This window comes from Actinomadura barringtoniae (genome assembly GCF_017573505.1).
In the GTDB taxonomy this organism is placed as follows: Bacteria; Actinomycetota; Actinomycetes; order Streptosporangiales; family Streptosporangiaceae; genus Spirillospora; species Spirillospora barringtoniae.
The window spans coordinates 115344-230114 of sequence record NZ_JAGEOJ010000003.1; the positions used below are offsets into that span (position 1 = coordinate 115344).

Sequence of the window (114771 nt, forward strand, 5' to 3'; positions counted from 1 at the left end):
GCTGGGCATCTTCCTGTTCGGCCTGTTCCTGGCGCACGGCAAGTTCGGCAAGTTCTGGCTGTCGGCGTCGATGACGCTGTTCGTCGTCGCGCTCGTGCTGCTCCTGCTCATCGACCGGGACCAGCGCAAGGCGGTGAACCTCCTCGATGTCGCCGCGGCCGAGGCGGCCCCGGTCGCGCCCGTCGCCGTCGTTCCGGCGAAGGAGGCCGAGGAGGAGCAGGCCGAGGGCAAGGACCGGGACAAGGAGAAGGACGAGGCGCCGCAGGCGGCAGCGGAGCAGCCGGCGCTGGACACCGGCGTCGCGCAGGTCGAGCGCGGCCGGATCGCGTCGATGTCCGGCGTGGTCGCGCTGATCTGGCTGGTGATCCTCGTCCTGATGGTCTGGAACCGCTGACCGGCGGCGGCTACCGCTGAACGGCGGTTACCTGGTCCGGTCCTTGATCCAGGCCAGGATCTCGGGGTAGACCGACTCGTCGTTCAGCAGCCGCACGCTGTGCTCGGTGCCGGGGACCGTCTTCACCGTCACCGGCACGCCCACGGCGCGCAGGGCGCTCGCGAGGCCGGTGCTCTCGGTGACCGGGACGAAGTCGCCCTCGCTGTGCATGAGCAGCATCGGGGCGTCGCCCGGCGAGGCGTGCGAGGCCGAGTTGGCGTCGTCCACGCGCTTCCAGCAGAGCGGGGCGGTGACCGACGGCGTGCAGCCGAGCAGCCGGATCACCGCGCCGCGCAGCTTGCGCCGCGAGGCCGAGGCGGTGTCCACGCCGCCGTCCTGGAACGCCAGGTACGGGGTGTTGGGCGGCGACAGCGCCACGACGCCGCGGACCGTCCTGCCGCCCTCGCCGACCGTGCCGAGCTGGGTCGCGAGCTGGCCGCCGGACGAGGAGCCGAACACCACGATGCGGGCCGGGTCCAGGTTCCAGACCTTGGCGTGCTTCCTGATGAACGCGAGGGCCGTCTCGGCGTCGGTGCGCTGCGCGGGCCACTGCGCGGTGGTCGCGAGCCGGTAGTTGGCGGCGAAGACCGTGAAGCCCTGTGCGGTCAGCCGCCGCGCGAAGTACTTCCAGCCCGCCTTGTCGCCCTGCATCCAGTAGCCGCCGTGCAGGAGCAGCACGCCGGGCCGCGGCTTCGCGGCCGCCGCACCCGGGGTGGTCGGCTTGGTGGCGGACGGCTTCTTGGCGGTCGGCCCGGTGGACGGCTTCTGTCCGGTGGGCTTCTTGGCGGCCGGCTTCTGCGCGCCGGACGTGCTTCTGCTGAACGCGCGCCAGTAGGCGTCGATCCGCTGGCGCGGGTCGCGCCCGTAGGCGTAGGTGGCCTGCCGGGGCAGCTTGGGCGTCACCATGACCGCGCGGCCCGACACGACCCCGTCGGAGTCCGTGGACCGCGACGGGGACTTCGGCGTCGTCGGGGGCGCCAGCGGCGACGGGGTCGCCGGCGAGGACGTGCCGGGCGTCACCGGCGACGTCGTGCCGGGGGTCGCCGGGTCGCTCGGGAGCGGGGGCGTCGGCGCGGTAGCGCGCGCCCCCGCCGGAACGGCCACGACGGAAAGGCAGGTCGCGGCGAACGCCGCCCCGCACACCAGTACTTTGCGCACTCCCGGCCCTTCCTCGGCGAACCTGGCGCGCACATCATACGGCCTTGATCATCGCTTGACGGCGATCGCCGCGAAAGTCCCTCCCAGGGGCTACCCGAGCGCGCGGGTGAGGTCGCGCAGCAGGTCGTCGACGTCCTCGATGCCGACCGACAGCCGGACCAGGTCGGCGGGGACCTCCAGCGGCGAGCCGGCGGCCGAGGCGTGCGTCATCCGGCCGGGGTGCTCGATGAGCGACTCCACGCCGCCGAGCGACTCCCCGAGCGTGAAGAGCTCGGTGCGCTCGCAGACCCGCACCGCCTCCTCCTCCGAGGCCATCCGGAACGACACCATGCCGCCGAACGCCTTCATCTGCTTGGCGGCGACCTCGTGGCCCGGGTGGTCGGGCAGGCCCGGGTAGAGGATCTGGCGAACGGCCGGGTGGCGGGTGAGCATCTCGACGACGGCCTCGGCGTTCGTGCAGTGCCGGTCCATCCGCACCGCGAGCGTCTTGATGCCGCGCAGCGTGAGCCAGGCGTCGAACGGCCCGGCGACCGCTCCCATGGCGTTCTGGTGGAACGTGAGGCGCTCGCCCAGCTCGGCGTCCTTCACGACCAGGGCGCCGCCGACCACGTCGGAGTGGCCGCCGATGTACTTGGTGGTGGAGTGCACGACGATGTCGGCGCCGAGCGCGAGCGGCTGCTGCAGGTAGGGCGAGGCGAAGGTGTTGTCGACGACCAGCAGGGCGCCCGCGTCGTGCGCGATGGCGGCCAGCGTGGCGATGTCGGCGATGCCGAGCAGCGGGTTGGTCGGCGTCTCCACCCAGATCAGCCTGGTCTCGGGGCGCACGGCGGCCCGTACGGCGGCGACGTCGCCGAGCGGCACCGGGTCGAAGGCCACGCCCCACGGCTCGGCCACCTTGGCGAACAGCCGGTACGTGCCGCCGTAGGCGTCGTTCGGGATGACGACGTGATCGCCGGGCTTGCACAGGGTGCGCAGCAGCGCGTCCTCGGCCGCGAGGCCGGACGCGAACGCCAGCCCGCGCGTACCGCCCTCGATCTCGGCCAGGCACGTCTCGAGCGCCGTGCGCGTCGGGTTGGCCGACCGTGAGTACTCATAGCCACCGCGCAGGCCGCCGATGCCGTCCTGCTTGTACGTGGAGACCTGGTAGATCGGCGGAACGACCGCGCCGGTGGTCGGGTCGGGTTCCTGACCTGCGTGAATGGCCAGCGTCTCGAAGCCCTGCTGAACGTCCTTGTCCATGAGGACGAGGCTACCCACCCGCCCGCAGTCCCGAGGTACTAGGGACCCACCCCGCAGGTATCAGCCCGCGTTTGGCCACGCAGGTTGACCACAACGAGGAAAACGATCTTTAGCGTCGTCCTTAGGAAATCGAATCCCCCCGAACTACTAAGGACGGACGCATGTTCGCATGGCTCGCGCGCGTCGTCGTCAGGCACCCGTGGTGGACGATCGTGGCGTGGGTGGTCGCCGCCGCGGCCATCATCATGACCGCCCCGGGAATCTCCTCCCAGGACGACCAAGGCGACTTTCTTCCGAGCAAGTACGAGTCGATTCAGGCAACGAAGATCGCCGACAAGGCGTTCCCGCAACAGGAGGACGACTCGGCGCTCATCGTCGTCAAGCGGTCCGACGGCAAGCCGCTGAGCGCGGTCGACTCCGCCAAGGTCACGCAGGTTTCGAAGCATCTGGCCTCACAGAAGTTCCCTGCCGTCCAGGGCTTCACCAGCGGGCCCGACACCTTGGCGCCGAATCACGCGGTCCAGGTCATCGGCGTCCCTGTCAAAGGCGATGACGACCAGGCCAAGACCGCCATCAAGAACATTCGCTCGGAACTGCCGCAACAATTGCGCGGCACCGGCATGGAAGCCAAGATCGGCGGAAACGTCGCGGCCTTCGTCGACAACGACGACTCGTTCAACAAGTCGTTCGAGATCGTCGGGATCGCCACGTTCATCCTCATCATCGGGCTGATCCTGCTGATCTTCCGGGCGCCGCTCGCCGCGCTGCTGCCGCTGCTGGTCATCACCGCGACGCTCCAGGTGGCGAACGGTCTGGTGGCGTACGCGGCCAACGCGTTCAACTGGGAGGTCGACGACAGCCTGAGCATCATCACACTCATCGTGATGTTCGGCATCGGCACCGACTACATCCTGTTCCTGCTGTTCCGGTACCGAGAGCGCCTCCGCGCGGGCGACGACAAGAAGACCGCGATGATCGTCTCGATGCACCGGGTCGGCGAGGTCATCGCCTCCGCCGCCGCGGCCGTCGCCGTCGCGTTCCTGGTCATGCTGCTGGCCGCGTTCGGCGGGTTCGGCCCGCTCGGCCCGGCGCTGGCGATCTCGGTGACCGTCATGGCGATCACCTCGCTCACACTGGTCCCGGCCATCGTCTCGCTGCTCGGCACCGCGATCTTCTGGCCGTCCAAGGCGTGGAAGCGCCAGCCCAAGGGCTCGGCCGCCGCCGCGCTCGGCCGCACCGTCGGCAAGCGTCCGGCGATCGTCGCGCTGGTCTCCGGCGCGCTGCTGATCGGCCTGGCCGTCGGCACGTTCTCGTTCAAGAGCAACAACGACTTCCTGTCGGGCTTCCCGCAGGACACCGAGTCCGCGCAGGCCAACAAGGACATGCAGAAGGGCTTCCCGCCGGGCCTCACCACCCCGGTGACCGTCTTCGTCAAGAGCACCGACGGCAAGCCGCTCACCCGGCAGCAGCTGGCCGCGTTCAGCCAGGGGGCCAGGAAGGCGCCCGGAGTCGGCCGCGTGCAGTCGCCCGAGCCGAGCAAGGCCGACCGGTCGGTCGCCCGCGTCGACCTGCTGCTGACCAAGAACCCGATGGCGCCCGAGTCGATCAAGCTCGTCCGGGGCGACCTGCGGGACGCGGTCCACAAGGTCGCGCCGCCCGGCACCCGCGCGTACGTCGGCGGAGCGTCCGCCACGGCCGCCGACATCAACAACGTCATGGACCGCGACCTGTCGGTCATCCTCCCGGTCGCCGCGGCACTGATCGCGCTCATCCTCGCGCTGCTGCTGCGGAGCCTGGTCGCGCCGATCTACCTGGTGGCGGTCACCTTGCTCGGGTACGCGGCGACGGTCGGCGCCGGCGTACTGATGTTCCAGGGAGCGCTGAACGAGCAGGGCCTGAGCTTCCAGTTGCCGATCGTGCTCTACCTGTTCGTGCTGGCCATCGGCACCGACTACAACATCCTGATCACCGCACGGCTGCGCGAGGAGGCCAAGGAGGGCAACGACCCGCGCCGCGCCGCCGCCATGGCGGTGGAGCACGGCGGGCCGACGGTCATCGCCGCGGGGCTCATCCTGGCCGGCACGTTCTCGGTGATGACGCTCGCCAAGGTCTCGATGCTGCAGCAGATCGGCTTCTCGGTGGCGGCCGGAATCGCGCTCTCGGCGTTCGTGATCTCCATCTTCCTAGTGCCGAGCATCACCGCGCTGCTCGGCCACAAGGCCTGGTGGCCGGGCCACGCGGACAAGCCCCGGGTACGGCGCGGCCCGGACGAGCTGGAGGGGCAGTTCGCCCGCACTTCTCACCGTGCGTAAGGAGCGCATGACCTGGGCGTGAGCGCTACAACGAGCGTGGTACGCCAGGGGCGCGACTTCAGGTCCATGAGCAGGAGGGTGGAGCTCGCTCCGCCCTCCTGGAGGAGGAGAACCTCCCCCCTAGGTATCACCCACGAGTTCAGCGCCACGGCCGATCACAGGAGGGGGATCGTTCCATAGATTAGCCCGGTATCCATAAATGACTTCTATTGAAGGAAGACGCATGTTCGCTGGCCTCGCGCGCTTCGTCGTGAGACACCCGTGGTGGACGATCCTGGCCTGGGTGGTCACGGCCGCCGCCATCGTGGTGCTCTCCCCCAGCCTGCAGACCAAGTCCGATCAGGGCGACTTCCTGCCCTCCAAATACGAGTCCATCCAGGCCGCCAAGCTCGCCGAGAAGGCGTTCCCGCAGCGGGCCGACTCCACCGCCTTCGTCGTGGTGAAGCGGGCCGACGGCGGCAAGATCACTCCGGCCGACACCACCAAGCTCACGCAGGTGGCGAACGACCTGAAGGGCAAGAACTACCCGAGCGTCGTCCAGGTGGCGACCGGGCCGCAGACGGTCGCGCCGAACAAGGCCGTTCAGATCATCAGTGTCGGTCTGAAGGGCCAGAGCCAGGACGACCAGAAGAAGCAGGGCGATGCCATCAAGCAGATGCGCAAAGACCTGCCGGCCGAGCTCGGAAGCGGTCTGAACGCGAAGGTCGGCGGTGACGCGGCCGGGTTCGTCGACAACGAGAAGTCCTTCTCCGAGTCGCTCGCGCTGGTCAGCGGCGGCACGTTCGTCATCATCATCGGGTTGATCCTGCTGATCTTCCGGGCGCCGATCGCGGCGATCCTGCCGATCTTCGTGATCCTGCTGACCGAGATGGTGTCGATGAAGCTCATCGGCGCCGCCTCGAAGGTGTTCGGGTTCTCCGGTGACGACAGCCTTCAGATCATCTTGACGATCGTCTTGTTCGGCATCGGCGCGGACTACTACCTCTTCCTGCTGTTCAGATTCAGGGAACGGCTGCGCGCGGGCGACGACAAGAAGACCGCCATGATCACCACGGTGGAGCGCGTCGGCGAGGTCATCACCTCCGCCGCGGCCGCCATCGCGGTCACCTTCCTGGTGCTGCTGCTCGCCGCGTTCGGCATCTTCTCCGCCTGGGGCCCGTCGCTGGCCATCGCCGTGCTCACCATGGGCGTGACCTCGCTGACGCTGTTCCCGGCGCTGCTGTCGCTGCTCGGCACCGCGGTGTTCTGGCCGTCCAAGTCCTGGAAGAAGCACCCGAAGGCCAAGGTCTCGGCGGGCATGGGCCGCATGGTCGGCAAGCGTCCGGCGCTCATCGCGCTCGGCAGCGGCGCCATCCTGATCGTCCTCGCCTTCGGCGCGTTCAGCTTCAAGGCCGACTACGACTTCCAGTCCAGCTTCCCGCAGAACACCGAGTCGGCCCAGGCCGCCAAGGACATGCAGAAGGGCTTCCCGCCCGGTCTCACCACCCCGGTGCAGGTCTACCTGCAGTCCAAGGACGGCAAGCCGGTGCCGAAGGCGACGGTCGACAAGTTCTCCCAGCAGGCCAAGGGCCTGGACGGGGTCGGCGGCGTGCAGCCGGCCGTCCCGGGGGCGAACGGCGTGACCCGCGTCGACCTGCTGCTGAAGAAGAACCCGGTCTCCACCGAGTCGATCACGTTCCTCAAGGACGACCTGCGACCGGCCGTCCACCAGATCACACCGCCCGACACCAAGCTGCTCGTCGGCGGCGAGACCGCGATCTACGGCGACATCAACAAGGTCGTGAACCGCGACCTGTCGGTGATCCTCCCGGTCGCGGGCGTGCTCATCGCGCTGATCCTGCTGGTGCTGCTGAGGTCGGTGGTCGCGCCGCTCTACCTGGTCCCGATCGTGCTGCTCGGCTTCGCCTCGACGCTGGGCGCATCGGTCATGGTCTTCCAAGGGATCAAGGGCGAACCCGGGGAGATCTTCCATCTACCGATCATGTTGTACCTGTTCGTGCTGGCGATCGGCACCGACTACAACATCCTGATGACCGCGCGACTGCGCGAGGAGGCCAAGGAGGGCCACGAGCCGCGCAAGGCGGCGGCCCTGGCGGTCCAGCACGGCGGCCCGACGGTCGCCGCGGCCGGTCTGATCCTGGCGGCCACCTTCTCGGTGATGCTGCTGGCCAAGGTCTCCATGCTCCAGCAGATGGGCTTCTCCATCGCGATCGGCATCGCGCTGGCCGCGTTCGTGATGTCCATCTTCCTGGTGCCCGGCATCACGGCCCTGCTCGGCCACCGCGCCTGGTGGCCCGGTCACGCCGACCGGCCGAAGCAGCGCCGGGGCCCGGACCCGATGGAGGACCAGTTCGCCACCCGCCCGGACATGAGGGTCTGAGCGGAGCCACCCACAAGCGTTGGGCCGCGGAGTGAAGGTCTGAAATAGCCGCCCACGACCGACACACCGCGGTTCAACTTCACATAGGAAGAACGGAGCGCCGGAGACCCGAAAGGGTCCCGGCGCTCCGCCGTTCAGAGGGGCTGTCAGCTCCTGGACAGGAAGGACAGCAGGTCCTGGCGGGTGATGATCCCGGTCGGCTTGCCCCCTTCCAGAACGACCACGGCGTCCCGCTTCTCCAGCACGGACATCATCCGCGACACCGGCTCACCGGAGCCGACCACCGGAAGCGGCGGGCTCATGTGCTTCTCCAGCGGCTCGTCCGGCCCGGCCTGGTCGGCGTACAGCGCACGCAGCAGGTCTCGTTCCTCGACCGCTCCGATGACCTCTCCGGCCATGACGTCAGGGTGCCCCGCCCCCGGCGAGACCACCGGCATCTGCGACACTCCGAACTCCCTGAGCACCTTCACGGCCTCCTCCACGCTCTCGGAGGGATGCATGTGAACGAAGCTCGGGATGCCGTCCGGCTCTGCCGCCGCCTTCTGGGCCAGGACCTGTCCGACCGTCGCCTCGGTGGTGGACCGGTCGTCGCTGAACCCGTGCTGGCTCATCCACTCGTCGTTGAAGATCTTGGACAGGTAGCCGCGGCCGCCGTCGGGCAGCAGCACGACGATCACCGCGTCCGGGCCGGCCGTCTCGGCCACCCGCAGCGCCGCGACGACCGCCATCCCGCAGGAGCCGCCGACCAGCAGCCCCTCCTCGCGGGCCAGGCGCCGGGTCATGACGAACGAGTCGCGGTCGGAGACGGCGATGACCTCGTCGCAGATCGTCCGGTCGTAGGTCTCGGGCCAGATGTCCTCGCCCACACCCTCGGTGAGGTAGGGGCGGCCCGTTCCGCCGGAGTAGACCGAGCCCTCGGGGTCGGCGCCGATGATCTGCACGCGGCCCTCGGAGATCTCCTTGAGGTACTTGCCGGTGCCGCTGATCGTGCCGCCGGTGCCGATGCCCGCGACGAAGTGTGTGATCTTGCCCTCGGTCTGCTCCCAGAGCTCGGGCCCGGTCGTCTCGTAGTGCGAGCGCGGGTTGTTCTGGTTGGTGTACTGGTTCGGCTTCCAGGCGTCGGGGATCTCGGCGGCCAGCCGGTCCGACACCGAGTAATAGGAGTCGGGGTGCTCCGGCGACACCGCGGTCGGGCAGACCACGACCTCCGCGCCGTACGCGCGCAGCACGTCCACCTTGTCCTTGGCGACCTTGTCCGGGCAGACGAAGACGCAGCGGTAGCCGCGCTCCTGCGCGACGATGGCGAGGCCGACGCCGGTGTTGCCCGAGGTCGGCTCGACGATCGTGCCGCCGGGCTTCAACTGGCCCGAGGCCTCGGCCGCGTCGATCATCCGGACCGCGATGCGGTCCTTCACCGAGCCGCCGGGGTTGAAATACTCGACCTTGGCCAGCACCTGCGGGGCGGGTCCGCTGGTCACCTTGCGCAACCGAACGAGCGGGGTGTTCCCCATCAGCTCGACGAGCGAATCGTGTACGTGCACGCGACGTCCTTGTCGGTTCAGCATGTTGCATCCGCGTATGAACCGTGTGTACTCCGTGTGTACTGCGGCCAGGCAGGATGCGGATTCGGATAGATTCCAGTTTCCGACGGTAGCCCAGATCGACGCCTGCGGGCATCTAAGCCATGACGGGGCTTCTCCCAGATTACGGAGGGTGAAGGCGGATGCTGAGAGCGTTGACCGCGCGGCGCATCGCGACCGCGGCGGCGTACGGGGGTGGAGGCATCACCGCGCTGGGCGGGCTCACCTTCGGGCTGATCGTCATGGAGGCCAAGATGGCCCGGCGGATGATCATGGGGACGCCCAGCGGCGACCCGCCCGTGGCCGACGATCTTTATGGCGGGCGGCTGGCCGGGGTGCCCATCTCGTTCGTGGTGCTGGGCGACTCCACGGCCGCCGGGCTCGGCGTCGCCACGCCCGACGAGACGCCCGGCGCGCTGCTGGCCGCGGGCCTGTCCGCGATCGCCGCCCGGCCGGTCTGGCTGACCAACGTCGCGATCTCCGGCTCCCGTTCGGAGGCCCTGGAGGACCAGGTGGGGCGCGCACTGGAGGCCGGCCCCGAGCTCGCCGTCATCATGATCGGCGCCAACGACGTCACCAACCGCGTGCCCGCCGCCGAGTCGGTGCGCCATCTCGGCGCCGCCGTGGAACGTTTGAAAGCCGCGGGATGCGAGGTGGTCGTGGGCACCTGCCCGGATCTCGGCTCGGTGAAGCCGCTCTGGCAGCCGCTCAAGTGGATCGCCCGCCGGGCCAGCCGCCAGCTCGCCGCCGCGCAGACCATCGCGGCGGTGGAACGCGGCGCCCGTTCGGTGTCGCTGGGCGACCTGCTGGGCCGTGAGTTCGCCGCCGACCCGCGCTCGATGTTCAGCGACGACCGCTATCACCCGTCCGCGCGCGGCTACGCCTCGGCCGCCATGGCGATCCTGCCGTCGATGGCCGCCGCGCTCGATCTCGAATCCGATCCCGAGGCGCTGCCCGACCCGCGCCGCGGCGAGGGCGTCCTGCCGGTCTACCTGGCCGCCGCCGAGGCCGCCGAGGAGCCCGGCACCGAGGTCGCCGGAACGCAGGTCGCAGGCCGCGAACGAGGCCCCCGAGGCCGCTGGGCGACCCTCCTGCGCCGGAGGAACGCTCCAATCGACGAGTCCACTCAACAGGTCGCCCCGGGCGCCGCCTGAGAGCCGATCTGACCCCCGGGCCACAGCGGGATATGCAATCCCCTTCGGGATTGTAGTTTCTCTGTTACGTTCTGTGGCGCCGCCTTCACCTCCCTTCTCAACCCACCGCGCACCACGCTGAGGAGCCTGCGATGGCCTCGCATACCCGAGTACGACTACAGAACGCGATCATTCCGGCACAGATCGCAGTGATCACCGCCGTGCTGGCCGGGTGTTCCACCGGCGCCAGCACCAAGGGAGCGGAGGCCGCGCAGGGCTGGTCGGGCACGGGCGTGAACGCGGTGAGCCGCCCGGTCGCGGGCGCCGGCGTCACGGCCGTCACCGGGCTGCGGCCCGACGGCACGCTGGAGACCTCGGTGTTCGACCTGGCCAAGGGCCACCGTCTGTGGGCCAAGCCCGCGACCATGGTGGGCCGGCTGTCCGGCATGGGCGTACAGCCGCCGGCGGTCGTCGGCTCGGCGGGCTCGGCCCTGGTCGTCTCGCTTGAGCCGGAGAAGACCGGCAAGTGGAAGGCCACGCTGGTCGCCCGCGACGCCCATACCGGCGTGCAGAAGTGGACGCGGCCGGTCGACTCGACCTTCGGCCCAGTGCGCTGCGGCACGCTGGTCTGCATGTCGGAGTTCACCGCCCGCAAGAACGCGCGCTTCGTCGCGCTGGGCGCCGACGGCAAGATGCGCTGGAACATGCCCGGCATCGGCGAGGTCGAGTACGCCGACGCCACCAAGGTCGTCGCGTTCCGCATGGCCAAGCACCCGACGCTGGAGGCACGCGACCTGAAGTCGGGCAAGGTCCTGTGGACGTTCCCGGTGGAGAAGGCGGTCGGCCCCGGCGTCAACCTGTCGGGCGGCTGGGCGTTCGGCTCCCTGGGCAACGTGCTCGTCGGCTACCTGGCGCCCTACCAGCCGCTCAAGGGCAAGGCCCTCACCGCGTTCGGCTTCTTCGGCCTCGACATGGCCACCGGCAAGCCGGCCTGGATCCGCAAGCACCTGCTGCGCGTCTACCCGAGCGCCAACCCGTCGGTCGCGCTCATCACCCGCGAGGTCACCCCGCAGGGCGGGTACGGCGGGTTCGAGCAGCTCGACCCGGCCACCGGCCGCACCACGGCGACCATCCCCGCGACGAAGGCGCCCAAGTCGGCCTGGTGGCTGGCCTTCCCCGCCGACCTGTCGACGCTCGGCTTCCTCTCGCAGAACAAGCCCGGCTCGGCCTTCGACCTGCACAGCGCCGCCCAGGCCAAGGCCAAGCAGCGCGCCTGGTCGTTCTGCACGGTCGACCCGGCCGAGCTGAAGATCACCGGCCAGCGGGGCTTCTTCCCGATCGCGCCGCTGTGCGCCTACGACCTGTCCACGGGCAAGAAGATCGAGTCTCCCGGGGCGCCTCCCGGCTGGTACACCGGCGCGGTCGACGGCTGGCGCGTGTGGCGCGACGAGCGCGGCGTCCTGCACGCGCTCAAGGACGCGAACGGCACCACGCCCGGCATGTACGGCTTCTAAGGGCCACTGGCCACCTTCGAAGAACGACGAAACGTCCGTACGGGCTCGGGGTCCTCGTACGGGCCCGAGGGACGGCCCTCGTCCGCGCGGGACGAGGGCCGTCCCTCGGCCTTTCAGCGGAGACTCGGCCTTTCAGCGGAGACTCGGCCTTTCAGTGGGGACTCGGCCTTTCAGCGGGGACTCGGCCTTTCAGCGGGGATCTTGCTCCTGAGGTGAGCAAGCGAGCCCTTATTGGACTCACCGTCTATCAAGTGCGGGACCCGGCGTGTACGCCTTCTCCTCCAACGGCTAGATTGCAAGGTGACCGGTGAGTAACACCGTCGCCGGGCGAGCACGAGCACCGGCCGTTCATCACGAGGAGAACCGCACATGCCCGAGGCAGTCATCGTCGCCACCGCGCGCTCACCGATCGGCCGCGCGTTCAAGGGTTCGCTCAAGGACATCCGCCCGGACGACCTCACCGTCCAGATGGTCCAGGCCGCGATGGCCAAGGTGCCGCAGCTGGACCCCGCGCAGATCGACGACCTCCTGCTCGGCTGCGGGCTGCCCGGCGGCGAGCAGGGCTACAACATGGCCCGCGTGGTCACCACGCTGCTCGGCTGGGAGGTCCCCGGCGCGACCATCACCCGCTACTGTTCCTCCTCGCTCCAGACCTCGCGGATGGCGTTCCACGCGATCAAGGCGGGCGAGGCCGACGTCATCATCTCGGCCGGCGTGGAGATGGTGAGCCGGTTCGCCAAGGGCAGCAGCGACGGCCTGCCCGACACCAAGAACCCGCTGTTCGCCGACGCCGAGGCCCGCAACGCCAAGGCCGCCGAGGGCGGCGCGCCGGTGTGGCACGACCCGCGCGAGGACGGCGAGCTCCCCGACATCTACGTCGCGATGGGCCAGACCGCCGAGAACGTCGCCGGGCTGCGCGGCGTGACCCGGCAGGCGCAGGACGAGTGGGGCGTGCTGTCGCAGAACCGTGCCGAGAAGGCCATCGCCGACGGCTTCTGGGCCAAGGACATCACCCCGGCCACGATGCCCGACGGCACCGTGGTGTCCCAGGACGACGGCCCGCGCGCCGGCACCACCTACGAGAAGGTCTCGCAGCTGAAGCCGGTGTTCCGTCCCGACGGCACCGTCACCGCCGGCAACGCCTGCCCGCTGAACGACGGCGCCGCCGCGGTCGTCATCATGAGCGACACCAAGGCCGCCGAGCTCGGCCTCACCCCGCTGGCCCGGATCGTCTCGACCGGCGTCACGGGCCTGTCCCCCGAGATCATGGGCCTCGGCCCGGTCGGGGCCTCGCGCAAGGCGCTGGCCCTCGCCGGCCTGACCATCGACGACATCGACCTCGTCGAGATCAACGAGGCGTTCGCGGCTCAGGTGCTGCCGTCCGCCGAGGACCTGGGCATCGACCACGACAAGCTGAACGTCAACGGCGGCGCCATCGCGGTCGGCCACCCGTTCGGCATGACCGGCGCCCGGATCACCTCCACGCTGATCAACAGCCTGAAGCACCACGACAAGCAGTTCGGTCTGGAGACCATGTGCGTCGGGGGCGGCCAGGGCATGGCCATGGTGATCGAGCGCCTCAGCTGACGCACGAGGTGACAGCGGGATAAGGAACGGGTCGACGGCCCGCACGATCTTCCGTGCGGGCCGTCGTGCTGACCTGGGCGATCTCCTTCAGATGGTGACGTTACGAATGATCTACGTTACGTAATGGATAGGTCCTCGTTAGGGGGTTGTCACATGCTGGCCGCTGTTGCAGAGTCGGCAGGAAGAGCCCCGCTATCTGGAGGTGCCAATTGTCTTTGAACCACTCGCCGGAGACGCACACCAAGCTCATCGAACGCATCCCGCAGGTCACAGGACGTGACATTCCCGAGTGGTTCACCACCATCGACGACGGTCCGTCGTTCGTCCGCTGCGAGGAGCGCTGCAACTGGCTCGCAGACGAGCACGGCATCTCGCACGGCTACGCCGCGGCCCTGGTGCGCGAGCACGAACGCGCCCGCCGCGCCAGGCATTACTGAGCGCCACCACAGGCGCCGCACAACACCACCACACCGAGCGCCGCTGAGCGCGACCCACAGCGCAGCGCGCGCCACCGGCGCGGTGAGCGCCACCGAACGCCACTGATCGCCGCAGCTGACACAACTCCACAGACTTGGCGGGATCCCGCCGACGGATGAACCCCCGCCGTCGTGTCGCTACGCCACACGACCCCGGCGCAGAGATCCCGCACTGATTCGGCCCCCGCAGGCGCTGCCTGCGGGGGCCGGGTCAATTCCGGCGAACGTGCCGCCGGCCGTGCTCGTGCCCCCGGTCGGACTCGAACCGACACCATAAGCTCTTTTAGGGAGCTCGCCTCTGCCGTTGGGCTACAGGGGCGGCGCAATCATACCCGCGTGTCGGCAAAGGCCCACGAACCACTATTAGCCTGGGGCCGCATTTGCACGCAATCGTGCCGACCTGGGACCGTGATCACCTCCGGGACCTGGACGAACGCCGGAATTGGGCATGGCTCATCGGCTCATTACGGCGCGCCCCTCAACGAGGGTGGCGCCGGCCCTCCCATCGCGATCCCGGCGAATTGCGCAGATCTCGTGGACCCCGATGCGGCCGCTTTCACAGGCGAGGGCGGAGGCCGCGAGATAGAGCAGCCAGACCCGGGCCCGGCCAGGACCCGCAAGTTCCGCGCATTCGGTCCAGTGCCGCTGGAGGTTGGCCGCCCACGCACGGAGCGTCCGGGCGTGGTGTTCGCGCAGCGCGCGGGCGCCGCGGACCTCGAGACCGGCGCCCTCGATGTCGGTGATGATCTCGCCGAGCGGCCGCAGCTCCCCGTCCTCGGGGAACATGTAGCTGGTGGTGAACGTCCGGCGGATCTGGTGCGGGCCGGGCCGTCGTACCGGCTCCTGGATGAGCAGCCGCCCGCCGGGTGCGAGCAGCTCGTGCAGCCGCTCCATGTCGCGGCCCAGCGGCTCCAGGCCGGTCAGCCCGAGGATCGCGTCGTAGGGCCCGTCCCCGGCCGCGGCGAGGTCGCGTTCGCGCGCCTCCACCCGGCCGCCGGTGCCGTCGACGGCACCGCCCGTGTCGTCGGGCGTCCCGGACAGCCTGGCGATGTGCTCGGCCTGCTGAGTGGTGTGGGCGAGCGCGACCACGCGGGCACCGTGACGCCGGGAGGCGTACGAGGCGAACGCGCCCCAGCTGGGGTTCAGGTCCAGGACGCGGGCGCCGGGGAAGAGGCCGAGCCCCTGCGCCACCGCCTCCAGGGCGGAACGCTGGGCCTCCTGGAGATCGACCGCCTCGTCCCACAGGCCGGTGCCGTGCGCCATCGTCTCGCCGAGCATGTGGCCGAAGAACGCGGCGGACTCCTCCAGCGGGCCGCGGCCCGAGGCCCGCCGCCCCTGCGGGAACTCCTCCGGCGGCGGCTTGGGCTCCGGGCCGACCGCGCCGAGCGTCACCGCCGTTCGGACGATCTCACGCTTGTCGTCGCTGCTCAGCCGGATCGGCTCGTCGCCGCTGCGCATCACCCGCTGGACCGCGCCGAGCGCGGCGAAGACGTCGCCCTCGATGTCCAGCTCACCCGCGACGTACGCGCGGACCAGGCCCATCTCGCCCGGCTTCCACAGCAGCCTGCGGAGCGCGCGGCGGTGCCTGATGACGAACGCCGGGGCCCCGGCGGGGCCGACCGAGCTGCCGTCCCAGGCGCGCACCTGGATCGGGAGATCGGCGGGGTCGCCGTCATCGAGAAGGATCTTGCCGAGCAGCGGGGCGAGCCGGGAGGCGACACCGTCCTGCACGCATGCCTCCCCTCGGCTCGTTTACACCTCCGGGCGCCGTCCCGTCGCGAGCTCGAACTCCTGGCGGGGCCGCTGGAGCGCGCCGAGCGAGACGATCTCGCGCCGGAAGAACAGCGCGAGGGTCCAGTCCGCCGTCACGCGCGCCTTGCGGTTGACCGTCGGCACCCGAGACAGATGGTATGTGCGGTGCATGAACCAGGCGAGCACGCCCCGCACCTTGATCCCGTAGACGTTCGCCACACCCTTGTGCAGGCCGAGCCCGGCGACCGACCCGACGTACTTGTGCACGTACGGCTTGCGGGGCTTTCCGCGCAGGTCAGCGACGATGTTGGCGGACAGGCGCTTGGCCTGGCGGACGGCGTGCTGGGCGTTCGGCGCGGTGTACTGGCCCTCGTCGGTGAGATCGGGCACAGCGGCGTTGTCGCCCGCCGTGTAGACGTGCTCCAGGCCCTCGACGGTGAGCTCGGCGGTCGCCTTGATCCGGCCCTTGTCGTCGATCGGCAGGTCGCCCTCCTTGACGACGGGGTGAGGCTTCACGCCCGCGGTCCACACCAGCGTCTGGGCGTCGAACTCCTCGCCGTCGCTCAGCACGATGTGCTTGTCCTCGGCGGACTTGAGCAGGGTCTCGAGCTTGATCTCGATGCCGCGCTTGCGCAGTGCATCGACGGTCCACTCGCCCATCTCGGGGCCGACCTCGGGCAGGATCCGGTTGGCCGCCTCGATCAGCATCCACCGCATCTCGCTCTGCTTCAGGTTCGGATACCACTTCAGGGCGTCGCGGGCCATGTCCTCGAGCTCGGCCAGCGCCTCGACGCCCGCGAAGCCGCCCCCGACGAACACGAAGGTCAGCGCCTTGCGCCGGGCCTTCTCCTCGTCGATGGAGGAGGCCTCGTCGAGCTGGCGCAGCACGTGGTTGCGCAGGTAGATGGCCTCCTCGACGGTCTTGAAGCCGATGCCGCACTCGGCCAGCCCCGGGATCGGCAGCGTCCGCGACACCGAGCCCGCCGCGACGACCAGGTAGTCGTAGGCGACCTCGTCGAGCTCGTCCCCGACCAGGTCGGCGCCGGCCGGGCGGACCGTGAGCCGCTTCTCCGCGGTGTCGATCTTGGTGACGGCGGCGTTCAGCACCCGGCAGCGCTTCAGCACCCTGCGCAGCGGCGTCACCACGTGCCGCGGCTCCACGTTGCCGGCCGCCGCCTCTGGGAGGAACGGCTGGTAGGTCATGTACGACTTGGGGTCGACCAGGGTGATCGAGACCTCGCCGCGGCGCAGTTCGCTCCGCAGCTTCTTCTGCAGGCCCAGCGCCGTGTACATGCCGACGTAGCCGCCGCCGATGATCACGACGTGCGTGCCGGACCCCGAATCAGGTGATGGAGACATACCGAGATCGATACCCCGGGAACGCCTCGTACTCACCCCGGCGCCGACTCGCCGAAGAATCACCGGAGAAACCCTGAAACCCGGCGAACCTCCACCCCGGATCCGGCATCTCATCTGGATGTAACACAAGAACGGCGGCGGGACAGGGCCCGACGGGGGCGTCAAGCGGCCGGAGCGGAACACGGGGGTGTAGACACCGCTCCGCCCGCTTGGCCAGGCCCTGCCCCGCCGTTCGCGTTCTCTGAACGTATGTGGATGGTTACATACCCATTTGCCCTACAGGTATGTGGCGGCCCGGCCCAGCACGTCGTCGAGCATCGCCTCGGTCAGGCGCCCGGTGAAGGTGTTCTGCTGGCTGGGGTGGTAGGTGCCCAGCATCACCACCGGATCGCCGCCCGGCGAGGTCATCCGGACCTCCGCGCCGTGGCCGAACGCCGGTCGCGGCCGGGGCAGCTCGTACCCCACCGTCTTCAGCACGGGCCACACGCTCTGCCAGGCATAGCCGCCCAGCGCCACGATGCACCGGACGCTGGGGGCGATCATGGCCATCTCGCGGTTCAGCCAGGGCAGGCAGGTGGCCCGTTCCGTGGTCGTCGGCTTGTTGTCGGGCGGGGCGCAGCGCACCGTGGCGACCAGCCGGGTCCCGATCAGGTGCTGCCCGTCGCCCGCACGGACGCTGGTGGCCTGGGACGCGAGCCCCACCCGGTGCAGCGAGGCGAACAGCCAGTCCCCGGAACGGTCTCCCGTGAAGACCCGGCCCGTCCGGTTGCCGCCGTGGGCCGCCGGGGCCAGCCCGACCAGCAGGATCCGCGGCTCCGGATCGCCCCAGCCGGCGATCGGGCGGCCCCAGTACTCCTCGTCGGCGAACGCCCGGCGCCGTTCCAGCGCCACCTTCTCCCGCCACTCGACCAGCCGGTCACAGGCACGGCACACCGACTGCCGGGCGCACAGCTCGGCCAGGTCGGGGGCGCTCTCGGCCAGCTCCATGACGTCCTGCGGCTTGTGCGCCACCGGTGTCTCCGGGGTGGCCGGGTCCTCCGGCCACCCCGTTCCGGGCGAAACGAAAGGCATTCGGGGAGCGGACGTGGTCATGCGTCCGATCCTCGCACGCAGCGCCTCAGGGGGTGCGCGAAGGGCTCGGGGACGGAGTCTCACTCGGGGAGGCGCTCGGGGAGCTGTTCGGGGTCGCGGAGCCGCTCGGGGCCGCGGAGCCGCTCGGGGCCGGGGACGCGCTCGGGGCCGGGGAGCAGGAGGGCGACGGGGAGGGCGAGGGGCTCGCGAACGGGTCACCCTCGTCCTGGGGCTGCGACTGGAGCGGGAGCGGATAGGAGTTGGAGATCGGCGGCGTCGTACCGCAGCGCTGCAGCTCGAAGCCCTGGGACTGGTAGTCGGTCTGGACGGGGCGGCCGTCCTGGTCGTACAGCAGGACGTCCTTCAGCGGCTTGCCGTCCTTGGAGAACGGCTGGATGTTCACGATCCCGGTCATGCCCGTGGAGCCGTCGCCGTTGGTGGGCGGGGCGTACGCGGTCGGCTCGCCGTCGACCGAGGCGTTGCTCGGCAACGGCAGCAGATCGTCGCCCGTGAGCTGCGGGATCGCGATGATGAACGCGATGACCAGCAGGTTCCCGATGAGGGCCGTCCTGCGCGCCCCCGAGGCACGGGTCCGGCACCACATCCCGAGGCCGACCGAGCCCACGACGAGGACCACGAGCACGACCCAGCCGAGGAAGTTCTGCGGGTAGCGGTACCAGTCGCCGTCCACGGCCCGCCAGACCAGCACCGCCGTGAAGTAGGCGCGCAGCAGCCACCAGACGGGACGCAGCTCCTGGAGGAAGGCCCAGGCGGCGCGTACGGACCGTTCCTCCCCCGCCCTGCGCCGGAGCCAGGCCTCGGTACGGTCGATGGCCTCGACGGCGATGGCCTGCGGCGAACGGCGCGCCTGGCGCCCCGCGTCGGCCCCGTAGGCGGCGCGCAGCTCGGCGGCGTACTGCTCGGGCGTGCCGAGCCGGGCCGTGAGGGACTCGCCGGACTCCGCGGTGACCTCGGCCAGATGGTCCTCCAGGTCCTCCAGCAGCTCGGCGCGGTCGGCCTCGGGCACGCCGGCGAGCGCGTCGCGCACCGCCTGTGCGTAGTCCTCGATCTCTTCGACGGGCGGTCTCATCGCTTCCCGATCCCCTTGTCGACGTCGTCCAGCAGGTGGGTCATGGTCGTGGCGAACGCGGTCCAGGTCTTGGCCGAGCCCGCGAGCTGCGCTCGGCCGGTGTCGTTCAGCCCGTAGTACTTGCGGTGCGGGCCCTCCTCGGAGGGCACGACGTAGGAGTTGAGCGCGCCCGCCTTGAAGAGCCGGCGCAGGGTGCCGTAGACCGACGCGTCCCCGACGTCGTCCAGTCCCGCCTCGCGCAGCCGCCGTACGACGTCGTAGCCGTAGCTGTCGCTGCGGTCGAGGACGGCCAGCACCGCGAGGTCGAGGACCCCCTTGAGGAGCTGTGTGGTGTCCATAGTGCGTCACAGAGTACTACGCATTGCACAGTACTCCGCAAGACCAAGTCGTACCGCCGGGAGATGTCCGCTCGATACGATGCCGACCAGTTGGATCGGGGTGCGGAGGATCGGGGCGCGGACGGAGGCTGCCTTGTCGCAACCGGGCTGGTATCCCGACCCGTACGGCAGCGGGCGCCTGCGCTGGTGGAACGGGCAGAACTGGACCGAGAACCTGAACCCCCAGCCCGCCAACCCGCCCCGGCTGCCCGTACAACCGGCCCAGCCACATGCCGCCCCGTACGCGGAGACGTCCCAGCCCATGGCCGCGCCGCAGGCGTACGGGCTCGACTGGGGACATCCGCAGTCCTCACCGCTCGACCTCAACGTCCGGGGCTTTCACCTGCACGCCGACGAGCACCTGGTGGGCTACGGCAACACCTCGCTCCCATGGGCCCACGTCGAGTGGATCGCCTACTGGGCCGCCGTTCCCGCGTCCGGGCAGGGCCTGCCGCACGAGATCCAGTGGATCTTCCAGGTCGGCCGCCACCCGTTCAACGGCGGGCCCCGCGTCGAGGTGGTCGTCGACGAGGAAGACCCCTGGTCACGGCTGGTGGAGCTGTGCCGGCGCCTCGCCGAGCCGCGGCTGGTCGCCGAGATGACCTCGCGGGTCAGGGCGGGCGAGTCGATCGACGTCGCGCAGGGCCTCACCGTGCATCCCGGCGGCGTGCGCGGCAACCGGGTGTCGCTGTCGTGGTCGGCGATCTCCGGCGCGAACATCGAGAACGGCCGGGTCTGGATCCAGCAGTCGACCGGGTCGGCCGCCGTGCTCTACGTACCCCAGCAGAACCCGAACGCGGTGATCATCCCCGCGCTGCTGGCGTCGCTCAAGCGCTGACCGCCTTCGGCCACGCCGGGGCCTCCGCTCAGCGCCGCGTGGCGCCGCCGATCCGGTCAGACGAGCGACCAGGCGATGCCGTCCAGGATGTCGTGCTCGCTGACCACGACGGCGCCGAAGCCGTACTCGCGCATGATGCGGTCGAGGATGAGCGCTCCGGCTCCGATGACGTCGACCCGGCCGGGGTGCATGACACCGATCTGGGAACGTTCCGCGCGGCTCGCGTGCAGCAGGTTGCGGGTCACCTCGTGCACCTGGGACGCGGTGATCCGGGACAGGTGGATCTGCTCCGGGTCGTATTCGGGCAGGTCCTGGGCGATTCCCGAGACCGTGGTGACCGATCCGGCGAGGCCGACCAGGGTGCGCGCCTCGTCGACCGGCACGGCGCGGCGGACCTCCGCGAGCGCGGCGTCGATGTCGGCCGCGGCGGCGGTGATCTCGTCCGGCGAGGGCGGGTCGCCGTCCTTCAGGTGCCGTTCGGTCATCCGGACGCAGCCGATGTCCACCGAGATCGACGCCATGACGGACGAGCTGCCGAGCACGAACTCGGTCGAGCCGCCGCCGATGTCGACCACCAGGTAGGGCCGGGCGGGCCGCAGCGCGGCCAGCTCGCCGCGGGTGGCGCCCGCGAAGGACAGCCCCGCCTCCTCGTCCCCGGTGATCACCTCGGGGACGACGCCGAAGATGTCGACGACGCCGGAGACGAAGTCGGCGCGGTTCTCGGCGTCCCGGGTCGCGCTGGTCGCCACGACCCGCACCTTCTCGGCGCCGTGGCCCTCGATCAGGGCGGCGTAGCCGCGCATCGCGGTGAAGGTGCGTTCCAGCGCCTCGGGCGCCAGGCGGCCGGTCTGGTCGACGCCCTGTCCGAGCCGGACGATCTCCATCCGGCGCTCGACGTCGGTGAGCGTGCCGCCGCCCGACTCGTCGGCCGCCACGTCGGCGATCAGCAGGCGCACCGAGTTGGTGCCGCAGTCGATCGCGGCGACCCTGGTGGTCTCCCCCGCCCGGCTCATGAGTCCCCCTCGCCCTCGGGGTGCGCGCACGGGCCGTTGCGCCACCACTCGGGCAGCGCGTCCAGCGCCTCGCGGCCGAACGGGTTGATGCCCGGAACGGCGAGCTCGTGGGCGATGAGCGCGTGCAGGCACTTGACCCGCTCGGGCATACCGCCGGCGCTCTGCATGCCGTCCGGAAGCGGTTCGACGCCGTCCTCGCGAGCGGCCTCGTCGCGGCGGCGCAGGTAGTCCTCGTGCGCCGCGGTGTACTTGGCCTTCAGGGACGGGTCGGAGGCCAGGCGCTCCTGCATCTCGCGCATCATCCCGCCGCCCTCCAGCGTGCCGATCGCCGAGGCCGCCTTGGGGCAGGTCAGGTAGAACAGCGTGGGGAACGGGGTGCCGTCGGGCAGCCGCGGCGAGGTCTCGATCACCGCGGGCAGGCCGCACGGGCACCGGTACGCGACCCGCCGGATACCGCGCGGCTCACGGCCGAGCTGGGCCGCGACGGCCCTCTCATCGTCCATCATCCGATTTCTTCGTCCCCACCCGAGCGTTCCCCCCACCCCGGGGCGTCAGCGCGGATCGTCGGCGGCCTCCACTGACCGCCAGAGCGTCTCGTACCAGGGCGGCCTGGTCGGCCGGCCGCCCTTCTGGGCCTGCTGGCCAGCACCGCCACCGCTGTCAAGAACGATGAAGCACTTCTCCCCCGGATAGCAGTAGTGGAGTCTTCGCTTGGCCTCACGCTCAATGTACGACTTATCTCCCAGTTGTTGCTTGCGTTGGGAGAGTTCCTCCACCTGCTTTTGCGCCAGTTGTTCCTTGTGCTGGAGCTCGGCGATCTCCTGCCGCTGCGCGATGTACTCCCGTACGGGATAGGCGAGGCTCAGCGCGATCGCGCACATCACGATCGCCAGGATCGCGGCCCGGCTGGTCAGCGCCGGGTTCTTGCGCGGCGCGCCGCCTCCCGGGGAGTCGTCTGAGCCCCCCGCCCCGGGGGGCGTGGGGGGTCGTCCCCCCTCGGGGGACGCGGACGTCCCCCGGGAGGCCTTGCGGTCGTCGTCGTTCGCCAAGGCCGGCCCCCAGCCGAGTCGGTTCAGCCCTTCCAGGTGAAGCGCGGGAAGGCGGCGGCGCCGGCGTAGCGCGCGGCGTCGTCCAGCAGCTCCTCGATGCGCAGCAGCTGGTTGTACTTGGCGACGCGGTCGCTGCGGGCCGGGGCGCCGGTCTTGATCTGGCCGCAGTTGGTGGCGACGGCCAGGTCGGCGATCGTGGTGTCCTCGGTCTCGCCGGAACGGTGGCTCATCATGCAGCGGTAGCCGTTGCTCTGGGCGAGCGAGACCGCGTCGAGGGTCTCGGTGAGCGAGCCGATCTGGTTGACCTTGACCAGCAGCGCGTTGGCGGTCGCGGTGTCGATGCCGCGCTGGAGCCGCTCGGGGTTGGTGACGAACAGGTCGTCGCCGACCAGCTGGATCCGCGTGCCGATCGAGTCGGTGAGGGCCTTCCAGCCGTCCCAGTCCTCCTCGTCGAGGGGGTCCTCGATGGAGACCAGCGGGTAGGCGTCGACGAGCTCGCCGTAGTAGGCGGCCATGTCGGCGGCGGTGCGCTTGGTGCCCTCGAACTCGTAGGCGCCGTCGTTGCAGAACTCGCTGGCGGCGACGTCCATGGCGAGCGCGATGTCGCGGCCCGGAGCGAAGCCGGCCTTGCCGATGGCCTCGAGGATCAGGTCGAGCGCGTCGCGGTTGCTCGGCAGGTCGGGGGCGAAGCCGCCCTCGTCGCCGAGGCCGGTGTTCAGGCCGCGGCTCTTCAGCACCGACTTCAGCGCGTGGTAGGTCTCCGCGCCCCAGCGCACCGCCTCGGAGAACGTGCTGGCGCCGATCGGAGCGATCATGAACTCCTGGACGTCCACGTTGGAGTCGGCGTGCGCGCCGCCGTTCAGGATGTTCATCATCGGCACCGGCAGCAGGTGCGCGTTCGGGCCGCCCACGTAGCGGAACAGCGGCAGGCCCGCGGACTCGGCGGCGGCCTTGGCGACCGCGAGGCTGACGCCCAGGATCGCGTTCGCGCCGAGCTTGGACTTGGCGGGGGTGCCGTCCAGGTCGATCAGCAACTGGTCGATCAGCCGCTGCTCGCTGGCCGGATAGCCGACGATCTTCTCGTCGACGGTGTCGTTCACGGCCTTGACGGCGTTCAGCACGCCCTTGCCGCCGTAGCGCTCGCCACCGTCGCGCAGCTCGACGGCCTCGAACTGACCGGTGGAGGCCCCGCTCGGGACGGCGGCGCGCGCCTCGGTCCCGTCGGCGAGCAGCACCTCGACCTCGACGGTCGGGTTGCCGCGTGAGTCCAGGATCTCCCGGGCGATGACGGCCTCGATCGACGACACGAGCGGCTCCCTGTGATCAGCGTGGGGACGATTTGCGCCCCGAGCCTATCCAGCTCGCGGGGGCGACGCCCAACCGGCTCTCCGAGCACCTCGAAGGGGTTACGGACGAGCGTTACAGATCCGTGCTGAGCTGGTGACTTGACGAAGCCATTACCTACCTTGTCTACTATGAACATCAAACACACTTGATAAGTAGGGATTACCGACAATGCATCGCAGGTTCCGCGGCCGGATCGCCGCCACAGCTCTGATCGTCCTGGTGGGAGCGGGGACGCTCAGCGCGTGTGGGGACGACTCCGACGGCGGCAAGTCGGGCTCCTCCGCCCCGCTGAAGCTCGGTTACTTCCCCAACATCACCCACGCCACCGCGCTCGTCGGCGTCCAGAAGGGCATCTTCGCCAAGCACCTGGGCGTCGCGCCCAAGACGGCCACCTTCAACGCGGGCCCGGCCGCGGTCGAGGCGGTCTTCTCCGGCGCCGTGGACGCCACGTTCGTCGGCCCGAACCCGGCCATCAACGCCTGGGCCAAGTCGCACGGCAAGGCCATCAAGATCATCTCGGGCGCGGCCTCCGGCGGCGTAGCGCTGGTCGTGAAGCCCGGCATCAAGTCGGCCGCCGACCTCAAGGGCAAGAAGATCGCCACCCCGCAGCTCGGCAACACCCAGGACGTGGCGGTCCGCTACTGGCTGAAGAAGAACGGCCTCACCGCCAACAAGGACGGCAGCGGCGACGTCAAGGTCGTTCCGCAGGACAACGCGCAGACGCTCCAGACCTTCGCGCAGGGCAGCATCGACGGCGCCTGGGTCCCCGAGCCCTACGCCTCCCGGCTGATCCTGGAGAGCAAGGGGGTGAAGCTTCTCGACGAGAGCTCGCTGTGGCCCGGCGGCAAGTTCGTCATCACCAACCTGATCGTGCGGCAGGACTTCGCGAAGAAGCACCCCGACCAGGTGAAGAAGCTACTGGAGGGCGTCGTCGAGAGCACCGACTTCATCAACGCCCACCAGGCCGAGGCCAAGCAGGCCGCCAACGACGCGCTCACCAAGCTGAGCGGCAAGCCGCTGAAGCCCGCGATCCTCGACGCGGCCTTCAAGGAGATCACCTTCACCACCGACCCGGTGTCCTCGTCCCTGGTCCAGGGCGCGCAGCACGCGGAGGAGATCGGGCTGCTGGAGAAGACGGACCTGAACGGCATCTACGACCTCGGTCCGCTGAACGAGGTCCTCAAGGCGAACGGGAAGGCACAGGTCAGCGACAAATGACACAGGCCGCCACGGCCGCCCCGAGCCGGACCGCAGCCGCGGTCCGGCTCGACGGCGTCTCCAAGATGTTCGGATCAGGGGGCACCGCGCTGCTCGCCCTCGACCAGGTCTCACTGAACGTCGCGCCCGGCGAGTTCGTCTGCCTGCTGGGCGCGTCCGGCTGCGGCAAGAGCACCCTGCTCAACCTCGTCGCCGACCTCGACAAGCCCAGCGCCGGCACGATCGACACCGAGGGCGCGCGCGTCGCGCTGATGTTCCAGGAGCCCGCGCTGTTCCCGTGGCTGAACGTCACGGCCAACATCGAGCTCGCGCTCAAGATGCGCGGCGTGCCGCGTGCCGACCGGCGCGAACGGGCCGCCGAGATGCTCGCCTCGGTGCACCTGGACGGCTTCGCCAAGAAGCGCCCGCACCAGCTGTCGGGCGGCATGCGCCAGCGCGTCGCCCTCGCCCGCGCCCTGGCCCTCACCGTCGACGAGACCGACTCGGGCCAGGGCACCGTCCTGCTGATGGACGAGCCGTTCGGCGCGCTCGACGCGATGACCCGCGACCTGCTGCACGACGAGATCGAACGGATCTGGCGCGAGCGCAACCTGACCGTGCTCTTCGTGACCCACAACGTGCGCGAGGCCGTCCGCCTGGGCGACCGCGTCGTCCTGCTGTCCAGCCGCCCCGGCCGCGTCGTGCAGGAGTTCCCCGTGCCCATGGAACGGCCCCGCCGGATCGACTCCACCGAGGTCGCCGAGCTGGCCGCCGCCATCACCGACCGGTTGCGTGAGGAGGTCGGCCGCCATGGTGCTTGAGTCCGACCGCAAGAGGGCCCTCGACCTGGAGGCCAAGGACGTCGGCAGCCGGCTTCACCAGCAGCTCGCCGGGCTGGACGCCCTGGAGCTGTCCGAGGGCACCCGCCGCAACCCCGCGCTGCGCGTCTGGTCGGCGGTGTGGCCGATGCTGACCGCCGTCGCGATCGCGCTGCTGGCCTGGCAGGCGGTCGTGTGGAGCGGCTGGAAGGACCCGTGGGTCCTGCCCGGCCCGAAGGACACCCTGCCCGTGCTGTGGGACCAGGTGACCAGCGGCTCGTTCTGGTCCGCGGTCCGCCTCACCATGCAGCGCGCCATCATCGGCTTCACGGTCTCGATCGCGGTCGGTGTGCTGATCGGCGCGCTGGTGTCGCAGTCGCGGATCCTGCGCCGCGCGTTCGGCTCGCTGATCACGGGCCTGCAGACGATGCCGTCGATCGCGTGGTTCCCGCTGGCGATCCTGCTGTTCCAGCTGAGCGAGAGCGCGATCCTGTTCGTCGTCGTCCTCGGCGCCGCGCCGTCCATCGCGAACGGCCTGATCGCCGGCGTCGACTACACGCCGCCGATCCTGCTGCGCGCCGGGAAGGTCATGGGGCTGCGCCGCCTCAACCTCTACCGGCACCTGATCCTGCCCGCGTCCCTGCCGGCGTTCGTCGCGGGGCTGAAGCAGGGCTGGGCGTTCGCGTGGCGCAGCCTGATGGCCGGCGAGCTGCTGGTCATCATCGGCAACACCACCTCGCTCGGCGTGCTGCTGTCCCAGGCCAGGGAGCTGAACAACACCGCCGACATGATCTCCTACATGATCATCATTCTGATCATCGGCATCGTGATCGACCAGCTCTTCGGCGTCGTCGACCGCGCCATCCGCACCCGCTGGGGCCTCGACCGGACCTGACCCCCGGACACGACGAGAACGGCCGCCGGGCGATCGCCCGGCGGCCGTTCTCACGTGTGAACCAGCAGGTGGATCAGCGGGTGGATCAGCAGGTGCCGGTCCAGGAGCACTCGAGGCCGTCCCGCCCGGTCTGGACGGTCCGGATCGTCATCTTCTGCGCGGCGTCCCCGCCGGCCAGCCGGACGGCGATCTTGTCCTGGAGGCCGCGGACCTGCGTCGAGGTCGCCTTGTAGTCGTTGAAGACGATCGAGAACGTCAGCCGCGTGCCGGCCGGGTCGTTCACCCAGCCCGACAGCGCCGACGCACCGGTGAGCGTGCCGGTCTTGGCGTGCACGTTGCCCGCCGCCTTCGTGCCCACCATGCGGGTGGCCAGCGTGCCGCCCACCCAGGGCTGCGGCTGACCGGCGACGGGCAGCGCGTTGAAGACGGTCGGGAACCACGGCTTGCGCTGGATCGCGCGCAGCAGCGCGACGACCTGCCCGGCCGTCGCCTTGTTGCTGTGCGAGAGCCCGGAGCCGTCGGTCAGCGTGAAGTGGTTCGCGTTCAGCCCGAGGCGGGTCAGGTTGCGCTTCACCTCGGGCAGCCCGGCCGCCCACGTGCCCTTGCCCCGGGTCTTGTGGCCGATGGCCTTCACCAGGATCTCGGCGATGGTGTTGTTGCTGAGCTTGAGGTACGGCGTGGCCAGCTTGGACAGCGGCATCGAGGTGCGCGCCGTCAGCGTGCGCGATCCCTTGGGAGCGGCGCCTCGCACCGTCTTGCCCGTCACCGCGATGCCGTGCGCCTTGAGCGACTTGCGGAACGCCGCGGCCGCGTAGAGCTCGGGCTCGTTCACGGTGTAGAGGCCCGTGTACTTGGAACCGCCGACCGGGTACGACCCCGTCACGGTCAGCACGTTCGTCCCGGGCTTGCGCGTCACCGACAGGGACGAGGGCGACCCGGCCTTTCCCGTGACGGCCTTGTTGTCGATCTTCATGTAGCCGACGTTCGGTGTCGTCCCGACGACGACGGGCTTGCCCTCCGCGCCCGGCGACACGTCGACGCTCACCGAACCCGCGTTGAAGTCCTTGTCCGGGGACATCGTCAGCGCGGAGATCTGAGCGGCGTAGGAGTAGGGGAGGTCGGTCGGGTCCCAGCCCTTGGCCACCCGCTGGGAGTCGAACCACGTGTCGTCGGCGACCAACCGGCCGGAGACCCTGCGGATCCCCTTCTTGGCCAGGCCCGCGGCAAGACGGTCATAGTCGGCGGCCTGCATCGTCGGGTCGCCGGTCCCCTTGAGCACAACGTCGCCGCGCAGCGTCTGGCCCTTCCTGGCCGCGCGCGACATGACGCTCGTACGGAAGGTGTACTTCGGCCCGAGGATCGCGAACGCCGCCGCGGTCGTGGCCAGCTTCTGGTTGGACGCGGGCGTCACCGGGGTCTCGGCGCTCCGCGTGTAGAGCACCTTCCCGCTCTTGGCCTCCCGTACGACCACGCCGGCCTTCGCCCCGGCCAGCGCCTTGTCGGCCAGGATCGCGTCGAGGTCGGCCTTCAGATTCCCCGAGGACTTCAGATCCACGACCTGAGCGACCGCCCCGGCCTGGTGATGCTCCCCCGACGATCCGGAGGCGCTGACGGCCACCCCGGCCGCCACCACCGCCGACAATCCGCCGACCGCCACCACACCCGTCACAGACTTACTCAGCTTCGGCATCCGCCGATCGTAGGGCCTAGATCAACACCAACGCCCCCGAAAGCCTCAAACGCACCGACCGTCAGGCGACCGGCGAACGGCCGGACGGCGACACCCAGGCGAACACTCTCTCGACCCTCTATTGCCCCGCCACCTGCATGGTTCAAGATCCTTTTCGAGTGGACCAAGATCCACTTCCCCCCGGAAGGAGAACCATGAAGAACCTCCTCAAGACGGCCGCCGTAGGCGCCGGCGTCGCGACGGCCTGCATCGCCCTCGCCTCCCCGGCCCTCGCCAACTCGGTCTCGAAGGCCTATGGCGACGGCACCATCAGCTACACCGACAGCTCGGACTCGTTCTGCGCGTACGCCTACAACAGCGACGGCCTGCGTTCGGTCACGGTGAAGCTGACCCCCCTCAGCCGCTCCGGCCCCGCCCCGCACTGGACCGACAAGAACACCTACTACTCCGACGGCAACTCCGGCTCGACCTGCAAGAGCCTCGCCACCGCCTACGAGGACACCCAGTACCGCGCCGAGGTCTGGACCTACTGGGGCGAGCGCGGCACGACCATCAAGGTCGACAACTTCACGTTCTACAGCTAAACCGCGCGTCCCCCGCTGACTCGGCTCCCCGTACGCCCCGGCGCGCGGGGAGCTTCCCGTTTCACTGACAGGCCGCCGAGGCTCTACTTGCGGGCGACGCCGCCCAGCCACCAGGCACCGGCGGCGGTCATCTCCGCGGACTCGGTCTCTTCGTCGCGCCACGAGGTGACGGGCGTCAGGCCCGGCTCGACGAGGGTGAAGCCGTCGAAGTAACGCAGGATCTCGGCGCGGCTCCGGTAGGAGAAGGGCGTCGGCGACTTGGCGAAGACCTCTTCCTTCTGCTTCACCAGTTCGGGCGGGTGCCCCTCGCTCGTGAGGTGGGACAGGATCAGGTGGCTGCCGGGCGCCAGCTGGTCGGCGAACGCCTGGACGATGCCCGCCGGGTCGTCCGCGTCGGAGATGCCGTGCAGGACCGAGACGAACAGGACGCAGGTCGGTTCGGAGAGGTCGATCAGCTCGCGGAGCTTCCCGTCGGCGAGGATCTTCTCCGGTTCGCGGATGTCGGCCTGGATGACCGCGGTCGAGGGGTCGGTCGCCAGCAGCGCGGTCGCGTGAGTGAGGACCACGGGGTCGGCATCGACGTACACGACGTGGGCGTCGGGGAGGCTCTGCTGGGCCACCTCATGGACGTTGCCCTGGCTGGGAAGGCCCGCGCCCAGGTCGATGAACTGGCGTACGCCCTGGGAGGCGACGTGGCGGACCGCGCGGCCCAGGAAGCGACGGTTGGCCTTCGGCACGTACCTGTTCTCCGGCGAGAACGCGAAGAGCTTGTTCACGGCGTCGCGGTCGGCGGCGAAGTTGTCCTTGCCGCCCAGCGCGTAGTCGTACATGCGCGCCATGTTGGGCTTGTCGGTGTCGACTTCCATCCCGCGATTTTCGCAGGTGGGAGCGGGGTCGGCGGCGTCCGGCTTCGGCCAACCGCGAGGCCCGCCGGGGCCTGCCAGGGGCGCTAGGGCTTGCGCGCGACTCCGCAGAAGTGCGGCACGTCGATCGGGTCGTCGCCGGGCTCGGGGTTCCAGTGAACGCAGGAGACCACGCCGGGGTCGATCAGTTCGAGGCCCGTGAAGAAGCTCTCGAGCTCCTCGCGGGTGCGCAGGCGCATGGGCGCGGCGCCTTGATCGTTCCAATACCGCACCGCGCGGGTCATGGGCTCGGGGCCGACCTCGCCGGTCGGGTGCGAGATCGCCAGGTAGCTGCCGGAGGGCACGGCGTCCACGAGGTGGCCGACGATGGCGCGGGCGTCGTCGTCATCCATGACGAAGTTGAGGATGCCGAGCATCATGACCGCGACCGGGCGGCTGAAGTCGAGGCTGGCCGAGGCCTTCTCGATGATGCGCGCGGGGTCGTTGACGTCGGACTCGATGTAGGCCGTGCTCCCCTCGGCCGAGCTGGTGAGGAGCGCCTGGGCGTGCACGAGGACCAGCGGGTCGTTGTCCACGTACACGATGCGCGAGTCGGGGGCGATGCGCTGGGCGACCTCGTGGGTGTTGTCCACGGTCGGGAGGCCGGTGCCGATGTCCAGGTACTGGCGTACGCCCGCCTTCGCCAGATGGGTGACCGCGCGGGCGAGGAAGCGGCGGTCGGCCTTCGCGGAGATCACCAGTTCCGGGACCCAGCCGAGAATGTGGTTTCCGGCCTTACGGTCGACCGGATAGTTGTCCCGGCCGCCCAGCCAGAAGTTCCAGATGCGGGCCGAATGGGGTACGCCCATGTCGGCCTGGCCTTCTCGGCCGGCCGGTCCACTGATGGTCACGAGGTACCCCCTGCCGCGTGGGCGTCCCCCCACGGTAGGCAATCCGGGCAGGTCGCGACACCTTTTCGCACATGCTGGTACGAGTATGTCAGGAATGTCGGGTGCTTCCGCCCCCTCCTCGGCTCGACTCTCGGTTGGACAGAGTCGACTCCGGGGTGTCGAGGCCGAGGGAGACGCGTTCGGTGAACGAGAGGCGGTCGCCGTCGGCCGTGGCCGTTGTGAAACCGTTGTCCCCAAGGCGTTCTCGGAGCCGGTCCCCGGCCAGATCCCAGAGCGCGTCCAGGTGCCCGCCGATGGACGTCAGGCCCTGTGCGCGGCGGAGCCCGTCGGCCGCGCCGTAAAGGCGCCCGGCGCGTTCATAATCACCCAGTTCGTACGCGCAGGCGGCGGCGAGCTCCAGCCCGGCGGTCACGGTGATCCGGGCGTCCAGGCGGGCGGCGATGCGCAGGAGGTCCAGGACGTCGGCCTGGGCCTCGGTCGTCTCGCCGTTCATCAGGCGGCATCCGGCGCGGGCCCACAGGGCGTGGCACATGCACCACTCCTCCCCCACGTCCTCGCAGGTGGAGATGGTGGCCTCGGCGATCTCCCGCGCGCCCGGGACGTCGCCGACCGAGATGCGCGCCGCCGTCGCGTACAGGCCGGTGATCAGGGCCAGAACGTCGTCGTTGGCCGCGTCGCGGTGCTGTTCGAGCGCCTCGTCCAGGAGCCGGTGGCCCTGGACGAAGTCGTCCTCCAGCAGGCTGTGGATGCCCGACAGCTGGGTGAGGTAGGCCTGCTCGGCGGGGGTGGTCGAGTGCTGCCGGAGCCGTTCCAGCAGCGGGCGCGCGGCACGCAGGTCGCCCTGGACGAGCGCGCAGAAGAGCGTCATGCGGACGACGCGGGCCGTCTCCTCGGCGGGGCTGCGCCGCAGCGCCAGCACGCGGTCGGCCCACATGCGGATCTCGCGGAGCTGGCCGCGGCCCATCCAGATCGGCGAGAAGCCCGCGAAGAGCTGCCGCGCGGCCCTGGCGTCACCGGCGCGGATCGCGCGGTCGAGAAGGTCGCGCAGGTTGCCGTGCTCGCGCGCCTCCCAGGCGAACCAGCCCGCCTGCGCGGAGGTGGCGAGCTCGTGTTCGGCGCGTTCGGCCAGTCCCAGGTAGTGGTCCAGGTAGCGGCGCTGGACCCGGTCGGTCTCGCCGCTGTCGGCCAGCCGTTCGGCGCCGTACTCGCGCAGGGTGTCGAGCATCCGGTAGCGGCCGTCGGGCTCGCGGGTCAGCACCGACTTGTCCACCAGGCCCGCGACCAGGTCGAGCACCTCATCGGCCGGTACGGACTCGGCGGCCGCGGCCTCATCGGCGGGCCCGGCCTCGTCCGCGCAGACCACCTCCGCCTCGGGGAGGCCGAACCCGTCGGCGAAGATCGACAGGCGGGCCCAGGCGAGGCGTTCGGCGGGCGTGCACAGCTCGTCGCTCCACCGGATCGCGGCCCGGAGCGTCTGGTGGCGCGCCTGGCCGGTGCGGCGCTGGCCGGTGAGCGCGAAGCGGTCGCCGAGCCGGGCGACGAGCTGGTCCAGCGGCAGCGCGCGAAGCCGCACCGCCGCCAGCTCGATCGCGAGCGGGATGCCCTCCAGCTGATGGCAGAGCCGGACGATGTCGGTGCGGTTGTCGTCGGTCACCGCGAAGCCGGGCACCACGGCGGCCGCGCGTTCGGCGAACAGCGTGACCGCCTCGTCCTCGCCCTGCTCGGGCCGGTCCAGCGGCGAGACGACCATCGTGTGCTCGCCGGGGATCGTGAGCGGCTGGCGGCTGGTCGCCAGCACCCGTACGCCGGAGCCGGCGCGCAGCACCGTCTCGGCCAGCATCGCGCACGCGTCGGCCAGGTGCTCGCAGGTGTCCAGCACCAGCAGCACCGACCGGCCCGCCAGGTGGTCGGTGAGCGCGTCGAGGGGGTCGCGGGTGGTCTGGTCGTGCAGGTCGAGCGCGTCGGCGACCGCCTGCGGCAGCAGCTCGGCGTGCTGGACGGCGGCCAGGTCCACGAAGCGGACGCCGTCGGCGAACGCGTGACGCACGTCGGCGGCGGTACGGAGCGCGAGCCGGGTCTTCCCGACCCCGCCCATGCCGAGCAGCGTGACGAGCCTCGCGGACTCCACCAGCCGCCTGACCTCGGCGCATTCGCGCCGGCGGCCGACGAAACTGGTCACCTCGGCGGGCAGCCGTCCCGCCGTGCGCAGTACCGCACCGTCGGCCACGGCCATGCCGGCTCCGTTCCTGACCAGGGTTCCTCTCGGGGAGTTCCTTTCGCATCGTAACCGGTCCATCACGCCCTGCCAGGCCCGATGTGCGAGGCACATCGGGCCGGATCCAGGTGGCGGCACCTTGACCAGGTGATCGGGTCGGGTTTGCCCGGGTGAGGGCAGGTTCCACAGCGTGTGGCGCGAGCCGACGATCCGCTTCCGCGTGACCGCCTCGGCCGTGGTGGTGACCGCGGTGCTGACCACCGTGCTGTACGCGGCGCTGCTGATCATGGTCTACCGGCAGGAGTCGCACCACCGGACCCAGCACCTGGCCAGGGAGGCGCGCCGCGTCGTCGAGCTGATCCACCGGGGCCCGGTCACGGGCGACGACCTGGTGACCGCGGACCGGACTTTGATCCAGGTCGTCGATCCGCAGCGCCGGATCGTGGCGGCCAGTCCCGGCATGCGAGGACGTCCGCCGGTGAACTTCGATCCGCCCGTACAGGGCGACGATCGCAGGGACGGCCGGACCTGCTCGCTCGACGTACCGGGCGGCCGCTGCTTCCAGGTCGTGGCGTTCCGTTCCGGGAGTGGGGACAGTGCGCGGTACGTCTACTCGATCGGCCCGGCGCCCGGGATGGTGCCGCGTCCCGGCACGGCGGCGCTGCTGGCGCTGACCATTCCGCTGATCTCGGGGTTGGTGGGGTTCGCGACCTGGGTGGCGGCGGGCCGGACGCTGCGCCCGGTGACCAAGATCCGCCAGGAGCTGGACGAGATCACCGCGACCGATCTCGAACGCCGCGTCCCGGTCCCCGGTCGTACCGACGAGATCGGAAGGCTCGCGACCAGTGTCAACGCCACCCTCGACCGGCTTGAGGGCGCGGTCGCCAAGCAGCGCGGGTTCGTCTCCGACGTCTCGCACGAGCTGCGCAGCCCGCTCACCGGACTGCGGATGGAGCTGGAACTGGCGCTCGACGATCCCGGCGCCACCGACCTGCGCGACACGCTCGCCGCCACGCTCAAGAACGCCGAACGGCTCCAGGCCGTTCTGGAGGATCTCCTCGCCCTCGCCCGGCTGGACGCGCGCGAGACGTCGCCCGCCGAGCCGGTCGACCTGCACGAGCTCACCGACCAGGAGGTGCTGCGCCGCCCGCGCCGCGCCCGCGTGACCGTGGTGGCCGACGGGCCGGTGATCGTACGGGGCGGACGGCTGGAGCTGGGGCGGCTGCTCACCAACCTCATCGACAACGCCGACCGGCACGCCGACTCGACCGTCAGCGTCGTCCTGCGTTACGTCCCGGACGACCGCGCCTCGGTCGAGGTGGTCGACGACGGGACGGGCATCGCGCCCGAGGATCGTGAACGGGTCTTCGAGCGCTTCACCCGGCTGGCCGAGGGCCGCCACCGCGACGCGGGCGGGACCGGGCTGGGCCTGGCCATCGCCCGCGACATCGCGCACGCCCAGCACGGCAGCCTCACGATCACCGATCGGGACGACGGCGAACGGGGCGCGCGCTTCGTGCTCATCCTGCCGTGTGAGCCCCCGGCGACCGACTGATCACCGGGGTGCTCGATTGCGGCAGGGGCTGCAGGAGCTACTCGCAGACGGTGCCCTGGGCGGGCAGGCGGCCGTAGAGCAGGTATCCGTTCACCTTGGTGCGGACGCAGAGGTTCTCGGTCTCGTACGCGCCGTGCCCCTCGCCCTTGAGCGTGAGCAGGACGCCGGAGCCGAGCTCCTTGGTGAGGGCCGGGGCCCAGTCGTAGGGAGTGGCCGGGTCGCCGAGGTTGCCGACGACCACGATCGGAGCGGCCTTGGGCGCGCTCACCTCACGTCCCGCCTCGTCCCCCTTGGCGGGCCAGCCGGTGCAGCTGATGAGGCTCCAGGCCATGGACTGGCCGAAGAGCGGTGAGGCCTGGGTGAACTCGCCCATGCTGGCCTTCACGTCGTCGACGGTGTAGCGCTTGGTGGTGTCGTCGCAGCGGACCGCCGTTCCGGCCGCGTCGGAGTTGTCGTAGTGGCCGTTCTTGTCGCGGCCCGAGTACAGGTCGTTGAGCTTCATCAGCAGGGTGCCGTCGCCTTGGAAGGCGCTGACCAGGCCGGCCGTGAGGGTGGGCCACAGGTCGCGGGAGTAGAGCGCGGCCATGACGCCGCCCTGCGCGAGGTCCTGGGTGAGCGCGCGGTTCTTGTCCTGCGTCTGAACGGGCTTGTAGTCGGTCTCCTTCAGGAACTTGGAGATGTGGTCGATGATCGCTTCTTTGGTGGCACCCTGCTCGCGCGGCTGCTGGGCCTCCCAGGCCGCGTAGTTGCCGAGTGCCTTCTGGAAGGACGCGGCCTGCTGCAGCGCGAGCTGCTTGGTGTCGAGCTTGGTGTTGACCGCGGCGTCCAGCACCAGCCGCCCGGTGGAGCCGGGAAACTGATGGGCGTAGTTGGCGCCGAGCCACGTGCCGTACGAGGTGCCGAAGTAGTAGAGCTTGCGGTCGCCGAGGGCCTTGCGCAACACCTCCATGTCGCGCGCCGCGTTCACCGTGCCGACGTACGGCAGGATCTTTCCGGAGCGCGCCGTGCACTCCTTGACGTCCTTCTTCTGCTCGGTGAGGTAGGCCTTCTCCTCTTCAGGCGTGTCGGGGCTCCCGTCCACCGCCGACGACGCGTCCATCTCCTTGTCGGTCGCGCACTGGATCGGCGCGCTGCGCTGTACGCCGCGCGGGTCGAAGCTGACCAGGTCGTAGCGCGTACGGAGCCTGCGGTATTCGGTGGTGCTCTCGGAGAGCGTGTCCACGCCGGACCCGCCGGGGCCGCCCGGGTTGAACACGAGCGAGCCGATGCGGTTCTCGGGCGCTCCCGTCGTCTTGAGGCGGATCACCGCCAGGTCGATGGTCTGGCCCTGTGGTTTGGCGTAGTTCAGTGGAACGGTGAGCTTGGCGCATTCCAGCGCCGGGTTGGGCTCGGTCTGGATCCCCTGCGCGGGCCCGGGGAGACCGGTGCACGCCGTCCAGGTGAGCTTGGGCGGCGTGTAGTTCGCCGCTCCCTGGGCCGCCGCGGCGGCCGACACGTTCTGCGTTTCCCCCACCTTGCAGCCCGCGGCGCCGGTCGCGATCACACCTAGCGCCAGAAGAGCCGCCCCCGATTTGTTGAGTCTTGCCATCTCTGACCCCCTTTGCGGGGTTGGACGGCATTGTCGCGAAACCGGTTCGGCTCCGGCATCAAAGGATCACGGAACGGAGCGGATCCGGTAGACAAGCAGGGTTCCGGCCAGGCCGATAACGGCGGCGACCGCGTACAGCGTCCCGTAGCCGCCGAGCAGCGTCACGATGGGCGCCGCGATCGCGGGCGCGAGCACCTGCGGCAGGGCGGCGGCGACGTTGATGACCCCGAGGTCCTTGCCGCGGTCGGCGGCCTTCGGCAGCACATCGGTCATCAGTGCGAAGTCGACCGAGGTGAACACCCCGAACCCGACGCCGAGGACCAGGGCCGCGACGATCGCGCCCGGCCAGGTCTGCCACAGCGACAGCATCAGCGTCGCGACCGACATGATGATCCCGGACCAGAAGACGAAGATCCGGCGCTTGCCGATCCGATCCGACCAGATCCCGCCGACGACCACCGTGCCGAGCAGCGTGACCGCGTCCAGTGCGGTGAGGATCAGCACGCCGTCCTCGGCCTTGCCGTCGTAGTGCACCGCGTCGGTCAGGTAGTAGAGCAGGTACATCGTGACGATGGAGTTGCTCAGGTTGATCAGGAAGCGGGTCAGCCAGGCCCAGCCGAAGTCGGGGTGCTCGCGCGGGTCGATCCAGAAGCCCGCGAGGAACTCCTTCCACCGGAACGGCGGCCGCGCGCCCGCGTCCAGCAGCACGTCCCGCCGCATCAGCACGTACGGCACGACCGACAGCAGCGTGAACACCGCGCACGCCAGGTAGCCCGCGGTGATGCCGCCCGCCAGCGTCGCGAGGGCCGTGCCGAGCAGCGTGCCGGCGATCTGCGCGACGCCGAGCCAGCCGCCGACCACCCCGCGCCGCTCCTGCGGCACCTGGTCGGGAACGGCGGCCGTGAGCGCGGCGTACGAGGCGTTCAGCGAGATCTGCACGATGATCCAGCCCGCCAGCATGACCGCGATGTTCGGCGCCACCGACAGCACGACCAGGCCTGCCGCGCCGCAGATCACCCCGCCGACCGTCCACGGGATGCGCTGCCCGAACCGCGAGGTCGTACGGTCCGACAGCGCGCCCCAGACCGGGTTGGCGACCAGCGAGACCACCGCGCCGACCCCGGTCACCCAGGCCAGCGTGGCCGCCTTGTGGCCGGGCGCGAACTCCTTGGCCTGCAACGCCAGCAGCACCTGGATCGGCCCGAACCAGCCCACCCAGACGCCGAGATTGGCGAGCGTGAGCGCGCTCGCCCACCGCCCGCCGACCGGTCGCGGCGCTCCGGTGCCCGGCTGGTCGATGAGCGGGGCCGCCGGGTCGGCGGTCACCGGTTCGCCTTGATCACGTCCCGGTACCAGCCGAACGAGTCCTTGGGCGTTCGGGCGAGGGTGTCGTAGTCGACGTGCACGAGCCCGAAGCGCTGCCGGTAGCCCTCGGCCCACTCGAAGTTGTCCATCAGCGACCAGACGAAGTAGCCGCGCACGTCCACGCCGGCGTCGATCGCGGCGCGCAGCGAGCGCAGGTGGCCGTCCAGGTACTCGATCCGGCGGGTGTCGTGCACAGGCTCGCCGTAGGAGCAGCCGTTCTCGGTGACATAGACCGGCAGCATGCCAGGGAAGCGGTCCCGCAGCGTCACCAGGATCTCGCGCAGCCCGTCCGGCACGACCGGCCAGTCGAAGTCGGTGCGCGGGTGGCCGTCGATCTCGCGGATGCCGAACGGCAGGTCGGCGGGCAGGTCGATGCCGCCGAACGTCTCCACGCCGTCCGGCTGCGGCGCGCCGACCAGGGTCGGGTTGTAGTAGTTGATCCCGTACCAGTCCAGCGGCGCGGAGATGACCTTGAGGTCCTCCTCGACCGGGCCCGGCATGGCCTCGGCGAGACCCTCCGGGTAGCGCCCGGCGAGCAGCGGGTCGGCGAACATCCAGTTCATGAGCGTGTCGTAGAGGTCGGCCCCCGCCTTGTCGCCCTCTTCGTCGCTCGCCGCCCAGACCGGGCTGTGGGACGCCGCGATGCCCACGTCGCGCGCGCCGGCCGCGCGCAGCGCCCCGACCGCCTTGCCGTGCGCCAGCAGGAGGTGGTGCGCGACCGGCAGGGCGTCGAACATCAGCTCCTTGCCGGGCGCGTGCTCGCCGAGCGCGTACCCGAGCAGGGTCACCTCGGCGGGCTCGTTGATGGTGATCCACATGTCCACCCGATCGGCGAGCCGCTCGGCCACCGCGGCCGCGTACTCGGCGAACCGGTCGGCGGTGTCGCGGTTCAGCCAGCCGCCGGCGTCCTGCAGCGCCTGCGGGGTGTCCCAGTGGTAGAGGGTCGGCGCGGGCCTGATCCCCTTCGCGCACAGCTCGTCGACGAGCCGGTCGTAGAAGTCCAGGCCCTTGCCGTTCACCGGTCCGATGCCGTCCGGGACGACCCGCGACCACGCCACCGAGAACCGGTAGGCGCCCACCCCGAGGTCGGACATCAGCGCGACGTCCTCGCGGTACCGGTGGTAGTGGTCGGTCGTGACGGCCGCGTCCGTGCCGTCCTTGATCTTGCCGGGGACGGCCGTGAAGGAGTCCCAGACCGACGGGCCCTTGCCGTCCTCGCGGGGCGCGCCCTCGATCTGGAACGCGGACGTGGACACGCCCCACAGGAAGCCGGGCGGGAAGGCGGGCAGCGTCACGGAGGTCCCCCTAGAGCGGAAACGTGAATCTATTTCACAATGTTAGCCCCGCCACACCCCCCGCGCCACACCCCCCGCGCCACACCCCCCAACCACACCACCCCGCGCCACACCAAAACGCCGATCTTGCTCTCAGCGCCCTTTCCGAGCGGTTTCGGGGCGCTGAGAGCAAGATCGGCGCGGTTGGAGAGGTGTCAGGCCAGGTTGCCCGCGGTCACCGAGACCTCGATCTCCTCGGACACCTCCGCACCCATGGCCCGCGCGATCCGGCGGAAGCGCCGGGCGTCCTCGGGCCGGTTGCGCCGCTCCAGGGTCCGGGCCAGCGCCTCGTACGCCCAGCCGTTGCAGGGGTCGAGGTCGACCAGCGTGCGGAACGTCTCCTCGGCGCGCCCGAGCTGGGCGCTGTGGAAGTAGGCGCGGCCCAGCAGCTCGACGGCCGAACGGTTGTCCGGCGCGTCCGCGACGATCGGCGCGAGGATCCGGGCGGCCGTCACGTAGTCCCGGGCCTCGAAGAACATCTGGGCCCGCTGGAACTGCTCGTACATGGAAATGCCCCCTCCCCGTATGGGTGTGCCAACGCACCCCATAACCGGGAGGGGTCCCAGGTCATTCCCGGGTCATTCCCCGGACTCGCCGACCTCCTCCCGCAGGCGCTCCAGCTCGTCCTCGAGATTCTCGATCTGGCCGAGCAGCTCCTCCCGGGCCTGGAGGTTCTGTGCCGCGTCCACGGCGTCGCCCGCATCGGCCTCGGGCTCGGGGACCTGCGCCCGCAGGACCTTCACCGACTCCTCGATCTCGCGCACCCGCTCACGCTTCTCGTCGTCGTTCATTCCTCGTTCCTTCCGTGCTGATCCGGCACTGGTCGCCCGTGCCCATCTCGTCGCCGGGGGCCGGTGCCCCGGTGAGAGCGGCGTCGATCGCCGTCTGGAACGAGGCTAGATCGTGGTCGCCCTGATAGATCTCACCGTTGATGAAGAAGGTCGGGGTGCCCCCGACACCGCTGCGCTCGCCCTCTTCCCGGTCGGAGTTGATCCGGGCCCGGTGGCGTTCCACGTCGGCCCACGGATCGAAGGCGAGCTCCTCGCCATAGCGGCTGAGATCGGCGTCGGTCAGGGCGAGCTGGTTGCGGAAGAGCACGTCGTGCGCCTCCCAGAACAGGCCGTGGTCGGCCGCGGCCTCGGACACCAGCGCGGCGGCGACGGCGTGCGGGTGGATCTCGCGCAGCGGGAAGTGCCGGAAGACCAGGCGCAGCCGGTCCCCGTACTGACTGCGCAGCTCGGCGAGGACCTTCTCGGTCTTGCCGCAGTACGGGCATTCGAAGTCGCCGTACTCGACCAGCGTGACCGCCGCTGTCGCCGGGCCGAGCACGTGGTCGCGGCCGGTGACCGGGGGCAGCGGCTCGGGCTCGACGTCGCGCTCGTCCGGCAGGCCGGGCGGCGCGCAGACGGCGCCGCGGTCCCAGGCGAGCCGGAAGACGACCCAGCCGAGCAGCGCCGCCAGCAGCGAGCCCGTCATGATGCCGATCTTGGCGTCGCTCTGCAGGTCCGGGTCGCCGGCGAACGCGAGGTCGGTGATGAACAGCGAGACCGTGAAGCCGATCCCCGAGACGGCCGCGCCGCCGAGCAGCTGACCCCAGACCAGGCCGCCCGGCAGGTCGCCCCAGTTGAACCGCAGCGGGATCCAGGTGCCGAGCGAGACGCCGATGAACTTGCCCGCGACCAGGGCGACGACGATGCCGATCGTCACCGGCGAGGTCGCCGCGCGGCTCAGCGTCTCGCCGTCCAGCCGTACGCCCGCGTTCGCCAGCGCGAAGATCGGCACGATCACGTAGCCGGTCCAGGGGTGCAGGAGCAGCTGCAGCCGTTCGTTGATCGACACCGTCGCCTGGACGGACCGCGTCGCCTCGCGGGCCAGCTCCGGGCTCGGGTCGCGCGACAGCGCCTGGACGGCCTCGCCCGCGCGCAGCAGCTTGTGGTCGCTCGGCGCGTACACCGTGACCAGCGCGCCGAGCAGGATGCCCGCGAGCGTCGGGTGGATGCCGCTCTCCAGCATCGCCGCCCACACGCCGATGCCGAGCACCACGTACGCGGGCGCCCGCCACAGCCGCAGCCAGCGCGCCGCGACGATGAGGCCGGTGAGCGCGATCGCGATCAGCAGCGCGGTCACCGAGAGGTCGTCGGTGTAGAAGACCGCGACGACCAGGATGGCGCCGACGTCGTCCACCACGGCGAGCGTCAGCAGGAACGCGCGCAGCGGCTCGGGGCAGCGGGTGCCGATGATCGCCAGCAGGCCCAGCACGAACGCGGTGTCGCTGGCCATCGGGATGCCCCAGCCGCCCGCGCCCGACCCGCCCATGTTGATCGCGAAGAAGATCAGCGCGGGCACGATCATCCCGCCGAGCGCGGCGCAGGACGGCACCGCGATCAGCCGCCGGTCGCGCAGCTGGCCGACCTTGACCTCGCGGCTGATCTCCAGGCCGACGACGAAGAAGAACAGCGCCATCAGGCCGTCGTTGACCCATTCCTTGAGGTCCAGCGAGAAGCCGTGGTCGCCGAGCCGGACCGCGAAGTCGGTGTGCCAGAACGCCTCGTAGGAGTCGCCCCACGGCGAGTTCGCCCACAGCAGCCCGGCCAGCGTGGCGGCGAGCAGCACGCTGGTGCTGCCCGTCTCGGTCGCCAGGAAGGCGCGCAGGCCCTCGGGCACCGCGCGGGCCACGGATCTCTCGGTCACGGAACGTTCCACACGACGATGATCCCAGCGCTCCTCAGATCCCCCGGCGCCGGTCAGACCCGGATGACGGTCTTCCCGCGGGCTCCCCCGGCCCGCATCCGCATGATCTCGGCGGGCACGTCCTCCAGCGCCACCTCGTGGTGCACGTGGACCTTCAGCTTGCCCGCGTCGATCAGGCCCGCGATGGTCTCCAGCAGCTCGGCGCTCGCCTCGCTGTCCATGTTGACGCCGCGCAGTTCCTGGGCCGCCATGGCGTCCGGGTTCACCGACCAGATCGTGCTCAGGTAGACGCCGCCGGGCCGCAGCAGGGCCGCGAGCCGCTCGACGCCGGTCTTGTCGCTGACCACGTCCAGGATCGCGTCGATCCCGTCCGCGTGCGCCCGCAGCACCTGCTCGTTCAGGTCGCCCGCCGCGTAGTCGACGACCTCGGCGGCGCCCAGCTCGCGCATCTCCTCGGCCATGTCGGCCCGCGCGGTGGCGATCACCTTGGCGCCCGTGGCGCCGGCCAGCTGGACGACCGACTGGCCGACGCCGCCGGTCGCGCCGACGACGAGCACGGTCTGGCCCTCGTCCACGTTCGCGAGCCGCACGGCGTTGTAGGCGGTCATCGTCGCGGTCGGCACCGCGGCGGCCTGGGTGTAGATCATGCCCTGGGGCATCCGGGCGACCGGCCCGTCGGCCTTGGCGATCGCGTACTCGGCGTAGCTGCCCAGGCCGCGCGGGACCCCGAAGAACTGGCCGTACACCTGTTCCCCGGCGCGCAGGTCGGTGACGCCCTCCCCGGCCGCCTCCACGACGCCCGCGCCGTCCACGCCCATGATCAGCGGGAACGAGTAGGGCACGGAGTCCTTGAGCGCCCCGTCAACGATCTTCCAGTCGAACGGGTTGATGCCCGCCGCGACCACCTTGACCAGGATCTCTCCCGGTCCGGGCGCGGGCGTGGGCAGGTTCATGAGCGTCGGTGTGGCACCGACCTCGGACACGGCGATGGCGCGCATGCTGATTCCCCCCGATTCGAGCGCGATCTCCCCGCGGGGTGATCTACCCGGAAATTCGGTCGGCAGTCCTCAGCCGCCGTTGCGACCAGGCTTGTTCTGCCCTGGGGGGTTCTGGCCGGGGTTCTGGCCGGGAGGGATTCCGGGCGGGAAGCCGGGCGGGGTCGGCTGGCCGCCCGGCTTGTCCTTCTTCTTTCCCTTGCTGACCCTGATCACGACGGTGGCGCCGGGCTCGGCGGACGATCCCGGGCCTGGCGACTGGTCGGCGACCGTGCCCCGCTCGTACTGGTCGGAGTCGACCGAGCCGCCCATGTCGACCGAGAACCCGGCGGCGCGGAGCCGCGCGATGGCCTCGCTGGGCTTCATCCCGCGCACGTCGGGCACCTTGGTCCGGTCCTCGCCGGTGCCCTTGCTGAAGTAGTGGTCCGGCGGCTCGTGGAAGTCGGCCGCGGGCCGGCCCTCCAGCGCGCCCGACATGGAGTCCTGCCAGATCGGCGCCGGGATCGTCGCGCCGAAGACGGCGCCGTAGCACTCGCCGTCCATGCACAGGTTTTCCATGGGATGCGCGTAACCGCCGCGCGGGTCGCCCACCCAGACGGCCGAGGCGAGGTCGGGCGTGTACCCCGCGAACCAGGCCGCGGAGAAGTTGTCGACCGTGCCGGTCTTGCCGGCGGCGGGCCGGCCGATCCCCATGCCGCGCGCGGTGCCCTTGGTGAGCACGCCCTTCAGCACGTAGTTGACGGCGTCGGCGACGCCCTTGTCCATGACCTGCTTGCACCCCGCGCCCGGCACCTTCAGCTTCTTGCCTGCCGCGTCGGTGATGGAACGGATCGCGACCGGCTGGCAGTAGCGGCCGCGCGCGCCGAACGCCGCGTACGCCGCCGCGAGCCGGACCGGCGACACCGGGTTGAACCCGAGCGTGAACGAGGGGAACTGCTCCAGCGCCTTGCCGTTACCCTGCCGCATTCCGAGCCGTTCGGCCATCTTCACCGTGTCACAGAGCCCGACCTCGCGCTCCAGCGCGAGGAAGAAGGTGTTGACCGAGTGGTGCGTGCCGGTCGTCAGGCTGAACTCGCGCCCGCCCTCGCCGTCGGCGGAGTTGCGCAGCGAGTGCGACGGGTCGCTGACGTTCCTGCCCTTGCAGTCGCGGTAGCCGGTCGGGGTGAACGCGCGCGGCGCCTCCAGCCGGGTGCCGAACGGCAGGTCGTTCTCCAGCGCGGCGGCCAGCGTGAACGCCTTGAACGTGGAGCCGGCCTGCATGCCGATGCTGGACCCGTGGTCGGCGTCGGCGGCGAAGTTGATCCAGGTCTTGCCGCGTTCGCGGTCGGACCCGAGCTTGCGGTCCACGACCATGCCCTTGATCTCGCCGGTGCCCGGCTCGACCATCGCCTCGGCGGCGGCCTTGTGCGCGGAGTTCTTGCGCGGGACGTGGCTGTCGACGGCGCTCTGCGCGGCCTTCTGCGACTGCCAGTCCAGCGTGGTGTGGATGGTGAGCCCGCCGCGTTTCAGCAGCCGCTCGCGGGCCTTCGGGGTCTCGCCGAACACCGGGTTGGTGAGGATCTCGCGCTGCACGTAGTCGCAGAAGAACGGCGCCTTGCTGACCACGCAGCCGCTCGGCGTCTCGTGCAGGTGCAGGGTGAGCGGCTCGGCGGCGGCCGCGCGCTGCTGCGGGCCGCTGATCCAGCCGAGCTGCGCCATCCGGGCGAGGACGACGTCGCGCCGTTCCTTGGCGCGCTCCTTGTACCGGGTCGGGTCATAGGCGTACGGGTAGCGGATCACCCCGGCCAGCGTCGCCGCCTCGGGGAGGGTGAGCTGCGCGGCGGGGTGGTTGAAGTAGTGCTTGGAGGCGGCCTCGATGCCGTACGCGCCGTCGCCGTAGTAGGCGATGTTGAGGTAGCGGCGCAGGATCTCGTCCTTGGAGTACTTCTTCTCCAGCGCCACCGCGAACCGCAGCTCGCGGATCTTGCGCGCGGCGCTGATCTCCTTGGCGGCCTGCGCCTCGTCCTTGTTGTCGGCCTGGGTGAGCAGCAGGTTCTTCACGTACTGCTGGGTGATGCCCGAGCCGCCCTGGGTCACCTTGCCCGAGCCGAGGTTGCTGGCCAGGGCGCGCAACGTGCCCTGCGAGTCCAGCGCGCCGTGCTCGTAGAACCGGCTGTCCTCGATCGCCAGCACGGCCTTGCGCGCGACCGGCGCGATCTTGTCGAACGGCACGTCCACGCGGTTCTGGTAGAAGAACGTCGCGAGCGTGGAGCCGTCGGCCGCCAGGATCCGCGACAGCTGCGGAACGCCCGAGGTGTTGAGGTCGGCGGGGTCGCTCTGGAACCAGTGCGCGCCGTCGCGGGCGCCCAGCCCGGCCGCGCACGCGGTCGGCAGGATGAGCAGCGCGACCAGCCCGCCCGCGACCATGCCGAAGCCGAGCAGGCCGCGCACCGCGCGAGCCTTGCTCTGAAAATCGCTCCGTGCGCCCTTACGGGCATCGCCACCACGGGCCCCAGCAGGCACGGGCTTACTGTAAACGGACGTAACCCAGCCGACCAGCCCTTCGTCGATCTTGCCGGTCAGATCACCCGATTCGGGCACCCATCGTCCGAACTCACGCGGAGGCCGCCAGGGTTCAGGAGGGGGCCGCCAAAACTCAGACGTCCTTCTGTGACCGTTCCCACTCCCCGACACGTTCGCGGAATACCCGCGCCAGCGCGCGCAACTCCGCTTCGGGGTCACGGCCTTCCCGGCGAGCCTCGCTTACCAGGGCGAACAGGCGCGCCCCAAGCTCGTCCCCAGGCTCGGCAAAGAGATCATCTGGCGCTCCGGCGCGCTGCGCGCGGCGCTGAAGCTGGGCGGCGAGCGACAGCGCGGGCTGCCCCATCGGGACGCCGTCGAAGATCGAGGCGTCGTCGCCGCTCTTCTCCGCGCGCTCGGCCGCCTTGATCTGCTCCCAGTTGGCGTTCACCTCGTCCGCGCCGGACACGGTCACGTCCGCGAAGACGTGCGGGTGGCGGCGGACCAGCTTGTCGACGATCCCGGCGGCCACGTCGTCGATGGTGAACGCGGTCTCGTCGGTCCGTTCGGCGGCGACCACAGAGTGGAAGGCGACCTGCATCAGCACGTCGCCGAGCTCCTCGCGCAGCGCGCCGAGATCGCCGGACTCGACGGTGTCGGCGACCTCGTAGGCCTCCTCCAGCAGGTACGGAACGAGGGTGGCGTGCGTCTGCTTGCGGTCCCACGGGCACTCGCTGCGCAGGGTCTCCATCACCGACACCAGGTCGAGCAGCCGGGCGCCGGGCAGGTCGTACGAGCCGTGCAGCACCTCGATCGAGTCGAGGGGCTCGCCGCCGACGGTCAGGGCGCCGATGTCGCGCATCAGGCGCTCGTCGCCGTCCGGGTCGGCGATCCACATGACCGTGTGGCGCCGCGCCGCGTCCACCAGCGCCGCCGGGTCCGGATCGGTGACCGTTTCCGGCCGGACGCCCGCCTCGGTGACGTACGGGAGCAGCGGGTGGTCGATCCGCGTCAGCACGCGGTCGGCCGAGCGCAGCGCCTCCCACGCCTTCCAGGTCAGCAGGCCGGGCGCCACCCGGTGCGTGGTCGCCAGCAGGGTAAGGCTCATACTCAGCGGATACCCGATTCGGTGGCCGACAGCCTGTACTTGACCGGATCGATGGCGACCTTGGCCTTGTCGAAGGACCCGTACCGCGGGTTGACCTTGATCTTCATCGAGTCGGCGGTCTGGACGAAGTCGGCGTCGGCCTTCTGCCGCGCGAGCATCGTCTGGGGGTTCTGCGGGTTGCCGTCCGAGCCGTACTTCTGCACGAGCAGCGCCTTGATCGCCAGGAAGCGGGCGAAGTCGCGGGTGTAGCCGGCGGGGAGCCCGCTCGCCAGCGTCGCGGACTTGGCGCCGCCCTGCTGGTCCAGCGCGGCGATCACCTGGTCGACCTGGGTGCCGGTCACGTCGATGTGGTCGCGGCGCGCCACCTCGTCGCCGACCCGCATGTTGACCAGTACGGTGAGCGCGTCGCGCATGTCGGAGTCCGACAGCCGGTCGCTGGTCGCCTGCTGGGTCGGGTTGCTCGGGTCCGAGCGCATCTGGTTGGCGATGTCGTCCTTCACGAACTGCTTCTGCCAGTCCCGCACGGTCTGGTCGAGCGTGCTGGTGCTGATGCGGTCGTCGCCGACGATCGCCGCCGCGCCCACCTTGAGCGGGCCGCCGCCGCAGCCGGCCAGCGTCCCGGCGGCGAGCGCCGCCGCCACCGCGACCTTCACAGATGTTCCCAGCACGGTCATCCCATCTCGTCCGTGATCACTTACGAGTCCGCAGCCTATGACCGCACGGGCTCCAGGAACAACGCATCGACCAGGTCTGTGGCCCACTTGAGCAGCTCTTGGTCCCGCAGCGGGCGCCCGCCCAGCTGAGCGGTCTTGGGCGTCGGTACGAGCAGCGTACTGGTGGCCGGCTTCAGGATGCTCTTGGGGTAGAGCCGCTGGAGCCGCACCTGCTTGGAGTCGGGCAGGTCCACCGGAGCGAACTTGACGAAGTTGCCCTGGAGGCCGACCTCGGTGAGCCCGGCCTTGCGCGCCTTGGCCCGGAACCGCGCGACCTCCAGGAGGTTCAGCACGGGCACGGGCAGCGGCCCGAAGCGGTCCTTGAGCTCCTCGTGCACGGCCGCGATCTCGTCGGCTGCGCTCCGCTGGGGGGACGACCCCCCAGACCCCCCGGCAACAGTTGCGCCGTCATTCCTCGCTTCGCTGCGGATGCCGTCGGTGATCGCCGCGATCCGCCGGTAGGCGTCCAGCCGCAGCCGCTCGCCCGGCACGTACTCGTGCGGCAGGTGCGCGTCGACGGGCAGCTCGACCTTGGTCTCGGGCGTCTCCTGGACGCCGCCGCCCTCCTTCAGGTCCCGTACGGCCTCGCCGACCATCCGCACGTAGAGGTCGAAGCCGACCCCTGCCACGTGCCCGGACTGCTCGGCGCCGAGGATGTTGCCCGCGCCGCGGATCTCCAGGTCCTTCATCGCCACGTACATGCCCGCGCCGACCTCGGTGTGCTGGGCCAGCGTGGACAGCCGCTCGTGCGCGGTCTCGGTCAGCGGCGACTCGGGCGGGTAGAGGAAGTAGGCGTAGGCGCGCTCGCGGCCACGGCCGACCCGGCCGCGCAGCTGGTGGAGCTGCGAGAGCCCGTACATGTCGGCGCGGTCGACGATCAGGGTGTTGGCGTTCGGCACGTCCAGGCCCGACTCGACGATCGTGGTCGCGACCAGGACGTCGTGGTTCTTCTCCCAGAAGTCGACCATGACCTTTTCGAGCTCGTGCTCGTTCATCTGGCCGTGCGCGACCGCGATGTTGGCCTCGGGCACCAGCCGCGCCAGGTTGGCCGCGACCTTGTTGATCGAACGGACCCGGTTGTGCACGAAGAAGACCTGGCCCTCGCGCAGCAGCTCGCGCCGGATGGCCGCGGCGATCTGCTTCTCCTCGTACGGCCCGACGAAGGTGAGGATCGGGTGCCGTTCCTCCGGCGGGGTGAGGATCGTGGACATCTCGCGGATGCCGGTGAGGCCCATCTCCAGCGTCCGCGGGATCGGGGTCGCCGACATCGCCAGCACGTCCACCTGGGTGCGCAGGCGCTTCAGCTCCTCCTTGTGCTCGACGCCGAACCGCTGCTCCTCGTCGATGATGACCAGGCCCAGGTTCTTGAACTTGGTCTGCGACGACAGGATGCGGTGCGTGCCGACCACGACGTCGACGGTGCCGTCGGTGACGCCGCGCAGCGTCTCGGTGATCTCGCCGTCGGTCTGGAACCGGCTGATCGGCTTGACCGAGACCGGGAACGCGCCGAACCGCTCGGTGAAGGTGGACAGGTGCTGCTGGACCAGCAGCGTGGTCGGCACCAGCACGGCGACCTGCCGCCCGTCCTGGACGGCCTTGAACGCGGCGCGGACCGCGATCTCGGTCTTGCCGTAGCCGACGTCGCCGCAGATCAGCCGGTCCATCGGGACCGGCTTCTCCATGTCCTCCTTGACCTCGTCGATGGCGGCGAGCTGGTCGGGCGTCTCCACGTACGGGAAGGCGTCCTCCAGCTCGCGCTGCCACGGGGTGTCCGCGCCGAACGCGTGCCCCGGCGAGGCCATGCGGGCCGAGTAGAGCCGGATCAGCTCGCCGGCGATCTGCTTGACCGCCTTGCGTGCCTTGGACTTGGCCTTGGCCCAGTCGGAGCCGCCGAGGCGGTGCAGGCTCGGGGCCTCGCCGCCCACGTAGCGGGTGAGCTCCTCGAGCTGGTCGGTCGGGACGAACAGCCGGTCGCTCTTGGCGTACTCCAGGATCAGGTATTCGCGGGTGGCGCCCTGGACGGTGCGGCTGACCATCTCCACGTAGCGGCCGACGCCGTGCTGCTCGTGCACCACGTAGTCGCCGGGCTTCAGCTGCAGCGGGTCGATGCCGCCGCGCCGCCGGGACGGCATCCGGCGCATGTCCTTGGTGGAGGACTTCTGCCCGGACAGGTCGGCCTCGGTGAGGACGGCGAGCTTGATCGAGTCCCAGGTGAAGCCGTTCTCCAGCAGGCCGGTCGTCACGTTGACCACCGACGCGTCGGGCGGCTCGGGAACGTCGGTGAGGCGCGCGCCGAGGCCCTCCTCGCCGACCATCTGGACGAGGCGTTCGGCGGGGCCGTGGCCCGGGGTGACCAGCACGACCCGCCAGCCGCCCGAGATCCAGCCCTTGAGGTCGCCCATGACGCGGGCGGTGTCGCCGCGGTAGGCCTCGGCCGCGTGGACGCCGAGGTTGACCGCCGCCTCCTCGTCGGGATTGAGCGCGGTCACCTGCCAGCGCGGCAGGCCGAGCTCGTTGCTGTGCTGGCGCACCTCTTCCAGGGAACGGAACGCGGCGGCGCCCAGGTCGATCGGCGCCTCTCCCCCGGCGGCGGCGTTGACCCAGCTGGCCTCCAGGAACTCCTGGCTCGTGCGGACCAGCTCGACCGAACGGGTGCGGATCCGTTCCGGCTCGCAGACCAGCAGGCAGGACGCCTCCGGCAGCAGGTCGGTCAGCAGCTCCATGCTCTCGGCGAGGACGGGCGAGAACGCCTCCATGCCCTCGACGGTGTCGCCGTCGGCGATCCGGCCGAGGACCTCCTCCAGCGCCGGGTGCTGCTCGGCGAGCAGCTTGGCGCGCTCGCGGACCTCCGGGGTCAGCGGCAGCTCGCGGCACGGCGGCGCCCACAGACCGTCCTGCGCGACCTCCAGCGAACGCTGGTCGGCGGCCTTGAAGTAGCGGATCTCCTCGACCGTGTCGCCCCAGAACTCCACCCGCAGCGGGTGCTCCTCGGTGGGCGGGAAGACGTCCAGGATGCCGCCGCGCACGGCGATCTCGCCGCGCTTCTCGACCAGGTCGACGCGGTGGTAGCCGGCGCCCACCAGGCTGCGGACGACGTCGTCCATCTCCTCGTCGTCGCCGGACTTCAGCTGCACCGGCTCCAGGTCGGCGAGCCCGGACACGATCGGCTGCAGCACGGCCCTGATCGGGGTGACGACGACCGACAGCCGCCCGCCCGCGCCGTCCCCGGCGCCCGGGTGGACGAGCCGCCGCAGCACCGCGAGGCGCTGGCCGACGGTGTCGGAACGGGGCGAGAGCTTCTCGTGGGGCAGCGTCTCCCAGGCCGGGAAGTGCGCGACGCGTTCGGGATCGAGCAGGCTCGTCAGCGCGGCGGCCAGGTCCTCGGCCTCGCGTCCGGTCGCGGTGACCGCCAGCACGACCCCTTCTGTGGCACGGCTCAGCGCCGCGCCCAGGATCGGCCAGGTGGAGGGCGGCGCGACCACGTCGTGGTCGACCTTGGCCTCCGCCAGGGCACGCTCCAACTTCGGGTCGGTACGTGCCAGATCAACAAGTCCGTTAAGCGTCATGTTCGCCCGCAACCTCGGTAAGCACCCCTGCCGGGCCCGGAAAAGGGCACAGCGAAGCCGCCCGCAGCCAACGGCAGGCAGCCCTAACCACCGGGAATCCGTCAATGTCCCGGTGTCAAGCCCCAGCCTACGCGCCCGGTCCGACATCCGTACGGCCAGCCGACCTCTGGAACGAATGTGTATAGTATGAGACGAAAATGTCTCATCCGGAACAGAGCTGTCGAGGCCATGTCGAACGAAGAGAAGATCGTCGCCGCCGCGATCAAGCACCTCAACGAGGAGCCGACCGCCTCCATGGCGCGCCTCGCCGAGGCCATCGGCACCAGCCGCGCCACCCTCCACCGCCACTTCGCCAGCCGCGAGGCGCTGATCCACACCCTGGGCGTCTGTTCCCTCGACAGGTGGGAGGCGTCCCAGAACGAGGCGGGCATGGCCGAGGCCGCCGCCTCCGGTGACCCCGAACGGATCGCCGCGACACTGCGCGCGATGATGCGCCTGTTCACCGCCGACGCCGACGAGTACGGCTTCGCGCTCACCGACCACTTCCTGGCGGCCATGCCGGACCTGGTCGCGCGTGCCGAGGAGCTCGAAGAGCGCGAGGTCGCCTTCTACGAGGCCGCGCAGCGCGCCGGGGTGCTCCGCGCCGACCTGCCCGTGCGCTGGATCAGCAACGCCGTCCTCGGCATCCTCATCGCCGCCCGCGACAGCCTCCGCCGCGGCGACATCGCCCGCCGAGACGTCCCCGACCTCGTCCTCACCACCCTCCTGCACGGCACGGATGGCGACTCGCAGGGAGAACGTCCATGACCGTTCTCGAGCACACGACCTCCTCCACCGTCCCCGCGCCGCACCCGCGGCGCTGGGCTGGCCTCGCCGTCCTGTCCGCCAGCCTGCTGCTGGTGGTCATGGACATGACCGTGCTGAACGTGGCACTGCCGGAGATCTCGGCGGACCTGCGCCCCGACTCGGTGAGCCTGCTGTGGATGGTCGACATCTACTCGCTGGTCGTCTCGGGCCTGCTGGTCACCGTGGCCAACCTGGGCGACCGGTGGGGCCGCAAGCGCATGCTCGTCACCGGGTTCAGCATCTTCGGGCTGGCCTCGCTGGCCGTCCTGGTCGCCGACAGCCCCGGGCAGGTGATCGCGATCCGCGCGGTCCTCGGCATCGGCGGCGCGATGATCATGCCGTCCACGCTGTCGATGATCCGCCAGCTGTTCACCGATCCGCGCGAGCGCGCCACCGCGCTCGGCATCTGGGCGACGATGGCCGCGCTCGGCGGCGCGCTCGGGCCGATTCTGGGCGGCGCGCTGCTGCAGGCCTTCTCCTGGCACTCGGCGTTCCTGGTGAACGTGCCGGTCATGGCCGTCGCCATCGTGGCCGCGCTGATCCTGCTGCCCGAGTCGCGCAGCCCGAGCCCGGGCCGCTGGGACGCGATCGGCACCGTGCTGTCGATGGTCGGGATGGTGGCCCTGGTCTACTCGATCAAACACTTCGGCAAGGACGGTCTCACCGCCACCGGCGCCCTGGTCTCGGGGGCCGTCGCGATCGTCGCGCTGGGCGCGTTCGTCCGCCGGTGCCTGCGCCGCCCCGACCCGATCCTGGAGATCCGGCTGTTCCGGCGGCCCGCGTTCAGCGCCGGGGTCATCTCCGCGCTGGCCGCCAGCATCGCCATGGTCGGAACGATGCTGCTGCTCAGCCAGTGGATGCAGCTCGTCCAGGGCTACTCGCCGCTCGGCACGGGCCTGCGCCTGCTGCCCGAGGCCGTGGGCGCCGTGATCGCCTCACCGCTGGCGCCCGCGCTGGCGAGCCGGATCGGCGCCCGTGCGGTGCTGGCCGGGGGCACGCTGGTGAGCGGGCTCGGCTTCCTTGTCCTCTTCCTATGGCCGACGCTGAACTACCCGGTCGTCGCCGGCGCGACCCTGCTGGTCGGGATCGGGCTGGGCTCGCTCGCCATCGCCTCGGCGGTGATCATGGCCGGGGCGCCGCCGGAGAAGTCCGGCAGCGCGGCGGCCATCGAGGAGACCTCGTACGAGCTGGGCGGCGCGCTGGGCGTGGCCGTCCTGGGCAGCGTCGCGGGCATGGTCTACCGGGGCGGGCTCACGACCGACGATCTGGCCGGGCAAGGGATCACCGGCTCATCCGCCGACGTCGCCCGCGAGTCGCTGGGCGGCGCGCTCGACATCGCGCGCGAGGCCGGAGCGTCCGGCGCCCGCGTCGCCGCCGAGGCGCAGGCCGCGTTCACCGACTCGCTGGTCTGGGCGAGCCTCGCCGGCGGCGCGCTGATGATCGTGACGGCCGTGGCGGTGTGGCTGATGACCCCGCGCGACCTGGACGTCTCGTCCGGCCACGACTGATCGGGCCGGTTGCTAGGAGGTGATGAGCCTTCGCAGGGCCGTGCTGGAGGTGTGGACGGTGTACGGGAAGTAGACGACCCGCGCGCCGACCGAGGCCATGGACGCCTCCAGCCGGTCGCCTTTCGGGGTGCCCTTCCAGTCGTCGCCCTTGAAGATCACGTCGAAGCCGAGCTTCTGCCACATCACCAGCTTGTCGCTGGACAGGTCGGTGACGACCTCGTCCACGCAGGCCATGCTGCCGACGACCGCCAGCCGTTCCTCCAGCGGCACGATCGGGGCGCGGCCCTTGGCCTGCTCCAGCACCTCGTCGGTGACCACCCCGGCGATCAGGTGGTCGCACTCGCGGCGGGCGCGCTTGAGGATGTTGAGGTGGCCGATGTGGAACATGTCGTACGCACCGGGCACGTAACCGACGATCCGCTGCGTCATGCGTTCACCCGCTGAGACCCTGACTGAGCCGGGGTCGCGTCCAGAGCGCCGACCTCGCGGAACCACTTCACGGAGGCGGCCAGCAGGAAGAGCAGGTTGCCCGCGAAGAAGAGCGCGTACAGCGGCAGGAACACGTCCTTGAAGCCGAACAGCAGGAACGCCACGCACAGGAACCCGTAGTCGGTCGGGATCACCAGCAGCGCGCGCAGCGTCGAGGGCGCCTCGGGCGGCGGGGCCGGGACCCCGGCGGCGGCCCGGTGGGCCCGCGCGAGCAGGTCCTTGAGGATCATCCCGAAGAACAGCACCGCCGCCACGACCGTGAACGCGACCGGCAGCAGCAGGTAGGCCGCGTGGTCGAGGTCGAAGAACCGGTAGAACGAGATCGCGACCGCCGAGTGCAGCGCGGAGACCTTGAGCGCGTCGACCATGTGGTCCAGGTACTCGCCGGACTTGGAGCCGCCGCCGCGCAGCCGGGCCAGCTGGCCGTCGGCGGCGTCGAAGGCGTACCCGATCACCAGGGCCAGGCAGACCACCAGGCCCAGCCAGGGCGCGGGGCTGACCAGGGCGATCAGCGCGATGCCCGCGAACGTGAAGCAGGCGCTGATGCCGGTGACCTGGTTGGGGGTGAGGCCGACCACGTACGACGCGGCGGCCAGCACGCGCCCCAGCTTGCGGTTGACGAACCGCGAGTAGGCGGGCGCGCCCTTGGCGCTCTTCTGTGCCGAACCGAGCCTGGTCAGCGCATCGCTGAACGTGCTCACGCGACCGAACTCCTCCGCGACGTGCCGGCGAGGGCGGAACGCAGCACCGGGCTGCGGGTCTCGATGAGGCCCTCGAACGCGACGACGCGCACGCCCGTGCCCTCAAGATCGCGGGCGGCCTCGTCGCCGGTGGTGAGGAGGGTGGGGAAGACGACGTCGAAGCCGAGCACGGCCCAGTCGGCGCGCAGGTCCACCGCGGTCACCTCGACCACGTCGGCCACCTGCCGGACGCTGCCGACGATCTCCATGCGCTCGATCAGCGGTACGATCGGCCGCGCGCCGTTCAGTTCCTCGGCCAGCTCGTCGGTCAGCACGCCGACGACCAGCCGGTCGCAGGCCCGCGCCGCGCGCGTGAGCGCGTCGAGATGCCCGACATGGAACAGGTCGAACACCCCGGGCGAATAGCCGACCACTCCGTGCACGCGCCCCCCTAGACCGTGATGCACTGAATGCCGGAAACCGGCGAATCAGGCGTACGTTACCAGCTCTTAACTGGCCACAAGTAACAAAAGTGAACAGTTGGGAGACGCCCGAACACGCCGCGGGGTTCACCTCCGCGAGCGAATCGGTGAGCGGATCGGCAAGCGAATTCGCACTGACACGCGCCATACCAAGAATGGGCAAATAGCGGACAGAGCGCAGTCGGTTGATTACTCTGCGAGATTGTGACCGATCTGCGTACGCCGCCGGTCAACGACGGCGATCTGTTCTCAGAACGCGCCCGGCAGTACTCCCATGACCGGCCGCTCCGCCCGATCCAGATCCTGGAGGCGGGCTGCGGCTGGGGCTGGGGCCTGGACCTCCGCGACCGCGAGCGTGAGGTCACCGGGGTCGACACCGACACCCCTGCCCTGCGCGCCCACACCCGCGAACGCGAAGACCTGGACTCCTGGCACCTGGGCGACCTGCGGACCGTTCCGATGCCGCCGCGCGCCTACGACGTCGTGCACGCGCCCTACCTGATCGAGCGCGTGCAGAACGCCGAGCTGGTCCTGGACCGGTTCGTGGCCGCGCTCAAGCCGGGCGGGCTGCTGCTGGTACGGCTGCGGGACCGCAACACCGCGTTCGGCTTCCTGGACCGGACGCTGCCCGCCTGGCTGCGCGGGCCCGTCTGGAACCGGCTGGCCGCCCGCGAGCAGGCCGGGGCCGGCCCGATCGCGCCCGGCTCGCCCGCGGCCTCCGCGGGGCCTGACGCTCCCGCCCCCGAGGTGCCCGCCTACGTCGCCGAGGCAACGGCCCGCTTCGCTGAGGCCACCGCCCGCATCGCCGAGGCCTCGGCGCCGCCCCCCGCCATCTACGAGAAGGTGGCGTCCCGGGCGGGCATGCAGTGGTACTGCGTGATGCGCGGCCTGGTGATAGCCGAGGAGTACGCCTCACGTGACTGTCTGAAGGCGTTCGCGACCGGTTCCGGTCTCGCGGGGGCCCTCTGCAGGCTGGTCGCCACGGTCAGCCGGGGCCGTCTCACGGCCGACCACAGCGAGGTGACGCTGGTCATCCGCAAGCCGGAGAACCGTTTCGCCCGGGTGATCTGAGCGGAGCGCGGCCCGGGGCGCGAGGTGCGAGTACTCACTCGGCGCAGTATTTTTCCTCCGAATCCCCCTACGGGGGTCCGGGGGTCGCCCCCCGGGGAGACACAGCACCATGGAATCAGCCCGGTTCACGACCGGACTGGATCGGAGACCGCGGTGACCGCCGAAGCCGGCCTTCCCGACACGCTGCGCGACCTGCCCACCTGGACCCCGGGCCCGGTCGAGCTCGCCGACCTCGAATTGCTGCTGGCGGGCGTCTATCGCCCGCTCACCGGGTTCCTCGGCTCGTTCGACACGGCCATGGTCATCGCGGGCGGCCGGCTGGCGGACGGCACGCCGTGGCCCGTCCCGGTCACGCTGGCCGTGCCGAAGGAGCTCACGGTCCACGAGCGGATCGTGCTCCAGGACCCCGAGGGAGTGCCGCTCGCGGTCATGCGGGTCACCGAGGCCTGGCAGGACCCGACCGCGCAGGACTGGCGCCTGGCCGGACCGCTGGAGGCCCTGCGCGCGCCCGCGCACGGACCGTTCCACAGCCTGCGCCGCCGTCCCGACGAGGTCGAGACGGGCGAGGGCCCGGTGCTGGCGGTCGCGACGCGCGAGCCGCTGCACCGCAAGCAGCTCGGCCAGCTGCGGCAGGTCGCCGAGCGCCTGGACGCGCGGGTGCTCGCGCTCCCGATGCTGAGCGGAGTGCACGACGAGTCGCTGGTACGGGCGCTGCTCGCGGTGCGCAAGGAGCTGCCCGAGGGCACGCAGATCATCCCGGTGCCGCTGCCGCCGCACGACACCGAGACCGACGCCGATCGCGAGCTGAAGCTGCGCGCGCACGTGGCCGCCGCGTACGGCGCCACCCACCTGCTGGCGGACGCCGAGGCGGAGGGCACCGCGATCCCGGTGGTCGCGCCGGAGCCGTGGGGGTACGACGCCGACGTCGAGGTCTGGCGGCCGGTCGCGCGGATCGAGCCCGACCACGTCCAGGCCGAGCTCACCCAGGACCAGCTGAACGACCTGCTCGACCGCGGCGAGCCCGTGCCGGACTGGTTCACCCCGCCGGCGGTGGCCGCCGAGCTCGCGATCGCCCGGCCGCCCAAGCACGAGCGCGGCCTCACGGTCTTCTTCACCGGCCTGTCGGGCTCGGGCAAGTCGACGGTGGCGCGCGGGCTCGCCGACGCGCTGGTCGAACGCGGCGGGCGGCACGTCAGCCTCCTGGACGGCGACGTGGTGCGGCGGCTGCTGTCGGCCGGGCTGACCTTCTCCAAGTCCGACCGCGACCTCAACATCCGCCGGATCGGCTTCGTCGCCGCCGAGGTGACGCGGCACGGCGGGCTGGCGATCTGCGCTCCGATCGCGCCGTACGCCGGCACCCGGGCCGAGGTGCGCGCGATGGTCGCGGCCGTCGGCGACTTCGTCCTGGTGCACGTCGCGACGCCGCTGGAGGAGTGCGAGCGCCGCGACCGCAAGGGCCTGTACGCGAAGGCACGCGCAGGGCTGATCCCCGAGTTCACCGGGATCTCCGACCCCTACGAGGAGCCGGTGGACGCCGACCTGCGGCTGGACACCTCCCAGACGACGCCCGAGGAGGCCGTCACCCAGGTCATCGACCTGCTGGTCGAGGGCGGCTGGGTCCGCCGGGACTGATCGACCTGCCCGACCGGGCGCACCGACCGGGGTTTCGGACATCAGGGGCCACACCGTACTGTGGTACTCGATTTTTCCTATATACCAGGTAGGTCATGGCGATGGACTTCGATTGGACGATGGCGGGCGGGTCGTTCCTGGTGGCCATCATCGTCGGTCTGACGGGCATGGGCGGCGGCGCGCTCATGACGCCGATGCTGGTGACGTTCTTCGGCGTGAGCCCGCTGGCGGCGGTGTCCAGCGACCTGGTCGCGGCGGCGGTCATGAAGCCGGTCGGCAGCGCCGTCCACTACCGCCAGGGCACGATCAACATGCGGCTGGTCGGCTGGCTCTGCCTCGGCTCGGTGCCCGCCGCGTTCTCCGGCGTGCTGGTCGCCCGCGCGCTCGGCACCGGCGAGGACGTCCAGGACATCATCCAGAAGGCCATGGGCGTCGCGCTGCTGATCGCGGCCGGCGGCCTGGTCATCCGCGGCTACCTGGCCCTGGTCGACCGCGCCGCCCGCCGTACCGGCGACGCGCGGCGCACCGCCGTCCCCGGTTCGCCCGCCGCCACCGGGACGCCCGAGATCACCATCCGCCCGGTCCGCACGGTCGTCATCGGCGCGGTCGGCGGGCTGGTCGTCGGCATCACCTCGGTCGGCTCCGGCTCGCTCATCATCGTGGCGCTGCTGGCGCTCTACCCGACGCTGAAGGCCAACCAGCTCGTCGGCACCGACCTGCTCCAGGCCGTGCCGCTGGTCTTCGCAGCCGCGCTCGGCCACATCCTGTTCGGCGACTTCCAGATGGAGGTCACCGCGGCGCTGCTGGTCGGCTCGGTCCCGGGCGTCTACATCGGCTCCAAGATCTCCTCGCGGGCCCCCGGCGGCCTGATCCGGCGCGTGCTCGGCTTCGTCCTGGTCGCGTCCGCCCTCAAGATGTTCGGCGTCCCGGCCGTGCCGCTCGCCTGGACCCTCGTGGGCCTGGTCGTGGGCGCCGCGCTGGCCTGGATGCTGGTCCGCAAGGTGCACGGCCTGCCCGCCCTCCCGTTCAACGGAGACCCCGACCCCGACCCCGCCGCCCGCGAACGCGAACCCGAGCACGCCTGACACTCGCCGATCTTGCTCTCAGCGCCCTTTCGGAGGGTACGGAAGGGCGCTGAGAGCAAGATCGGCGCGGTTATACAGTGGCGGGCTGGGGCTCAGTGGTGGGCGGGCGTACGAAGCCGGGAGGCGGGTCCTCGCGGCGCAGCATGCGCCACAGCATCGCCGCCGACACCAGGCCGCCGATGCCCAGGCAGTACGGAGCGAGGGACGCGTGGTCGGGGTCCACCAGCAGCAGGATCGCCAGGACCGACAGGCCGACCAGGCTCTCGACGCTGCGGATCGTGAAGACCGCGCGGGAGCGCTTGCGGGCGGTGGCGAGGCTCACCAGGGGCAGCGTGCAGGCGAAGCAGACCGCGTAGATCCCCCAGCCGAACAGCGCGAGCCGGTCCACCTCGAACTTGCCGCCGGTGACGATCGGCTCCAGAACGCCGACCAGCACGATGCCGCCGAGGCTGAGGACCAGCGCGACCGCCGACATCAGGGCGCACGCCCACACGGCCTGCCGGGCCCGCATGGGCCGCCCGTCGCGTTCGGCCTTGGCGAAGTTGCCCAGCAGAAACCAGCCCGTCCCGTTGACGAACGTGAGGGCGGGCGCGAGCAGGAGCCGGGCGGCCTCGACGCCGACCAGCGCGCCGGTGGACGCGAGCGTGGCGATCAGGATCCGGGTGACCAGCAGCGCGCCGGGCCGGATGCCCGCCTGAACGGACCGCCACCACGAGAACTCCGCGATCTCCCGGATCGCGGTGCCGCGCAGCGGTGCCCGCCGGTACTCCTTGCCGGGCAACTGCAGCCGGGCCAGGACCATCGAGGCGAGGCATCCGAGGCCCATGCAGGCCAGGACCAGCTCGACCGACGAGCCGATGCCGATCGCGACCGCGATGCCCATGGTCAGCAGCGTGGTGACCAGGTAGCAGCAGTCGTTGATGGCCAGGCGCCAGAACTGCATCCGCGCCGTGAAGATCCGGCGGCCGGTCTCGTTCAGCAGCCACAGCGCGACCAGGAGGGCGTAGAGGAGCGTCCCGAGCGGGCCGGTGAGGCCCATCGACACCGAGACGATGACGCCCGCCACCGCGCCCGCCAGGGCCGTGCCCGCGATCGTGAGGATCAGGGCGCCGCGGATGCGCGGCGCGAACCGGTCATAGACCGTGAGGGGGTCGCCGACCCAGCCGGACTGGACCGCGGTGATCATGACGATCGCCGCGAAGAAGAGCGCGTACGCGCCGTAGCCGTTGGTCCCGAGGGACCGCGCGGCGAGGGTCTGGATCAGCAGGCTGCCACCGGAGGTGACCAGCTGGACCGTCATCGCACCGCCGACGGAGGCCAGCGCCTTCGCCAGCTTGCTCCGCACCCCGCCTGATGCGCCGGGGTTCACCTGTCCAGGTCGTAGTGCATCAGGCTGGAGTCGCCTTTTCCCTCGTCCCCGCCCTCGTCCTTCCGGTCCACGTCCTTGGCCTTGCTGGACGAGCCGCTGCCGCCGGCGCCACCAGAGCCACCGCTGCCAGAGCCGCCGCTGCCGTTACCGGTGGAGGTGGCGCCGCCGGTGCCGTTCCTGCGGGACGACCTGTCCTCCTGGGTGCTGGTCGGGTCGCCCCCGCCCTTCTCGGGCGCCCACAGCTCGACGGGGATCTCGGTCGGCCGGGTCGGGTCGTCCTGACCGTCCACGTTGAGGAGCGAGGAGGTGCCGTTGCTCTTCCCGTTGTTCTTGTTGCCGCTCCGCTTGCCGCGGCCGGAGTCGCGGCCGGACTCCTTCTCCAGGGCCGGGGACGCGAGCGGACCGTGGACCTCTTCGGGGGTCCAGACGCGTCCTGCGCGTTCCACCGCCCGCTCCACGGCCGGGTCGACGGCGGAGGCGCCGTCGCGGCCACGGCGGCCGGTGCGGTGGGAGCGTTCGGCCGCCCAGTCAGCGGCGCGGTCGGCGACCCAGTCGGCGACGGGTTCGCTGACCGGAGCGGCGCGTTCGGCCGACGGCCCCGCGATCGCCGGGGTGCCGGCCGCCGGATCAGGGCCCGGGCCGGGCGGCGGGCCCGCCGGGATCTCCGGGACGGCGACCACCGGACGGGGACGGTTGCGACCGGAGGCGCGCAGGAACGAGACGATGCAGGCGATGATCACGCCGAGCGCCAGCCCGATGACCGCGTTCTGCGGCAGCTTGCTGCCCGCCGAGGACGCCGCGTCGGCGGTGTCGACGAACTGGACGCCGTCGTTGGCGTTGGCCTTGGCCGACAGCACCCCGCTCTCCTGCGACTGGAGCTTGGCGAGGTTGCTGGACATCAGGCGATAGCTGGAGGTGCCGCGGGTGGTGACCTCGAGATCGTCGGTGATCTTCTTCTGCGCGTCCTGCAGGCTCTTCAGCTGCTTGTCGAGCTTGTCGACCGCGGTGGAGACCGTGACGTCCTGGTAGGCCTGCACGACCGCGTTGGCGATGCCCGCCGCCTCGCCCATGCTGCCCGCGCTCGCGGTCACGATGACCACGCCTCCGTCGGGCTTGCTGGAGGTCTGCACGCGGGCGCGCAGCTGGGCCGCCGTCAGGCTAGGCCCGTGCTTGCTCTTGACGATCTCGGCGGCCCGCGCCAGCACCGGCGCCGAGCCCGCGAACGCGGCCCGCTGCGCGGTGTAGGTCGCGTAGCCCTGACCCGACACCACGCCCATGCGCAGCACGTTGTTGTTGTTCGTCGGGTCGGTGACCGCGAACCGCGCGGTGGCGTTGACGCTGCTGAACAGGATCTGGGTCGCGGCGACCGAGGCCAGGACCGAGGCCAGCACGATGATGAACGACATCAGCCGGTAGCGCCAGACGGCCTCGATGAGGCTGATCTCCGGTGTGGCCGGGACAGGGTTCTGTGCTGTCATCGCGTGCTCTGCGTCCTTGCGGCGGGGGCGTTGTCGTTGTCGGGGGCGGGGGGATGGATGAGCCTGCGGACTGCTTCGCGCAGTTCGCCATGGTAACGGTCGCGGCCGAATCGTTCGGCCGCGTCCGCCTGGGCCCGCTTGGCCATGGCCAGCGCGCCGTCCCAGTCGTCCAGCAGGCGGGCGACGCCGTCCGCCAGGGCCGCCGGATCGTCCGGCGCGACCAGCACGCCGTTCTCACCGTCTGTGACGACCTCGTTCAGTCCCTGGACCGCGGCGGCGACCACCGGCCGTCCGGCCAGCATCGCTTCCACCGCGACGTTACCCAACGACTCCATCCGAGAGGGCACGATCGCCAGGTCCGCTGCGGACAGTGACGCTCCGACACTGGATCGGAACCCGGCGAACTCGACCCGCTCGCCGTTCGCGAGGCGCCGCAGCTCCTCCTCGAACGGTTCGTTGCCGGGGTAGACGGCACCGACCAGGGTCAGCGTCGCGTCGTACCCGCGCTCGCGCAGCAGCCCGGCGGCCTTCACCGCGATGTCGGACCCCTTGACCTGCGACAGCCGCCCGACCAGCACGATGCGGGCCGGGGGCGTCAGCACGGAGCGGGGCTCGGTGATGTCGTCGGGCGCCGCGACGCCGTTGTAGACGACCTGGCCGCGCTCCCCCACCGGCCCGAGGGCGGCGGCGCTGGCGCGGCTGTTGGCGATGATCGCCCGGGCCAGCCGGAGCGGCGCGGTGAGCGCGGTGTGCACCGGTCCGCGCACCCGGTCCTCGGCCTCGTGAACGTGGACGACCGACGGAACCCGCGCGATCCGGGCCGCCGCCAGCCAGATCGGAATGGTGATCGTGTTGACGTAGACCGCCGAGGCGCCGCGCAGCAGCCGAAGTGCGGAAGGCATCGCGCGCAGGGCGCTGAACGCCAATTTGATCATGCCCGTCGGGGACATATAGGCCTTGCGCAGCACCGGAACAGAAAGAATGCGCACTTCTGCACCGATTTCACGGAGAACCGGGACCAGTGGCCCATCCGCCGGTAGGGTCACGACGACCCGATGATCGAGGCTCAGGGCACGGACGGACTCGATGAACATCCGGTCCGAGCCGTACAGATCCGGTGACGGGTGCGCCAGCACCACAAAAGATCCCTGGTCGCGTCTGCCCACGTTCGCCCCCTCCTGGCATGCAGGCCCCCCTGATTACCAGTGTCCCGTAACCCTCAGATTAACTCTCCTTTACCGTAGGGACGTACAGCACCCGTTCGCCTTACCCTTGGCGGACTGACAAAACATGGTGCGTAAGTGAAGTGGGAGGCCGGTAGGTGCGCATCGCCATGGTGGGGACCCGCGGGGTTCCTGCGAGGTACGGCGGGTTCGAGACCGCGGTGGAAGAGGTCGGCCGCAGATTGGCCGAGGCCGGACACGAGGTCGTCGTCTACTGCCGCGGCGAGCGCCACCCCGAACCCGAGTACCTCGGGATGAAGCTGGTCCACCTCCCCGCTGTGGAGAAGAAGGTGGCCGAAACCCTCAGCCACACGGGCTTCTCGGTCATGCACGCCATCGGCCGCAAGATCGTCCGCAAGGGGCCGGACGTCGCGCTGGTGTTCAACGCGGCCAACGCGCCGCTGCTCCCGTTCCTGCGCGCGATGCGCATCCCGGTCGCCACCCACGTGGACGGCCTGGAGTGGAAGCGCACCAAGTGGAGCGGCACCGGCCAGCGCTACTACCGCACCGCCGAGAGCCTGGCGGTCCGCTGGTCGGACGCCCTGATCGCCGACGCGCGCGGGATCCAGGACTACTACGTCGAGCGGTTCGACGCCGACTCGGTCCTGATCGCCTACGGCGCGCCGATCCTGCAGTCGATCAACACCGGCAAGCTGGCCGAGGCGGGCTTCAGGCCCGGCGAGTACCACCTGGTCGTGGCCCGGTTCGAGCCCGAGAACCACGTGCACGTGGCCGTCGAGGGCTACCGCAAGAGCACCGCGACCAAGCCGCTCGTGGTGGTCGGCTCGGCCCCGTACGCCGACGAGTACACCGCCAAGCTGCGCGAGCTGGCCGGGGACGACCCGCGGATCAACTTCCTCGGCGGCGTCTGGGACCAGGAGCTGCTGGACGCCCTCTACGCGGGCGCCCTCACCTACGTCCACGGTCACTCGGTCGGCGGCACCAACCCGTCGCTGCTGCGGGCGATGGGCGCCGGGGCCTCGGTCCTGGCCTTCGACGTCAACTTCAACCGCGAGGTCCTGGGCGAGGAGGCGGGCCGGTTCTTCCCGGACGCGCCGGTGCTCGCCCGCGAGATCGAGGCCGCCGAGGCCGAGCCGGGCGCGGCGGCCGACCGCGGCGCCGCGGCGCGCAAGCGGGCGTCCGAGCGCTACGTCTGGGACGACGTCGCCACGGCCTACGAGCGGCTCTGCGCCGACCTGGCCGCGCGCCGGCTGACCCGCAGGACGGTACGCAGGAAGCGGTGAGCTGAGCCCGGGTCATGGCAGCCTCCGACCGCCCCACAGCGACCGGAGGCGAGCACGGACCCGGCTCGGACATTTCCGTAACGACCGACTTCATCCGCCCGCGCGCCGGGCACGGCAACGTCCTGGTCCCGACCGGCTCGCGCCGCGCGGCCATGGCGGGGATCTCGCTGCTGACCCGTTCGCGCCCCGCGGCGCTGGCCGCGCAGTGGCTGCTGTACGGGGCGGTCGCGGCGGCCGGGCCCCGGATCATCCCCGGCCCGCGCACGCCCTGGAGCCCGCCCGGCGAGCCCGATCGATGGCGCGAGCTCGCCGCCCGGCTGGACCCGTTCGACGAGATGGCCGTGTACGAGCGCCCGCAGGCCTCGCGGGAGGGCGTCGCGGCCGTCCTGCTGCGTTCCGGCCGCCCGGTCGGCTTCCTCAAGCTGCGCGCGGACAAGGGCGAGCTCGACCGCGAGGCGCGCGCCCTGGAGGCGTTCCCGGGAGCCATGGAGGCGTTCCCGGGCGGCGCGTCACCGGCGTTCCGCGTGCCCCGGCTGCTCGACCGCGACACGACCGCGGGCTGGCACTGGATGGTCATCGAGGCGATGCCGCCGCGCCCCGCCCGGCCGGCCCCCCGCCCGGACGTGGACGCGGTCGTGGACGGCGTCCAGTCGTGCCTGGCGCCCGTTCTCCCGCGTCCGGAAGGCACGCCCGCGCATTGGCTGCCCATGCACGGCGACCTCACGCCCTGGAACCTGCGCAAATGCGGTCCCGGCCTGCCGTGGCTGATCGACTGGGAGGACGCGTCCTGGGCTCCGCCGGGCGCCGACCACGTCTATCTCGCTGCCACCCGTACCGCCGTGTTCGGCACGGGCCCGGACACGACACGACCCGCCGAGGCCATAGATTTCTGGCTCCGGCGGGTCGCTTGTCGGTGCGACTCCGACGATGACTCCGCGCTCAAGGGCCGCCTGACGGCCGCCCTGAAGGCGATGCGCGGCTGCTAGTTGGAGACCGAGTTCGACGCGGCGCTGGTGATCGCGTTGCCGAACGGGTCCTTCACCCGGATCTTGTAGGTGTGCGCGCCCTTCGGCGCGCTGGAGTCGGTGAACGTGAGGCTCGGCTTGGTCCAGAAGTTGGACGCCGAGCTCACCGTGCCGATGGCGGTCGTGCCGCCGTCGCGCAGCACCTCGTAGGTGAGGTTGGCGTTGTCCATGTCCCAGGTGGCCTTCCAGGACACCTTGATCTTGGTGGACAGGAACTGCTTGCTCGCCGTCGGCGCGGCCAGGTCGGCGGCGACCGGGCCGGACTTGTTGGGCGCGGCCGACTTCACCGCGAAGCGGACCAGCCCGGCCTGGGCCTTGCCGTTCACCCGCGGGAACTCCCCGCCCATCGCGACGTAGTCACCGTTGCCCGTGACCGCCCAGGCGGCCTGGTACTGCTTGGTGAACGAGCCGATGGCCAGCGTCGGGAAGTAGTGCAGCAGGCTCGGCACGGGCTGCTTGCTGTAGTTGCTGTTGGAGCCCGGGGCGCCCTTGTCGGTGCCGGTGGCCGCGGTCGTCTCGGCCAGCGCCCGGTGCCAGGTGGTGGGGCTGGTCTCGGTGAACGCGCCGAGCGAGGTGCAGTCGTGGGCGTGCGAGACGCTGTAGACCGTCTGGCCGCTGGCGTAGATGCCGTACGTGGCGCCGTAGCAGTTGTCCAGCCAGGTCAGCGTGCCGTCGGAGGCGTCGGCGGCGAACCGGCCGTCGAACCAGTGGCCGCCCTCGCCGTCGGCCGCGCCGAAGACGGTGTTGCCCTGCACGTTGAGGTCGGTGACGTAGGAGAAGCTGCTGCCCGACTTGGTCGGGATGGGGCGGCTGCTCCACGGGGCCGTCGCGCCGGTGGAGGCGTCGACCGCGCCGATGCCGACCTTGGGCGCGCCGTTCATGTTCTGGAACTTGCCGCCGACGATCACCCGCTGGTTGCCGGGGGCGAGCGCGAGCGCGAACACCTCGTCGTCATCGGCGGTCGGCCGCCAGGTGTCGATGTTGGTGCCGTCGGAGGCCTTCACCGCCGCCAGCCGCGTCCGCGACTTGCCGTTGACGTTGAAGAAGTTGCCGCCGAAGTAGACCGTCGAGTTGGTCGCCGCGATGCCGCGCACCCGGTTGGAGATCGTCGGCTTGAAGCCGGTGATCAAGGCGCCGGTGGTGGTGTCGAACGCCGCGAGCCGCGTCTGCGGCAGGCCGTCGACCGTGGTGAAGTCGCCGCCGACGTACACGCGCGAGCCGTCCGGCGAGGCCACGACCCGCAGGCCCTGGCCGTTCAGCGCGTGGTCGAACGAGGTGATCAGGGCGCCGGTCGTCAGGTTGAACGCGAGCAGGTTCTGCCGCGTCACCTCGCCCGCGCCGCCCTCGGCGACGCCCGCCGGGCGCGCCTTGGTGAAGCTGCCGGTCGCGTAGACCGTGTCGCCGACCGTCGCCATGCTCCACACGACGCCGTTGACCTGCGCCGTCGGCAGCGGATCGGCCGAGACGGTCGCGGGCGTGCCCGCGGGCGGCGCCGTGTCGGCGGCCACCGGTGCGGCGGCCGCCGCGACGAGCATGAACGATGCGGCGGCCGCCAGGGCCGCCCGGCGATGACGCTGAAGAACTCTCAAGAGTCGGTACCCCTGCCCGAAGTCCCCCTGTGACCCCATCGGCCACTCTGGTCAAGAGATGGTAATGGGAGGGGAAAGTCGGACCTGAACCGACCGGGGTTGAATTATCGAATCGTGACCTTTATCGGCCCTGGTCAGCGGATGATCTAGCCCTGTCAGGACTAGCGGGGCTGGACCGCGTAGACGCCGTCCACCGAGATCGTCGCCGGGGCCGCGGAGGTGCGGCCCAGGTAGGCGCGGACGCCCAGACCGCCGGCGGCCTGCAGGCCCGGGGTCGTGTCGGTGCCGCTCAGCTGCCAGGCGGCGGGCTCGGCCTTGCCGTCCGCCCACACCTTGGCCCGCAGGGTCGTCGGCGAGGAGCCGGTGACCTGGAGCTTCAGGCGCAGTCCCTGGCCGGGCTTGTAGGTCAGGCCCTTGACCGCCTGCTCCTTGACCACGACGGACTCGACGTTCTTGTTGTCGCTGCGGCTGAGCTGCAGGTAGACCTGGTTGCCCGCCAGCCGGACGCGGGCCCGGTAGTCACCGGCGCCGCGCACGTTGCGGCCGACGCCCCAGACGGCGATCCCGCTGCCGCTGCCGGCCTTGTCGGTGGACAGCTTGAACGTGAGCTCGGTGTTCTGGGACTTCACGCCGGTCAGGTAGGCGCCCGCGTTGTAGCCCTTCTTGGCGAGCTTGACCTTGCCCGCGCCGCCGCTCACCGAGGTCGCGCCCTTGGCTCCGGCGTCGGTCCATGCACCGCCGGTGGTGGCGCTGCCGAACCCGCTCTTCACCGAGCGGCCGAACGTGTCGGACGCGACGACCACGGGCTTCGGCGGCGGCGGGAAACCGAACCGGGTGAGGCCGGTCTGCTTCTTGCCGTTCACGCTCGGGAACTCGCCGCCGAGCGCGACGTACTTGGCGTTGCCGGTGACCGCCCAGGCGGCCTGGTACTGCTTGGTGAACGAGCCCACGCCGAGCTTGGGCTCCCAGGGCAGCAGGCTCGGGACCGGCTGGCCGTGGTAGTTGCTGTTGCTGCCGGGCAGCGCGTGGTCGGTGCCGGTCGCGTTCGCGGTCTCGGCCAGCGCGCGGTGCCAGGTGGTCGGCACGGTCTCGCCGAACGCGCCGAGCGAGGAGCAGTCGTGGGCGTGCGACACGCTGTAGACCGACTGGCCCTGCGGGAAGATCCCGTAGGTGGCGCCGTAGCAGTTGTCGAGCCAGACCAGGTCGCCGTTCTCGGCCTTGGCGGCGAAGCGCCCGTCGTACCAGTGGTAGCCCTCGCCGTCGGCGGCGCCGAACACCGTGTCGCCCTGGACGCGCAGGTCGGTCACGTAGGACATGGCCGACTTGGGGTCCAGCCGGGTCGGGACCGGACGGCTGGTCCAGGCGGCCATCGCGGCCGAGGTCGCGTCGACCGCGCCGACGCCGACCTTGTTCTCGCCGTTCAGGTGCTGGAACTTGCCACCGATGATCACGCGCTTGTCGCCGGGGGCGACCGCCAGCGCCATGACCTCGTCGTCGACGGTCGGCTTCCAGGCGTCCAGGTTGGCGCCGTTGGAGGCCTTCACGGCCGCCAGGCGCGTCCGGGACTTGCCGTTGACGTTGAAGAAGTTGCCGCCGAAGTAGACGGTCGAGTCGGTGGCGGCGATGCCGCTGACCCGCGCCGACGCCTGCGGGGCGAAGCCGTCGACGAGCTTGCCGGTCGCGGTGTCGAACGCCGCGATGCGCTTGTGCTCCTTGCCGTCCACCGCGGTGAAGTCGCCGCCGACGTAGACGCGCTTGCCGTCGGGCGAGGCGACGATGCGGCGGCCCTGCGCGTTCAGCGTGTGGTTGAACGAGGTGATCAGGTTGCCGGTGGTGATGTCGAACGCCAGGACGTTGCCCCGGGCGACCTCCTTGGCGTCGCCGGGCGAGGTGCCCGGCGGGCGCGCCTTGGTGAAGCTGCCCGTCGCGTAGACCGTGTTGCCGACCGTCGCCATGCTCCACACGACCCCGTCGACCTGCCAGGTCGGCAGCGCCTCGGTGGTCACGGTCGCGGCGGTCTCGGCGCCCGTTCTGGTCGCCGGCACCGCGGTGCCGTCGAAGAAGCTCGGCACCACGGCCGCACCGACGAGTACGCCGGAGCTCACGGCCGCTACGGCGGCCCAGCCCTTACGACCTCGTGGCTTGAGCGCACGGACACGCGACGAAATATTCACAGGACGGCATCCCCTGACCTGGTTTGCCTCGTTGGCCTCAAAGGCCCCACACAGACCGGGAATCGTAGCGTCCGACCGATTCGCCCGCTACTCGATCACCTCAATTGCCGAGAAGTTGTCCACGGACAAAGAAATCGGGGTGTTGGTGGCGTTGCCGGCTAGATATGTGCGCAATCCGACGCCGCCCGCGACCTGAAAACCGTCGGTCGAGTCGGAGCCGTTGATCTGCCAGCCGGGCTCGGTGGTCCCGTCCGCCCACACCTTGGCCTTGAGCGTCGTCGGACTGCCGCCGGTGACCTGGAACCGCACCCGCAGCTTCTGGCCGGGCGCGTAGGTGAGCCCGGAGACGGCCTGCTCGGCGGTGACGACGGTCTCGGCGTTCGTCGAGCTGTTGCGGGTCAGCATCAGCGAGACCCCGCCCGACGGCCGCAGCCGCACGCGCGCCCGGTAGTCGCCGACCCCGCCGATCCGGCGTCCGGCGACGCCGAAGTACAGCCCGTTGCCGGTGAGGTCCTTGTCGACCGAGAACGCGAGGCCGACGTCGGTGTCCTTGGACGAGACGCCGGTCAGGTACGCGCCCGCCCCGGCCTGCGGCGCGGCGTGCGCGATCTTGCCGACCCCGTCGCTCACCGACAGCGCGCTCGGGGTCCCGACGGCCGTCCAGGCGCCGCCGGTGTCGGCGGTGCCGAAGCCGCCGCTCGCCACCGTGCGCTCGAACGCGTCGGCCGCCAGCGTCGTCGAGCGCACGGTGACGGTGTGCACGATCTCGTCGGTGGCGCCGTCGTCGTCGGTGACCTTCAGCCGGACGGTGTGATCCCCTGCAGCGGAGTAGGTGTGCGCGGGCTTGGCGCCGGTGCCGGCCTTGCCGTCGCCGAAGTCCCAGTCGTAGCTCGCGACCGTCCCGTCGGAGTCGGCCGAGCCGGAACCGTCGAAGGTGCAGGCGAGCTGGTCGCAGGACGAGCTGAACGCGGCCGTCGGCGGCTTGTTGGGCGTGACCGTGCCCGCGCCGACGCCGTGGTGGCGTTCGACCTGGGCGGCGGTCAGCGCGCGACCGTAGACGGCGGGCTCGTCGATCGTGCCGTTCAGGTAGTCGCTGGACGGCCTGTCGGGCCAGCCGCTGAGGTTGTCGCCGCCGACGCGCCAGACGCCCGCGTAGACCTGGCCGTTCTTGACGCTCGCGTCGGCGGCGGCCTGCGCGCCGTCCACGTAGAGCTTCATGCCGTCGGCGGAGTCGAGCGTGCCGACGACGTGGTGCCACTTGCCGTCGTTCAGCCCGGCTGCGCTGCGGATCGTCTTGGTGGCGCCCGGGTAGACGCCGAACTCCGCGCGCCCGTCATTGGTCAGGTAGAGGTGCCGGTCGTAGGAGCTGCTGTTCAGCGTGCCCTGGTTCCCGTACCCGATGATCTTGCCGCCGGAGGTGCTGGTGGTCTTCACCCACGCCTCGACGCTGAAGTCGCCGGGCGTCGGCGCGGAGCCGCTGGCGGCCGTGCCGTCGAGGCCGCCGCTGAACTTCACGGCTGTGTCGGAGTCGCCGGAGAGCGCGCCCGCCTGGCCGCGGGTGGTGCCGGAGGCCAGGGTGAGGTCGTTGCCGCCCGCGTAGTCGTAGGCGGGGCCACCGGACTCGCCGAGCCGCCAGTACGCGTCGGGATCGTCGGCGGTCACCTCGCCCGCGTACGGGCCGGTGGTGCCCGCGCCGGGCGTCGCCGCGTTGGACTCGGCGGAGCCGGTGACGGTGTTGCCCGCCGCGTCCTTCACCCTGATCTTGTACGTGTGGCCGGTGCCCGCCGCCGCGGTGCCGTCCAGGAAGGCGGTCGTCGGCATCCGCCAGAACGCCGACTTCTTCTCCACCACGCCGACCGGCGTCGTGCCGCCGTCCCGCAGGACCTCGTAGCGCAGGTTCTCGTTGTCCATGTCCCAGGTGGTCTTCCAGGACACGCGGACCTTGCCGCCGGGCAGCCCGACGGCCGTGGGCGCGCCGAGCGAGGAGGCGATCGGGCCGGTCTTGTTCGGCGCCTTGTCCTTCACCGCGAAGCGGACCAGCCCGGCCTGGGCCTTGCCGTTCACGCTCGGGAACTCGCCGCCCATCGCCACGTAGTCGGCGTTGCCGGTGACCGCCCAGGCCGCCTGGTACTGCTTGGTGAACGACCCGATCGCCAGCGTCGGGTACCAGTGCAGCAGGCCCGGGACGGGCTGCTTGTTGTAGTTGCTGTTGGAGCCCGGCGGCGCCTGGTCGGTGCCGGTCGGGTAGCTGGTCTCGGCCAGCGCCCGGTGCCAGGTCTGCGGGCTGGTCTCGGGGAACGCGCCGAGCGAGGAGCAGTCGTGGGCGTGGGACACGCTGTAGACCGACTGGCCCTGGGCGAAAATGCCGTACGTGGCGCCGTAGCAGTTGTCCAGCCACACCAGGTCGCCGGTCTCGGCCTTGGCCGCGAACCGGCCGTCGAACCAGTGCCCGCCCTCGCCGTCGGCCGCGCCGAAGACCGTGTCGCCCTGGACGTTGAGGTCGGTCACGTACGAGAAGTTCGTCGAGCTCAGCTTGGTCGGGATCGGCCGGCTGCTCCACGGCGCGGTCGCGCCGGTGGACGCGTCGACCGCGCCGATGCCGACCTTGTCCGCCCCGTTCATCTTCTGGAACCGGCCGCCGATGATCACGCGCTGGTCGCCGGGGGCCATGGCCAGCGCGAACACCTCGTCGTCATCGGCGGTCGGGCGCCAGGTGTCGATGTTGGTGCCGTCGGAGGCCTTCACCGCCGCCAGCCGCGTCCGCGACTTGCCGTTGACGTTGAAGAAGTTGCCGCCGAAGTAGACCGTCGAGTTGGTCGCCGCGATGCCCCGGACCCGCGAGGACACCGACGGGCTGAAGCCGGGGACCAGGGCGCCGGTGGCGGTGTCGAAGGCCGCGATGCGGGAGCGGGCCTGCCCGTCCACGGTCGTGAAGTCGCCGCCGACGTAGACGCGCGTCCCGTCGGGCGAGGCCACGACGCGCAGCCCCTGACCGTTCAGCGAATGATTGAACGAGGAGACCAGGTTGCCGGTGGTGAGGTCGAACGCCAGCAGGTTCGCCCGGTCCACCTCGCCCGCGCCGCCCTCGGCCACGCCGGCCGGGCGCGCCTTGGTGAAGCTGCCCGTCGCGTAGACCGTGGTGCCGACCGTCGCCATGCTCCAGACCACGCCGTTCACCTGCGCCGTAGGCAGCGGATCGGCGCTCACCGTCGCCGGGGTCCCGGCGGGCGGATCGGTGTCGGCGTTCGCCGGTGGGATCACGCCGAGCGCCGGTACGGTGGCGCTCGCGAGCGCGAGCGCGGCGGTCGCGGCGAGATTTCGACGCCACAGAAGTCTCACGGAACGGCCCCCCTGGCCCCTCGTCTTCCGTAACCCCCAAGGTCACGTGAGTAAAGGCAGAGTAACCGAACAACATCGGACATATCGCCGAGGAGCCCTACACTGTGCCCCTGACCCGCACCGTGCCCCTGATCCGACGAATCGAGGAGAAAGCCGCAATGTCCCGTCCGGGAACCCCGGGAACGCAGCGTCCGACCTACCTCCTCGCGACCGGCACGGTCCTGGCGCTCAGCCTGGCGCTCGCCGGCTGCGGCGGTGGCGGCGACAAGAAGGCGAACGCCGCGACCGGCAGCCCGCCGCCGCCCCCGAGCTCCCAGCCGGAGGCGCAGGGCACCGCGGCGCCCGGATCCAAGGGGCTCACGACCTCGGGCAGCCTGAAGAAGCCGGTCACCTACAGCGACAAGATCAGCGTCGCGGTCAGCGGGATCCGGTACGTGAAGAACACCGCCAAGGGCCCCGGCGAGATCCCCGGCCGCACCCTCACGATCTTCACGCTGAAGTTCACCAACGGCTCCGGCAAGACGCTGGACCTCAACAAGGTGCGGGTCGTCGCCAAGTACGGGCCGAAGAAGACCTCGGCCAGCCCGACGTCGTACGCCGACATCAACGACTTCTACGGCACCGTTCCGGCGGGCGGGAGCAAGTCGGCGTCCTACGCCTTCGACCTGCCGAGCTCGGGCTACAAGGCCGTGATGGTCGAGGTGCGCTTCGACTCCACGCACAAGACCGCCGTCTTCGCCGGTTCCCTGCACCCCTGATCCGCCGGTTCCCTCCTCTGCCGAGGTGGGCGGGATCCCGCACCCGAGTGGCCTGACGGGCCCCTGGTCGCTACGTTCTTAGTGAATGTCCCCGGGGGCTAAGAGGGTCATCACATGTCACGCGCGTCGATCGTCAGGGTTCTCGCCCTTCCGGTGATCGTGCTGGTCGGGTTCCTCGGCTGGCAGATCCCGCACGACAAGAAGCCGCACCCGGCCGAGGCGCTGCCGCCCGGATCGGCACCGGTCGGGGCGGCCTCCTACAAGGTGCCCGGCAAGGCGATCGTGGTCGCGCCGAACGGCGACGACACCGCCTCGGGAACGTCCAAGAAGCCGCTCCGCACCGTCTCCAAGGCCATCGCCAAGGCGCCCTCGGGCGGGACGATCGTGCTGCGGGGCGGCGCGTACCACGAGTCGGTGCAGATCCCGGCGGGTAAGAAGCTGACCATCCAGAACCAGCCCGGCGAGGCCGCCTGGTTCGACGGGACCTCGCCGGTCGGCGGCTGGGTCCACGAGGACGGCGTCTGGTTCAAGGACGGCTGGACGGCCAAGTTCGACTCCAGCCCCAGCTACACGCGCGGGGCGGCGCCGAGCGGGAACACCGACTTCCAGTTCCTCGACCCGAAGTACCCGCTGGCCGCCCACCCCGACCAGGTCTGGGTCAACGGCACGGCGCTGCGCCAGGTGAGCACCCGCGCCGAGGTCCGCGAGGGCACGTTCTACGTCGACGACCTGGCCCAGCGACTCTACGTCGGCTCGGACCCCGGCGGTAAGGACGTGCGGGCCAGCACGCTCGAGGACGCGATCACCGTCCAGGGCGCGGGCACGGTGCTGCGCGGCATCGGCGTGCGCGGCTACGCGACCTCGCTTCCCGACATCGCGACCGTGAAGGTCACCGCGCCGGACGTCACGGTGGAGAACGTGATCGTCAAGCAGTCCGCGACGTCCGCGCTCACCGTGTCGCAGGCGCCGCGCGCCCGGCTCAACCGGATCACGCTGGCCGACAACGGCCTGCTCGGGCTGCACGCCAACGAGGCCGACGACCTGCGGGTCGAGTCGGCGCGGTTCGAGCACAACAACACCGAGCACTTCAAGTTCTCGCCGGTGTCGGGCGGCATGAAGATCACCAGGTCTCGCAAGGTCGCCGTGCTCAACACGGTGTCGGTCGGCAACCTGGGCAAGGGCATCTGGGTGGACGAGTCGGTCTACGACGTGACGCTGGCGGGCAACCGGATCGTGCGCAACGCCGATCACGGGCTGGACCTGGAGCTGAGCGCCAAGGCCGTGGTCGCGGGCAACGTGGTCCGCGACAACGGCGGCGACGGCATCAAGATCAACAACACCTCGGACGTGCAGCTCTGGAACAACACCTTCGCCGGGAACGGCCGCACGATCCACCTCGTGCAGGACCAGCGGCGGGCCAGCAACCCCGGCGACCCCGGGCACGACGCCCGCCAGACCGGGCCCGACCCCGAGATGACCTGGCTGCTCGGCAAGATCACCGCCAGCAACAACACGTTCGCCGACAGCCGCGCGGGCGCGGCCTGCATGGTCTGCGTCGAGGACCACTCGCACGAACGGTCCGCCGCCGAGATGGACATCCGCCTGAACGCCAACGCCTACCTGCGCCGCAACGACCAGACGCCGCAGTGGCTGGTGGTCTGGTCCCGCGGCAAGGGCGGCCCGGCCACGTTCGGCTCGCTGGCGGAGTTCAAGGCGTCCACCGGCCAGGAGGCCCAGGGCATCTTCGACGACAAGGGCACGGCCGCCTCCCCCACCGGCGGCATCGCCGCCACGCTGGCGCCCAAGGCCGAAGGCGCGGCCCGCCCACTCCCCGCCCCCATCGCAGCCCTCCTAGGCAAACCGGCAGGCACCCGCCACATGGGTTCCTGGAACCTCTAGGAACCTCCAAAACGCCGATCTTGCTCTCAGTGCCCTTCACGAGTGCCGCAGAGGGCGCTGAGAGCAAGATCGGCGCGTGGTCAGGTCCAGGGCAGGGTGCGGCCCAGGAGGGCCTCCAGATCGGCGTTGAACGGCGCGTAGTGCGCGGCGAGGCGCCGTCGGGTCGCGGGCTTGAGCTCTTGGCTGGGCGCGGCGTTCCACACCTTGCGGGCGGCGGGCGACAGGGGTGCGCGCAGCAGGCCCAGGAACGTGGCGATCTCGTTCACCGCGGTCTGCGGATCGGCGTAGAACTCCTCGGCGACCAGGACGTGCACCCGTTCGCGCGGAAAGTGCTCCAGCCAGCGCCTCAGGTGCGGGGCGTACTCCCCCTGCGCCCGGTAGGACTGCTGCTCGTGGGCGTAGCTCGTGTAGCCGGTTTCGGCCATGATCCGCTCCCGCTCGCCCGCGAGGCGTTCCTCCTCGGCCGCGAGCGCGTCCTCGAAGGTCACCAGGTCCTCGGCGTGGCCCCGGCGGCGCTCCCGGTAGTGGGAGAACGCCCGTTCCACCGGATCGCGCAGGATCAGCAGGATGCGGGCGTCCGGCACGTCACGGCCCGCCCGTTCGGCCGCCAGCGGGTGGAACAGGTAGTACGGCGAGCCCTCGCCGACCGCGACGTCCCCGCCGGCCCGCGCCCTGGCCCGGCGGCGGGCGGCCGCGCTCGGGAAGTGCGAGCGGTACCAGGCCGTCCCGCGCTCGTAGGAGGAGTCGAAGTAGTGCACGCCCTTGGTGTCGTTCGCCTTGGGCAGCAACCGCGCGGCCGGGAACAGCTTCATGATCGCCGGATGGTCGAGCAGGGTGTAATAGAGCGAGGTCGATCCGCCCCGTTTGGCCCCGATGAGCAGGAAGTCCGGCGGCGGCCGCAGCCCGGCCGTGGCCGTCCCGTACCGGCGGATCGCGGTGCGACCTGCGGAGATCATGGGCGCGGGCAACGGAGGGCGATTCACCCGGGACAGCGTAGGTTCCGCGAGGCGCCCGTATCCTGTGTTTCGATTGACCGAGCCAGGAGCCCCTCATGACCTATTCGATGCCGCGCCTCCGGCACGGCGGATCATGGGGCGTCAGCTCCCGGCCTTCCCTCGTCACTCCGGTCGCTGCGCTCCCTGCGCTCCTCAGTCCAGGCCAGGAGGCCCCATGACCTTCCCGGCGCTGTTCCCCCGGCGTCACCGCGTTCTCTCGCCGTCGGCGGGCCGGTGGACCCTCGTCCTCCCGCTCGCCCTCATGCTGGCCAGCGACTACAAGCTGCGCAGCCGGTCGGCGGAGCAGACCGTCGGCGGCGGCGCGGACTTCACGGTCCTGCTGGAGATCGCGGTCTACGGGGCGGCGGCGCTGTTCCTGGTCTGGCGGTTCGGCCTCCGGCCGCCGACCCGGCGCATCACCGGCCTGCAGTTCGCGGCCTGGGTCTTCGCCGGGTTCGTGGCCCTGTCGGCGCTCTGGTCGCCGTTCAAGTCGCTCGGCACGGTCCGGGCCGTGCAGCTGCTGATCACGATGATGGTGGCGCACGCCCTCGCGACCCGTGCGACCCGGGCCGACATGCGCCGGCTCGCGCACGCCTTCATCGGGATCGTGCTGGTGTCGGTCGCCATCGGGGTGGCTCACCCCTTCCCGCGGTCCGCCCACACCAAGGACCGCTTCAACTGGCTCTTCGTCCACCCGGTCACGGCCGGCGTCTACCTGGCCATCGCGATCCTGCTGGTCGTCGGCTACCTGATCCGCTACACCGCCCCGTGGGAACGGCAGTGGCATCCGGCGATCTACGTCGGGGCGCTGGCGGTGCTGTCGGGCGCCCTGATCGCGACCGGCACGCGCGGCGCGGCGGCGGGCTGCGCGGTCGGGATGCTGGTGCTGCTGGCGGGCGCGCGCGGGCCGCGCGGCCGGATCGACGTGATCGTGATCGGCGCGGCGGTGGCGGCGCTCGGCGCGCTGGCCTTCTCCGACAAGATCCTGGCGTTCGCCGAACGCGGCGAGTCCGCCCAGTCGCTGGCCTCGCTGAACTCCCGTACGGAGCTGTGGTCGCTGGCGATGAAGGCCTACTCCCAGTCGCCGATCTTCGGCCGCGGGCTCGGCGCCTCGCGCGGCCTGTTCCTGGACGACATCGGCCTCGGCGGCGGGCACAACGCGTTCGTCAACACCCTGGTCGACCAGGGCGCGGTCGGCACCGCGGCCTTCGCGGTGCTGCTGCTCACCCTCGCCTTCGTGCTGCTGCTGGTGCTGCGCAACCGCAGCCTGCGCGCCGACGGCGGCATGGTGCTCGGCATCCTGGCCATGTTCGTGGTGGACAGCATCACCACCGAGGGCCTGGCCACGCCCGCCAACGTGTCGGGCATCTGGCTGCTGCTCCTGGTCGCCTGGACCGAGGTGCTGCGCCGCCAGGGCGGTGACCTACCGGCGGCGACGACGCCCACGGGTGCTCTGACGGGCCGCGGCTCGGGCTCCTCCGGGCGCGGTACGGCGCCCTCGGACGTAAAGCAGGCCGCCTAGCATCCCGAGCACGACCAGGCCGATCAGCGCCCCGGTGCCGAGCATCCCGCCGGGCGGTCCCGACGGGCCCCCGGTGAAGTCGAACGGGGACGACCCGTTGTCCGACACCGGCGTCGTGGCCCCGGCCAGCGGCGTCTTGCCCTTGGAGGCCGGCAGCCGCACCGTGCGGGCGGACCGCTGGCCCTTGTCGGCGACGATCACCGAGCGGCCGTCGGCGGCGGCTCCGATCGCGTCGCCCACGGCGCGCGAGGTCTTGATCGTCCCGGCCAGCTCCGGGTCCCGGATGGTGTTCATGATCCGGATGTCGGCCGCGGTCCGCAGCACCACCCGTCCGTCGGGCGTGAACGTCCCGGCCCGTACGCCGAACGGCAGCTTGCGCAGCCGGGTCAGCTTGTTGACCTCCGGCCCGAGCGCGCCCGGCAGGGCGAACACGGCCGCCGCGACCGTGGACCGGCTGACGATGTAGAGCCGCCCGTCCGACGGGCTCGCCAGCAGCGTGGCGGCGTCGTGGCCGCCGTCGGGGTACTTCAGCCGGTACGACTTGACCGCCAGCGTCCCGGTGCCGAGATGGGCGGGCTCATCGACGCGGTAGAGGGTCACCAGGCCGGCCTCGGACTGGCCCTTGGTGAGGTCGGCGAGCACCAGCTCCGCCGCGGAGCCGCTCTTGACCACCGTGAGCGCGTTCCAGTGGGTCACGCCCTGGAGCAGGTAGGTCGCGACCGTACGGCCGCGTGAGTCCAGCGCGATCAGCCGCGTGTGGGCCGCCTGGGCGTCGAACGTCCACCACACGTCCGGATGCGTGATCCCGGCCGACAGCCCGCCAGGGGACGTCAGATGCGGATCGGTCCAGCGCAGCGCCGAGCCCGACGCCGAGGTCGTCGAGGCGGTCACACCGGAACTCGGGGTGGGTGTGGGGGCGGCGGGGGACGCGGCGGCGACCGGGACGGCGGCGCATACCACGAAGGTCACGGCGGCGAGAACGGCGACGCACCATCGCGTGCCGCGATGCTGAGCTCTCACAACGTGCTTCCATCTCTTCGGCGGGGCGTGTGGCATTCTTGCGCATGTGGACCCACTCAGCATCAAAGGTGCCTATTTGTTCTCTCCGCGTATCCATGGTGATAAGCGAGGTTCGTTCCATGAGTGGTTCCGCCATGACGGCTTCGTGGAGACGTTCGGCCAGTCCATGAACCTGGCCCAGGCCAACGCCTCGACGTCGGCCCGCGGGGTGCTGCGCGGCGTCCACTTCGCCGACGTGCCGCCCGGCCAGGCGAAATACATCACCTGCGTGACCGGCGCGGTCCTCGACGTGGTGGTGGACCTGCGGGTCGGCTCCCCCACGTTCGGGCAGTGGGAGGCTACCCGCCTCGACGACCAGAACCGCCGCTGCCTCTACATCGCCGAGGGCCTCGGGCACGCCTTCCTGTCGCTGGAGGACGGCACCACGGTCGTCTACCTCTGCTCGGAGCAGTACAACCCCGGCCACGAGCACGGCGTGCACCCCCTCGACCCGGATCTGGCCATCGAGTGGCCGTCCGATGTCGAGCCGACCCTCTCCCCCAAGGACGCCGAGGCCCCCTCGTTCGTTGACGCGCAGCGGACCGGCCTGCTGCCCGATTACCAGGGGTGCCTGGACTACTACGCCAAGTTGGGCATGACGATCTAGCCGCTCCGCGTCGGTCTGGGTCAGGCGTTCCGGGCCAGCTCCGGCCAGGCGGCGTGCAGCGCGTCGCGCCAGTGCCGCATGGGCGGCATGCCCGCCTTGCTCCACCGGTCGTGCCCGAGAACGCTGTTGGACGGGCGCGGGGCCGGACGCGGGAACTTGTCGCTGGTCGTCGGGCGCACCCGTTCGGGATCCAGGCCCAGCAGCGCGAAGACCTCCTGGGCCAGGCCGCGCCAGCTCGTCCGGCCGGCGTTGGTGCCGTGGTAGATCCCGGCCGGCGCGTCCGACTTCACCAGCCGGATGATCTGGGTGGACAGGTCACCGGTCCAGGTCGGCTGGCCGTACTGGTCGTCGACCACGTCGACCGTCTCGCGCTCGGCGGCCAGCCGCATCATCGTGCGGACGAAGTTGGCGCCATGCGCGCCGTACAGCCAGGCGGTCCGTACGACGTAGGAGTCGGTCGCCAGGGCCGCCAGCTCCCCCGCCAGCTTGGTGCGCCCGTAGGCGTTCAGCGGCGCCGTCGGGGAGTCCTCGGCGTACGGGTCGGAGCCCAGCCCCTCGAAGACGTAGTCGGTGGAGATCTGGACCAGGGTCGCGCCGAGGTCGGCGCAGGTGTCGGCGAGCACCGACACCGAGGAGCCGTTGATCTCCAGCGCCTCGGCCTCATGGGTCTCGGCGTCGTCCACGGCCGTCCAGGACGCGCAGTTCACCACCGTGGCGGGCCGGTGCTCGCGCAGCGCGGCCCGTACGGAGGAGGCGTCGCGCAGGTCAAGCCGGTCACGCGACAGCGGCACCACGTGCTCGTCCTGGTCCCGCAGCCGCAACGTCAGGTCGGTGCCGAGCATCCCCCCGGCCCCAGTGATCAACCAGGTCACGAGCCACCCTTCAGCGGTTCCCACCAATTCCGGTTGTCGGCGTACCAACGCACGGTATCGGCCAGGCCCTCCTCGAACGAGACCTGGGGGGCGTACCCGAGGGCGCGCAGCTTGGCGTCCGAGAGCGAGTAGCGGCGGTCGTGGCCCTTGCGGTCGACCACCCGCTCCACCCGGTCCCAGCCGGCCCCGAGCGCGTCCAGAAGGCGCTGGGTGAGCTCCAGATTGGTCAGCTCGGCCGTTCCGGCGATGTGGAAGACCTCGCCCGGCGCGCTGGTCTCCGCGCGCTCGGCGACCACCTGGATGCCGCGGCAGTGGTCGGCCGCGTGGATCCAGTCGCGGACGTTGCCGCCGTCGCCGTAGAGCGGCACGGTCAGCCCGTCCATCAGGTTGGTCACGAACAGCGGGATGACCTTCTCAGGGAACTGGTACGGACCGTAGTTGTTGCCGCAGCGGGTGATGCTGACCGGCAGCCCGTGCGTGCGCGCGTAGGCGCGGGCGATCATGTCGCCGCCCGCCTTGGCCGCCGAGTACGGGGAGTTGGGCGCGAGCGGGGTCTCCTCGTCCCAGGAACCGGTCTCGATGCTGCCGTAGACCTCGTCGGTGGAGACCTGGACCACCCGCGGCGTGCCCGCGTCCAGGCAGGCCTGCATGAGCGCCTGGACGCCCTCCACGTTGGTGCGGACGAACTCCCCGGCGCTGGCGATGGACCGGTCGACGTGCGACTCGGCCGCGAAGTTGATCACGGCGTCGTGGCCCGGGACCAGCTCGGCCAGCAGTTCGGGGTCGCGGATGTCGCCCTTGACGAAGGCGAAGCCGCCCTCGACCGGCGCCAGGTTGGCGAGGTTGCCCGCGTACGTGAGCTTGTCCAGGACCGTCACCTCGGCGTCCCGCCAGGCCGGGTAGGCCCCCGACACCAGCTCCCGGACGTAGTGGGAGCCGATGAACCCGGCTCCGCCCGTGACGAGCACGCGCATCTGCGAGACCCCTTCTGGTCGCCTTCTCGTTCGCCTGCTTAGTGGCCGGTCGCTCTCATCGGCCGGTCACTTGCTGATCTGGACCTGGCTGTGGTCGCCGAGGACCAGGCGGTGCGCCTTCGGTACGCGGGGAGCGGGTGTGACCCTGGCCTCGCGGCCGATCAGGGAGACCTCGATCCGGCCCACCCCGTGCAGGGACGCCCCGCGCAGCACGATGGAGTACTCGATCTCGCTGTCGATCACCGTGCAGTCGCGGTCGATGGAGGTGAACGGGCCGAGGTAGGAGTCGCGGATCACGCTGCCCGCGCCGACGATCACCGGGCCGACCACCCGCGAGCCCTCGACCCGGGCGCCCGCCTCGACCACGACCCGGCCGATCAGCTCGCTGGCCGCGTCGACCTCGCCCGCGACCGCGGGCTCGATGCCCTCCAGCACCAGCCGGTTGACCTCGAGCATGTCGGTGACGTTCCCGGTGTCCTTCCAGTATCCGGAGATCACCGTGGACTCGACCCGGTGGCCCCGGTCCAGCAGCCCCTGGATCGCGTCGGTGATCTCCAGCTCGTTCCGCCAGGACGGCTTCAGCCCGGCGACCACGTCGTGCACGGCCGGCGAGAAGATGTAGACCCCGACCAGCGCCAGGTCGCTCTTGGGCCGTTCGGGCTTCTCCTCCAGGCCGATCACCCCGCCGTCGGGGCCGAGCTCGGCGACGCCGAACGCGCGCGGGTCGGAGACCTGGGTGAGCATGATCTGAGCCTGCGGGCCCTCGGTACGGAACCGTTCCACCAGGTCGTTGATGCCGCCGACGATGAAGTTGTCGCCCAGGTACATCACGAAGTCGTCGTCGCCCAGGAACTCGCGGGCGATGAGCACCGCGTGGGCCAGGCCGCGCGGCGCGTCCTGGGGCAGGTAGGTGACCTCGATCCCGAAGTCGGAGCCGTCCCCGACGGCGCGTTCGATCTCGGGCGCGGTGTCGCCGACCACGATGCCGACCTCGGTGATGCCCGCGTCCGCGATGGCCTCCAGCCCGTAGAACAGCACGGGCTTGTTGGCCACCGGCACGAGCTGCTTGGCCGAGGTGTGCGTGATCGGCCGCAGCCGCGACCCGGCGCCGCCCGCCAGCACGAGGGCCTTCACGGCCGCCGCCGGTGGGCAGGGGGGACGGACTCGTTCAAGGGGGACTCCAGTCATGCCGAGTTGTCAGCAGGACTTTGACATTACCGGCACCGGCGCATGCCGATGCCGGTTCCCCGATGGCCGGAATCCGCCCCCACCCTGCTCCCACCGCAGGTCGAGATCACCTTGAGCGGGAGTTGATGTACTCCCCCGGGTTACTTCGCCCCGATGATCATTCCTGCGGCGACGGTGTTGTTGGTCGCCTCGTCGATGAGGATGAACCCGCCGGTGAGCCGGTTGCGCCCGTAGTCGTCGACGAACAGCGGCTGGGTGACCCGCAGGCTGACCCGTCCGATCTCGTTGAGCTGCAGGTTCTCCGCCTGCTCGTCGCGGTGCAGGGTGTTGACGTCCAGGCGGTAGTTGAGGTCCTTGACCATCGCCCGCGCGGTCCGCGTGGTGTGCTTGATGATCAGCTTCATCCGCGGCGCCAGCTGCCGGTCCGGCGTCATCCAGCAGATCATCGCGTCGAGATCCTGGGCCACTTCCGGCCGGTTGTTCGGCCGGGCGATCATGTCGCCGCGGGAGATGTCGAGCTCGTCCGCGAGGCGGAGCGTGACCGACATCGGCGCGTACGCCTCCTCGACCGGCCCGGCGGGCCCGTCGATGTGGGTGATCGTCGTGGTCAGCCCGGACGGCAGGTGAACGACCTCGTCACCGGGCTTCAGCACGCCGCCCGCGACCTGGCCCGCGTAGCCGCGGTAGTCGTGCAGCTCGGGGTCCGTGGACGCATGCGGGCGGATCACGTACTGCACCGGGAACCGCACGTCGATCAGGTTGCGGTCCGAGGCGATGTGCACGTGCTCCAGGTGGTGCAGCAGCGACGAGCCCTCGTACCAGGGCATGTTGGGCGAACGGTCCACCACGTTGTCGCCGTGCAGCGCCGACAGCGGGATGAACGTCAGGTCGGTGACCGCGAGCTTGGAGGCGAACGCGGTGAACTCGTCCACGATCCGCTCGTAGGTCTCCCGGTCGTAGTCGACCAGGTCCATCTTGTTCACCGCGACCACCAGGTGCGGGACCTTCAGCAGCGTGGCGAGGAAGGCGTGCCGCCGGGACTGCTCCAGGATGCCCTTGCGCGCGTCCACCAGGATGATCGCCAGGTCCGCCGTGGAGGCGCCGGTGACCATGTTCCGGGTGTACTGAATGTGGCCCGGGGTGTCGGCGATGATGAACTTGCGCCGGGGCGTGGCGAAGTAGCGGTAGGCGACGTCGATCGTGATGCCCTGCTCCCGTTCGGCCCGCAGGCCGTCGGTCAGCAGCGCGAGGTTGGTGTACTCCTCGCCGCGGTCGGCGCTGGTGCGCTCCACCGCCTCCAGCTGGTCCTCGAAGATCGACTTGGAGTCGAACAGCAGCCGGCCGATCAGCGTGGACTTGCCGTCGTCGACGCTGCCCGCGGTCGCGAACCGCAGGATGTCCATGGTCTTGGAAGGGGGGTTGCCCGCCGTGCTCATTAGAAGTAGCCCTCCTTCTTGCGGTCCTCCATGGCGGCCTCGCTGGCCCGGTCGTCGGCGCGGGTCTGGCCGCGCTCGGTGATCCGGGTCGCCGCGATCTCCTCGATCACCTCGTCCAGGCCGGCGGCGGCCGACTTCACCGCGCCGGTGCAGGACGCGTCGCCCACGGTGCGGTAGCGGACGGTGGCCTCGAAGACCGGCTCGTCGTCGCCGCGGTTGGCGTAGGAGATGTCGGCGAGCAGCATGCCGTCGCGCTCGAACACCCGCCGGGTGTGCGCGAAGTAGATCGGTGGGAGCTCCAGCGCCTCGCGCCGCACGTAGTCCCAGATGTCCAGCTCGGTCCAGTTGGAGATCGGGAAGACCCGGACGTGCTCGCCGCGGCGGATCCTGGTGTTGTAGAGGTTCCAGAGCTCGGGCCGCTGGTTCTTGGGGTCCCACTGGCCGAACTCGTCGCGGAAGGACACCACGCGCTCCTTGGCGCGGGCCTTCTCCTCGTCCCGGCGTGCCCCGCCGAACGCGGCGTCGAACTGGTGCTCCTCGATCGCGTCCAGCAGCGTCGTCGTCTGCAGCCGGTTGCGGCTGGCGCGCCGGCCGGTCTCCTCGACCACCCGGCCCTGGTCGATCGACTCCTGGACCGAGGCCACCACCAGGCGGAGGCCGAGCTCGGCGACCCGGCGGTCGCGGAACTCGATCACCTCGGGGAAGTTGTGGCCGGTGTCCACGTGCATCACCGGGAACGGGATGGGCGCCGGCCAGAACGCCTTCTGGGCCAGGCGCAGCATGACGATGCTGTCCTTCCCGCCCGAGAAGAGCAGGACGGGCCGCTCGAACTCGGCGGCCACCTCCCGGATGATCTGGATGGATTCGGCCTCGAGGACGTCCAACTGGGACAGCAGATAATCGCAGCGCTGCATGTGTCTGGGGCTCTTTCCGCGCTTTCTGGCACGCTTTCTGGCAGTTGATCGAGACGCTCAGCCGGGCAGTCCGCCGCCTCAGCTGGGCAGTGCGTCGCTTACGTCCCGGATGCCGGTCAGCAGCGTCGATGCCGACACGGGATGGCAGACCAGGATATCCGGCAGCCGGGGGTCCTTCTGGTTGTAGGCCAGGCCTGCGCCGTCGACGCGGCTGGCGTGGGCCCCCGCGTCCAGCGCCACGGCGGCCGGGGCGGCCGAGTCCCACTCGTACTGGCCACCGGCGTGGACGTAGGCGTCGACCTCGCCGAGGAGCACCGCGGAGATCTTGGCGCCCGCCGAGCCGATGGGCACCAGGTCCACATCCGGCCTGATCGCCTCGGCCAGCCGCTGGACGAACTCCGGCGGCCGGGTACGGCTCACCGCGATCCGCAGCCTGCCCGGCGCGGGCTCGGAGACCCGCAGCGGGGTCTCGGTGCCCGTGTTCTCCGTCACGATGGCGCCGTCAGGCCCCGTACGGAGCGTCTTGCCCTGAGCGGGAAGCGCCACCGCGCCCGCCGCGAGGCGGCCGTTCTCCCACAACGCCACATGGACGGCCCAGTCGGACCGGCCCTCCTCGGAGAACTCCCGGGTGCCGTCCAGCGGGTCGATGATCCACACGCGGTGGGCGGCGAGCCGTACGGCGGCGTCGGTGTTGGCGGTCGGCGCCGCGTCGGCGCCCGCACCCGCACCCGCGGCCCGCTTGTCGGCGACCGAGGCGCGGCCCTCTTCGGAAAGGATCGCGTCATCGGGACGCCGGCGCGCCAGTTCGGCCATGAGGTACTCATGGGCCCGCAGGTCACCGGTGTCCTTCAGGGCGCGCGGGTCGGCGAAGCCGAGCTCCTCGCGCACGCCCAGCAGGATCGCACCGGCACCCTCGGCGAGCTCCGCCGCCAACGCATGATCCGTCATCGCACGACCACATTCCCGACTCGGCTGATCAGTTCGGTCTACATTCTCATGCATCCCGGCACTCGGACCGACCGGCGGCGCGTTCGGCGGGCTCTCAGCGCCCCCTCAGTAGGCGCCGGAGCCGCGGAAGACCGCGGACCACGTCTTCCACATGATCTGCAGATCGAGGGCGAGCGACCAGTTGTCAACGTAACGCAGGTCGAGCCGGACCGATTCCTCCCAGGTGAGGTCCGAGCGGCCCGACACCTGCCAGAGGCCGGTGAGGCCGGGCTTCACGACCAGCCGGCGGCGGACGTCGTACCCGTACTGGGCGACCTCCTCCGGCAGCGGCGGGCGCGGCCCGACCAGCGACATCTCGCCGCGGAACACGTTCAGCAGCTGGGGCAGCTCGTCCAGCGAGTAGCGGCGCAGCCAGCGGCCGACCCGGGTCACCCGCGGGTCCTGCCTGATCTTGAACAGCACGCCGTCGCCGGCCTCGTTCTGCTCCAGCAGGTCGAGCTTGCGCTGCTCGGCGTCGGCCACCATCGTGCGGAACTTCAGCACGGTGAACTCGCGGCCGTCGCGGCCGACCCGGACCTGGCGGAACATCACCGGGCCCGCGCTGGACACCTTGATCGCCACCGCGACCGTGAGCAGCAGCGGGCTGAGGAACAGCAGGCCGATGAGGGCACCGATCCGGTCGAACAGGCTCTTGAAGACCTTGCGGCCGCCGTCCAGCTCGGGGTGCTCCACGTGCAGCAGCGGCAGCCCGGCGACCGGCCGGATCGAGATGCGCGGGCCCGCGGCGTCCATCAGCGCGGGCGCCACGACCAGCTCGACGTCGTCGCGCTCGATCTGCCAGGCCAGCCGGCGCAGCGCCGTGCCGTCCATCTCGGGGCAGGCCAGCACGGCGACCGAGTCGGCGCCGATCCGCTCGACGACCTGGGCGGCCTGGCCGAAGTCGCCGAGCACGGGAACGTCCTCGACCTCGGTCAGCGCGTCCTCGCCGTGCGCCAGCACGGTCGGCAGGCAGACCCCGACGATGTCCATGCCGTGGTAGCGCTTCTGGCGCAGCAGCCGGATCAGGTCGACCAGCGCGGCGCGGTGGCCGACGGCGACCACCCGGCGCATGCAGTCGCCCTCCCAGCGGCGCCGGTGCAGCCATTTGCGGAGCCGGTAGCGGGCCACGAGGTTGAGGAACGTGGCGAGCGGCAGGGCCATCACCACATAACCGCGGGCCACCTCGGTCTTGGTGGCGTACGCGGCGATCGCGACCGTGGCGGTGATGATGAACCCGGCGCGCAGCACCCGGTGGAACTCCTCCGAGCCCACCCCGATGAACCGCGGCTCGTACGCCCGGCAGAGCATCAGGATCAGCACCCACAGCACCGGCAAGGTCGCGGTGAGGGCCACATAGGGGGCGGTGAGGTGGTTGGGCGTGCTGGGGAAGCGGACCACGAACGCGACCAGACCGGCCAGCAACATGCTCACGAAGTCCACCGCGACCGCGCGGCGGCGGTACGATCCCGTCCAGTTCTGGATCTGGACATGTCGTCGCTCGTCGGCGGGTGGGATGTCTACCCGGACCTTGTCAACGACGGCCATGCACGCCTCGCCTCACCAACTTCTGCCTCATGCGCCCCGTACGCACGTCCTGTCACGAAGACGCCGGAATGGCATGTGAGGTTCACATGACTCGTGAACCTCACTTGTGATGCATCTTACGGTCCCTTTACCGGCGTCGCAGACCGAAGGCGCACTTCAAGGTCACAAAAGCCGCTAACCGGGGCGATTCGTGCAGGTACGGTCAGCTTCTCTGCGCTGGTGGGAATGTCCGGATCGGGCCGTCGCGCCGCCGATCAGGAGGCGTGAAAAGTGTTCTGGGCGGCGGCGAGCCCCTGCGCCATGAGCGCCTCGACGGCGTCGGCGGCGCGGTCCACATCGAGATCCAGGTCCTTGCGTTCGGTCCCGGAGAAGTCCTTCAGCACGAACGCGGCGGGGTCCATCCGGCCGGGCGGGCGCCCCACCCCGAACCGGACCCGCAGGTAGTCCTTGTCGGCCAGCGACTTGGTGATCGAACGCAGCCCGTTGTGGCCGTTGTCACCGCCGCCCTGCTTCAGGCGGACGGCGCCGTAGGGGATGTCGAGCTCGTCGTGAACGACGACGAGCCGCTCGACGGGCACCTTGTAGAAGTCCCGCAGGCCCTTCACCGGCCCGCCGGACTCATTCATATAGCTGCGCGGCTTGGCCAAAATCACCCGGGTGCCGGCCAGCCGTCCCTCGATCACCTCGGCCCTGGACCGGTGGGCCTTGAACTTGCCGCCGACGCGGGCCGCGAGCGCGTCGAGCACCATGAATCCGACGTTGTGGCGGTTGCCGGCGTACGAGGGGCCCGGGTTGCCCAGCCCGACCACCAGCCAGAGATCAGCGCTCACCAGACTCCTCCGTTGCCGACAGGGACCGGGCCGTCACAGGCGGCCATCGCCGTCACAGCCGAAGGCCCCCGCCCGGTGGTACGCACCGCGGACGGGGGCCATGACGACTGTGCGCCGTTCGAGATCCTGCGTGAGGACCGTTACTCGGCGGGGGCCTCCTCGGCCTCGGCGGCCTCGCCCTCGGCGACCTCGGTCTCGGGAGCCTCTGCGGTCTCGGTGTCGCCGGCGGACGCGGTGGCGTCGTTGATCTGCAGGACCAGCGCCTCCTCGTCGGTGTCCAGGGTGGCACCGGAGGGCAGCTTCACGTCCTTGGCCAGCACCTGGGTGCCGACCTCGAGGCCGGTGATGTCGACCTCGACCCCGCTCGGGATGTGCGTGGCCTCGGCCTCGACCGACAGCTGCACCAGGTCCTGGGCGACGACGCCGCCCGGGACCACGTCACCGGTGAGCGTGATCGGGATCTCGACGACGACCTTCTCGCCGCGCTTCACCAGCAGCAGGTCGACGTGCTCCAGGAAGCCCTTGATCGGGTCGCGCTGGACGTCCTTCGGCAGGGCCAGCTCGGAGCCGGCGCCGAGGCCCTCGATCTGCAGCAGCACGTTGGGGGTCTTGAGCGCGAGCATCAGGTCGTGGCCCGGCAGCGAGATGTGCTGGGGGTCGGTGCCGTGGCCGTAGAGGACGGCGGGCACCTTGCCGGCCCGGCGGGTGCGCCGCGCGGCACCCTTACCGAACTCGGTGCGCGGCTCGGCGGCAATGCGTACCTCGGACACGGCGAAAACTCCTCGTTGTTGCGATCCACGGCCGTCCTACATGGACGTCCGCTACGGACATAAGCGAATCAGGCGGTGCTCGATGCGTCAGGCGCCTCGAAGATTCTTTGCGTACCCCGGGGAGTGCGGTTCCGGTCATCAGAGCCGTACGTTGCGACCCGAGGCATACGCGGATTCAAGAAGTCTAGCCGATCGGCGCCACAGCCAAAGCCACCGGGGACTACCCGCGAACGTGCGAGGGCGGCCCGCCGCCGCGGACCGCCCCTGCCCTGCTTCTCGCTCAGGTCAGCTGTGACCGCCGAAGAGGCTGGTCACCGAGCCGTCACTGAAGACCTCGTGGATCGCCTGCGCCACCAGCGGGGCGATCGGGAGCACGGTCAGCTTGTCGAACCGCTTGTCCTCGGGAATCGGGAGCGTGTCGGTGAGGACGACCTCGGAGATGCGGGAGTTCTTCAGGCGGTCCACGGCCGGGCCGGACAGCACGCCGTGCGTGGCGGCCACCACGACCTTGGTCGCGCCCTGCTCGAACAGCGCCTCGGCGGCCTTCACGATCGTGCCGCCGGTGTCGATCATGTCGTCGACGATCACACAGGTGCGGCCGGCGACCTCACCGACCACGTCGAAGACCTTGACCTCGTTGGCCACGTCCGGGTCGCGCTTCTTGTGGATGATCGCCATCGGCACGCCGCCGAGGCGGTCGGACCAGCGCTCGGTCACCCGCACCCGGCCGGCGTCCGGCGCGACCATCGTCACCTGGGTCAGGTCCAGGCGCCGCTCGAAGTGGTCGGCCAGGATGTCCAGCGCGAACAGATGGTCCACGGGACCGTCGAAGAAGCCCTGGATCTGGGCGGTGTGCAGGTCGACGGCGATCAGCCGGTCGGCGCCCGCGGTCTTGAAAAGGTCCGCCATCAGCCGGGCGGAGATCGGCTCGCGGCCGCGGTGCTTCTTGTCCTGCCGGGCGTACCCGAAGAACGGCGCCACCACCGTGATCCGCTTGGCCGACGCGCGCTTCAGCGCGTCCACCATGATCAGCTGCTCCATGATCCACTGATTGATGGGAGCGGTGTGGCTCTGGATCACGAAGGCGTCCGAGCCCCGCACCGACTCCAGGAACCGCACGAAGGTCTCACCGTTCGCGAAGTCATAGGCCGACGTCGGCGTGAGCTCGACGTGGAGGTTGTCGGCTACTTCCTTGGCCAGGTCCGGGTGCGCCCGGCCGGAGAAGAGCATCAGCTTCTTCTGGCCGCTCGCCTTGATCCCACTCACCTCTGACAACTCCCCCTCAACGGAACCGTACTCATCGTGGGTGTCGTCCCCACTCCCGCAGGGCGCACGGGTCAGAGCGCCCCACCGGTGATTGTGTTGTCCCGCGGTCGCGCCCCAGGACCGTTCGTGAGGGCACGCTCGCGGTGTTCGCGGGGGAAGCCCCCCGCGCCCCCGCCTGGTGGGCGGGGAAATCTGGAGTTATTCGCCGTGCCCGCCGCCGGCCGGTCCGCCGGAACCCCCGGCCTCGCCGGAATCCCCGGTCTCGTCGCCGGCCTCGTCGAGCTGGGCCGCACGTCGGCGGGCGGCCTCGGCATAGCGGGTACCCGAGCGGCGGCGCTCGACCCACCCCTCAATAGTGCGCTGCTGCCCGCGGGCGACCGCGATCGCCCCGGGGGGAACGTCCTTGGTGATCGCCGAGCCGGCGGCGGTGACGGCGCCGTCCTCGATGCTGACGGGCGCGATCAGGACGGTGTTGCTGCCGACGAACGCGTGCTCGCCGATCGTGGTGTGGTGCTTGTCGACCCCGTCGTAGTTGGCGAAGATCGTTCCGGCGCCCACGTTGGCGCCCGCGCCGATCGTCGCGTCCCCGACGTAGGTCAGGTGCGGGACCTTGGCGCCCTCGCCGACCTGGGCCTTCTTCAGCTCGACGTGCGCGCCCGCCTTGGCCTTGCGTGCCAGGCGGGTGCCGACGCGCAGGAACGCGTACGGGCCGACGGAGGCCTGCGGACCGATCTCGGCGTTCTCGCAGACCGAGTTGATCACGCGAGCGTCCGCGCCGACGGTGGTGTCGGTCAGCGTGCTGCCCGGCCCGACCTCGGCGCCCTCGCCCACATGGGTGCTGCCGTGCAGCTGCGTGCCCGGGTGGACGACCGCGTCGGCCTCCAGGGTCACGCCCACGTCGATCCAGGTGGACAGCGGGTCGATCACGGTCACCCCGGCGCGCATGTGCGCCTCCAGGATGCGGTCGTTCAGCTGCCGCCGGGCCTGGGCGAGCTGCACCTTGTCGTTCACGCCCTGGGTCTCGACCCAGTCGGCGGCCAGGTGCGCGCCGGCCCGGTGGCCGTCCCCGCGCAGGATCGCGACCACGTCGGTGAGGTACTCCTCACCCTTGGCGTTGTCGGTGGTGACCCGCTGGAGGGCGTCGGCCAGCAGCTTGCCGTCGAAGGCGTACATGCCGACGTTGATCTCGCGGATGGCGCGCTGCGCCTCCGTCGCGTCCTTGTGCTCGACGATCGCGCTGACCGACCCGTCGGCCTCGCGGATCATGCGGCCGTAGCCGGTCGCGTCGGGCATCTCGGTGGTGAGCACGGTCACCGCGTTGCCCTCGTCCTCGTGCGCGCGGACCAGCTCGGCGAGCGTCTCGCCGCGCAGCAGCGGGTGGTCGCCGTTGGTGACCACGACCGTTCCGCGCAGCTCGCCGGTCTGCTCCAGCGCCATCCGCACCGCGTGGCCGGTGCCGCCCTGGCGTTCCTGCACGGCCGGCTCGGCGGCCGGGGCGTGCTCGCCCAGGTAGGCGACGACCTGCTCCCGGCGATGCCCCACCACGACGACGGTCCGCTCGGGCTCCAGCTCGCCCGCCGCGGCCAGCACGTGGCCGAGCATGGTGCGGCCGCACAGCTCGTGCAGGACCTTGGAGGTACGGGACTTCATTCGAGTGCCCTCGCCCGCGGCGAGAACGACGACGGCGGCCGGGTGGCTCGCCCAGCTCCGTGCACGGCCAACACTCATCAGGAGGAGGCTCCTCGGCATCGCGGACTGGACGGTACGGGCGTGAACGACGCCGGCGACCTGCTCAAACCACGGGGCGCGCAGGTCGCGACTCGCCCGACCTCCGCAGGATACCGCCCATGGCGCCGCTGTCACCCCATCGGCGGGGCCAGCGGACACGCGACAGCTCCGGCGCAAGGATTCGAACCCTGTCTAGAGGCACCAAAAGCCCCTGTGCTGCCAGTTACACCACGCCGGACCGATCCAAAGGGCCGGCCGCGGTGGGGCCGACCCGGATGGCCAACGATACCGACTGGACCGCTCCGCCCCCACATCAAATTCGACCTTTGGGATCACGAATCCGCCCGGGCCCACGGTTCGGGCCATTGCGGCGGTTTAGGCCATCCCCTACCGAGCACGAATGAGAAACACCTGCCAAGCGCGGAGTGGGTGGAAGTGGGTGAGTTCGCGAACCTTCCGCGCGTCCCGTGCGTTCACTCCCTGGACGAGCCCTGGACGAGCACCGGCGCTCCCCCTGCCGGAGCACCGGACGCGGCTCGACCGACCCGTTCACCCACCCCCGCCACGTACCGTGAGGCGGCCCTTCCGCGTGAGAGGAGTCACAGACTCCGTTCGAACGGCCACGCGGACATGGCCTGACCGTGAGTTTTGTGCCTCGCGCGGCGAATTCCCACCGATTTTACGAACCGGACACTGGGCAACCTACGCAAGCGTAGGTTACGTTGGCGTAGGTAGCAGACCCCCAGCCCGAGCAGCAGGAAGTGGTGACACATGACTACAGCCCCCGTTCTGGAATCCAGCCCTCCAGCGCCCCGCCCCGAGATCGAACCGGAACTGAGGGGCGTCGGTGAAAGGATCCTCATCGGGGCGTTCACGACCGTGCCGTTCATCGCCCTCATCGCGGCCGTGCCGCTCGCGTGGGGCAAGTTCCTCGGCTGGACGGACGTCATCATCACCGCGGTCTTCTACTTCATCTCCGCCGCGGGCATCACGGTCGGCTACCACCGCTACTTCACGCACGGCTCCTTCAAGGCCAACCGCGGCCTCAAGATCTTCATGGCGCTGGCCGGCAGCCTCGCGATGGAGGGCCCGGTCATCACCTGGGTCGCCGACCACCGGCGCCACCACAAGCACTCCGACAAGGAGTTCGACCCGCACTCGCCGTGGCGCTTCGGCGACGACTGGAAGGCCCTGGCCAAGGGGCTGGCCTGGGCCCACTACGGCTGGCTCTTCGACGCCAACCGCACCTCCAAGCAGCGCTTCACCAAGGACCTGCTGAACGACAAGGACATCGTCCGCATCCACCAGTGGTTCCCGGGCCTGGTGGCCGTCTCGTTCCTGCTGCCCACCGTCCTCGGCGGCCTGCTCACCATGTCCTGGCAGGGCGCGCTCACCGCGCTGTTCTGGGCCGGGCTCGTGCGCATCACCCTCGTTCACCACGTCACCTGGTCGATCAACTCCATCTGCCACACGTTCGGCAAGGAGCACTTCGAGGTCCGCGACAAGTCCCGCAACGTGTGGTGGCTGGCCATCCCCTCCCTCGGCGAGTCCTGGCACAACCTGCACCACTCCGACCCCACCTGCGCACGTCACGGCGTCCTGAAGGGCCAGGTCGACATCAGCGCCCGCGTCATCTGGCTCTTCGAGAAGGCCGGCTGGGCGACGGACGTCCGCTGGCCGGACGCCGACCGATTGGCCTCCAAGCGCACGAACCAGGCCGCGTGAGCGTCACAATTGATCCCATGACTGAACCCGTCCCACCCCGTTCCCGCCGCAAGCGCATGACCGGTAAGGAGCGCCGCGAGCAGCTCCTGGACATCGGCCGGACGCTGTTCGCGGAACGGGGCCTGGACGGGACGTCGGTCGAGGAGATCGCCGCCGCGGCCGGCGTCTCCAAGCCCGTGGTGTACGAGCACTTCGGCGGCAAGGAGGGCCTCTACGCCGTCGTCGTCGACCGCGAGTTCGAAAAGCTCCTCGCCCTGGTCACCGACTCGCTGGCCGAGGCGATCCACTACCGCGGCAAGCTGGAGAAGGCCGCGCTCGCCCTCCTGGAGTACATCGAGGAGAGCCCCGACGGCTTCCGGATCCTGGTGCGGGACTCGCACGGCGGCACCGGCACCGGCAGCTACGCCAGCCTGCTCAGCGAGATCGCGGGCGAGGTCGAGTACGTCCTCGCGCAGGAGTTCGACCGGCACGAGTACGACGACAAGTTCGCCCCGATGTACGCGCAGATGCTGGTCGGCATGGTCGCGCTCACCGGCCAGTGGTGGCTGGACGTGCGCAAGCCCAAGCGCGAGGAGGTGGCCGCGCACGTGGTCAACCTCGCGTGGAACGGTCTCTCCGGCCTGGAGCCCCGGCCGTCCCTAGATCCGAGGCGCCGCCGCAAAGAGCTCGAACGGCTGAAGAAGGTCGCGGCCAAGGAGGAGAAGGCCGCGGAGAAGGTCGCCGCCAAAGAGGAGAGGGCCGCCGCCAAGGCCGAACGGGCCCACCGCAAGCGCCACCCCGAAGAGCTGAACGGCACGCAACCCGCCTGACGTGTCGTACCCCCTCCCTACGCTCGGCCGCACCATCGAGCGAAGGGAGGGGCCGATGACCAGCCCCTTTGGATCTACCGGCCATCACCGCCACGACACCGCCCGCGCCCGCTTAGGCCCCAGCCCCAGCCCCGGCTCCGGCCCCGGCCCCGGCCCCGGCCCCGGCCCCGGCTCCGGCCCCGGCTCCGGCTCCGGCTCCGGCTCCGGCTCCGGCGACACCCTTGCGGACGACTGCGCCATGGAGCTGCTCGGCGATCTGGACGAGTCCCTCTGGATCTACGACGACGTCCGCCGGGTCGACGGCCACGCGTTCCGCCACGCCAGGCGGCAGGACGACCACGCCGAGGAGATGCGCAGGATCCTCTACCGCCTCCACCGGATCCTCGTGGACTGGGAGGCCGAGGCCCTCATCCGCTGACCGGCTCCAGGAACTCCAGCCGGTTGCCGAACGGGTCGTCGGCGTAGAAGCGCCGATACCCCGGGAACAGCCCGTCTGCCCGCACCTCGATCCCTGCGGCGCGCAGCCGCTCCCCCAACCCGTCCAGGTCGCTCACCAGTAAACCCGGATGGGCCTTGAGCGCGGGCCGGAAGTCGTTCTCGACACCGAGGTGCAGCTCGACGCCCGGCCCCCGGAACCACGCGCCCCCGCGCGCGGCGAGTTCCGGGGGCTTGGGCACCTCGGTGAGCCCGAGCACGCCCGCATAGAACGCCCGGGCGGCGTCCTCTTGCCCCGGAGGCGCCGCGAGCTGAACGTGGTGGACGCCGGTCAGGAACATGGCTCACTCCTCAGAGACAAACCGGTGACCGTCCGGAGTTCATCCGGGCGGCCACCGGCCGGGGTCGCCGGGCTCGGGTCACGAGTCCGGGGCCTGGGGCGATGCCGCCCACCCCGTGATGGGGCACCGCAGGGGAACGATCAGCTCCATCAGCAGGGCGGGCGGCATCCCGTTCAGGGTCCGTCTCGTCCCGCCACCACGAAGATTCGCCGGAACGGGAAGACGGTTCCATACGGAGTGCTCGGATAGGCCTCGCGCAGCAGCGCGCCGAACTCGTTCAGGAACTCCTGCGCCTCGCCCTCCCCCAGCCGGGAGAGAACGGGCCTCAGGGCAGTCCCCTTGACCCACTCCAAAACAGGGTCTTCACCCTGCAAGACCTGTGCGTACGTGGTCTCCCACGCATCGACGAAACACCCTCGCCTGGCCAGCAGATCCAGATAGCCACCCGGGTCCATCACCGGATCGACGCGCAACGCGTCCCCGACCAGCCCTCGCCAACGTTCCGAGGAGCACAGCTCCCGCAGAAGCCGATGACTGGGCGCATCGAAGTTGCCGGGCACCTGGAAAGCCAGCCGCCCACCCGGGCTCAGGGCGCCGATCCACTCCGGAATCAGCTCCGCATGCGTCGGCACCCATTGGAGCACCGCGTTCGAAACAATGAGATCAACCGATCCCCCGGGCCGCCACGACTCCACATCGCCCACCGAGAACCGGATGCCCTCGACCTCGGGAGCCGCCGCGATCATCTCCGGCGAGCTGTCGATCGCCTCGATGTCCGCGTCCGGCCACCGCCCCCGCAGCGTCGCGGTCAGCTCCCCCGAACCGCACCCCAGATCCACGATCCGGCGCGGCTTCTCAACATCGACACGGCCCAGGAGCTCAAAGAACGGCCGTGCGCGCTCGTCACCGAAGACCCCGTACTGAGCGGGATCCCATGTGCCACTCACTTGTCTCGACATCAAGACACATGATGCCCGGGCCATATCTTGATGTCAAGAAAGTCTTCTCGATATCAAGACAGGTAGGCTGCTCGCATGCAGGATGAGGTCGACCGGCTGGTCGAGGCTTGGCACAACGAACGCCCGGACCTCGACGTGCAGCCCCTGCACGTCCTCAGCAGGGTCTCCCGCCTGGCCCGCCACCTGGACCGTGCCCGCCGAGCGGTCTTCGTCGCCCACGACCTCGAACCCTGGGAGTTCGACGTCCTCACCGCCCTGCGCCGCGCAGGCTCCCCCTACCAGCTGAGCCCCGGCCAGCTCCTCCGCGCGACCCTGGTCACCTCGGGCACCATGACCAACCGCATCGACCGCCTCGCGGCCGCCGGCCTGGTAGAACGCCACCCCGACCCCCAGGACAAGCGCGGAGTCCAGGTCCGCCTCACCTACGCCGGCCAAACCCGTGTGGACGCCGCCTTCGCCGACCTCCTCCGCCGCGAGCACGACATCCTCAACGGCCTGAGCCCCGCCGAACGCGAAACCCTGACCGGCCTCCTAAGAACCCTCCTCATCCCCTTCGACACCAACGAGACCTAGCCCCGGCACGGCACACGTCCTGGCCTCACTGGGCAGTCCGAAGGCCTCGATCATGCCCAGCAGCGCGTCGCGGAGATCTTCCACGGCCGCTTCCCGCGTGCCGCCCTCCCCGCTGGCACCGCCCCGGCCACCATCCGGCCAGGTGAGCGAGGCGCTCGCACACCACGCACCCGCCTCGTCCTGCTCGACGGTGCACGGAACGTAGGTCATGTTCGCGACACCCGCTTCACGTGGGCCGGCTCAGAACAGCTCGATCTGCGTCAGGTAGATGTCGAACTCACTCTCGGTGAAGTGGAGGACGTACTTGCCTGCGCGCAGCGTCCAGGCCCCGGCCTCACCGCAGACGGCCTCCTCCGGAATGCCCTCGTGCATGAGCGCCATCACGGCCTCCGCCACGGACAGGCGATCAGGACGAGGATCTGGTCCCATGCTTGGCGCGCCAGCCGTTCCCACTCCAGGTGGTACGACATTCAGATGCCGTGCTTGTCGCGCAGCTTCTGCTGATCTTCCTCGGAAAGACCAGAGAGCTTGAGGAACTCTTCCGCATTGGTGCGGACACGCCCGGTGCCCTGCTGCCAGTCGTGGACCTTCCGCAGCCAGCGGTATTCCTCGAGGGGCACGATCACGGCCTCCTCGGCACCGAGGCGGATCACCTGGTGGTCATCGCCGTCCGGCAGGGGGCTGTCGGTCATGCGGCTCATGGTAGATGAGGTCACGGACGCAGCGTATCCCCAGATAGAGCCCTCTGCATTCAGAGTGTGACTTAGGGTGATCTGGGGTGATCAGCCTAGGTCTTCGGCTAGGAGGAGCCATTCTTCTTCTACCTGGCCGGCCTCGGTCTGGATGTTCTTGAGCTGCTCGTTGAGCTCTTGGAGCTTCTCGTAGTCGGTGGCGTTGGCGGCCAGCTGTTCGTGGAGCTCGGCTTCTTGTTTGGAGAGCTTTTCCAGGCGGCGTTCCAGTCGGTCCAGGTCCTTGCGGGCCTTCCAGTTCTGGCTGCTGCCCTTGGTGGCGGGGGCGGCGGGGGTGGGGGCCGCTGGTGCCGTGGGTTTTACGGCGGTGCCGGCTCGGCGGCGGTCCAGGTATTCGTCGACGCCGCCGGGGAGCATCGAGACTCGGCCGTCGCCCAGGAGGGCCGCGACGCGGTCGGTGATGCGCTCCAGGAAGTAGCGGTCGTGGCTGACGACGACGAGGGTGCCCGGCCAGCCGTCGAGGATGTCCTCCAGCTCGGTCAGGGTCTCGATGTCGAGGTCGTTGGTCGGCTCGTCGAGGAGGAGGACGTTCGGCTCGTTCATCAGCAGGCGCAGGACCTGGAGGCGGCGGCGCTCGCCGCCGGACAGGTCGCCCACCGGGGTCCACTGCCGGTCGCCCTGGAAGCCGAGACGCTCGAGGAGCTGGCTGGCGGTCCATTCGCGCTTGCCGACGGTGATGCGGCGCTTGATCTCCTCGACGGACTCCAGAACGCGGCGGGCCGGGTCGAGCTCTTCGAGGTTCTGCGAGAGGTGAGCCAGCTGGACCGTCTTGCCGCGGATGACCTTGCCCGCGGTGGGGCTGATCGCGCCGTCCAGGAGGCGGAGCAGGGTGCTCTTGCCGCTGCCGTTGACGCCGACCAGGCCGATGCGGTCACCGGGGCCGAGGCCCCAGGTCATGTGCTCGAAGATGGGGCGGTCGCCGAGCTCGACGGTGACGTCCTCGAGGTCGTAGACGGTCTTGCCGAGGCGGGCGGTGGCGAAGCGGGTCAGCTCCACCGAGTCGCGCAGCGGGGGCTCGTCGGCGATCAGGGCCTGCGCGGCGTCCACGCGGAACTTGGGCTTGGACGTACGGGCGGGCGGGCCGCGGCGGAGCCAGGCGAGCTCCTTGCGGAGGAGGTTCTGCCGCTTGGCCTCGGTGGCGGCGGCGATGCGGGAACGCTCGGCCTTCGCCAGGACGTACGCCGAGTAGCCGCCCTCGTAGCGCTCGACCTTGCCGTCCACGACCTCCCAGGTCCGCTCGGTGACCTCGTCGAGGAACCAGCGGTCGTGGGTGACGATCAGCAGCGCGATCCTGCGCGCCTTCAGGTGGCGGGCGAGCCAGTCGATCGCCTCGATGTCGAGGTGGTTGGTGGGCTCGTCCAGGATCAGCAGGTCGGACTCGGGGACCAGGAGGCGGGCGAGCGCGATCCGGCGCCGTTCGCCGCCCGACATCCCGGCGAGCGGCGCGTCCAGGTCGAGGTCGGCGATCAGGCCGCCGAGGACGTCGCGGACGCGGGTGTCGCCCGCCCACTCGTGTTCGGGGCGGTCCCCGAGGACTACCGACCGTACGGTCGCGCCCTCGGGGAACTCGTCCCGCTGGGTCAGGTAGCCGAGCCGCAGGCCGCGGGAGTGCGTCACGCGGCCGTCGTCGGCGCCGGTGCTGCGGGCCAGGATGGACACCAGGGTGCTCTTGCCGCCCCCGTTGCGGCCGACGACGCCGATCCGGTCGTCGTCGTCCAGCCCGAGCGACACGGCGTCGAGCAGCGGCTTCGGCCCGTAGGCCTTGCTGACGTTCTCAAGATTGATCAGGTTCACGGCACCCTCAAGGCTAGTGGCTGGAGGGGCCTGTCAGGACCGGGGTCAGCTGCCCCCGCCGCCGCAGCCCCCGCCCCCACAGCCGCCGCCACCGCCGCAGCCGGAGTGGCCGCCGCCGCAGCCGTGGTGACCGCCGCCACCGTGGTGACCGCCGTGGTGGCCGCCACCGCCCGAGTCGCCGCCGCCGAAGAACATCCCGCCGCCCCCGGCGCTGCCGCCGCCCCAGCTGCCGCCGCGGCGGCGACGGTTGCCGCTGCCGGCGGAGGCCGCGCTGATCCCGACCATGACCAGCACGAAGATGACCACGATTCCGAACACCACCAGGAACCCCGTCACGGATCCTCCTACCCGTCGGTAAGTGCGGACCCCCGTTGGACGCGGGCGCGGCGGATCGGGTTCAGATGATCGTCGCGCCGGGGACCGCGCCGGACGCCCGTACGACCGACTTGGCGACGCCGACGCCCGACAGCGCGGCGGCCAGCTCGGCGGCGTGCTCCTCGGAGTCGGCCAGGAACGCGCAGGTCGGGCCGGACCCGGACACCAGCGCGCCGATCGCACCGAGGTCCATGCCGGTGGTGAGCGTGCGGCGCAGCGGCGAACGGAGCATCAGCGCGGCGGGCTGCAGGTCGTTGTGCAGCGCGGCGCCGAGGGCCTTGGAGTCGCCGGTCGCCAGGGCCGTCATGAGCTCCTCGGAGACCTCCGGCCAGGCGACCTTCTCGCCGTGCGCCTCCCGCAGCCGGTCGCACTCGGCGTAGACGGCCGGGGTGGACAGGCCACCGTCGGCGGTGGCGAAGACCCAGTGGAAGACGCCGCGGGTGAGGGCCGGGGTGAGGCGTTCGCCGCGGCCGAGGCCGATGGCCGTCCCGCCGAGCAGCGCGAACGGGACGTCGCTGCCGAGCTCGGCGCCGAGCTCCAGCAGGTCGTCCTTGCTCAGCACGGGCTCGTCCGCCGAGTCCCACAGCCGCGCGCAGGCCAGCAGGGCGGCCGCGGCGTCGGCGCTGCCGCCCGCCATGCCGCCGGCGACCGGGATGGCCTTGCGGATCCGCAGCGAAACCGCGGGCTCGACGCCGAGGCGCGTCGCCACCAGGCGCGCGGCGCGGGCGGCGAGGTTGGAGCCGTCGGTCGGAACGTCCTCGACCGCGACCTCCGAACCCGGCGCGGCCTCCACGGCCACCTCCACACCGGTGGAGGGTTCGGCCGTCACCTCGTCGAAGAGGGAGACGGCGTGGAAGACGTTGACGAGGTCGTGATACCCGTCGTCGCGAATCGGCCCCACGCTGAGCTGGAGGTTGACCTTCGCGGGGACGCGTACGGTCACAGCTGTCACGACATCGAAGCGTACGGGACACCGCTCACCGCGCGTGACGGGCCCCCGCAAACCCGGACGCCTTGGCACCGGGCCGGGCGGTGTCGTGACGCCGGGCCGCGCGCCGTCGTGACGCCGGGCCGGGCGGTGTCGTGACGCCGGGACCCGCGGCGTTGCGGCGCCGGGGTCCGGGGGTCACTCGCCGCTGGTGACCGGGAGGTTGCGGGGGTTGAAGTAGGGGGTCGTGGCGAACTCGCGGAGCGCCGACATGGCCTGCTTGTCGCCGGTCACCGAGTATTTGCGGCGCTTGTCGCGGGGTTCCTCGGCCTGCTCGTCGGAGTCGAAGTAGACGACCGCCTTGACCTGCGGGGCCTGGAGCGTCTGCGCGGCCTTGCGGAGCCACTCGGCGCGGCGGTCGCCGTACGACTGGGGAACGCCCAGCTCGGCGATCATGATCGGCTTGTGCCGGCCCTTGGCCCACTCCATGAACAGCTTCACGGTCTCGGAGAGGTCCCGGTACTCGTAGTCGCCGCCCGGCTGGGCGTCGACGCAGATCCAGTCGACCTGGTCGTCGCCGGGGTAGAACGCGGCGGCGTCGCGGGAGCCGAAGCCGTTCGCGGTCGGGCACCACACCCAGGCGACGTTGTCGACCTTCTCCTTCTTGAAGATCGCCCGCAGGTGCTTCCACGCGGCGATGAAGTCGGCGGGCGAGTGAACGCGGCTGGTCTGCAGGCTCTCCTTGTCCATGTCCCGCTGCCAGCGCAGGAAGATCGGCTTGCCGGTGGCCTTGATGGCGCGGGCACGGGCGCGGATGAGGTCGTCGTCCTTGCCGCGGGTGATCTCGCGGGTGTCGGCGCCGGCCCAGGTCAGCAGCAGGTACCGCTTGCCGCTGAGCAGGGCGGTGTCGGTGTCCTTGGGGAAGTCGGACTTCCAGCCGCTGTAGCTCTGCGCGATATCCAGCTGGCGGCCCATCGCCCGTTCGAACCCGGTCAGCGAGGCCATCCCCGGCTTGGTCGCGTCCTTGTCCGGCGTCGGCGACTCCGACGGCGAAGACGAGGACGAGGACGACGCGGACGGGCTGCCGCTGCCGGACGGCTTGGGGGTCTTGGACGCCTTGGCCGCGGGATCGGTGTCGGAGGGCGGCACCCAGGCGCCGAAGTAGGCGCCTTGCTCGGGAGGCAACGGTGCGACGCCCGCCCGGGCGGTGACCGTGATCTTGGGGGTCGCGTCGGCTCCGCTACTGCACCCCGCTGCCAGCGCGGCCAGGCCCACCAGCGCTGTCAGTGCCGCCGTCACGGGCACCTTCCGCCTCGCCGCCGGCCTCGGCATCGTCGCCGGCGAACGCCCCTTCAACATGATCCTCCGCCTCTTCCTGATCGTGCTCGCCCCCAGGACGATATCGGGCGATGCGCGCAAAGGCGGCAATGTCCAGTGCCTCGCCCCGGGCCCGGGGGTCGACGCCCGCCGCCCGCAGCGCCTCCTCCGCGGCGGCCGGGGAGCCCGCCCAGCCCGCCAGGGCGGCCCGCAGGGTCTTGCGGCGCTGGGCGAACGCGGCATCCACCACCGCGAACACCTCGGCGCGAGTGGCGCTCGTCACGGGCGGCTCCCCGCGGCTGAACGCGACCAGTCCCGAATCCACGTTCGGCGCGGGCCAGAAGACCGCCCGGCCGACCGGTCCGGCCCGCCGCGCCTCGCCGTACCAGGCGATCTTCAGCGACGGGATGCCGTAGATCTTGCTGCCCGGCGCCGCGACCATCCGGTCGGCGACCTCCGACTGGACCATCACCAGGGCGCTGCGCAGCGACGGCAGCACGGCCAGCAGGTGCAGCACCACGGGCACGGCCACGTTGTAGGGCAGGTTGGCGACCAGCGCGGTCGGCTCGGGTCCCGGCAGCGCGTCGATCTTCAGCGCGTCCGCCTGAACGACCTCCAGCCGTTCGGCGAGCTCGGGCGCGCGCGACCGCACGGTCTCCGGCAGCGCCTCGGCCAGCACCGTGTCGATCTCCACCGCCGTGACGCGCCGTACCTCCGGCAGCAGCGCCAGCGTCAGCGAGCCGAGCCCCGGCCCGACCTCGAGCACGACGTCGTCCGGCGACAGCTCGGCCGAGCGCACGATCCGCCGCACGGTGTTGCCGTCGATGACGAAGTTCTGCCCCAGCGTCTTGGTCGGCCTGACGCCGAGCCTCTCGGCCAGTTCCCGTACGTCCGCCGGGCCGAGCAGCACCCGCGTGTCCTGTCTGTCCCCCACCGGCTCAGTGTCTCAGCTGAACAGGAAATGGCCGCACACCGGCCACTGGCCCTGCCAGCGTCCGCTCACGCGGTTGTAGAGGAGCTGCGCGCGGTAGGTCTGCTCGGCGGCGCTGGCGTCGGACGGCCTGCCGGAGCCGCCCACCGAGGCCCACGACGACAGGGAGAACTGGTAGAGCCCGTAGTAGCCGGCCGAGTTGATGGCCTTGGGGTTGCCGTGCGACTCGCAGTTGGCGAGGGCCTTCCAGTTGAGCTTGGCGGCCGACCCGGACGCGGCGGACTGCGGGCCGACGGCCAGGATCTCGGCCACCGGCTTGCGCTTGACCGTCTCGTCCACCACGGCCTTGATCTTCTTGCCCTTGCGCTTCACCCAGGCGATCTGCACGACCTTGACGCCCGGCTTGCCCTTGCGCATCACCTTGGTGCTCCAGGGCGCGAGCTTGGAGTTCTTCTTCTTGATCGTGGGCGCGCTGGTCTTCACCGTCTTGGTGACCGGCGCCGACAGCAGCCGCAGCACCTTGATCATCTGTCCGGCGGGGGCCGTGAGCGGCGGCTTGACCAGGTGGTGCTGCCCGAGCTGCACCTGCGCCTGGGCCAGCACCTCCTGAACGGTGGAGCCCGTGGTCATGGCCTCCTGGCGCTTGCCGTCGACGACGATGACGACCTTGCGGGCGGGCGGCGCCGTCGTACGGGCGGCATCGGGAACCGGGGGCTGGTCCTTGGACTTGGCCTGGGCTCCGCCACCGCAGCCCGCCGCCATGGAGCCGAGCACCAGCACGGCCGAGGCGACAAGAAGAGGCCGACGCACGTCTCCTCCAGGGGGGTTAGGGGGTACGTCGCTACTAGCTCCTGCGATCACGCACAACGATCGTGCGTAACGGCCAGACTTTAGAGCGCTCCGCACCACTCCCGCCACCGCATCCCTTCAAGTCACACATGGAGGCGTACGGGCGCGACGCCCCGGGACGGGCGTTTTCTGTCGTTACGATGGCGCGATGCTTCGCGCGAGGCCGCTGCCGCCGCTTACCGGGAACCTGCTGCCGCTGACCGGGAACGTGGTCGTCGGGTGGGCCGGGCCGATCGCCGTGGCGCTGTTCGCGGGCTTCCTGAGGTTCTACCGCCTGAGCACCCCGAGAGCGGTGGTCTTCGACGAGACCTACTACGCCAAGGACGCGTACTCGCTGCTGACGTTCGGCTACGAGCACGTGACCCTGCACGACGCGAAGAACCACGACCTGGCCAACCCGCGCATCCTGGACGGCCGCACCGACATATGGCAGGACGGCCCGAGCTTCATCGCGCACCCGCCCGGCGGCAAGTGGATGATCGCGGCCGGCGAGTGGCTGTTCGGGCTCGACCCGTTCGGCTGGCGCTTCATGGCCGCACTGTTCGGGACGCTCTCGGTGCTGATCCTCGCGCGGATCGGCAAGCGGATGACCGGCTCGACGCTGCTCGGCTGCGCGGCCGGGCTGCTCCTGGCGCTGGACGGCCTGCACTTCGTCGCCAGCCGCACGGCGATCCTCGACATCTTCGTGATGTTCTGGGTCCTCGCCGCGTTCGGCTGCCTCCTCGTCGACCGCGACACCGTACGAGCCCGCCGCCTCGCGAGCGCCGACGATGCGCCGGTCCCGACTCAGACGGCGGACTCGGCAGCCTTCGGCTACGCGACGGCCTACGGGGACGCGACGGCCGTCGAGGGCGCGGCGACCTCAGCGGAACGGGCCGAAGGGCCGGGGTGGTGGGGGCGGGTCAGGTGGGGGCGGGTCAGGTGGTGGCGGCTGGCGGCAGCCGTGTGCCTGGGGCTGGCGTGCTCGGTCAAGTGGAGCGGGATCTACTACGTGATCGCGTTCGGCGCGATGACGCTGCTCTGGGACGTGGGCTCGCGGCGGATGGCGGGCGGGCGGCGGCCGTGGCTCGGGATGCTGCGGTACGACCTGCCGGGCGTGCTGTTCGGGGGCGTTCTGGCGATCGGTGCCTACCTGGCGACGTGGTCGGGATGGTTCGCCACGAGCGGCGGGTGGGACCGGCACTGGGCCGACGGGCGGGGCGGGACCTTCTCGTTCGTTCCCGGGCCGTTGCGCAGCCTGTGGCACTACCACGCCGAGATCCTGCACTTTCACACGCACCTGCACGACAAGCACCGCTACCAGTCGTGGCCGTGGGACTGGCCCGTGCTGCGACGACCGGTGGCCTTCTATTACGTCGAGCCTCGCGGCTGCGGGGCGAGCCGCTGCTCGCAGGAGGTCCTGGCGCTCGGAACGCCCGCCATCTGGTGGGCGTCGCTGGGCGCGCTGGTGTTCCTGCTCGGCTACTGGCTGGTCCGGCGGGACTGGCGGGCCGGGGCGATCGTGCTGGGATACCTGGCGGGCTGGGTCCCTTGGTTCTACTACGCGTTCGGCGACCGCACGATGTTCGCCTTCTACGCGACACCGATGATCCCGTTCATGTGCCTGGCGATCGTGCTCACGCTGGGGCTCGCGCTCGGACCGGCCGGACAGACGACCCGCCGTACGGTGGGGGCCGTGCTGTCCGGCGCGTTCCTGCTCATCGTGATCATCAACTTCGGCTACCTGTATCCGATCCTCACCGCCGAGGTGATCCCCTTCCGCGACTGGCAGGACCGGATCTGGTTCAACAGCTGGGTCTGAGTCAGAAGCCCTTCACCGCGGCGATCGAGAACGGGATCCGCGGGGTGCCCGGGCCCATCGGCCCGCCCTTGTCGAACTGCGAGCGGACGACGTACAGGACCCCGTTCGAGCGAACGAGCGTCGTGGGCAGCTCAAGGGCCTTGGAGGTCACCATGGCCTCACGCCGGGCGCTGGCGCCGGCCGCGCCGACCCGCCACCGGCTGATCGCATAGTCCTTGTTGTGGGCCGCCCAGAGCCGGCCGTTCTTCAGTTCGAGGCCGTCGGCGTTCACCAGGCCGCCGCCGCGCAGCGCGACCTTGCGGACCTTGCCCGAGGCGAGGTCGAGCCGGAAGAGCTCGCCCGCGGTCGAGTCGACCGTGAGCGCGTACCGCCCGGACGGGTCGGTCACGATGCCGTTCAGCGTGAACGCACCGGCCGGGTGCGGCTTGATCACCTTGGTCAGGTTGAAGCGCGCCTGGAGCTTGGTGGCCTTGCCGCTCTTGTGGGCACCCGCGAGCTGCGTGGGCGTGACCCGGTAGACGACCTCGCGGACGCTGTCGGTCAGGTAGACGCTGCCGTCGCGGGCGATGGACAGGTCGTTGACGAAGCGCGCGGCCGTGCCGGGGACCTCGAACCGGGCGAACAGGCGGCGGGTGCGGGTGTTGTAGACCGCGACGCCGTGGGTGGAGTCGGTCACCCAGAGGCGCCCGGCCCGGTCGATCTTCAAGCCGTTGGCGGTCGTGCGGCCGTCGGCCCCGGCGCGTTTGAAGACCTTCGCGACGCGGTGGCCCCGCGTCATCTTGAAGACCGTGCCCTCGGTGTAGGACGCGGCGTAGAGGTCACCGTTGCGGGGGTCGACGGCGATGCCCTCGGGGTAGACGTGCTCGCCCGGCAGCACGTAGGCCGTGGAGACCTTGAGCGCCGGCTTCTCGGCCTTGGCCGGCTTGGGCGACGCCGCGGGGGCGGCGGCCTGGGCGGCCACGGGCGCGAACGGGAGGGCTGCCGCCGCCGCGGCCGCGACGGTCGCGACGGCGATGGAACGAGTCGAAACTCCGGACATAGAGTCCTCTCTTAGAGAGTGTCGGTTCGTAAGTACGCGTACGAACGATAGTTAGAGCTCTAATACTCGTCAACCCTCTTACGCTGGCTAGGATGCGGAGATGACGTCGATGCCCGTGTCGGAGCGCCTCGGCTCCCATCTGAAGCAGGCGGTTCACGCCCTCAACGCGGCCAAGAGCGCGGTGCTGAGACCGTCCGGGCTGACCGTGCCGCAGTACGGGGCGCTCCTGCAGCTGGCGGAGAATCCGGGGATCTCCGCCGCCGCGCTGGCCAGGGCCTGCGCCGTCACCCCGCCCACGATGAACACCGTGCTCAAGAACCTCCAGGAGCGCGGCCTGGTCGAGCGGACCCCGCACGAGTGGCACAAGAACGTCCTGGAGATCCGGATCACCGAGCACGGCGCGAAGGTGATGGCCGACGCCGACGCCCGCGCCGTCCGGGTCGAGCGGGGCCTCGGCGCCGAGTTCACCGACGAGGAGCGCGCCACCCTGATCGAGCTCCTCGCCCGCTGCACCGACTTCCTCGAAGAGGCCCGCCAGTCGGCCCGCTGACCTCGCCGATCTTGCTCTGAGCGCCCTCTCGAGCACCGGGAAAGGGCACTGAGAGCAAGATCGGCGCAATTATCGGGCGACGGTGAGGACGACCTTGCCGGTCGTACGGCCCGCCGCGACGATCTCGTGCGCCTTGGCGACCTCCTCCAGCGGCAGCACGGTGTCGATCTGCGCCCGCAGCCGCCCGTCCGCCGCCAGGTCCGCGACCGCCCGCATGCCCGCCTGGTCCGCCTCCACGACCATGAACGTGGCGCGCCGACCCGCCTCGCGAGCGACCTCGCCGAGCGCCTTCTCGGCGGGTGAGGCCAGCGAGACGACGATCCCGCCCTCGCGCAGCGTCCGCAGCGAGCGCGGCCCGTACTCGCCGCCGATCCCGTCCACCACCACGTCCACGTCGCTCACGACCTCGGCGAAGTCCGCCCGGCTGTAGTCGACGACCTCGTCAGCGCCGAGGCCGCGCAGGAAGTCGTGCTTGGCTTCGCGTGCGGTGCCGATGACGTACGCGCCGCGCGCCTTGGCGATCTGCACGGCCAGGTGCCCGACTCCCCCGGCCGCCGCGTGGATCAGCACGCGCTGGCCGGGCTGAACGTCGGCGACGTCCACCAGCGCCTGCCAGGCGGTCAGCGCGGCGAGCGGCAGCGCCGCGGCGTCAACGTGCGACAGCCCGGCCGGCTTGCGGACCAGGTGGCGCGCCGGGGAGGTCACGTACTCGGCGTACGTCCCGGCCGCGAGCGGCTGGCGCGGCATGCCGAAGACCTCGTCCCCTGGCTCGAAGAGCGTCACCCCGTGCCCGACGGCCTCCACCACGCCCGAGACGTCCCATCCGAGCCGCACGATCGAGCCCGCCAGTCCGCCCGTCTCGCGGTGCCACAGGTCGGTCGGGTTGACCCCGGCCGCGTGCACCCGCACGAGCACCTCACCCGGGCCCGGCTCGGGCCGCTCCACCTCGACGACCTTCAGCACCTCGGGTCCACCGAACGAGTCCTGGCCGATTGCGCGCATGTCGCGCCTCCTTAGCGATTCCTTAGCGATGACCTGCTGAGTAACGATCTGTGATCTTGTACTCCAATGATCATCGATCGGCCATCGAGCCCACGAGTGGCCGGATGGTCAATATGTGAAAGAATCCGGCCATGCACCGAGTCGTTGCCCTCGCCCTCGACGGCGTCTACCCGTTCGAGCTGAGCATCCCGTTCCGCATCTTCGGCACCGCCACCTCCGACGCGGGCGAGCCGCTCTACGAGGTGGTCACCTGCACGCTGGACGGCGGCCCGGTGCGGACCAGCTCGGACTTCACCATCGCCGTGGAGCACGGCGCCGAGGCGATCGACGACGCCGACACCCTGGTCATCCCGCCGTTCGTCTGCGACCCCGACGAGGACCGCGAGTGGCTGCCCGAGCCCCTCGCCCGCGCGCTGGACCGCCTGCGCCCGGGCAGCCGTATCGTCTCGATCTGCACGGCGTCCTACGTGCTGGCCGCCGCGGGCAGGCTGGACGGCCGCACCGCGAGCACGCACTGGAACGAGGCCGAGCTCTTCCAGCGCACGTTCCCGAACGTCACGGTCGACTCGGACGTCCTGTTCGTGGACGACGGCGACGTCCTCACCTCGGCGGGCGCCGCCACCGGCATCGACCTGTGCATGCACATGGTGCGCAGCGACCACGGCAGCGAGGTCGCCAACCGCGTCGCGCGGCGCTGCGTCGTCCCGCCGTGGCGCGAGGGCGGCCAGGCCCAGTTCATCGAACGTCCCGTGCCCGCGCCCTCGGCGGCCACCACCTCGGCCACCCGGGTCTGGGCGCTGGAGCAGCTGCACCGGCCGATCTCGCTCTCCGAGCTCGCCGGGCACGCGCGGATGAGCGTCCGCACGTTCTCCCGCCGGTTCCGCGACGAGGTCGGCATGACGCCCGGCCAGTGGCTGACCCAGCAGCGTGTGGAGCACGCCCGCCGCCTGCTGGAGACCAGCGACCTGTCGGTCGACCTGATCGCCGAACGGGCGGGCTTCGGCACGGCCGCCTCGCTGCGCCAGCACCTGCTGGCCACGATCGGCGTCTCCCCGAGCGCCTACCGGACCACGTTCCGCGCCGTGCCCCCGTCCGCCTCCGCGTCCCCGGCCACCTCCGCGCCCGCCTGAAGCTCGACGAGCGGCAGGAAGATCTCGTCGGTGATCTCGACGATGAACTCGTCGGGGATGGGCATGGCGGCCTTGCCGAAGAGCAGCTCGTGGCGGAGCAGGTCGACGGGGAGCCGCTTCACGCGCGGGCTGAGGCTCCCGGGAGCGAGCTCGCCGCGCGCGGCGGCGCGGTCGAGGATGACGGTCATCGCCGAGCCGACCGATTGGTTGGCGCGGTCACGCAGGTAGGTCGACAGGTCGCTGTCCTTGGCGTACTCGGCCATGATCACGCTGTACATGCCCTGAAGCTGGTCGTAGCGGCGCGCGACGGAACGCAGGAGCGCCAGGACGTCGCCGCGGAACGATCCGGTGTCGGGCGTCTCGATGCCCGAGCCCGGCGCGCGGTGCCGGAACGCGGCGAGGACCAGTTCCCTGCGGTCCGGCCAGCGGCGGTAGAGGACGGCGCGGCTGGTCTGGGCGCGTTCCGCCACGCTCTCCATGGTCAGGTCGGCGTAGCCGACCTCCACCACCTCGTCCCACGCCGCGCGCAGCAGCGCGTCCTCCAGCTCGGCGCCGCGCCGGCGGGGGTCGGTGCGCGAACGCTTCGGGCGCGCTGAAGTCACGATCACCTCATTGGGGACATTTGCGTCTCTAACATTCCCCAGCCTACTATGCCGTCGTTGGATACGTCAGTGTCCCCTAAATGGAGGGCGGACCATGGACGACGAGCGCCTGGATCCGGCGGTGATCAGGCTGGCCGGGGTCCTGCTGCCAGGGGTCATGGCCGTCATCCTCGACACGACGATCGTCACGGTCGCCATCGACACCCTGGGGCACGACCTGCACGCGCCGGTGTCCACGACGCAGTGGATCATCACGGCCTATCTGCTGGCCCTCGGGATGGTCGTCCCGATCAGCGGCTGGGCCGTGGGGCGGTTCGGCGGCAAGCGGATGTGGCTCGTCGCGCTCGGGCTCTTCCTCCTCGGCTCCGTGCTGTGCAGCCTCGCGCCGAGCGCCGGGGCGCTGATCGCGTTCCGGGTGTTCCAGGGGGCCGGTGGCGGGCTGATGCTCCCGATCATGCAGACGCTGCTGGTGGAGGCGACCGGCGGGCGGGCGCTCGGCCGCACCATGTCGCTGATCGGGCTGCCGGTCCTGGTCGGGCCGATCCTCGGACCGGTGGTCGGCGGGCTGCTGCTCGGCGGGCTCGGCTGGCGATGGATCTTCTGGATCAACGTGCCGTTCTGCGTCGCGGGGCTGGTGCTCGCCTGGCGCGGCCTGCCCGACACCGAGTCCAGGCCGCGGGGAAAGGGGCGGCTCGATCTGCTCGGGCTCGCGCTGCTCTCACCGGCGGTCGCCTCGGCGATCTACGGGCTGTCGCAGGCGGGTCACGAAGGCTTCGGGCGGGCGCGGGTGATCGTTCCATTGGCCGTCGCGGGCGTGCTGGCCGTCGCGTTCGTTCTCCACGCACTGCGGAACGACGACCCGATCTTGGACCTGCGGCTCTTCCGGGTGCGGTCGTTCGCGGCGTCGAGCGGGCTGCTGTTCCTGTCCGGGCTGACGCTGTACGGGGCGATGCTGCTGCTCCCGCTCTACTACCAGCAGCTTCGAGGAGCGAGCGCGCTGAGCGCGGGTCTCCTGCTGGCGCCGCAGGGGGTGGGCGCGCTGCTCAGCCGGACGGCCGCGGGCCGGCTCACCGACCGCGTCGGCGCACGGCCGGTGCTGCTGGGCGGTCTGGCGGTGGCGGTCGCCGGGACCGTGCCGTACGCCCTGGCCGGTCCGCACACGAACGAGGCGCTGCTGGCGGTCGCGCTGGTGGTCCGGGGCGCCGGGATGGGCGCCGTCATGATCCCGATCCTGGCCGCCGCCTACCAGGGGCTGACCCCGGCGCAGTTCCCGCACGCCAGCAGCGCGACGCGCATCCTCCAGCAGGTCGGCGGCTCGTTCGGCGGCGCCGTGATCGCGCTGGTCCTGGAACGTCAGCTCGTCGGACACTCGGCCGCCTCCGCCTTCCAGCACGCCTTCTGGTGGACGCTCGGCTTCACCGCGCTGGCGGCCGTGGTGGCACTGTTCCTGCCCTCCGCTCGCGACAACGAGACGAGGGCCGCGCCCGTCAAGGCAGCAGAGCCAGATGCTCCTCGCGTACGAGATTGAAGCGCAGCACCAGTGCGACCAGCGCGGCCCGCTGCCAGTCGGCCTTGGCGTTGCGGCCCTCGCCCGGCTCCTTGACCCGCAGCTTGGTGCCCGCCAGGTAGTCGATGTGGAAGTTGACCGCGGACCGGCTGAGGTCGCGGCACGACTCCAGCCCGCTGAGCCGGTCGATGATCTCCGGAACGGTCGGGATCGCCACCGCGGCGGCGTCGCGCAGCCGCGGCTCGCAGAGCGCGATCAGCACCAGGAAGTACTTGGCCGTCACGTCGAGCGGGAAGGGCAGCATCGTCGCCTCGCCGACCTGGTCGGCGGGGATGTCGGGATCGGCGTACAAATGGCTCGGCGCGAACACCAGGAAGTCGATGGTGCTCGCCTGCGTCGGCAGCACGACGCGGGAGAACTCGAACGGGACCGGCATCGCCAGCCGCCGCGGCGCCGCCTTCACGAACTCGCCGGCGCCCTCGGGATTCTCCACGACATAGGTCGAGCCGCGGCTGAGATTGCTGATCAGCCAGTGGTCGCCCGCCGCCCTGATCCGGCCCGCGAGCCGCGAGACGCCGGGGTCGTCCAGCACCAGGTCGACCTCGCCCCGCCCGAACGTCAACTCGGCGCCGTCGTCCAGATCCACGGACCGGGTCTCGCCGGAGGCGACCCGCCACTGCACCAGAACGCCCTTCACGCGGTCACCCTATAACCTTCCAGGAAGCACCCTGCGAGCATTTCTGCCACAATGCCACATTCGGGGATATTGCACACGGGGAACAGTTAGTGAAATGCGTCATCCGCTTGAACGCCGGCCGAATTCGCCACCCTTTCTGGCGGGGCGCGGCCGCGAACTCGGCCTGCTGATCCAGACCCTGGCGGACACCCCCCTCACGGTGATCAGCGGCCCGCCGAGGGTGGGCAAGTCGGCGCTCGCGCTCCGCGCCGCGCACCTGGCCGCCGGCCTCTTTCCCGACGGGCTCCTGTACCTGGATCTGCGCGGCTCGCCCCTCCACAACGTACGAACGCCGAGGGACACCGGCGGTCAGGCCACGGCGCTGCTGCGCAACGCGGCGGGACGCCGGGTGCTGGTCGTCCTCGACAACGTGGACTCGGCCGCACAGCTCCAGCCGTGGACGCCGGTCACGCCGGGCGGCGCGGTGATCATCACGTCCCGGCACGCCCTCACCGGCCCTGAACGCGCCCGCCAACTGCGGCTCAGCGCGCTCTCCTTCGAGGACGTTCAGCCAGAGCACACGCACTGACGGAACGCACCCGCCGAATCACCAGGGGCCGAAGAGGCGTTCTCCGTTGGCGGCGATGGCCATGCACATCGCGTCGAGGTCCACGCCCTTGATGTCGGCCATGAAGCGCACGGTGTGCGGGATGAGGTACGAGGCGTTCGGCTTGCCGCGGTGCGGGATCGGGGTGAGGAACGGCGCGTCCGTCTCCACCAGGATCAGCTCCAGCGGCGCCTCGCGCAGCGCGTCGCGCAGCGGCTCGGCGTTCTTGAACGTGACGTTCCCCGCGAAGCTCATCACGTAGCCCCGCTCGGCGCAGACCTTGGCCATGTCGCCGTCACCGGAGAAGCAGTGGAAGACCACCTTCTCCGGGGCGCCCTCCTCGCGCAGGATCGCCAGCACGTCGTCGTGCGCCTCGCGGTCGTGGATGACCAGCGCCTTGCCGGTGCGCTTGGCGATGTCGATGTGCGCGCGGAACGAGCGGTGCTGGTCCTCCTTGGGCGCCCAGTCCCGGTAGTAGTCCAGCCCGGTCTCGCCGACCGCGCGCACCTTCGGCAGCGCGGCCAGCTTGGCGATGTCGTTCAGGACGTCGTCGGTGATCCCGGTCGTCTCGTTCGGGTGCATCGCGACGGCGCCGTAGACGGCGTCGAACTCGCTCGCGGTGTCGGCGGCGAACCGCGACGAGGGCAGGTCGCAGCCGATCGTGACGATCCGCGTGATGCCCGCCGCCTTGGCCGAGGCGAGCTGCTCGGCCACCGGCATGTCGACGATGTCGAGGTGGCAGTGGCTGTCGAAGACGTCCACCGGCAGGCGCTCGGGCAGCGGCGGCACCGACCTCGACGCCTGCCCGCCCTGCTCCTCACCGCTCATGACTTCTCGCCTCCAGCTCCGTCGCAGCTCACGATCCGTCGCCGCCGAGGCGCGCCAGCTCCTCCTCCACGATGGACTCGTCGAGCTTCTTGAACAGCGGGGTCGGCTTGGCCAGCGGAACGCCCGGCTTGATCGGCGTGGACTCCCAGGTCGCCTTCGCCCGGTCGTAGTCGCCGGTCAGGATCGGGTAGTCAGGGCCGCCGTCCTCCGACACCGTCTTCAGGTCCGGCATGCCGCTCCACACGCCCTCGCCGCCGAGCAGCTCGTACACCTTCTGCGAGGACTCGGGCAGGAACGGGGTGAGCAGCGTCTTGGCGTCGTCGACGACCTGCAGCGCGACGTGCAGGACCGTGCCCTTGCGCACCGGGTCGTCCTTGATCTTCCACGGCTCCTGCGACGACAGGTAGCCGTTGGCGTCGCGGACCACGTCGAACGCCTCGGTCACCGCGTTCTTGAACCGGGACCGGCCGAGCTCGCCGCCGACCGCCGCGAAGCCCGCCTTGCTGCGTTCCAGCAGCGCGCGGTCGGCGTCGGTCAGGTCGACCGCCTCGGGAATCGCGCCGTAGTCCTTGGCGGCCATGTTCACGGCGCGGTTGACCAGGTTGCCCCACTGGGCGACCAGCTCGTTGTTGTTGCGCTCGCGGAAGTGGCTCCAGGTGAAGTCGGTGTCCTGGTTCTCCGGGCCGGCGACCGCGATGTAATACCGCAGCGCGTCGACGTCGTACCGCTCCAGGAAGTCCTTCACGTAGATGACGACCTGCCGCGACGAGGAGAACTTGCGGCCCTCCATCGTCAGGAACTCCGACGACACGACCTCGTCCGGCAGGTGCAGCTCGCCGAGCGAACCCGGTGTCCCGCCACGGTCGCCCTTGCCGTTGTAGCCCATCAGCATCGCGGGCCAGATCTCGGCGTGGAAGACGATGTTGTCCTTGCCCATGAAGTAATAGGCCAGCGCCTCGGGGTCCTGCCACCAGGCCCGCCACGCCTCCGGGTCGCCGGAACGCCGCGCCCACTCGACCGACGCGCTGAAGTAGCCGACCACCGCGTCGAACCACACGTACAGCTTCTTGTTGGGGTTGTCGCGCCAGCCGTCCAGCGGGATCGGCACGCCCCAGTCCAGGTCGCGGCTGATCGCGCGCGGCTGCAGGTCGTCCAGCAGGTTGAGCGCGAACTTCAGCACGTTCGGCCGCCACTCGCCCTGCTTGGACCGCAGGTATCGGCCGAGCACCTCGGTGAACGCGGGCAGGTCGAGCATGAAGTGCTCGGTCTCCACGAACACCGGCGTCTCGCCGTTGATCCGGCTGACCGGGTTGATGAGGTCGATCGGGTCCAGCTGGTTGCCGCAGTTGTCGCACTGGTCGCCGCGCGCGCCGTCGTACCCGCAGATCGGGCAGGTGCCCTCGATGTAGCGGTCGGGCAGCGTCCGGCCCGTGGACGGCGAGATCGCGCCCATCGTCGTCTTGGTGAACACGTACCCGTTGTCGTGCAGCCCCTTGAAGAGCTCCTGCACCACCGCGTAGTGGTTGCGCGTCGTGGTCCGGGTGAACAGGTCGTACGACATGCCCAGGCCGTGCAGATCCTCGGCGATCACCCGGTTGTAGCGGTCGGCCAGCTCGCGGGCGGTCACGCCCTCCTTGTCGGCCTGCACCTGGATCGGGGTCCCGTGCTCGTCGGTGCCGCTCACCATCAGCACCTTGTTGCCCGCCATCCGCTGGTAGCGGCTGAACATGTCGGCGGGCAGCGCGAAGCCGGAGACGTGCCCGATGTGGCGGGGCCCGTTGGCGTACGGCCAGGCGGGCGCGGTGAGGATGTGTCGGCTGGGCGAGGACATGTTCCAAGACTAGAGGGCGCGCCCGGCCGGATCGCACTCGATGTCCAAGGCTCGCGGTGGACGATATCCACGGCGCTCGGTGGATCCACCAAGGTCGGGCAGCCGGTAGGGTCCGGTACGGGCCGTCGGGTGCGAGGCGTCGGGATCGCGGTCGAGATCGCGAGGGATCGATGCGGACATCTCCCCCGGCCCAAACCCTCTCGAACTTCTGAAAGTTTCCTGAGAGTTTCATCTTGTCCTGGCCCCTCACCTGGGAAGACTGACACTCTGGTCTGCGATGGATCAGCCAATCTTCACCGCACTTCTCCTCATCGCCGGCTTCGGCCTGGCGATCGCGGCCCAACGGCGTTCCTGGCAACCGTCCCTGCGCGTCACGCTGGCGACGGGCCTTGCCTTCCGCGTCGTGCTGCTCGTGCTGGCGGCGACCAGCGCCTGGCAGCCGGTCGACTTCCTCGAAGGCTTCAAACCGGCCGGCGAGGCGGTTCTGCACGGCCAGGATCCGGTGCTCAGCACCGACGGCTCCTGGCACTTCCTGCCGATGGTGCCGTACTTCTA

At 70.7% G+C, this 114771-nt stretch carries 99 protein-coding genes and 2 tRNA genes (2 of these 101 running past the window's edge); 34 read left to right on the forward strand and 67 right to left on the reverse strand.

Annotated features, from left to right (window positions below; genetic code table 11):
* A protein-coding gene (locus J4573_RS07540; RefSeq protein WP_208254556.1) for a hypothetical protein crosses the window boundary here: on the forward strand, window positions 1-394 show its 3' portion. 167 nt of this gene lie to the left of the window's left edge; 394 of the gene's 561 nt are visible here — the last part of the coding sequence; the start codon falls outside the window, past its left edge; its stop codon occupies window positions 392-394.
* A gap of 27 nt (window positions 395-421) precedes the next feature.
* Here the strand turns inward: J4573_RS07540 and J4573_RS55175 are convergent, their stop codons facing one another.
* Together J4573_RS55175 and J4573_RS07550 are read right to left on the reverse strand one after the other, a co-directional pair.
* On the reverse strand, window positions 422-1591 hold the full coding sequence (locus tag J4573_RS55175; RefSeq protein ID WP_307796536.1) for an alpha/beta hydrolase: 1170 nt from the start codon (window positions 1589-1591) through the stop codon (window positions 422-424).
* Between the two features lie 90 nt (window positions 1592-1681).
* Window positions 1682-2830, reverse strand: a complete 1149-nt coding sequence (locus J4573_RS07550) for a cystathionine gamma-synthase (protein ID WP_208254557.1) — start codon at window positions 2828-2830, stop codon at window positions 1682-1684.
* Window positions 2831-2991: 161 nt separating this feature from the next.
* Between J4573_RS07550 and J4573_RS07555 the strand changes: the two genes are divergently transcribed.
* Window positions 2992-5142: an MMPL family transporter gene (locus tag J4573_RS07555; protein WP_208254558.1), complete on the forward strand. Its 2151-nt coding sequence runs from the start codon at window positions 2992-2994 to the stop codon at window positions 5140-5142.
* Between the two features lie 223 nt (window positions 5143-5365).
* Entirely contained in the window at window positions 5366-7522 is a 2157-nt protein-coding gene (locus J4573_RS07560) for an MMPL family transporter (RefSeq protein ID WP_208254559.1), read from the forward strand.
* A 146-nt stretch (window positions 7523-7668) separates the two neighbouring features.
* Here the strand turns inward: J4573_RS07560 and J4573_RS07565 are convergent, their stop codons facing one another.
* Complete coding sequence (locus tag J4573_RS07565) at window positions 7669-9063, reverse strand: cystathionine beta-synthase (RefSeq protein WP_208254560.1); 1395 nt, start codon at window positions 9061-9063, stop codon at window positions 7669-7671.
* Window positions 9064-9245: 182 nt separating this feature from the next.
* Here J4573_RS07565 and J4573_RS07570 point away from each other — a divergent pair, with 182 nt between their 5' ends.
* The 4 genes from J4573_RS07570 (at window position 9246) to J4573_RS07585 (ending at window position 13773) form a co-directional block, all read left to right on the forward strand.
* Entirely contained in the window at window positions 9246-10256 is a 1011-nt protein-coding gene (locus J4573_RS07570) for an SGNH/GDSL hydrolase family protein (RefSeq protein WP_208254561.1), read from the forward strand.
* 131 nt (window positions 10257-10387) lie between these two features.
* On the forward strand, window positions 10388-11749 hold the full coding sequence (locus tag J4573_RS07575) for a PQQ-binding-like beta-propeller repeat protein (RefSeq protein WP_208254562.1): 1362 nt from the start codon (window positions 10388-10390) through the stop codon (window positions 11747-11749).
* A gap of 369 nt (window positions 11750-12118) precedes the next feature.
* Entirely contained in the window at window positions 12119-13336 is a 1218-nt protein-coding gene (locus J4573_RS07580) for an acetyl-CoA C-acetyltransferase (RefSeq protein ID WP_208254563.1), read from the forward strand.
* Between the two features lie 209 nt (window positions 13337-13545).
* On the forward strand, window positions 13546-13773 hold the full coding sequence (locus J4573_RS07585) for a DUF4287 domain-containing protein (RefSeq protein WP_208254564.1): 228 nt from the start codon (window positions 13546-13548) through the stop codon (window positions 13771-13773).
* Window positions 13774-14057: 284 nt separating this feature from the next.
* Here the strand turns inward: J4573_RS07585 and J4573_RS07590 are convergent.
* The 6 genes from J4573_RS07590 to J4573_RS07615 form a co-directional block, all read right to left on the reverse strand.
* Window positions 14058-14131, reverse strand: a tRNA-Leu gene (locus J4573_RS07590).
* A 134-nt stretch (window positions 14132-14265) separates the two neighbouring features.
* Window positions 14266-15543: a class I SAM-dependent methyltransferase gene (locus J4573_RS07595; RefSeq protein WP_208254565.1), complete on the reverse strand. Its 1278-nt coding sequence runs from the start codon at window positions 15541-15543 to the stop codon at window positions 14266-14268.
* 21 nt (window positions 15544-15564) lie between these two features.
* Window positions 15565-16857, reverse strand: coding sequence for an NAD(P)/FAD-dependent oxidoreductase (locus J4573_RS07600; RefSeq protein WP_372442824.1), 1293 nt, complete (start codon window positions 16855-16857; stop codon window positions 15565-15567).
* 342 nt (window positions 16858-17199) lie between these two features.
* Window positions 17200-17994, reverse strand: coding sequence for a uracil-DNA glycosylase (locus J4573_RS07605; protein WP_208254567.1), 795 nt, complete (start codon window positions 17992-17994; stop codon window positions 17200-17202).
* Between the two features lie 46 nt (window positions 17995-18040).
* Window positions 18041-19084, reverse strand: a complete 1044-nt coding sequence (locus J4573_RS07610) for an HAAS signaling domain-containing protein (RefSeq protein ID WP_208254568.1) — start codon at window positions 19082-19084, stop codon at window positions 18041-18043.
* The gene (locus J4573_RS07615; protein WP_208254569.1) at window positions 19081-19422 is read right to left on the reverse strand and encodes a PadR family transcriptional regulator; all 342 of its coding nucleotides are present in this window, start codon (window positions 19420-19422) and stop codon (window positions 19081-19083) included. The genes J4573_RS07610 and J4573_RS07615 overlap by 4 nt, the downstream gene beginning before the upstream one ends.
* A 133-nt stretch (window positions 19423-19555) precedes the next feature.
* Between J4573_RS07615 and J4573_RS07620 the strand changes: the two genes are divergently transcribed.
* On the forward strand, window positions 19556-20299 hold the full coding sequence (locus J4573_RS07620) for a DUF2510 domain-containing protein (protein WP_208254570.1): 744 nt from the start codon (window positions 19556-19558) through the stop codon (window positions 20297-20299).
* A gap of 56 nt (window positions 20300-20355) precedes the next feature.
* On the opposite strand, the gene J4573_RS07625 is transcribed toward J4573_RS07620, so the two are convergent.
* The 4 genes from J4573_RS07625 to eno are packed head-to-tail and all read right to left on the reverse strand — an operon-like array spanning window position 20356 to window position 23668.
* Window positions 20356-21312, reverse strand: coding sequence for a Ppx/GppA phosphatase family protein (locus tag J4573_RS07625; RefSeq protein ID WP_208254571.1), 957 nt, complete (start codon window positions 21310-21312; stop codon window positions 20356-20358).
* Window positions 21309-21815, reverse strand: a complete 507-nt coding sequence (locus tag J4573_RS07630; protein ID WP_372442815.1) for a DUF501 domain-containing protein — start codon at window positions 21813-21815, stop codon at window positions 21309-21311. Before J4573_RS07630 ends, J4573_RS07625 begins: the two co-directional genes overlap by 4 nt.
* A 48-nt stretch (window positions 21816-21863) precedes the next feature.
* Window positions 21864-22361, reverse strand: coding sequence for an FtsB family cell division protein (locus J4573_RS07635; protein ID WP_243772647.1), 498 nt, complete (start codon window positions 22359-22361; stop codon window positions 21864-21866).
* Window positions 22362-22384: 23 nt separating this feature from the next.
* Window positions 22385-23668 (reverse strand): phosphopyruvate hydratase, encoded by a 1284-nt coding sequence (gene eno / locus J4573_RS07640; protein ID WP_208254573.1) that lies wholly within the window; start codon window positions 23666-23668, stop codon window positions 22385-22387.
* 208 nt (window positions 23669-23876) lie between these two features.
* On the opposite strand from eno, the gene J4573_RS07645 reads away from it, so the two are divergent.
* From J4573_RS07645 to J4573_RS07655, 3 genes are read left to right on the forward strand one after another with little or no spacing between them, the layout of a single operon-like run.
* Window positions 23877-24926 carry an ABC transporter substrate-binding protein gene (locus tag J4573_RS07645; RefSeq protein ID WP_208254574.1) on the forward strand — a complete coding sequence of 350 codons (1050 nt, stop codon included), beginning with the start codon at window positions 23877-23879 and terminating at the stop codon, window positions 24924-24926.
* Window positions 24923-25726 (forward strand): ABC transporter ATP-binding protein, encoded by an 804-nt coding sequence (locus tag J4573_RS07650; RefSeq protein ID WP_208254575.1) that lies wholly within the window; start codon window positions 24923-24925, stop codon window positions 25724-25726. The genes J4573_RS07645 and J4573_RS07650 overlap by 4 nt, the downstream gene beginning before the upstream one ends.
* Window positions 25716-26618 carry an ABC transporter permease gene (locus tag J4573_RS07655; RefSeq protein WP_208254576.1) on the forward strand — a complete coding sequence of 301 codons (903 nt, stop codon included), beginning with the start codon at window positions 25716-25718 and terminating at the stop codon, window positions 26616-26618. The genes J4573_RS07650 and J4573_RS07655 overlap by 11 nt, the downstream gene beginning before the upstream one ends.
* A gap of 85 nt (window positions 26619-26703) precedes the next feature.
* Here the strand turns inward: J4573_RS07655 and dacB are convergent, their stop codons facing one another.
* Window positions 26704-28308, reverse strand: a complete 1605-nt coding sequence (gene dacB / locus J4573_RS07660) for a D-alanyl-D-alanine carboxypeptidase/D-alanyl-D-alanine endopeptidase (RefSeq protein WP_208254577.1) — start codon at window positions 28306-28308, stop codon at window positions 26704-26706.
* 194 nt (window positions 28309-28502) lie between these two features.
* Between dacB and J4573_RS07665 the strand changes: the two genes are divergently transcribed.
* Entirely contained in the window at window positions 28503-28892 is a 390-nt protein-coding gene (locus J4573_RS07665; RefSeq protein ID WP_208254578.1) for a hypothetical protein, read from the forward strand.
* An 83-nt stretch (window positions 28893-28975) separates the two neighbouring features.
* On the opposite strand, the gene J4573_RS07670 is transcribed toward J4573_RS07665, so the two are convergent.
* The 3 genes from J4573_RS07670 to J4573_RS07680 all read right to left on the reverse strand — a co-directional run bounded on the left by J4573_RS07670 (window position 28976) and on the right by J4573_RS07680 (window position 32878).
* The gene (locus tag J4573_RS07670; RefSeq protein ID WP_208254579.1) at window positions 28976-29758 is read right to left on the reverse strand and encodes an SAM-dependent methyltransferase; all 783 of its coding nucleotides are present in this window, start codon (window positions 29756-29758) and stop codon (window positions 28976-28978) included.
* Window positions 29759-29841: 83 nt separating this feature from the next.
* Entirely contained in the window at window positions 29842-30645 is an 804-nt protein-coding gene (locus tag J4573_RS07675; protein ID WP_307796537.1) for an SAM-dependent methyltransferase, read from the reverse strand.
* A gap of 88 nt (window positions 30646-30733) precedes the next feature.
* The gene (locus J4573_RS07680; protein WP_208254580.1) at window positions 30734-32878 is read right to left on the reverse strand and encodes an ATP-binding protein; all 2145 of its coding nucleotides are present in this window, start codon (window positions 32876-32878) and stop codon (window positions 30734-30736) included.
* A 172-nt stretch (window positions 32879-33050) separates the two neighbouring features.
* On the opposite strand from J4573_RS07680, the gene J4573_RS07685 reads away from it, so the two are divergent.
* Complete coding sequence (locus tag J4573_RS07685) at window positions 33051-34415, forward strand: sensor histidine kinase (RefSeq protein ID WP_307796538.1); 1365 nt, start codon at window positions 33051-33053, stop codon at window positions 34413-34415.
* Window positions 34416-34452: 37 nt separating this feature from the next.
* Here the strand turns inward: J4573_RS07685 and J4573_RS07690 are convergent, their stop codons facing one another.
* The 11 genes from J4573_RS07690 to mfd form a co-directional block, all read right to left on the reverse strand.
* Entirely contained in the window at window positions 34453-36003 is a 1551-nt protein-coding gene (locus J4573_RS07690) for an alpha/beta hydrolase (protein WP_208254581.1), read from the reverse strand.
* A 66-nt stretch (window positions 36004-36069) separates the two neighbouring features.
* A complete protein-coding gene (locus J4573_RS07695; RefSeq protein WP_307796539.1) occupies window positions 36070-37329 on the reverse strand; it encodes an MFS transporter in 1260 nt (419 codons plus the stop codon).
* Window positions 37326-38663 carry a GH1 family beta-glucosidase gene (locus tag J4573_RS07700; RefSeq protein ID WP_208254582.1) on the reverse strand — a complete coding sequence of 446 codons (1338 nt, stop codon included), beginning with the start codon at window positions 38661-38663 and terminating at the stop codon, window positions 37326-37328. The genes J4573_RS07695 and J4573_RS07700 overlap by 4 nt, the downstream gene beginning before the upstream one ends.
* A 194-nt stretch (window positions 38664-38857) precedes the next feature.
* A complete protein-coding gene (locus J4573_RS07705) occupies window positions 38858-39208 on the reverse strand; it encodes a tetratricopeptide repeat protein (RefSeq protein ID WP_243772648.1) in 351 nt (116 codons plus the stop codon).
* Between the two features lie 72 nt (window positions 39209-39280).
* The gene (locus tag J4573_RS07710) at window positions 39281-39493 is read right to left on the reverse strand and encodes a hypothetical protein (protein WP_208254584.1); all 213 of its coding nucleotides are present in this window, start codon (window positions 39491-39493) and stop codon (window positions 39281-39283) included.
* Window positions 39471-41393: a Na+/H+ antiporter NhaA gene (nhaA, locus tag J4573_RS07715; RefSeq protein ID WP_307796540.1), complete on the reverse strand. Its 1923-nt coding sequence runs from the start codon at window positions 41391-41393 to the stop codon at window positions 39471-39473. Before nhaA ends, J4573_RS07710 begins: the two co-directional genes overlap by 23 nt.
* A gap of 53 nt (window positions 41394-41446) precedes the next feature.
* On the reverse strand, window positions 41447-42391 hold the full coding sequence (locus tag J4573_RS07720; protein ID WP_208254585.1) for an NADP-dependent oxidoreductase: 945 nt from the start codon (window positions 42389-42391) through the stop codon (window positions 41447-41449).
* A gap of 69 nt (window positions 42392-42460) precedes the next feature.
* Window positions 42461-44818, reverse strand: coding sequence for a penicillin-binding protein (locus J4573_RS07725; RefSeq protein ID WP_307796541.1), 2358 nt, complete (start codon window positions 44816-44818; stop codon window positions 42461-42463).
* Between the two features lie 205 nt (window positions 44819-45023).
* A complete protein-coding gene (locus J4573_RS07730; protein WP_208254586.1) occupies window positions 45024-45995 on the reverse strand; it encodes a nucleoside triphosphate pyrophosphohydrolase in 972 nt (323 codons plus the stop codon).
* Window positions 45996-45997: 2 nt separating this feature from the next.
* A complete protein-coding gene (locus tag J4573_RS07735; protein WP_208254587.1) occupies window positions 45998-46669 on the reverse strand; it encodes a hypothetical protein in 672 nt (223 codons plus the stop codon).
* Window positions 46670-46704: 35 nt separating this feature from the next.
* Entirely contained in the window at window positions 46705-50274 is a 3570-nt protein-coding gene (gene mfd, locus J4573_RS07740) for a transcription-repair coupling factor (RefSeq protein ID WP_208254588.1), read from the reverse strand.
* Between the two features lie 228 nt (window positions 50275-50502).
* Between mfd and J4573_RS07745 the strand changes: the two genes are divergently transcribed.
* Both J4573_RS07745 and J4573_RS07750 read left to right on the forward strand, forming a co-directional pair.
* Complete coding sequence (locus J4573_RS07745) at window positions 50503-51081, forward strand: TetR/AcrR family transcriptional regulator (RefSeq protein ID WP_208254589.1); 579 nt, start codon at window positions 50503-50505, stop codon at window positions 51079-51081.
* Window positions 51078-52628, forward strand: a complete 1551-nt coding sequence (locus J4573_RS07750) for an MFS transporter (RefSeq protein WP_208254590.1) — start codon at window positions 51078-51080, stop codon at window positions 52626-52628. Before J4573_RS07745 ends, J4573_RS07750 begins: the two co-directional genes overlap by 4 nt.
* A gap of 12 nt (window positions 52629-52640) precedes the next feature.
* Here the strand turns inward: J4573_RS07750 and J4573_RS07755 are convergent, their stop codons facing one another.
* From J4573_RS07755 to J4573_RS07765, 3 genes are read right to left on the reverse strand one after another with little or no spacing between them, the layout of a single operon-like run.
* Complete coding sequence (locus tag J4573_RS07755; protein WP_208254591.1) at window positions 52641-53057, reverse strand: FAD synthase family protein; 417 nt, start codon at window positions 53055-53057, stop codon at window positions 52641-52643.
* Window positions 53054-53818, reverse strand: a complete 765-nt coding sequence (locus J4573_RS07760; protein ID WP_208254592.1) for a CDP-alcohol phosphatidyltransferase family protein — start codon at window positions 53816-53818, stop codon at window positions 53054-53056. Before J4573_RS07760 ends, J4573_RS07755 begins: the two co-directional genes overlap by 4 nt.
* Complete coding sequence (locus tag J4573_RS07765) at window positions 53815-54240, reverse strand: adenylyltransferase/cytidyltransferase family protein (RefSeq protein WP_208254593.1); 426 nt, start codon at window positions 54238-54240, stop codon at window positions 53815-53817. The genes J4573_RS07760 and J4573_RS07765 overlap by 4 nt, the downstream gene beginning before the upstream one ends.
* 243 nt (window positions 54241-54483) lie before the next feature.
* Between J4573_RS07765 and J4573_RS53735 the strand changes: the two genes are divergently transcribed.
* The 3 genes from J4573_RS53735 (at window position 54484) to J4573_RS07780 (ending at window position 58067) form a co-directional block, all read left to right on the forward strand.
* Window positions 54484-55350, forward strand: a complete 867-nt coding sequence (locus tag J4573_RS53735) for a class I SAM-dependent methyltransferase (protein WP_307796542.1) — start codon at window positions 54484-54486, stop codon at window positions 55348-55350.
* Between the two features lie 153 nt (window positions 55351-55503).
* A complete protein-coding gene (gene cysC / locus J4573_RS07775; RefSeq protein WP_208254594.1) occupies window positions 55504-56982 on the forward strand; it encodes an adenylyl-sulfate kinase in 1479 nt (492 codons plus the stop codon).
* A 101-nt stretch (window positions 56983-57083) separates the two neighbouring features.
* On the forward strand, window positions 57084-58067 hold the full coding sequence (locus J4573_RS07780; protein ID WP_208254595.1) for a sulfite exporter TauE/SafE family protein: 984 nt from the start codon (window positions 57084-57086) through the stop codon (window positions 58065-58067).
* Window positions 58068-58137: 70 nt separating this feature from the next.
* Here J4573_RS07780 and J4573_RS07785 read toward each other — a convergent pair whose 3' ends face one another.
* From J4573_RS07785 to J4573_RS07795, 3 genes are read right to left on the reverse strand one after another with little or no spacing between them, the layout of a single operon-like run.
* Window positions 58138-59412: an MATE family efflux transporter gene (locus J4573_RS07785; RefSeq protein WP_208254596.1), complete on the reverse strand. Its 1275-nt coding sequence runs from the start codon at window positions 59410-59412 to the stop codon at window positions 58138-58140.
* A gap of 20 nt (window positions 59413-59432) precedes the next feature.
* Window positions 59433-60914, reverse strand: coding sequence for a hypothetical protein (locus J4573_RS07790; RefSeq protein ID WP_208254597.1), 1482 nt, complete (start codon window positions 60912-60914; stop codon window positions 59433-59435).
* Window positions 60911-62008: a glycosyltransferase family 4 protein gene (locus J4573_RS07795; RefSeq protein ID WP_243772714.1), complete on the reverse strand. Its 1098-nt coding sequence runs from the start codon at window positions 62006-62008 to the stop codon at window positions 60911-60913. Before J4573_RS07795 ends, J4573_RS07790 begins: the two co-directional genes overlap by 4 nt.
* A gap of 227 nt (window positions 62009-62235) precedes the next feature.
* Here J4573_RS07795 and J4573_RS07800 point away from each other — a divergent pair, with 227 nt between their 5' ends.
* Both J4573_RS07800 and J4573_RS07805 read left to right on the forward strand, forming a co-directional pair.
* The gene (locus J4573_RS07800) at window positions 62236-63381 is read left to right on the forward strand and encodes a DUF1972 domain-containing protein (protein WP_307796543.1); all 1146 of its coding nucleotides are present in this window, start codon (window positions 62236-62238) and stop codon (window positions 63379-63381) included.
* A gap of 14 nt (window positions 63382-63395) precedes the next feature.
* A complete protein-coding gene (locus J4573_RS07805; RefSeq protein ID WP_208254598.1) occupies window positions 63396-64367 on the forward strand; it encodes a phosphotransferase in 972 nt (323 codons plus the stop codon).
* Here J4573_RS07805 and J4573_RS07810 read toward each other — a convergent pair.
* The 3 genes from J4573_RS07810 to J4573_RS53740 all read right to left on the reverse strand — a co-directional run bounded on the left by J4573_RS07810 (window position 64364) and on the right by J4573_RS53740 (window position 71508).
* Window positions 64364-65995 (reverse strand): WD40 repeat domain-containing protein, encoded by a 1632-nt coding sequence (locus J4573_RS07810; protein WP_208254599.1) that lies wholly within the window; start codon window positions 65993-65995, stop codon window positions 64364-64366. The two genes, J4573_RS07805 and J4573_RS07810, sit on opposite strands and share 4 nt — an antisense overlap.
* 161 nt (window positions 65996-66156) lie before the next feature.
* Window positions 66157-68100 carry a PQQ-binding-like beta-propeller repeat protein gene (locus J4573_RS07815; protein WP_208254600.1) on the reverse strand — a complete coding sequence of 648 codons (1944 nt, stop codon included), beginning with the start codon at window positions 68098-68100 and terminating at the stop codon, window positions 66157-66159.
* Between the two features lie 156 nt (window positions 68101-68256).
* The gene (locus J4573_RS53740; protein ID WP_307796544.1) at window positions 68257-71508 is read right to left on the reverse strand and encodes a LamG-like jellyroll fold domain-containing protein; all 3252 of its coding nucleotides are present in this window, start codon (window positions 71506-71508) and stop codon (window positions 68257-68259) included.
* A gap of 158 nt (window positions 71509-71666) precedes the next feature.
* Here J4573_RS53740 and J4573_RS07825 point away from each other — a divergent pair, with 158 nt between their 5' ends.
* On the forward strand, window positions 71667-72266 hold the full coding sequence (locus tag J4573_RS07825; RefSeq protein WP_208254601.1) for a hypothetical protein: 600 nt from the start codon (window positions 71667-71669) through the stop codon (window positions 72264-72266).
* Window positions 72267-72380: 114 nt separating this feature from the next.
* Window positions 72381-74165 (forward strand): right-handed parallel beta-helix repeat-containing protein, encoded by a 1785-nt coding sequence (locus tag J4573_RS07830; protein WP_208254602.1) that lies wholly within the window; start codon window positions 72381-72383, stop codon window positions 74163-74165.
* Between the two features lie 80 nt (window positions 74166-74245).
* Here J4573_RS07830 and J4573_RS07835 read toward each other — a convergent pair whose 3' ends face one another.
* Window positions 74246-75148: a sulfotransferase domain-containing protein gene (locus J4573_RS07835; protein WP_208254603.1), complete on the reverse strand. Its 903-nt coding sequence runs from the start codon at window positions 75146-75148 to the stop codon at window positions 74246-74248.
* A 187-nt stretch (window positions 75149-75335) separates the two neighbouring features.
* Between J4573_RS07835 and J4573_RS07840 the strand changes: the two genes are divergently transcribed.
* Window positions 75336-76682, forward strand: a complete 1347-nt coding sequence (locus J4573_RS07840) for an O-antigen ligase family protein (RefSeq protein ID WP_208254604.1) — start codon at window positions 75336-75338, stop codon at window positions 76680-76682.
* On the opposite strand, the gene J4573_RS07845 is transcribed toward J4573_RS07840, so the two are convergent.
* Window positions 76584-77702, reverse strand: a complete 1119-nt coding sequence (locus J4573_RS07845) for a hypothetical protein (RefSeq protein ID WP_208254605.1) — start codon at window positions 77700-77702, stop codon at window positions 76584-76586. The two genes, J4573_RS07840 and J4573_RS07845, sit on opposite strands and share 99 nt — an antisense overlap.
* Before the next feature lie 46 nt (window positions 77703-77748).
* Here J4573_RS07845 and rfbC point away from each other — a divergent pair, with 46 nt between their 5' ends.
* A complete protein-coding gene (gene rfbC / locus J4573_RS07850) occupies window positions 77749-78348 on the forward strand; it encodes a dTDP-4-dehydrorhamnose 3,5-epimerase (protein WP_208254606.1) in 600 nt (199 codons plus the stop codon).
* Between the two features lie 20 nt (window positions 78349-78368).
* Here rfbC and rfbD read toward each other — a convergent pair whose 3' ends face one another.
* The 12 genes from rfbD to J4573_RS07910 form a co-directional block, all read right to left on the reverse strand.
* A complete protein-coding gene (rfbD, locus tag J4573_RS07855; RefSeq protein WP_307796545.1) occupies window positions 78369-79220 on the reverse strand; it encodes a dTDP-4-dehydrorhamnose reductase in 852 nt (283 codons plus the stop codon).
* A complete protein-coding gene (gene rfbB, locus J4573_RS07860; RefSeq protein WP_208254608.1) occupies window positions 79217-80194 on the reverse strand; it encodes a dTDP-glucose 4,6-dehydratase in 978 nt (325 codons plus the stop codon). Before rfbB ends, rfbD begins: the two co-directional genes overlap by 4 nt.
* Window positions 80195-80260: 66 nt before the next feature.
* Complete coding sequence (locus J4573_RS07865; RefSeq protein ID WP_208254609.1) at window positions 80261-81328, reverse strand: glucose-1-phosphate thymidylyltransferase; 1068 nt, start codon at window positions 81326-81328, stop codon at window positions 80261-80263.
* Window positions 81329-81522: 194 nt separating this feature from the next.
* Window positions 81523-82785 (reverse strand): sulfate adenylyltransferase subunit 1, encoded by a 1263-nt coding sequence (locus tag J4573_RS07870; protein ID WP_208254996.1) that lies wholly within the window; start codon window positions 82783-82785, stop codon window positions 81523-81525.
* A 32-nt stretch (window positions 82786-82817) separates the two neighbouring features.
* On the reverse strand, window positions 82818-83732 hold the full coding sequence (cysD, locus tag J4573_RS07875; RefSeq protein WP_208254610.1) for a sulfate adenylyltransferase subunit CysD: 915 nt from the start codon (window positions 83730-83732) through the stop codon (window positions 82818-82820).
* A 78-nt stretch (window positions 83733-83810) separates the two neighbouring features.
* The gene (locus J4573_RS07880) at window positions 83811-84680 is read right to left on the reverse strand and encodes a 3'(2'),5'-bisphosphate nucleotidase CysQ (protein ID WP_208254611.1); all 870 of its coding nucleotides are present in this window, start codon (window positions 84678-84680) and stop codon (window positions 83811-83813) included.
* A gap of 105 nt (window positions 84681-84785) precedes the next feature.
* Window positions 84786-86264, reverse strand: coding sequence for a sugar transferase (locus J4573_RS07885; protein WP_208254612.1), 1479 nt, complete (start codon window positions 86262-86264; stop codon window positions 84786-84788).
* A 254-nt stretch (window positions 86265-86518) separates the two neighbouring features.
* Complete coding sequence (gene pth / locus J4573_RS07890) at window positions 86519-87094, reverse strand: aminoacyl-tRNA hydrolase (RefSeq protein ID WP_372442817.1); 576 nt, start codon at window positions 87092-87094, stop codon at window positions 86519-86521.
* 140 nt (window positions 87095-87234) lie between these two features.
* Window positions 87235-87864 carry a 50S ribosomal protein L25/general stress protein Ctc gene (locus J4573_RS07895; RefSeq protein WP_208254613.1) on the reverse strand — a complete coding sequence of 210 codons (630 nt, stop codon included), beginning with the start codon at window positions 87862-87864 and terminating at the stop codon, window positions 87235-87237.
* A 285-nt stretch (window positions 87865-88149) separates the two neighbouring features.
* Window positions 88150-89130 carry a ribose-phosphate diphosphokinase gene (locus J4573_RS07900; RefSeq protein ID WP_208254614.1) on the reverse strand — a complete coding sequence of 327 codons (981 nt, stop codon included), beginning with the start codon at window positions 89128-89130 and terminating at the stop codon, window positions 88150-88152.
* Window positions 89131-89328: 198 nt separating this feature from the next.
* Window positions 89329-90858 (reverse strand): bifunctional UDP-N-acetylglucosamine diphosphorylase/glucosamine-1-phosphate N-acetyltransferase GlmU, encoded by a 1530-nt coding sequence (gene glmU, locus J4573_RS07905; protein WP_208254615.1) that lies wholly within the window; start codon window positions 90856-90858, stop codon window positions 89329-89331.
* Window positions 90859-91024: 166 nt separating this feature from the next.
* Window positions 91025-91096 (reverse strand) — tRNA-Gln (locus J4573_RS07910).
* 533 nt (window positions 91097-91629) lie between these two features.
* On the opposite strand from J4573_RS07910, the gene J4573_RS07915 reads away from it, so the two are divergent.
* The 3 genes from J4573_RS07915 to J4573_RS07925 are packed head-to-tail and all read left to right on the forward strand — an operon-like array spanning window position 91630 to window position 93810.
* A complete protein-coding gene (locus tag J4573_RS07915) occupies window positions 91630-92583 on the forward strand; it encodes an acyl-CoA desaturase (RefSeq protein WP_208254616.1) in 954 nt (317 codons plus the stop codon).
* A gap of 17 nt (window positions 92584-92600) precedes the next feature.
* Window positions 92601-93392: a TetR/AcrR family transcriptional regulator gene (locus tag J4573_RS07920; protein ID WP_243772650.1), complete on the forward strand. Its 792-nt coding sequence runs from the start codon at window positions 92601-92603 to the stop codon at window positions 93390-93392.
* A gap of 55 nt (window positions 93393-93447) precedes the next feature.
* Complete coding sequence (locus J4573_RS07925; protein WP_208254617.1) at window positions 93448-93810, forward strand: hypothetical protein; 363 nt, start codon at window positions 93448-93450, stop codon at window positions 93808-93810.
* On the opposite strand, the gene J4573_RS07930 is transcribed toward J4573_RS07925, so the two are convergent.
* Both J4573_RS07930 and J4573_RS07935 read right to left on the reverse strand, forming a co-directional pair.
* The gene (locus tag J4573_RS07930; protein ID WP_208254618.1) at window positions 93800-94168 is read right to left on the reverse strand and encodes a VOC family protein; all 369 of its coding nucleotides are present in this window, start codon (window positions 94166-94168) and stop codon (window positions 93800-93802) included. The two genes, J4573_RS07925 and J4573_RS07930, sit on opposite strands and share 11 nt — an antisense overlap.
* 173 nt (window positions 94169-94341) lie before the next feature.
* Entirely contained in the window at window positions 94342-95127 is a 786-nt protein-coding gene (locus tag J4573_RS07935; RefSeq protein WP_208254619.1) for a trans-aconitate 2-methyltransferase, read from the reverse strand.
* Between the two features lie 75 nt (window positions 95128-95202).
* Here J4573_RS07935 and J4573_RS07940 point away from each other — a divergent pair, with 75 nt between their 5' ends.
* On the forward strand, window positions 95203-95700 hold the full coding sequence (locus tag J4573_RS07940; RefSeq protein ID WP_208254620.1) for a MarR family winged helix-turn-helix transcriptional regulator: 498 nt from the start codon (window positions 95203-95205) through the stop codon (window positions 95698-95700).
* 240 nt (window positions 95701-95940) lie between these two features.
* Here J4573_RS07940 and J4573_RS07945 read toward each other — a convergent pair whose 3' ends face one another.
* The 8 genes from J4573_RS07945 to J4573_RS07980 all read right to left on the reverse strand — a co-directional run bounded on the left by J4573_RS07945 (window position 95941) and on the right by J4573_RS07980 (window position 102604).
* Window positions 95941-96096: a hypothetical protein gene (locus J4573_RS07945; protein ID WP_208254621.1), complete on the reverse strand. Its 156-nt coding sequence runs from the start codon at window positions 96094-96096 to the stop codon at window positions 95941-95943.
* A 74-nt stretch (window positions 96097-96170) separates the two neighbouring features.
* On the reverse strand, window positions 96171-96392 hold the full coding sequence (locus J4573_RS07950) for a hypothetical protein (RefSeq protein WP_208254622.1): 222 nt from the start codon (window positions 96390-96392) through the stop codon (window positions 96171-96173).
* A 90-nt stretch (window positions 96393-96482) separates the two neighbouring features.
* Entirely contained in the window at window positions 96483-98243 is a 1761-nt protein-coding gene (locus J4573_RS07955; RefSeq protein ID WP_208254623.1) for an ABC-F family ATP-binding cassette domain-containing protein, read from the reverse strand.
* 45 nt (window positions 98244-98288) lie between these two features.
* Window positions 98289-98579: a hypothetical protein gene (locus tag J4573_RS07960; protein ID WP_208254624.1), complete on the reverse strand. Its 291-nt coding sequence runs from the start codon at window positions 98577-98579 to the stop codon at window positions 98289-98291.
* Between the two features lie 61 nt (window positions 98580-98640).
* Complete coding sequence (locus J4573_RS07965) at window positions 98641-99561, reverse strand: 4-(cytidine 5'-diphospho)-2-C-methyl-D-erythritol kinase (protein ID WP_208255000.1); 921 nt, start codon at window positions 99559-99561, stop codon at window positions 98641-98643.
* Between the two features lie 183 nt (window positions 99562-99744).
* On the reverse strand, window positions 99745-100845 hold the full coding sequence (locus tag J4573_RS07970; RefSeq protein WP_307796546.1) for a glycoside hydrolase family 26 protein: 1101 nt from the start codon (window positions 100843-100845) through the stop codon (window positions 99745-99747).
* Complete coding sequence (rsmA, locus tag J4573_RS07975) at window positions 100787-101797, reverse strand: 16S rRNA (adenine(1518)-N(6)/adenine(1519)-N(6))-dimethyltransferase RsmA (RefSeq protein WP_208254625.1); 1011 nt, start codon at window positions 101795-101797, stop codon at window positions 100787-100789. Before rsmA ends, J4573_RS07970 begins: the two co-directional genes overlap by 59 nt.
* A gap of 12 nt (window positions 101798-101809) precedes the next feature.
* The gene (locus J4573_RS07980) at window positions 101810-102604 is read right to left on the reverse strand and encodes a resuscitation-promoting factor (protein WP_307796547.1); all 795 of its coding nucleotides are present in this window, start codon (window positions 102602-102604) and stop codon (window positions 101810-101812) included.
* A 187-nt stretch (window positions 102605-102791) separates the two neighbouring features.
* On the opposite strand from J4573_RS07980, the gene J4573_RS07985 reads away from it, so the two are divergent.
* Window positions 102792-104444: a dolichyl-phosphate-mannose--protein mannosyltransferase gene (locus J4573_RS07985; protein WP_208254626.1), complete on the forward strand. Its 1653-nt coding sequence runs from the start codon at window positions 102792-102794 to the stop codon at window positions 104442-104444.
* Window position 104445: 1 nt separating this feature from the next.
* Here the strand turns inward: J4573_RS07985 and J4573_RS07990 are convergent, their stop codons facing one another.
* On the reverse strand, window positions 104446-105483 hold the full coding sequence (locus J4573_RS07990; RefSeq protein ID WP_208254627.1) for an SMP-30/gluconolactonase/LRE family protein: 1038 nt from the start codon (window positions 105481-105483) through the stop codon (window positions 104446-104448).
* A 100-nt stretch (window positions 105484-105583) separates the two neighbouring features.
* Between J4573_RS07990 and J4573_RS07995 the strand changes: the two genes are divergently transcribed.
* Window positions 105584-106033, forward strand: a complete 450-nt coding sequence (locus J4573_RS07995; protein WP_208254628.1) for a MarR family winged helix-turn-helix transcriptional regulator — start codon at window positions 105584-105586, stop codon at window positions 106031-106033.
* A gap of 69 nt (window positions 106034-106102) precedes the next feature.
* On the opposite strand, the gene J4573_RS08000 is transcribed toward J4573_RS07995, so the two are convergent.
* Window positions 106103-107035 (reverse strand): NADP-dependent oxidoreductase, encoded by a 933-nt coding sequence (locus tag J4573_RS08000; protein ID WP_208254629.1) that lies wholly within the window; start codon window positions 107033-107035, stop codon window positions 106103-106105.
* A gap of 131 nt (window positions 107036-107166) precedes the next feature.
* On the opposite strand from J4573_RS08000, the gene J4573_RS08005 reads away from it, so the two are divergent.
* Window positions 107167-108165, forward strand: coding sequence for a GlxA family transcriptional regulator (locus J4573_RS08005; protein WP_208254630.1), 999 nt, complete (start codon window positions 107167-107169; stop codon window positions 108163-108165).
* Here the strand turns inward: J4573_RS08005 and J4573_RS08010 are convergent.
* The gene (locus tag J4573_RS08010) at window positions 108096-108767 is read right to left on the reverse strand and encodes a TetR/AcrR family transcriptional regulator (RefSeq protein WP_208254631.1); all 672 of its coding nucleotides are present in this window, start codon (window positions 108765-108767) and stop codon (window positions 108096-108098) included. The two genes, J4573_RS08005 and J4573_RS08010, sit on opposite strands and share 70 nt — an antisense overlap.
* A 94-nt stretch (window positions 108768-108861) precedes the next feature.
* Here J4573_RS08010 and J4573_RS08015 point away from each other — a divergent pair, with 94 nt between their 5' ends.
* Window positions 108862-110295: an MDR family MFS transporter gene (locus tag J4573_RS08015; RefSeq protein WP_208254632.1), complete on the forward strand. Its 1434-nt coding sequence runs from the start codon at window positions 108862-108864 to the stop codon at window positions 110293-110295.
* Here the strand turns inward: J4573_RS08015 and J4573_RS08020 are convergent.
* Window positions 110255-110971, reverse strand: coding sequence for an FHA domain-containing protein (locus tag J4573_RS08020; protein WP_208254633.1), 717 nt, complete (start codon window positions 110969-110971; stop codon window positions 110255-110257). The genes J4573_RS08015 and J4573_RS08020 overlap by 41 nt on opposite strands.
* 94 nt (window positions 110972-111065) lie before the next feature.
* Here J4573_RS08020 and J4573_RS08025 point away from each other — a divergent pair, with 94 nt between their 5' ends.
* Window positions 111066-111539 (forward strand): hypothetical protein, encoded by a 474-nt coding sequence (locus J4573_RS08025; protein ID WP_208254634.1) that lies wholly within the window; start codon window positions 111066-111068, stop codon window positions 111537-111539.
* 18 nt (window positions 111540-111557) lie between these two features.
* On the opposite strand, the gene J4573_RS08030 is transcribed toward J4573_RS08025, so the two are convergent.
* Window positions 111558-112385: a TatD family hydrolase gene (locus tag J4573_RS08030; RefSeq protein WP_208254635.1), complete on the reverse strand. Its 828-nt coding sequence runs from the start codon at window positions 112383-112385 to the stop codon at window positions 111558-111560.
* 28 nt (window positions 112386-112413) lie between these two features.
* Window positions 112414-114216 (reverse strand): methionine--tRNA ligase, encoded by a 1803-nt coding sequence (metG, locus tag J4573_RS08035; protein ID WP_208254636.1) that lies wholly within the window; start codon window positions 114214-114216, stop codon window positions 112414-112416.
* A gap of 277 nt (window positions 114217-114493) precedes the next feature.
* Between metG and J4573_RS08040 the strand changes: the two genes are divergently transcribed.
* On the forward strand, window positions 114494-114771 hold the 5' end (the start) of the coding sequence (locus tag J4573_RS08040) for a glycosyltransferase family protein (RefSeq protein ID WP_208254637.1). The gene runs 988 nt beyond the window's last position; only the first 278 of its 1266 coding nucleotides appear in the window; it begins with the start codon at window positions 114494-114496; the stop codon falls past the right edge of the window.

Bases quoted from the DNA above. Each gene is read 5' to 3' on its own strand.
- J4573_RS08025 (WP_208254634.1), top strand. From the start codon at position 111,066: ATGCGTCATCCGCTTGAACGCCGGCCGAATTCGCCACCCTTTCTGGCG.
- J4573_RS08030 (WP_208254635.1), bottom strand. From the start codon at position 112,385: ATGAGCGGTGAGGAGCAGGGCGGGCAGGCGTCGAGGTCGGTGCCGCCG.
- J4573_RS07840 (WP_208254604.1), top strand. From the start codon at position 75,336: ATGACCTTCCCGGCGCTGTTCCCCCGGCGTCACCGCGTTCTCTCGCCG.
- J4573_RS07805 (WP_208254598.1), top strand. From the start codon at position 63,396: ATGGCAGCCTCCGACCGCCCCACAGCGACCGGAGGCGAGCACGGACCC.
- J4573_RS07645 (WP_208254574.1), top strand. From the start codon at position 23,877: ATGCATCGCAGGTTCCGCGGCCGGATCGCCGCCACAGCTCTGATCGTC.
- J4573_RS07870 (WP_208254996.1), bottom strand. From the start codon at position 82,785: ATGGACATCCTGCGGTTCGCGACCGCGGGCAGCGTCGACGACGGCAAG.
- J4573_RS07880 (WP_208254611.1), bottom strand. From the start codon at position 84,680: ATGACGGATCATGCGTTGGCGGCGGAGCTCGCCGAGGGTGCCGGTGCG.
- J4573_RS07925 (WP_208254617.1), top strand. From the start codon at position 93,448: ATGACCAGCCCCTTTGGATCTACCGGCCATCACCGCCACGACACCGCC.
- J4573_RS07580 (WP_208254563.1), top strand. From the start codon at position 12,119: ATGCCCGAGGCAGTCATCGTCGCCACCGCGCGCTCACCGATCGGCCGC.
- J4573_RS07665 (WP_208254578.1), top strand. From the start codon at position 28,503: ATGAAGAACCTCCTCAAGACGGCCGCCGTAGGCGCCGGCGTCGCGACG.
- J4573_RS07705 (WP_243772648.1), bottom strand. From the start codon at position 39,208: ATGTACGAGCAGTTCCAGCGGGCCCAGATGTTCTTCGAGGCCCGGGAC.
- cysD (WP_208254610.1), bottom strand. From the start codon at position 83,732: ATGCAGCGCTGCGATTATCTGCTGTCCCAGTTGGACGTCCTCGAGGCC.
- J4573_RS08000 (WP_208254629.1), bottom strand. From the start codon at position 107,035: ATGCGCGCAATCGGCCAGGACTCGTTCGGTGGACCCGAGGTGCTGAAG.
- J4573_RS07940 (WP_208254620.1), top strand. From the start codon at position 95,203: ATGCAGGATGAGGTCGACCGGCTGGTCGAGGCTTGGCACAACGAACGC.
- J4573_RS07625 (WP_208254571.1), bottom strand. From the start codon at position 21,312: ATGAGCCGGGCGGGGGAGACCACCAGGGTCGCCGCGATCGACTGCGGC.
- J4573_RS07570 (WP_208254561.1), top strand. From the start codon at position 9,246: ATGCTGAGAGCGTTGACCGCGCGGCGCATCGCGACCGCGGCGGCGTAC.
- mfd (WP_208254588.1), bottom strand. From the start codon at position 50,274: ATGACGCTTAACGGACTTGTTGATCTGGCACGTACCGACCCGAAGTTG.
- J4573_RS07790 (WP_208254597.1), bottom strand. From the start codon at position 60,914: ATGACAGCACAGAACCCTGTCCCGGCCACACCGGAGATCAGCCTCATC.
- J4573_RS07610 (WP_208254568.1), bottom strand. From the start codon at position 19,084: ATGAGACCGCCCGTCGAAGAGATCGAGGACTACGCACAGGCGGTGCGC.
- J4573_RS07655 (WP_208254576.1), top strand. From the start codon at position 25,716: ATGGTGCTTGAGTCCGACCGCAAGAGGGCCCTCGACCTGGAGGCCAAG.
- J4573_RS07920 (WP_243772650.1), top strand. From the start codon at position 92,601: ATGACTGAACCCGTCCCACCCCGTTCCCGCCGCAAGCGCATGACCGGT.
- J4573_RS07605 (WP_208254567.1), bottom strand. From the start codon at position 17,994: ATGCCTTTCGTTTCGCCCGGAACGGGGTGGCCGGAGGACCCGGCCACC.
- J4573_RS07950 (WP_208254622.1), bottom strand. From the start codon at position 96,392: ATGACCGACAGCCCCCTGCCGGACGGCGATGACCACCAGGTGATCCGC.
- J4573_RS07990 (WP_208254627.1), bottom strand. From the start codon at position 105,483: ATGTCCGGAGTTTCGACTCGTTCCATCGCCGTCGCGACCGTCGCGGCC.
- J4573_RS07555 (WP_208254558.1), top strand. From the start codon at position 2,992: ATGTTCGCATGGCTCGCGCGCGTCGTCGTCAGGCACCCGTGGTGGACG.
- J4573_RS07550 (WP_208254557.1), bottom strand. From the start codon at position 2,830: ATGGACAAGGACGTTCAGCAGGGCTTCGAGACGCTGGCCATTCACGCA.
- J4573_RS07690 (WP_208254581.1), bottom strand. From the start codon at position 36,003: ATGGCAAGACTCAACAAATCGGGGGCGGCTCTTCTGGCGCTAGGTGTG.
- J4573_RS07930 (WP_208254618.1), bottom strand. From the start codon at position 94,168: ATGTTCCTGACCGGCGTCCACCACGTTCAGCTCGCGGCGCCTCCGGGG.
- J4573_RS07560 (WP_208254559.1), top strand. From the start codon at position 5,366: ATGTTCGCTGGCCTCGCGCGCTTCGTCGTGAGACACCCGTGGTGGACG.
- J4573_RS07615 (WP_208254569.1), bottom strand. From the start codon at position 19,422: ATGGACACCACACAGCTCCTCAAGGGGGTCCTCGACCTCGCGGTGCTG.
- glmU (WP_208254615.1), bottom strand. From the start codon at position 90,858: ATGAGTGTTGGCCGTGCACGGAGCTGGGCGAGCCACCCGGCCGCCGTC.
- J4573_RS07995 (WP_208254628.1), top strand. From the start codon at position 105,584: ATGACGTCGATGCCCGTGTCGGAGCGCCTCGGCTCCCATCTGAAGCAG.
- dacB (WP_208254577.1), bottom strand. From the start codon at position 28,308: ATGCCGAAGCTGAGTAAGTCTGTGACGGGTGTGGTGGCGGTCGGCGGA.
- J4573_RS07780 (WP_208254595.1), top strand. From the start codon at position 57,084: ATGGACTTCGATTGGACGATGGCGGGCGGGTCGTTCCTGGTGGCCATC.
- J4573_RS07680 (WP_208254580.1), bottom strand. From the start codon at position 32,878: ATGGCCGTGGCCGACGGTGCGGTACTGCGCACGGCGGGACGGCTGCCC.
- J4573_RS07650 (WP_208254575.1), top strand. From the start codon at position 24,923: ATGACACAGGCCGCCACGGCCGCCCCGAGCCGGACCGCAGCCGCGGTC.
- J4573_RS07985 (WP_208254626.1), top strand. From the start codon at position 102,792: ATGCTTCGCGCGAGGCCGCTGCCGCCGCTTACCGGGAACCTGCTGCCG.
- J4573_RS07750 (WP_208254590.1), top strand. From the start codon at position 51,078: ATGACCGTTCTCGAGCACACGACCTCCTCCACCGTCCCCGCGCCGCAC.
- J4573_RS07630 (WP_372442815.1), bottom strand. From the start codon at position 21,815: ATGGACGATGAGAGGGCCGTCGCGGCCCAGCTCGGCCGTGAGCCGCGC.
- J4573_RS07720 (WP_208254585.1), bottom strand. From the start codon at position 42,391: ATGCGCGCCATCGCCGTGTCCGAGGTCGGTGCCACACCGACGCTCATG.
- J4573_RS07730 (WP_208254586.1), bottom strand. From the start codon at position 45,995: ATGAGCCTTACCCTGCTGGCGACCACGCACCGGGTGGCGCCCGGCCTG.
- metG (WP_208254636.1), bottom strand. From the start codon at position 114,216: ATGTCCTCGCCCAGCCGACACATCCTCACCGCGCCCGCCTGGCCGTAC.
- J4573_RS07600 (WP_372442824.1), bottom strand. From the start codon at position 16,857: ATGTACACGGCGCTGGGCCTGCAGAAGAAGCTGCGGAGCGAACTGCGC.
- J4573_RS07935 (WP_208254619.1), bottom strand. From the start codon at position 95,127: ATGTCGAGACAAGTGAGTGGCACATGGGATCCCGCTCAGTACGGGGTC.
- J4573_RS07795 (WP_243772714.1), bottom strand. From the start codon at position 62,008: ATGTTCATCGAGTCCGTCCGTGCCCTGAGCCTCGATCATCGGGTCGTC.
- J4573_RS07755 (WP_208254591.1), bottom strand. From the start codon at position 53,057: ATGACGCAGCGGATCGTCGGTTACGTGCCCGGTGCGTACGACATGTTC.
- J4573_RS08015 (WP_208254632.1), top strand. From the start codon at position 108,862: ATGGACGACGAGCGCCTGGATCCGGCGGTGATCAGGCTGGCCGGGGTC.
- J4573_RS07710 (WP_208254584.1), bottom strand. From the start codon at position 39,493: ATGAACGACGACGAGAAGCGTGAGCGGGTGCGCGAGATCGAGGAGTCG.
- J4573_RS07825 (WP_208254601.1), top strand. From the start codon at position 71,667: ATGTCCCGTCCGGGAACCCCGGGAACGCAGCGTCCGACCTACCTCCTC.
- J4573_RS08005 (WP_208254630.1), top strand. From the start codon at position 107,167: ATGCACCGAGTCGTTGCCCTCGCCCTCGACGGCGTCTACCCGTTCGAG.
- J4573_RS07575 (WP_208254562.1), top strand. From the start codon at position 10,388: ATGGCCTCGCATACCCGAGTACGACTACAGAACGCGATCATTCCGGCA.
- J4573_RS07735 (WP_208254587.1), bottom strand. From the start codon at position 46,669: ATGACCGTGCTGGGAACATCTGTGAAGGTCGCGGTGGCGGCGGCGCTC.
- J4573_RS07670 (WP_208254579.1), bottom strand. From the start codon at position 29,758: ATGGAAGTCGACACCGACAAGCCCAACATGGCGCGCATGTACGACTAC.
- J4573_RS07915 (WP_208254616.1), top strand. From the start codon at position 91,630: ATGACTACAGCCCCCGTTCTGGAATCCAGCCCTCCAGCGCCCCGCCCC.
- J4573_RS07830 (WP_208254602.1), top strand. From the start codon at position 72,381: ATGTCACGCGCGTCGATCGTCAGGGTTCTCGCCCTTCCGGTGATCGTG.
- J4573_RS07745 (WP_208254589.1), top strand. From the start codon at position 50,503: ATGTCGAACGAAGAGAAGATCGTCGCCGCCGCGATCAAGCACCTCAAC.
- rfbB (WP_208254608.1), bottom strand. From the start codon at position 80,194: ATGCGCGTGCTCGTCACGGGCGGAGCCGGGTTCATCGGCTCCCACTAC.
- J4573_RS07885 (WP_208254612.1), bottom strand. From the start codon at position 86,264: ATGGCCGTCGTTGACAAGGTCCGGGTAGACATCCCACCCGCCGACGAG.